Annotated in this window: 92 protein-coding genes, 1 tRNA gene and 1 pseudogene (1 of these 94 cut by a window edge); 57 read left to right on the top strand and 37 right to left on the bottom strand. The window is 67.0% G+C overall.

Annotated features, from left to right (window positions below; genetic code table 11):
* Positions 1–89: 89 nt before the first annotated feature.
* A complete protein-coding gene (locus tag MZV50_RS07185; protein ID WP_252633721.1) occupies positions 90–1,955 on the top strand; it encodes a hypothetical protein in 1,866 nt (621 codons plus the stop codon).
* Between the two features lie 7 nt (positions 1,956–1,962).
* Here the strand turns inward: MZV50_RS07185 and MZV50_RS07190 are convergent, their stop codons facing one another.
* Positions 1,963–2,343, bottom strand: a complete 381-nt coding sequence (locus tag MZV50_RS07190; protein ID WP_252633722.1) for a VOC family protein — start codon at positions 2,341–2,343, stop codon at positions 1,963–1,965.
* Positions 2,344–2,696: 353 nt separating this feature from the next.
* On the opposite strand from MZV50_RS07190, the gene MZV50_RS07195 reads away from it, so the two are divergent.
* The 5 genes from MZV50_RS07195 to MZV50_RS07215 all read left to right on the top strand — a co-directional run bounded on the left by MZV50_RS07195 (position 2,697) and on the right by MZV50_RS07215 (position 7,640).
* Complete coding sequence (locus MZV50_RS07195) at positions 2,697–2,954, top strand: hypothetical protein (protein ID WP_252633723.1); 258 nt, start codon at positions 2,697–2,699, stop codon at positions 2,952–2,954.
* Positions 2,955–2,986: 32 nt separating this feature from the next.
* On the top strand, positions 2,987–3,496 hold the full coding sequence (locus tag MZV50_RS07200) for a low affinity iron permease family protein (protein WP_252633725.1): 510 nt from the start codon (positions 2,987–2,989) through the stop codon (positions 3,494–3,496).
* Positions 3,497–3,647: 151 nt separating this feature from the next.
* Positions 3,648–4,883: an MFS transporter gene (locus MZV50_RS07205; RefSeq protein WP_252635201.1), complete on the top strand. Its 1,236-nt coding sequence runs from the start codon at positions 3,648–3,650 to the stop codon at positions 4,881–4,883.
* Positions 4,880–6,526: a glycoside hydrolase family 43 protein gene (locus MZV50_RS07210; protein WP_252633726.1), complete on the top strand. Its 1,647-nt coding sequence runs from the start codon at positions 4,880–4,882 to the stop codon at positions 6,524–6,526. Before MZV50_RS07205 ends, MZV50_RS07210 begins: the two co-directional genes overlap by 4 nt.
* Before the next feature lie 226 nt (positions 6,527–6,752).
* Positions 6,753–7,640: a TauD/TfdA dioxygenase family protein gene (locus MZV50_RS07215; protein WP_252633728.1), complete on the top strand. Its 888-nt coding sequence runs from the start codon at positions 6,753–6,755 to the stop codon at positions 7,638–7,640.
* 9 nt (positions 7,641–7,649) lie between these two features.
* On the opposite strand, the gene MZV50_RS07220 is transcribed toward MZV50_RS07215, so the two are convergent.
* From MZV50_RS07220 to MZV50_RS07230, 3 genes are all read right to left on the bottom strand, one after another.
* The gene (locus MZV50_RS07220; protein WP_252633729.1) at positions 7,650–7,817 is read right to left on the bottom strand and encodes a hypothetical protein; all 168 of its coding nucleotides are present in this window, start codon (positions 7,815–7,817) and stop codon (positions 7,650–7,652) included.
* Between the two features lie 359 nt (positions 7,818–8,176).
* Positions 8,177–10,030 (bottom strand): glycoside hydrolase family 2 protein, encoded by a 1,854-nt coding sequence (locus MZV50_RS07225; RefSeq protein WP_252633730.1) that lies wholly within the window; start codon positions 10,028–10,030, stop codon positions 8,177–8,179.
* A 153-nt stretch (positions 10,031–10,183) separates the two neighbouring features.
* Positions 10,184–12,685, bottom strand: a complete 2,502-nt coding sequence (locus tag MZV50_RS07230; RefSeq protein WP_252633731.1) for a TonB-dependent receptor — start codon at positions 12,683–12,685, stop codon at positions 10,184–10,186.
* A 370-nt stretch (positions 12,686–13,055) separates the two neighbouring features.
* Here MZV50_RS07230 and MZV50_RS07235 point away from each other — a divergent pair, with 370 nt between their 5' ends.
* Positions 13,056–13,685: a TetR/AcrR family transcriptional regulator gene (locus tag MZV50_RS07235; protein ID WP_252633732.1), complete on the top strand. Its 630-nt coding sequence runs from the start codon at positions 13,056–13,058 to the stop codon at positions 13,683–13,685.
* Positions 13,686–13,734: 49 nt separating this feature from the next.
* Here MZV50_RS07235 and MZV50_RS07240 read toward each other — a convergent pair whose 3' ends face one another.
* Positions 13,735–14,085 carry an MmcQ/YjbR family DNA-binding protein gene (locus tag MZV50_RS07240; protein WP_252633733.1) on the bottom strand — a complete coding sequence of 117 codons (351 nt, stop codon included), beginning with the start codon at positions 14,083–14,085 and terminating at the stop codon, positions 13,735–13,737.
* The gene (gene msrA, locus MZV50_RS07245; RefSeq protein WP_252633735.1) at positions 14,085–14,738 is read right to left on the bottom strand and encodes a peptide-methionine (S)-S-oxide reductase MsrA; all 654 of its coding nucleotides are present in this window, start codon (positions 14,736–14,738) and stop codon (positions 14,085–14,087) included. The genes MZV50_RS07240 and msrA overlap by 1 nt, the downstream gene beginning before the upstream one ends.
* A gap of 154 nt (positions 14,739–14,892) precedes the next feature.
* Between msrA and MZV50_RS07250 the strand changes: the two genes are divergently transcribed.
* The 5 genes from MZV50_RS07250 to MZV50_RS07275 all read left to right on the top strand — a co-directional run bounded on the left by MZV50_RS07250 (position 14,893) and on the right by MZV50_RS07275 (position 20,893).
* Positions 14,893–14,982, top strand: a tRNA-Ser gene (locus tag MZV50_RS07250).
* A gap of 393 nt (positions 14,983–15,375) precedes the next feature.
* Complete coding sequence (locus tag MZV50_RS07255; RefSeq protein WP_252633737.1) at positions 15,376–16,773, top strand: Eco57I restriction-modification methylase domain-containing protein; 1,398 nt, start codon at positions 15,376–15,378, stop codon at positions 16,771–16,773.
* A complete protein-coding gene (locus MZV50_RS26475; RefSeq protein WP_289781906.1) occupies positions 16,773–19,037 on the top strand; it encodes a sensor histidine kinase in 2,265 nt (754 codons plus the stop codon). Before MZV50_RS07255 ends, MZV50_RS26475 begins: the two co-directional genes overlap by 1 nt.
* Positions 19,034–20,149 carry a hypothetical protein gene (locus MZV50_RS07270; RefSeq protein ID WP_252633738.1) on the top strand — a complete coding sequence of 372 codons (1,116 nt, stop codon included), beginning with the start codon at positions 19,034–19,036 and terminating at the stop codon, positions 20,147–20,149. Before MZV50_RS26475 ends, MZV50_RS07270 begins: the two co-directional genes overlap by 4 nt.
* A gap of 18 nt (positions 20,150–20,167) precedes the next feature.
* Positions 20,168–20,893 carry a hypothetical protein gene (locus tag MZV50_RS07275; protein WP_252633739.1) on the top strand — a complete coding sequence of 242 codons (726 nt, stop codon included), beginning with the start codon at positions 20,168–20,170 and terminating at the stop codon, positions 20,891–20,893.
* Positions 20,894–20,911: 18 nt separating this feature from the next.
* Here MZV50_RS07275 and MZV50_RS07280 read toward each other — a convergent pair whose 3' ends face one another.
* Both MZV50_RS07280 and traA read right to left on the bottom strand, forming a co-directional pair.
* Positions 20,912–21,613 carry a DUF6118 family protein gene (locus tag MZV50_RS07280; RefSeq protein ID WP_252633740.1) on the bottom strand — a complete coding sequence of 234 codons (702 nt, stop codon included), beginning with the start codon at positions 21,611–21,613 and terminating at the stop codon, positions 20,912–20,914.
* A gap of 9 nt (positions 21,614–21,622) precedes the next feature.
* Positions 21,623–24,481 carry a Ti-type conjugative transfer relaxase TraA gene (gene traA / locus MZV50_RS07285; RefSeq protein WP_252633741.1) on the bottom strand — a complete coding sequence of 953 codons (2,859 nt, stop codon included), beginning with the start codon at positions 24,479–24,481 and terminating at the stop codon, positions 21,623–21,625.
* Between the two features lie 171 nt (positions 24,482–24,652).
* Between traA and MZV50_RS07290 the strand changes: the two genes are divergently transcribed.
* The 3 genes from MZV50_RS07290 to MZV50_RS07300 all read left to right on the top strand — a co-directional run bounded on the left by MZV50_RS07290 (position 24,653) and on the right by MZV50_RS07300 (position 26,412).
* On the top strand, positions 24,653–24,919 hold the full coding sequence (locus MZV50_RS07290) for a conjugal transfer protein TraD (protein ID WP_252633742.1): 267 nt from the start codon (positions 24,653–24,655) through the stop codon (positions 24,917–24,919).
* A 76-nt stretch (positions 24,920–24,995) separates the two neighbouring features.
* A complete protein-coding gene (locus tag MZV50_RS07295) occupies positions 24,996–25,211 on the top strand; it encodes a conjugal transfer protein TraD (protein WP_252633743.1) in 216 nt (71 codons plus the stop codon).
* 115 nt (positions 25,212–25,326) lie between these two features.
* Positions 25,327–26,412 carry a tyrosine-type recombinase/integrase gene (locus tag MZV50_RS07300; protein ID WP_252633744.1) on the top strand — a complete coding sequence of 362 codons (1,086 nt, stop codon included), beginning with the start codon at positions 25,327–25,329 and terminating at the stop codon, positions 26,410–26,412.
* A gap of 354 nt (positions 26,413–26,766) precedes the next feature.
* Here the strand turns inward: MZV50_RS07300 and MZV50_RS07305 are convergent, their stop codons facing one another.
* The 4 genes from MZV50_RS07305 to MZV50_RS07320 form a co-directional block, all read right to left on the bottom strand.
* On the bottom strand, positions 26,767–27,261 hold the full coding sequence (locus MZV50_RS07305; protein WP_252633745.1) for a hypothetical protein: 495 nt from the start codon (positions 27,259–27,261) through the stop codon (positions 26,767–26,769).
* Positions 27,254–27,484, bottom strand: a complete 231-nt coding sequence (locus MZV50_RS07310) for a sigma factor-like helix-turn-helix DNA-binding protein (RefSeq protein WP_252633746.1) — start codon at positions 27,482–27,484, stop codon at positions 27,254–27,256. The genes MZV50_RS07305 and MZV50_RS07310 overlap by 8 nt, the downstream gene beginning before the upstream one ends.
* 110 nt (positions 27,485–27,594) lie before the next feature.
* Positions 27,595–28,011, bottom strand: coding sequence for a hypothetical protein (locus tag MZV50_RS07315; RefSeq protein WP_252633747.1), 417 nt, complete (start codon positions 28,009–28,011; stop codon positions 27,595–27,597).
* Between the two features lie 38 nt (positions 28,012–28,049).
* Positions 28,050–28,547 carry a hypothetical protein gene (locus tag MZV50_RS07320; RefSeq protein WP_252633748.1) on the bottom strand — a complete coding sequence of 166 codons (498 nt, stop codon included), beginning with the start codon at positions 28,545–28,547 and terminating at the stop codon, positions 28,050–28,052.
* Positions 28,548–28,644: 97 nt separating this feature from the next.
* Here MZV50_RS07320 and MZV50_RS07325 point away from each other — a divergent pair, with 97 nt between their 5' ends.
* Together MZV50_RS07325 and MZV50_RS07330 are read left to right on the top strand one after the other, a co-directional pair.
* Positions 28,645–28,881, top strand: coding sequence for a helix-turn-helix domain-containing protein (locus MZV50_RS07325; RefSeq protein WP_056440467.1), 237 nt, complete (start codon positions 28,645–28,647; stop codon positions 28,879–28,881).
* A gap of 214 nt (positions 28,882–29,095) precedes the next feature.
* On the top strand, positions 29,096–29,302 hold the full coding sequence (locus tag MZV50_RS07330; RefSeq protein ID WP_252633749.1) for a helix-turn-helix transcriptional regulator: 207 nt from the start codon (positions 29,096–29,098) through the stop codon (positions 29,300–29,302).
* A gap of 169 nt (positions 29,303–29,471) precedes the next feature.
* Here the strand turns inward: MZV50_RS07330 and MZV50_RS07335 are convergent, their stop codons facing one another.
* The gene (locus MZV50_RS07335; RefSeq protein ID WP_252633750.1) at positions 29,472–32,549 is read right to left on the bottom strand and encodes a TrlF family AAA-like ATPase; all 3,078 of its coding nucleotides are present in this window, start codon (positions 32,547–32,549) and stop codon (positions 29,472–29,474) included.
* A 121-nt stretch (positions 32,550–32,670) separates the two neighbouring features.
* Positions 32,671–33,870, bottom strand: coding sequence for a tyrosine-type recombinase/integrase (locus tag MZV50_RS07340; RefSeq protein ID WP_252633751.1), 1,200 nt, complete (start codon positions 33,868–33,870; stop codon positions 32,671–32,673).
* Between the two features lie 463 nt (positions 33,871–34,333).
* Between MZV50_RS07340 and MZV50_RS07345 the strand changes: the two genes are divergently transcribed.
* A complete protein-coding gene (locus MZV50_RS07345; protein ID WP_252633752.1) occupies positions 34,334–35,962 on the top strand; it encodes an ABC-F family ATP-binding cassette domain-containing protein in 1,629 nt (542 codons plus the stop codon).
* Positions 35,963–35,975: 13 nt separating this feature from the next.
* Here the strand turns inward: MZV50_RS07345 and MZV50_RS07350 are convergent, their stop codons facing one another.
* Positions 35,976–36,482: a winged helix-turn-helix transcriptional regulator gene (locus MZV50_RS07350; protein ID WP_252633754.1), complete on the bottom strand. Its 507-nt coding sequence runs from the start codon at positions 36,480–36,482 to the stop codon at positions 35,976–35,978.
* 97 nt (positions 36,483–36,579) lie between these two features.
* Here MZV50_RS07350 and MZV50_RS07355 point away from each other — a divergent pair, with 97 nt between their 5' ends.
* The 5 genes from MZV50_RS07355 to MZV50_RS07375 all read left to right on the top strand — a co-directional run bounded on the left by MZV50_RS07355 (position 36,580) and on the right by MZV50_RS07375 (position 41,977).
* Complete coding sequence (locus MZV50_RS07355) at positions 36,580–37,320, top strand: SDR family NAD(P)-dependent oxidoreductase (protein WP_252633755.1); 741 nt, start codon at positions 36,580–36,582, stop codon at positions 37,318–37,320.
* A 10-nt stretch (positions 37,321–37,330) separates the two neighbouring features.
* Entirely contained in the window at positions 37,331–37,993 is a 663-nt protein-coding gene (locus tag MZV50_RS07360) for a 2-hydroxychromene-2-carboxylate isomerase (protein WP_252633756.1), read from the top strand.
* Between the two features lie 286 nt (positions 37,994–38,279).
* Entirely contained in the window at positions 38,280–39,605 is a 1,326-nt protein-coding gene (locus tag MZV50_RS07365) for an MFS transporter (RefSeq protein WP_252633757.1), read from the top strand.
* A gap of 60 nt (positions 39,606–39,665) precedes the next feature.
* Positions 39,666–40,478, top strand: a complete 813-nt coding sequence (locus MZV50_RS07370; RefSeq protein ID WP_252633758.1) for an IclR family transcriptional regulator — start codon at positions 39,666–39,668, stop codon at positions 40,476–40,478.
* 98 nt (positions 40,479–40,576) lie between these two features.
* The gene (locus MZV50_RS07375) at positions 40,577–41,977 is read left to right on the top strand and encodes a DUF1593 domain-containing protein (protein ID WP_252633759.1); all 1,401 of its coding nucleotides are present in this window, start codon (positions 40,577–40,579) and stop codon (positions 41,975–41,977) included.
* Here the strand turns inward: MZV50_RS07375 and tpiA are convergent.
* Positions 41,967–42,767, bottom strand: a complete 801-nt coding sequence (gene tpiA, locus MZV50_RS07380) for a triose-phosphate isomerase (protein WP_252633760.1) — start codon at positions 42,765–42,767, stop codon at positions 41,967–41,969. The two genes, MZV50_RS07375 and tpiA, sit on opposite strands and share 11 nt — an antisense overlap.
* A gap of 182 nt (positions 42,768–42,949) precedes the next feature.
* On the opposite strand from tpiA, the gene MZV50_RS07385 reads away from it, so the two are divergent.
* Positions 42,950–44,548 (top strand): DUF1593 domain-containing protein, encoded by a 1,599-nt coding sequence (locus MZV50_RS07385; RefSeq protein ID WP_252633761.1) that lies wholly within the window; start codon positions 42,950–42,952, stop codon positions 44,546–44,548.
* A gap of 66 nt (positions 44,549–44,614) precedes the next feature.
* Here the strand turns inward: MZV50_RS07385 and MZV50_RS07390 are convergent, their stop codons facing one another.
* A complete protein-coding gene (locus MZV50_RS07390; RefSeq protein WP_252633762.1) occupies positions 44,615–46,216 on the bottom strand; it encodes a carboxylesterase/lipase family protein in 1,602 nt (533 codons plus the stop codon).
* A gap of 181 nt (positions 46,217–46,397) precedes the next feature.
* Here MZV50_RS07390 and MZV50_RS07395 point away from each other — a divergent pair, with 181 nt between their 5' ends.
* Positions 46,398–49,055 carry a TonB-dependent receptor domain-containing protein gene (locus tag MZV50_RS07395; protein WP_252633763.1) on the top strand — a complete coding sequence of 886 codons (2,658 nt, stop codon included), beginning with the start codon at positions 46,398–46,400 and terminating at the stop codon, positions 49,053–49,055.
* 204 nt (positions 49,056–49,259) lie between these two features.
* Here MZV50_RS07395 and MZV50_RS07400 read toward each other — a convergent pair whose 3' ends face one another.
* Genes MZV50_RS07400 through MZV50_RS07410 form a run of 3 tightly spaced genes read right to left on the bottom strand, consistent with a single transcriptional unit; the run spans position 49,260 to position 52,551 of the window.
* Positions 49,260–50,729: an FGGY-family carbohydrate kinase gene (locus MZV50_RS07400; RefSeq protein ID WP_252633764.1), complete on the bottom strand. Its 1,470-nt coding sequence runs from the start codon at positions 50,727–50,729 to the stop codon at positions 49,260–49,262.
* Positions 50,729–51,688: a transketolase family protein gene (locus tag MZV50_RS07405; RefSeq protein ID WP_252633765.1), complete on the bottom strand. Its 960-nt coding sequence runs from the start codon at positions 51,686–51,688 to the stop codon at positions 50,729–50,731. The genes MZV50_RS07400 and MZV50_RS07405 overlap by 1 nt, the downstream gene beginning before the upstream one ends.
* Positions 51,685–52,551 carry a transketolase gene (locus tag MZV50_RS07410; protein ID WP_252633767.1) on the bottom strand — a complete coding sequence of 289 codons (867 nt, stop codon included), beginning with the start codon at positions 52,549–52,551 and terminating at the stop codon, positions 51,685–51,687. The genes MZV50_RS07405 and MZV50_RS07410 overlap by 4 nt, the downstream gene beginning before the upstream one ends.
* 231 nt (positions 52,552–52,782) lie before the next feature.
* Between MZV50_RS07410 and MZV50_RS07415 the strand changes: the two genes are divergently transcribed.
* From MZV50_RS07415 to MZV50_RS07440, 6 genes are read left to right on the top strand one after another with little or no spacing between them, the layout of a single operon-like run.
* Complete coding sequence (locus MZV50_RS07415) at positions 52,783–53,439, top strand: DUF2291 family protein (protein WP_252633768.1); 657 nt, start codon at positions 52,783–52,785, stop codon at positions 53,437–53,439.
* Positions 53,436–54,995, top strand: coding sequence for a sugar ABC transporter ATP-binding protein (locus MZV50_RS07420; RefSeq protein WP_252633769.1), 1,560 nt, complete (start codon positions 53,436–53,438; stop codon positions 54,993–54,995). The genes MZV50_RS07415 and MZV50_RS07420 overlap by 4 nt, the downstream gene beginning before the upstream one ends.
* A gap of 8 nt (positions 54,996–55,003) precedes the next feature.
* Positions 55,004–56,056, top strand: a complete 1,053-nt coding sequence (locus MZV50_RS07425; RefSeq protein ID WP_252633771.1) for an ABC transporter permease — start codon at positions 55,004–55,006, stop codon at positions 56,054–56,056.
* 8 nt (positions 56,057–56,064) lie between these two features.
* Positions 56,065–56,934: a DeoR/GlpR family DNA-binding transcription regulator gene (locus tag MZV50_RS07430; protein WP_252633772.1), complete on the top strand. Its 870-nt coding sequence runs from the start codon at positions 56,065–56,067 to the stop codon at positions 56,932–56,934.
* Positions 56,931–57,899: a D-ribose ABC transporter substrate-binding protein gene (locus MZV50_RS07435; protein WP_252633773.1), complete on the top strand. Its 969-nt coding sequence runs from the start codon at positions 56,931–56,933 to the stop codon at positions 57,897–57,899. The genes MZV50_RS07430 and MZV50_RS07435 overlap by 4 nt, the downstream gene beginning before the upstream one ends.
* Positions 57,900–57,925: 26 nt before the next feature.
* A complete protein-coding gene (locus MZV50_RS07440; RefSeq protein ID WP_252633774.1) occupies positions 57,926–58,903 on the top strand; it encodes a sugar phosphate isomerase/epimerase family protein in 978 nt (325 codons plus the stop codon).
* A 77-nt stretch (positions 58,904–58,980) separates the two neighbouring features.
* Here MZV50_RS07440 and MZV50_RS07445 read toward each other — a convergent pair whose 3' ends face one another.
* The 4 genes from MZV50_RS07445 to MZV50_RS07460 form a co-directional block, all read right to left on the bottom strand.
* Positions 58,981–59,700, bottom strand: a complete 720-nt coding sequence (locus MZV50_RS07445; protein ID WP_252633775.1) for a matrixin family metalloprotease — start codon at positions 59,698–59,700, stop codon at positions 58,981–58,983.
* A gap of 114 nt (positions 59,701–59,814) precedes the next feature.
* A complete protein-coding gene (locus MZV50_RS07450; protein ID WP_252633776.1) occupies positions 59,815–61,248 on the bottom strand; it encodes a hypothetical protein in 1,434 nt (477 codons plus the stop codon).
* 29 nt (positions 61,249–61,277) lie between these two features.
* The gene (locus MZV50_RS07455) at positions 61,278–63,023 is read right to left on the bottom strand and encodes a peroxidase family protein (protein ID WP_252633777.1); all 1,746 of its coding nucleotides are present in this window, start codon (positions 63,021–63,023) and stop codon (positions 61,278–61,280) included.
* A 46-nt stretch (positions 63,024–63,069) separates the two neighbouring features.
* A complete protein-coding gene (locus MZV50_RS07460) occupies positions 63,070–63,576 on the bottom strand; it encodes a hypothetical protein (protein ID WP_252633779.1) in 507 nt (168 codons plus the stop codon).
* A gap of 192 nt (positions 63,577–63,768) precedes the next feature.
* On the opposite strand from MZV50_RS07460, the gene MZV50_RS07465 reads away from it, so the two are divergent.
* The 3 genes from MZV50_RS07465 to MZV50_RS07475 all read left to right on the top strand — a co-directional run bounded on the left by MZV50_RS07465 (position 63,769) and on the right by MZV50_RS07475 (position 67,703).
* Complete coding sequence (locus tag MZV50_RS07465) at positions 63,769–65,514, top strand: TIR domain-containing protein (protein ID WP_252633781.1); 1,746 nt, start codon at positions 63,769–63,771, stop codon at positions 65,512–65,514.
* A complete protein-coding gene (locus MZV50_RS07470) occupies positions 65,511–66,161 on the top strand; it encodes a nucleotide synthetase (RefSeq protein WP_252633782.1) in 651 nt (216 codons plus the stop codon). The genes MZV50_RS07465 and MZV50_RS07470 overlap by 4 nt, the downstream gene beginning before the upstream one ends.
* A gap of 381 nt (positions 66,162–66,542) precedes the next feature.
* The gene (locus tag MZV50_RS07475) at positions 66,543–67,703 is read left to right on the top strand and encodes a hypothetical protein (protein ID WP_252633783.1); all 1,161 of its coding nucleotides are present in this window, start codon (positions 66,543–66,545) and stop codon (positions 67,701–67,703) included.
* Here the strand turns inward: MZV50_RS07475 and MZV50_RS07480 are convergent.
* Positions 67,700–68,353, bottom strand: coding sequence for a Crp/Fnr family transcriptional regulator (locus tag MZV50_RS07480; protein WP_252633784.1), 654 nt, complete (start codon positions 68,351–68,353; stop codon positions 67,700–67,702). The two genes, MZV50_RS07475 and MZV50_RS07480, sit on opposite strands and share 4 nt — an antisense overlap.
* 206 nt (positions 68,354–68,559) lie before the next feature.
* Here MZV50_RS07480 and MZV50_RS07485 point away from each other — a divergent pair, with 206 nt between their 5' ends.
* The 7 genes from MZV50_RS07485 to MZV50_RS07515 all read left to right on the top strand — a co-directional run bounded on the left by MZV50_RS07485 (position 68,560) and on the right by MZV50_RS07515 (position 77,007).
* The gene (locus MZV50_RS07485) at positions 68,560–69,210 is read left to right on the top strand and encodes a TetR family transcriptional regulator (RefSeq protein WP_252633786.1); all 651 of its coding nucleotides are present in this window, start codon (positions 68,560–68,562) and stop codon (positions 69,208–69,210) included.
* A gap of 134 nt (positions 69,211–69,344) precedes the next feature.
* Positions 69,345–69,740, top strand: coding sequence for a Zn-ribbon domain-containing OB-fold protein (locus MZV50_RS07490; RefSeq protein WP_252633787.1), 396 nt, complete (start codon positions 69,345–69,347; stop codon positions 69,738–69,740).
* Positions 69,737–70,903 carry a thiolase C-terminal domain-containing protein gene (locus tag MZV50_RS07495; protein WP_252633788.1) on the top strand — a complete coding sequence of 389 codons (1,167 nt, stop codon included), beginning with the start codon at positions 69,737–69,739 and terminating at the stop codon, positions 70,901–70,903. The genes MZV50_RS07490 and MZV50_RS07495 overlap by 4 nt, the downstream gene beginning before the upstream one ends.
* Before the next feature lie 3 nt (positions 70,904–70,906).
* Complete coding sequence (locus MZV50_RS07500; RefSeq protein WP_252633789.1) at positions 70,907–73,000, top strand: alpha/beta fold hydrolase; 2,094 nt, start codon at positions 70,907–70,909, stop codon at positions 72,998–73,000.
* 59 nt (positions 73,001–73,059) lie between these two features.
* Positions 73,060–74,241, top strand: coding sequence for an aromatic ring-hydroxylating oxygenase subunit alpha (locus MZV50_RS07505; protein WP_252633790.1), 1,182 nt, complete (start codon positions 73,060–73,062; stop codon positions 74,239–74,241).
* Positions 74,242–74,277: 36 nt separating this feature from the next.
* Positions 74,278–75,777, top strand: coding sequence for a class I adenylate-forming enzyme family protein (locus MZV50_RS07510; protein WP_252633791.1), 1,500 nt, complete (start codon positions 74,278–74,280; stop codon positions 75,775–75,777).
* 12 nt (positions 75,778–75,789) lie between these two features.
* Positions 75,790–77,007, top strand: coding sequence for a cytochrome P450 (locus tag MZV50_RS07515; protein ID WP_252633792.1), 1,218 nt, complete (start codon positions 75,790–75,792; stop codon positions 77,005–77,007).
* 4 nt (positions 77,008–77,011) lie between these two features.
* On the opposite strand, the gene MZV50_RS07520 is transcribed toward MZV50_RS07515, so the two are convergent.
* Complete coding sequence (locus tag MZV50_RS07520; RefSeq protein WP_252633793.1) at positions 77,012–77,671, bottom strand: TetR/AcrR family transcriptional regulator; 660 nt, start codon at positions 77,669–77,671, stop codon at positions 77,012–77,014.
* Positions 77,672–77,889: 218 nt separating this feature from the next.
* On the opposite strand from MZV50_RS07520, the gene MZV50_RS07525 reads away from it, so the two are divergent.
* The 4 genes from MZV50_RS07525 to MZV50_RS07540 all read left to right on the top strand — a co-directional run bounded on the left by MZV50_RS07525 (position 77,890) and on the right by MZV50_RS07540 (position 83,367).
* Positions 77,890–80,340, top strand: coding sequence for a TonB-dependent receptor (locus MZV50_RS07525; protein WP_252633794.1), 2,451 nt, complete (start codon positions 77,890–77,892; stop codon positions 80,338–80,340).
* 69 nt (positions 80,341–80,409) lie between these two features.
* The gene (locus MZV50_RS07530; RefSeq protein ID WP_252633795.1) at positions 80,410–80,727 is read left to right on the top strand and encodes a 2Fe-2S iron-sulfur cluster-binding protein; all 318 of its coding nucleotides are present in this window, start codon (positions 80,410–80,412) and stop codon (positions 80,725–80,727) included.
* A gap of 28 nt (positions 80,728–80,755) precedes the next feature.
* Complete coding sequence (locus tag MZV50_RS07535) at positions 80,756–82,366, top strand: GMC family oxidoreductase (RefSeq protein ID WP_252633796.1); 1,611 nt, start codon at positions 80,756–80,758, stop codon at positions 82,364–82,366.
* Complete coding sequence (locus tag MZV50_RS07540; protein ID WP_252633797.1) at positions 82,363–83,367, top strand: acyl-CoA dehydrogenase family protein; 1,005 nt, start codon at positions 82,363–82,365, stop codon at positions 83,365–83,367. The genes MZV50_RS07535 and MZV50_RS07540 overlap by 4 nt, the downstream gene beginning before the upstream one ends.
* Positions 83,368–83,468: 101 nt before the next feature.
* Here MZV50_RS07540 and MZV50_RS07545 read toward each other — a convergent pair whose 3' ends face one another.
* Both MZV50_RS07545 and MZV50_RS07550 read right to left on the bottom strand, forming a co-directional pair.
* The gene (locus MZV50_RS07545) at positions 83,469–84,596 is read right to left on the bottom strand and encodes an acyl-CoA dehydrogenase family protein (protein WP_252633798.1); all 1,128 of its coding nucleotides are present in this window, start codon (positions 84,594–84,596) and stop codon (positions 83,469–83,471) included.
* A complete protein-coding gene (locus MZV50_RS07550; protein WP_252633799.1) occupies positions 84,593–86,035 on the bottom strand; it encodes an aldehyde dehydrogenase family protein in 1,443 nt (480 codons plus the stop codon). The genes MZV50_RS07545 and MZV50_RS07550 overlap by 4 nt, the downstream gene beginning before the upstream one ends.
* 126 nt (positions 86,036–86,161) lie before the next feature.
* Here MZV50_RS07550 and MZV50_RS07555 point away from each other — a divergent pair, with 126 nt between their 5' ends.
* From MZV50_RS07555 to MZV50_RS07585, 7 genes are read left to right on the top strand one after another with little or no spacing between them, the layout of a single operon-like run.
* Positions 86,162–86,584 (top strand): GFA family protein, encoded by a 423-nt coding sequence (locus MZV50_RS07555; protein WP_252633800.1) that lies wholly within the window; start codon positions 86,162–86,164, stop codon positions 86,582–86,584.
* The gene (locus tag MZV50_RS07560; RefSeq protein ID WP_252633801.1) at positions 86,581–88,821 is read left to right on the top strand and encodes a CaiB/BaiF CoA-transferase family protein; all 2,241 of its coding nucleotides are present in this window, start codon (positions 86,581–86,583) and stop codon (positions 88,819–88,821) included. The genes MZV50_RS07555 and MZV50_RS07560 overlap by 4 nt, the downstream gene beginning before the upstream one ends.
* A 57-nt stretch (positions 88,822–88,878) precedes the next feature.
* Positions 88,879–90,138, top strand: coding sequence for an acetyl-CoA C-acetyltransferase (locus MZV50_RS07565; RefSeq protein WP_252633802.1), 1,260 nt, complete (start codon positions 88,879–88,881; stop codon positions 90,136–90,138).
* 11 nt (positions 90,139–90,149) lie between these two features.
* Positions 90,150–90,932, top strand: coding sequence for an SDR family NAD(P)-dependent oxidoreductase (locus MZV50_RS07570; RefSeq protein WP_252633803.1), 783 nt, complete (start codon positions 90,150–90,152; stop codon positions 90,930–90,932).
* Positions 90,933–90,956: 24 nt separating this feature from the next.
* Positions 90,957–91,721 (top strand): SDR family NAD(P)-dependent oxidoreductase, encoded by a 765-nt coding sequence (locus MZV50_RS07575; RefSeq protein WP_252633804.1) that lies wholly within the window; start codon positions 90,957–90,959, stop codon positions 91,719–91,721.
* Complete coding sequence (locus MZV50_RS07580; RefSeq protein ID WP_252633805.1) at positions 91,718–92,887, top strand: acyl-CoA dehydrogenase family protein; 1,170 nt, start codon at positions 91,718–91,720, stop codon at positions 92,885–92,887. Before MZV50_RS07575 ends, MZV50_RS07580 begins: the two co-directional genes overlap by 4 nt.
* The gene (locus MZV50_RS07585; RefSeq protein WP_252633806.1) at positions 92,884–93,942 is read left to right on the top strand and encodes a phosphotransferase; all 1,059 of its coding nucleotides are present in this window, start codon (positions 92,884–92,886) and stop codon (positions 93,940–93,942) included. Before MZV50_RS07580 ends, MZV50_RS07585 begins: the two co-directional genes overlap by 4 nt.
* Before the next feature lie 4 nt (positions 93,943–93,946).
* Here the strand turns inward: MZV50_RS07585 and MZV50_RS07595 are convergent.
* From MZV50_RS07595 to MZV50_RS07610, 4 genes and pseudogenes are all read right to left on the bottom strand, one after another.
* Positions 93,947–96,273, bottom strand: a pseudogene (locus tag MZV50_RS07595) (enoyl-CoA hydratase-related protein).
* Positions 96,274–96,386: 113 nt separating this feature from the next.
* Positions 96,387–96,797 (bottom strand): MerR family transcriptional regulator, encoded by a 411-nt coding sequence (locus MZV50_RS07600; protein ID WP_252633809.1) that lies wholly within the window; start codon positions 96,795–96,797, stop codon positions 96,387–96,389.
* Complete coding sequence (locus MZV50_RS07605; protein WP_252633810.1) at positions 96,797–98,797, bottom strand: acetyl-CoA carboxylase biotin carboxylase subunit; 2,001 nt, start codon at positions 98,795–98,797, stop codon at positions 96,797–96,799. Before MZV50_RS07605 ends, MZV50_RS07600 begins: the two co-directional genes overlap by 1 nt.
* 14 nt (positions 98,798–98,811) lie before the next feature.
* Complete coding sequence (locus MZV50_RS07610) at positions 98,812–100,344, bottom strand: acyl-CoA carboxylase subunit beta (protein WP_252633811.1); 1,533 nt, start codon at positions 100,342–100,344, stop codon at positions 98,812–98,814.
* A gap of 154 nt (positions 100,345–100,498) precedes the next feature.
* Between MZV50_RS07610 and MZV50_RS07615 the strand changes: the two genes are divergently transcribed.
* From MZV50_RS07615 to MZV50_RS07625, 3 genes are all read left to right on the top strand, one after another.
* On the top strand, positions 100,499–101,053 hold the full coding sequence (locus MZV50_RS07615; protein WP_252633812.1) for an XRE family transcriptional regulator: 555 nt from the start codon (positions 100,499–100,501) through the stop codon (positions 101,051–101,053).
* Positions 100,977–101,906 carry a helix-turn-helix domain-containing protein gene (locus MZV50_RS07620; protein WP_252633813.1) on the top strand — a complete coding sequence of 310 codons (930 nt, stop codon included), beginning with the start codon at positions 100,977–100,979 and terminating at the stop codon, positions 101,904–101,906. The genes MZV50_RS07615 and MZV50_RS07620 overlap by 77 nt, the downstream gene beginning before the upstream one ends.
* Positions 101,907–102,167: 261 nt before the next feature.
* Positions 102,168–102,791: an MSMEG_1061 family FMN-dependent PPOX-type flavoprotein gene (locus MZV50_RS07625; protein ID WP_252633814.1), complete on the top strand. Its 624-nt coding sequence runs from the start codon at positions 102,168–102,170 to the stop codon at positions 102,789–102,791.
* Between the two features lie 12 nt (positions 102,792–102,803).
* Here the strand turns inward: MZV50_RS07625 and MZV50_RS07630 are convergent, their stop codons facing one another.
* Complete coding sequence (locus MZV50_RS07630; RefSeq protein ID WP_252633815.1) at positions 102,804–104,279, bottom strand: glycoside hydrolase; 1,476 nt, start codon at positions 104,277–104,279, stop codon at positions 102,804–102,806.
* A gap of 361 nt (positions 104,280–104,640) precedes the next feature.
* Here MZV50_RS07630 and MZV50_RS07635 point away from each other — a divergent pair, with 361 nt between their 5' ends.
* Both MZV50_RS07635 and MZV50_RS07640 read left to right on the top strand, forming a co-directional pair.
* Positions 104,641–107,427 (top strand): TonB-dependent receptor, encoded by a 2,787-nt coding sequence (locus tag MZV50_RS07635; protein WP_252633817.1) that lies wholly within the window; start codon positions 104,641–104,643, stop codon positions 107,425–107,427.
* Positions 107,428–107,623: 196 nt separating this feature from the next.
* Positions 107,624–110,827: a glycoside hydrolase family 2 TIM barrel-domain containing protein gene (locus MZV50_RS07640; RefSeq protein WP_252633818.1), complete on the top strand. Its 3,204-nt coding sequence runs from the start codon at positions 107,624–107,626 to the stop codon at positions 110,825–110,827.
* Positions 110,828–110,840: 13 nt separating this feature from the next.
* Here the strand turns inward: MZV50_RS07640 and MZV50_RS07645 are convergent, their stop codons facing one another.
* The 4 genes from MZV50_RS07645 to MZV50_RS07660 all read right to left on the bottom strand — a co-directional run.
* Complete coding sequence (locus MZV50_RS07645) at positions 110,841–112,340, bottom strand: MFS transporter (RefSeq protein ID WP_252633819.1); 1,500 nt, start codon at positions 112,338–112,340, stop codon at positions 110,841–110,843.
* Between the two features lie 171 nt (positions 112,341–112,511).
* Positions 112,512–114,032 (bottom strand): PepSY-associated TM helix domain-containing protein, encoded by a 1,521-nt coding sequence (locus MZV50_RS07650; protein WP_252633820.1) that lies wholly within the window; start codon positions 114,030–114,032, stop codon positions 112,512–112,514.
* Positions 114,032–114,610 carry a hypothetical protein gene (locus MZV50_RS07655; protein WP_252633821.1) on the bottom strand — a complete coding sequence of 193 codons (579 nt, stop codon included), beginning with the start codon at positions 114,608–114,610 and terminating at the stop codon, positions 114,032–114,034. The genes MZV50_RS07650 and MZV50_RS07655 overlap by 1 nt, the downstream gene beginning before the upstream one ends.
* On the bottom strand, positions 114,607–115,343 hold the 3' portion of the coding sequence (locus tag MZV50_RS07660) for a TonB-dependent receptor (RefSeq protein WP_252633822.1). It continues 1,588 nt past the right edge of the window; only the last 737 of its 2,325 coding nucleotides appear in the window; its start codon lies beyond the right edge, outside the window; its stop codon occupies positions 114,607–114,609. Before MZV50_RS07660 ends, MZV50_RS07655 begins: the two co-directional genes overlap by 4 nt.

Here is a 115,343-nt window from a genome sequence, read left to right on the forward strand (position 1 = left end):
GGTCATGCCATCTCGCCGCCGTTCGACGTTCTGGTGTCGTCGTGGCGTTCCGAAAACAGACCCGTTCAGGCGGGCGTCACGAGCGACCGATGCGACTGCGTTCCTTCCTCCTCCCGATGGCCGCCGTCTGCCTGACCATCGCCGCGCCCGCCTTCGCTGGACCTAACCAGGGGCCCCGCGGTCCAGTCTATGCCGGCGCGGTCGCGCCGATGAACCAGACGGTCCAGACCCGCCTGCTGCCGCAGACCGCCGTGCTGCTGGAGAAGCTGCTGGCCGAGAAGCGCGACATGACCCTGGGCGGGGTCAGGGTCTTCGAGGCCGACGACAAGTTCCTGCCCGGCAAGATCGCCATCGGCCTGGCCTATCTGATCGTCGACACGCCGCGCGAAGATCCGAGGTTCGCCCGCTACGTCGCCGCCTATCGCCAGATCGCCGACCTGACGGTCGACGATACGAACGACACCTGGGGCGTCTACTACTACTGCCAGGCCCTCTTGATGCTGCGCGAGGCCGGGGTGCTGGACCAGGCGGTCTCTCCCGAAACCCTGGCCAGGCTGAAGGTCAAGCTGGACTGGCGCCGCTTCGTCCGCGAGCGCGACCTGACCCTGATCAACCTGCCCAACAACTATTACGGCGTCGCCTTCAGCGTGGCCCGGCTGCGCTATCGGCTGGGCTGGGAGGACGCCAGCGCCAGCGAGGGCCTGCTGGGCAAGACGCTGGATCACTATCGCAAGTACTCCGGCGAATACGGCTTCGCCGACGAGACCGACGGCGACGGGCGCTTCGACCGCTACAGCGTGCTGTTGATCGGCGAGATCGCCCACCGCCTGATCGAGGCCGGCATGCCCGCCACGCCGGAGGTGCGCCAATGGCTACGCCGCTCGGTCGACTTGATGCTGCCACGGCTGAACCTGCGCGGCGAGGGTTTCGAATATGGCCGCAGCATCGGGACCTATGGCGAGACGGCGTTCCTGGAGGTGCTGACCGCCGCGGCCAAGCTGGACGTGCTAACGCCGGAAGAGAAGACCATGGCCTATGCGTTCAGCGCGCGCGTGGCCGCTCGCTACATGGACTTCTGGTTCGATCCGAAGTTGGGCTCGGTGGACATGTGGGGGCGGGGGCGCCGGACAGACGCCTATCGCGGCAAGCACCGGATTCTGGGCGAGAACCTCAGCCTGGCTCGGCAGTACATCTATACCAGCGCGATCTGGAACGAACTGGGCTTCAAGGACAAGGCGCCCGATCCCGGCTACGCGGCCTGGCTGGACCGACTGCCCAAACGGACCGTGACGTGGTTCGCGCGGGGGCGGCACGACCGGCTGCTGGTGACGGTTCGCGATCGCGGCCGCGTCATCGGCCTGCCGATCATCAACGGCGGCGAGGGGCAGCACATGAACACGCCCTACTATCCGATCCCGTTCTCGCCGGGGATGCTGCAGGGCGTAGCCGACGGTGTCTTCCCGCAGCTGCTGCCGCGCATCACCCTGGCCGATGGCTCGGTGCTGGCGCCGCTGGCCTACGCCGCCCACGTGCAGGTCGCGGGGCAGGGGACGCGAACGACGGTATCCTACGACCAGGACCGGCTGGACCGCCTGGGTCAGAAGGCGCCGGTCGCCGACGACCGCTTCGGCGTCAAGACGACCTATGTTCTGGAGCCGGGCCGCATCCGCCGCACCGATGTCTTCACGCCCAGGTCCGGCGTGGCCGTAAAGGCGGTCGACCTGGCCTTCGCCAGCTTCTCGGCGAAGGCCGCGACCCGAGGCGGCGCGACGCGCTTCGGGGCGGGCGAGGTGACGAGCTTCGATGTCCAGGGCCTGACCTGCGCGACGCGGCCGCTGGACGACGACAAGGCCTATCGCAGCCCGACGGGGGCGATGACCGCCCTGACCCTCTGCACGGGCGGCGCGCCGGAGAGCGGGCCGTTCACCGTGAGCTGGACGCTGAGCTACAGATAACTCGGCGCTACTGAGCCGGGCCCATCCGGAACGCGCACAGCTTGTTGCCGTCGAGGTCGCGGAAATAGGCCGCGTAGAACGCCTGGGGCCCCTCGTCGCCACGCACGCCGGGACCACCCTCGCACTTGCCGCCCAGGGCGATGGCCTTGTCGTACAGCGCGTCGACCTTGCCGCGCTCGTCCAGCACGATGGCGATCATCGTGCCGTTGCCGAAGGTGGCGGCCTGGCCGTCATAGGGCTTGCCGACGCCGAACATCGGCTTGCTCCAGTCCGCGCCCCAGGCGCAGCCGCCGGTCGGGAATTCCATCAGGCGACCGACGCCGATGGTCCCATAGAAGGCCTTGGCCTTGCCCAGGTCGTTGCTGCCGATCAGGGTGTATCCGATCATCGCGTACTCCCCCCGTTGAAAGTCCCGGCGCGTGGGTCGAACCCGACGGCGTCGACCAGTGGAAAATGATCAGTTTTGTCGATGCTATGTCGCATAGGTAACTTACAGCTATCTCCATCACTCGTGCGTCATCAATTCTAAGTGACGGTGATATATTTCCGGAGTTTTCAGATAAATTTGTTGAGAAATGTCGAGTTTACGACACACATTTATTTCGATGTTGGGGATTTTATTCGTAATCCTCGAATTGGGGTGTTAACGTCCTGAGACCATCGGCTCCGCTTCTCGAGCGCCGGTGGCTGAGAGATGAAGCCACGGCTTCCGCTCCCGCTCGAAGAGGCAGGAGTTCGATCATGCCCACCTATCTTTTCTACCCCAGGCGTGCGGATGGCGTGTCCCTGACCTTTATCGCCGAAGCCGCGGCGGATGACCTGGACGCCCTGGAACTGGCGGCGGAGATCGCGGCGGCGCATGCGTGCAGCGGTGTCTTCGTGTGGGAGCCGGCGGCCGCGCCGGAGGGCAAGGACCGCTTTGTCGGCGAGGTCGATCGCCTGGACGGCAAGGTGGCGCCCGAGCCGGCGCCGCGGCCGGGAGCCGCCGCCACGGTCTAGGCGTTACCGGGCGATCTCAAGGGAGTCGCTCCGTGGACAAGCTGTTCGCCAAGTTCGCCAATGTCACCGCCAAGATCACCGGCAGCCCGCCGGCGTTCCTGGCCTGCGTCGCCCTGGTGGTGGTCTGGGCGGTGAGCGGGCCGATCTTCAAGTTTTCCGAGACCTGGCAGCTGGTGATCAACACCGGCACGACGATCATCACCTTTCTGATGGTGTTCCTGATCCAGAACACCCAGAATCGCGACGGCATCGCGCTGCAGACCAAGCTGGACGAACTGATCCGCGCCACCACCGACGCCGAGAACGAGTTCATCGGCATCGAGAAGCTGACCGACAAGGAGCTGGAGGCCATGCACGCCCACTGCAAGGCGCGCGCGGATCGCAGCGTGCGCGCCCTGCAGCGCGCCGCCGCTGAAAAGGACGCGCGGGTGGCCAAACAGGCCAAGACCGGAAAGCCCGTCGCCGCCGACAAGAAGCAGCCCTCGGCCCGCGCCCAGGCTTCGCGTCGCGCCAAGGCCTTGCGCGCCGGCCATCCCAATTAGCCGTGTCAATATCAGACCTTCGTAGGGTGGACGTCAGACCTCGTCGGCGATAGCGGTAACACGAGCGAGCCATGGCCAAGTCGGCTCGACAGGGAGCCGGACCGCCTTGCCGAAGTTGAAAGCGTTGCGCTGGTGGATCATCGGCCTGGTCATGCTGGGCGCGATCGTCAACTACCTGACGCGCTCGACCATGGGCGTGGCCGCGCCGACGATCCTGAAGGATCTCGGCATCTCGGTGAAGGAGTATTCCTGGATCACCAGCGCTTTCCAGCTGGGGATCATGCTGCAGCCGATCTGCGGCTACGTGCTCGACACCCTGGGCCTGCGCACCGGCTTCGCCGTCTTCGCCGCCGCCTGGTCCCTGATCGCCATGGCTCACGGCCTGGCCAGTAATTGGCAGGGCTTCGCCATGCTGCGCGGCCTGCTGGGTCTGGCCGAGGGCTCGGCCCAGCCGGCGGGCATGAAGGCGGTGGCCACCTGGTTCCCGGCCAAGGAGCGCGGCTTCGCCGGCGGGATGTTCAACATCGGCGCGTCGCTCGGCTCGGTGCTGGCGCCGCCGCTGGTGGTGTGGGCGGCCCTGACCTGGAACTGGCGGGCGGCGTTCGTCCTGACGGGCGCGATCGGCCTGGCTTGGGTGGCGTTGTGGCTGGTCTTCTACCGTTCGCCCGACCAGCATCCGTCGATGACCGAGGACGAGCGCGCGCGTGTCGCCGCCGGTCAGGAGGCCCACCTGGTCGACGCCGGAACCCGGCCATCGATCGTCTCGATCCTGAAGCAGGGCAAGTTCTGGGGCATCGCCCTGCCGCGCTTCCTGGCCGATCCGACCTGGGGCACGCTGTCGTTCTGGGTGCCGCTGTATCTGTCGCACACGCGCGGCTTCGACCTGAAGCAGATCGCCATGTTCGTCTGGCTGCCGTTCGTGGCGGCGGACCTGGGTTGCCTGTTCGGGCCGGTCATCGCCCACTTCCTGCAGAAACGCGGCGTGTCGCTGATCAATGCCCGGCGCTGGGCCTTCACGGTGGGCGCCGCGATGATGACCGGCATGATGTTCGTCGGCCGGGTCGAGAGCCCCTACGCCGCCATCGCCCTGCTGTGCCTGGGCGGCTTCGCGCACCAAACCCTGTCGGTCACCGTCATCACCATGGCCTCGGACCTCTTCCGCCGCGACGAGGTCGCCACCGTGGCCGGCCTGGCCGGGATGATGGGCAATCTGGGGGTCCTCCTGTTCTCGCTGCTGATCGGCGGGCTGGTGACCAAGATCGGCTACGACCCGTTCTTCGTGGCCCTGGGCGTGCTGGACATCCTGGGCGCCGTGGTCCTGTGGACCTTCGTCAAGGACCGCGTCGCGCCGGGCGCGCGACCGGTTAGCCAGATCCCCAATCCGTGAGCCTCCCCGTGATCCGCAATCCCATCCTGCGCGGCTTCAATCCCGACCCGTCGATCGTGCGGGTGGGCGAGGACTACTACATCGCCGTCTCGACCTTCGAGTGGTTCCCGGGCGTTCAGATCCACCACTCGCGAGACCTGGTGAACTGGCGCCTGCTGAGCCGGCCGCTGACCCGCGCCAGCCAGCTGAACATGCTGGGCGACCCCGACGGTTGCGGCCTGTGGGCCCCGTGCCTGACCCATGCCGACGGCCGGTTCTGGCTGATCTACACCGACGTGAAGCGCTATGGCCGGACCACGGTGGGCGGGGCCTCCGGGGCCAGCTTGCGCGACTTCCACAACTACCTGGTCACCTGCGACACGATCGACGGCGAGTGGTCGGATCCGATCTACCTGAACAGCTCCGGCTTCGACCCGTCGCTGTTCCACGACGACGATGGCCGCAAGTGGCTGGTCAACCAGTTGTGGGACCACCGGCCGGGCAAGAACCGCTTCGCCGGCATCGTGCTGCAGGAATATTCGTCGAACCAGCAGCGCCTGGTCGGCGAGCGCAAGGTGATCTTCGAGGGTACGGCGATCGGCCTGACCGAGGCCCCGCACCTCTACAAGCGTGACGGCTGGTACTACCTGGTCACCGCCGAGGGCGGCACGGGCTGGGGACACGCCATGACCATGGCCCGCTCGCGCGCCATCGACGGGCCTTACGAGTTGCATCCCGACACCTACGTCCTGACCTCGCGCGACCGGCCGCACGTGGCCTTGCAGCGCGCGGGTCACGGCGACCTCGTGGAGACCGCCGACTGCGACACCTACGCCGTCTATCTGTGCGGTCGGCCGCTGCCCAATCGCGGGCGCTGTGTGCTGGGGCGCGAGACGGCCATCCAGAAACTGGTCTGGGGCGAGGACGGCTGGCTGCGCACCCTGGACGGCTCGGGCGACCCGACGTTGGAGACCCCGGCGCCGAACCTGCCCGCGCGGCCCTGGCCGGTCGCGTCGGCGCGGGAGGATTTCGACGGCCCTGACCTACCGATCGACTTCCAGTGGCTACGGACGCCCTATCCGGACGAGATCTTCAGCCTGGCCGCCAAGCCGGGGTCGCTGCGCCTGTATGGTCGCGAGAGCCTGGGCAGCGTCTTCCGCCAGGCCCTGGTCGCGCGTCGGCAGCAGGATCATTGCTATTCGGCCTCCACGATCCTGGACTTCGAGCCCGAGCACTTCCAGCAGGCCGCCGGCCTGGTCTGCTACTACAACGGCGCCAAGTTCCACTATCTGCACGTCAGCCACGACGAGGCGATCGGCAGGCATCTGCGGGTCATGACCTGCACCCCCGATAGCCCGCAGGCCGACAGCTTCACCGCCCCGATCCCACTGGCCGCTGGCCCGGTCGAATTGCGCGTCGAGGTCGACTTCGAGCGCCTGCGCTTCGGCTTTCGGCAGGGTGGGCAGGGGGCGTGGGCCTGGTTGCCGGAGGTGTTCGACGCCTCGATCCTGTCGGACGAAGCCAGCGCGCCCGGCGCGCCGAACTTCACCGGCGCCTTCGTCGGCATGGCCTGCCAGGACACTTCGGGCATGGCCGCGCCGGCTGACTTCGATTGGTTCGAGTACCAGGGGCGGGAATACGTAACGGCTCCCACAAACCTATAACCCATCTCCCCGGCGAAAGCCGGGGCCCAGATTCATCTGGAGAGGTTTGGGATGATCCGAGATCCGTCCAGTCACCTCGTCGGGCGCCTTGGGCTCGATCCGGGCCCCGGCTTTCGCCGGGGAGATCGGATGTGGAGGCGGCCCCAGAATTTGTGAATTGAGTGAACGGCGTTCACCCTTAGTGTTCGTTTCCTAAGCCGCTTCAGACGGCTCCAGGGAGAACGCCATGAACGCGCCTGTCTCGATCTCGCGGGAGGACGCCGCCCTCTACGCCGGCCTGACCGTCACGCCCGCCGGGCCGGTGCTGGGGGCCGAGATTTCCGGCCTCGACCTGACGCAGGCGCTCAAGCCCGAGATCGTCGCGGCCATCCGGGCGGCCTTGCTGCGCCACAAGGTGGTGTTCTTCCGCGACCAGGACATCAGCCACGAGGACCACGTCCGGTTCGGCCGCTACTTCGGCGACCTGGAGGGGCATCCCGTGACCGCCCACGTGCCGGGCTTTCCGGAGATCCTGCACATCGAGGCGGCCGACGGCATGAAGCTGCGCGAGGAGATCCTCCCGATCGTCCGCGTCGCCAACAAGTGGCACACCGACGTCACCTTCCGCGAGGCGCCGTCGATGGGCGGGGTGCTGCGCATGCGTCACATGCCGCCGCTGGGCGGCGATACCCTGTTCGCCGACACGGCCGCCATCTATCGCGACTTGCCTCAGAAGCTGAAAGAGCAGCTGGCGACCCTGAGCGCCGAGCACGACATCATCCAGAGCTACGGCTATCGGGTCGACGAGGCCAAGCGCCAGGAACTGCGGGCGGCCTATCCGCCGATGGTCCATCCCGTGGTGCGCACGCACCCGGAGACCGGCGAGAAGCATCTGTTCGTCAACAAGGTCTTCACCACCCGGATCCTGGGCCTGCCCGAGGACGAGGCCAAGACGCTGCTGAACGAGCTGCTGGATCGGGTGAAGGCGCCGGAGTATCAGGTCCGCTTTCGCTGGACGCCGAACGCCATCGTGTTCTGGGACAATCGCGCCACGCAGCACTATGCGATCTTGGATTACTGGCCCCAGGAACGGATTGTCGAGCGGGTGACGATCAAGGGCGACAAGCCCTTTTAGCGGGAAGGCCTAGAAGAGGGCCGAGATCGCCAGGCGGCAGCCTTCGATCAGCGCGGCCCACGCGCCCAAAGCCAGGCCCAGCGGCAGCACGCGACGCATCAGCGTGGCCGGAACGTCGATGTTCAGGCCGGCGCTTTTCATCGGCAGGGGCGGCTGGACGTGGGCGATCGACTTCATCTCTATCGGTCCTAAAACGCGGTCGTGTTCAACAAGGTGCGAAGCAGGGATCCAACGGTATTTATTATGCATGCGATTTAATCGCGTGCTGGGTTTTGGGTTGGCCGCGCTTCCGTTTTGGACCGAGGTCCGAGAAAGCGAACGGATGACCGGGAAGGAAACCGGCTGGACTTGCCCGAGGGCCAGGCCAGCCGGCTAGCACAAAAAGGTGTCGACGCGGTGGGGTGCGCCGAGTGATCAACTCATCGACGAGTCTTGCGTTCAAGGCAACGCTCCAGACTGTCGCACCACTGCGACAAACGCGCGCAGAGGCTTACGGGGGAAGGGTTTGAGCTGCGCCGGTCCGGCTCGTGCGCGCGCTACTTTTCCGCTTCCTTCTCCTTGTAGAAGCCTTGCAGCACGAAGAACGCCGGCTTGCGGCGGCCGGTCGGCGACACCAGGCCCTTGCGGTTCCAGCCCTGCTGATAGACCGGATGTTGGCGGCGGGGCGCGCGGAAGTCCTTGAGGATCCACGGCGACATGCCGCGCAAGCTGGAGATCTGGCGGGCCATGGCCAGGGTCTTCTCGTAGTATTTGCGCTGATAGTCCTCGGAGAACTTGCGCATCAGCTGGGGATCGCTGAAGCCGGCCAGGGCGTCGGCGCCGAATTCCGAGAACACCATCGGCTTGTCGGTGGCCTTCCAGGCGATGCCGGACAGGGCGTCCAGGGCGTCGTCGCTGTACCAGCCGTTGTAGGTATTGGCCGACAGCACATCCAGCTTGTCGGCCAGCGGGTCGTTCAGGCCCATCAGCGCCTTGCCGTCCACGGTCTTGCGGTCGGTCAGCAGGGCGGCGGTGACCAGGCGGCTGTCGTCCAGGGCCCGGACGTCGTCGACCAGCTGGTAGAGGAAGCTGTTGCGGGCGTCGGTGATCGGCGTCTCGTTGGCGACGCTCCACATGATGATCGAGGCGCGGTTTCGGTCGCGGCGGATGTTGTCGGCCAGCATGCCGCGCGCCAGGGCCAGGGTGCGCGGGTTGCCGAAGTCGACCAGCCAGTAGACCGGGATCTCGCTCCAGACCAACAGGCCCATCTCGTCGGCCAGCCGGGTGGTGACCTCGCTGTGCGGATAGTGGGCCAGGCGCACGAAATTGCCGTGCAGGCCGTCCTTGACCTCGGCCAGCAGAGCGCGGGCCCCGGCCTCGGTGATGGTGCGGGCGGGGTTCTCGCCGAACTCCTCCTCGTGCACCGAGATGCCGCGCAGGAAGATCGGCTTGCCGTTCAGCAGGATCTCGCTGCCCTTGGTCTCGATGGTGCGGAAGCCGACGCGGTCGGTCAGGCGGTCCTCGCCGGCCTGGACCACGACGTCGTACAGCTTGGGCCTGTCGGGCGACCAGCGGGCCAACCCCTTGGGCGCGGCGGCCGAGGCGTTCAGCACGCCCTTGGCGTCCGTTCTGCCCGTGACGTCCAGGCCCAGTTCGGCGACGCGGACATGGACTTCCTGGTTGGCGGCCTGGGCGCCGTCCAGCGTCACGGTCGCGGCGATCTTGCCGTCCTTGGTGAGGCGCACCCACGCCTCGTCGATGAAGGTGCCGGGCGTAATGACCAGGCGCATCGGCCGGGTGATCCCGCCATAGTTCTCCCAGTCGGTGACCGGCGGCGGCACGCCGTCCGCCTGCGGCGTGGAGTCGACGCCGACCGTGAGCTGGTTGTTGCTGGCGCGCACGACGTCGGTGACTTCCAGCGAGAAGGGCGTGAAGCCGCCCTCGTGTTCGCCGACGCTCTTGCCGTTCAGGAACACCTTGGCGGTGTAATTGACCGCCTCGAAGCGCAGGAAGGCGCGCTGGCCAGGCTTGAGCGCCGGCGTGTCGAAGCGGCGCGTGTACCACATCAGGCCCTGGTAGTAGCGCAGGGTCGGGTCATGGCCGATCCAGCCCTGGGGCAGGGTCGCCGTCGGCGCGCGGTCCATGTCGTATTCGTAGAGCGCCGTCGGCTTGGCCCGGGTCAGGGCGTCGACGTCGACATCGTCATAGCGACGATGGCCCGCGCCGGGTGCGCCACGATGGAAGCCGGCCAAGCCGTCGCGATAGGGATCGACCGAATAATGCCAGGTCCCCGACAGGTCCTGGCCGTCGCGGTTGTCGGCCCGCGTCAGGGTGGGAGAGGAGGCTTGGGCGTCCAGCGGCGCCAGCACGGTCAAGGCGCACATCGCGCCCACGAAAGCCTTCAGTCCCATCGCGTCCTCCAGCAGCCTTTCGGCCTTGTCGCGGGAGTTGAGCACGGAGACTGGTCAGGGCGCAACCAAATTGGTCATACCACTTGGCGCAACAAAAAGGCGGCCCGATCACGAGGGACCGGGCCGCCGGGGTAGTCTCTGTCTGCTCGAGCCCTAGAAGCTCTTGCGGACCGTCACGCCATAGGTGCGCGGGGCGTTCGGATAGCCGCTGTAGCTGCCGTCCTGGGCCACGGTCGGGAAGGTCGAGATCAGGCTATCGTCGTTGGTCAGGTTACGCGCCCAGAGCATGACCTCGATCTGCTTGGCCGTGTTGGTCACGCCCAGGCTGGCGTTGATCACGTTCTGGTCCCAGCTCGACAGGTTCGGCGGGGTCGTCTCGGTCAGCTGGGTCTTACTGACATAGTCGTATTCCGCCCGGGCATAGCCCTGCCAGTCGTTGCCGAAGTCGTGGTTGATCGTCGCCGAGGTCGAGAACGACCACTTCGGGATGCCGGCCGGCGTATCGCCGGTCAGGTCGCGGAAGTTCGGACGGCGGCCGGTGGTCGGGTCGACCGGGCAGCGGGCCGTGTCATAGTTCACGCAGGCAGCGCCGGTGAAGCTGTCGTACTTAGGATCCAGGTACGTCACGGCCGCCGTCAGGTTCAGCCAGTGGACCGGACGCCAGGCGCTGTCGATCTCGAAGCCCTTCACCGACTCCTCGCCGGCGTTGACCAGGCTGTAGCCCAGGCCGGTGAAGGCGTTGGACTGGAAGCCCTTGATCGATTGCTTAAACAGCGCGGCGTTGACATAGCCGCCCGGGATGTTGGCCTTCACGCCCAGTTCGTAGACGTCGACGTTTTCCGGCTGGGCGGTGCGGCCCACGCCGTTGGCGTTCGGCGGACGGCTGTCGGACGACAGGTTGTAGGCCCCGGCCTTCCAGCCCGTGGAGTAGCTGACATAAGCGTTGATCGCGCCGAAGTCATAGGCGGCGCGAACGGCGTAGGTGACCTTGTCGCCCTTCAACTGGCCGGACTCGTTGGCGTTCGGATAGTTGACCGGACCGTGGGTCGGATCGTTGCCATAGAAGAACTGCAGGGCGCCCAGGGCGCTATACAGGTTGCCAGGCAGGCCGATGGCCGTGAACTGCGGCACCGCCGACAGGTTCAGCGACGAGAAGGGGTCCTTGAGGACAACGTTCGAGCGGGCCTTCTTGTCGTCGTTCAGATAGGCGAGGCCGCCGGTCAGGGTCAGCTTGTCGGTGACCTGGTAGTCGACCTGGCCGAACAGCGAGTACGACGTCTGCTTCATGCTGTAGTAGTCGTCGATGCCCTGGCCGGCCTGGAAGTAGGTCGAGCCGGGCTTGACGAGGGTCGGCGTGGCCAGGCTCTGCAGGAACTCCAGCGCATAGAGATTCGAGCGGCCGGTCAGGGCCGGGCGGATCGCGGCAGGCAGGGCGCCCAGCAGCGCCGCCGGCACCGGGCCCGAGAGGGCGTCGGCGAAGGCGCGGATGTCGCTGCCATAGGTGATCGTGCGGCCGGTGTTCAGCTTTTCGTTCTGGTAGAAGCCGCCGATCAGCCAGTTCAGCGGGCCGTCGCCGCTGGACGCCAAGCGCACTTCCTGGGTGAAGGTCTTGATGGTGTTGGCGGTGCGGTTGTTGGAGATATCCGCGCCGGTGAAGTCGATGTCCTGGAACGAGGCGTTCTTCTGGTTCCGGTAGGCGGTGATCGCGGTCAGCTTGGCGAAGCCCAGGTCATGGTCGATCTGGCCCGACACGCCCTTGCCCGACAGCGTGTTGTTCGGGTCGGTGTTGAAGATCACGTTGCGGTCGAAGACCTTGGTGGTGTCGCTGATCGGCTTCTTCAGGATGCTGCCGATCACCAGGGTGGCCGGGCCGTTCAGGATCGAGGAGACCGCGCAGCAGGTTTCGTTGATCTTGTTGTAGTCGGCGATGATCCGCACCGAGGTCTTGTCGGTCGGCTCCCACAGCACGTCGCCGCGCACCGACCAGCGGTCGCGGTCGTTGACGTCGCTGCCGGTGGTCAGGTTGGTGAAGAAGCCGTCGCGCTTGTTCAGGCTGCCCGACAGGCGCACCGCCAGGGTGTCGCTGAGCGGGCCGGTGAAGGTGCCCTTGATCTGGCGCGTGTTGTAGTTGCCGACCGTGGCTTCGATCTTACCGCCGGTCTCGAACTGGGGTTTCTTGGTGACGATGCTGATCGCGCCGGCCGACACGTTCTTGCCGAACAGGGTCGACTGCGGGCCGCGCAGCACCTCGATGCGCTCGATTTCCGGCAGGTCGTCCAGGGCGGCGGCGGAGCGGCTGCGATAGACGCCGTCGATGAACACCCCGACCGAGCTTTCGATGCCGTCGTTGCCGTTGCCGTTGCCGAAGCCGCGGATGACGAAGTTGGTCTGGCCGGTGGCGTTGAACTGGGTGACCTTCAGCGATGGGACCACCGATTGCAGGTCGATCAGGTCGCGGACCTGGGCGCGTTCGATCGTCTGCTGGCCGGTGACGGCGACCGAGATCGGCACGTCCTGCAGGGTTTGTTCGCGCTTGGTGGCGGTGACGACGATTTCGGCGATCGAGTTGTTATCGGCGGCGCTTTGTTGGGCATAGGCCGGCGCGGCAATGGCGAGCGCCAGGGCGGACACCCCCAGCAGATGGACGTTTCTCATGAATAACTCCCTGTTTTTCTTTATTATCGGCCGCATGACTCCTCTTCCCGCCTCGAGCAATCGCGGGTTTCTTTTGGAGGAGGGCGAACCTATTGACGTAGGGTAAGGGCGATCCTGGCCGGGCGTTCGGGCCGTGCGAGACGGTCGGAGAGGCCAGGCCGTGGATGAAGACGCTTTGCGTCATGTTTCCGCCCCAGTGCGCCCGGTCTTGCATCCCGCGCGCAACTGACTGCGATTTTAATATGCCCTCGATATTCTAGCGCAAGTTAGAATTTATCGGATTGATCCGGATCACGTTCGGAACGAGTTTCGAAAGAACGGTGTCCTCCGACGATAGAATCGGTCGCGCCGGGCTGTGGAGAGAGCGCGATTGTCGAAGGGCGGGGATCCCGGAGCCCTGGTCGAAGAGGCCAGGCCGATGGCGCAGAGCCAGAAGTCCGTGAAGAAGCGCGAGGCGATCCTGGGCGCGGCCATCGAGGTCATCAACGCCAAGGGCTTCGCCGCCGCCACCATGACCGAGATCGCCGCCGCCCTCGATCTGCGCGACGCGGCCCTCTACTACTATTTCCCGAATAAGCAGGCCCTGGCCTTCGCCGGCCACCAGCGCTCGCTGGAGCGGTTCGAAGCGATCCTGGCGGTGGTCGAGGCCGCCGGCGGCACGGGCCTGTGCAAGCTGCGGCGTTTCCTGCGAGCCCTGCTGGACGACGCGGTGACCAATGGGCCGCAGCTCTATTTCGGCGACAGCTCGTATCTGGCCGATGACCAGCGTCAGGCGATCGAGGCCTGGTCCGCGCGGCTGTCTCGGCGGCTGGAGCGGTTCCTCGAGGACGGCATGACCGACGGCTCGATCGTGACCTGCGAGCCGCCGCTGGTGGTGCAGCTTCTGGTCGGCATGCTGATCTGGCTGACCAAGTGGACGCCGGGCACGCCGGGCCTGACCAACGAGCGCTTGCTGGAGGCGATCGAGGCGACCGCGCTCCAGGGGCTGGCGAAGGCGTGACAGCCGAAAGTGTGAGCGGTTTCGGCGCTCGTCACGCCTCAATGAAGCTCTAGAGACCCAGCTCCGCCCGGACCTTCCTAGTCAGCTTGGCGGCGATCAGGCCGTGGGCGGTCTTCACCCAGTCGGTCACCTCGTCGGCGTCCAGTTCGGACAGTTCCGCGAAATGCACCCATTTAGCGCGGACCAGATAGGGCGCGGGATTGGCGCGGCCGGTCTCGGTCAGGACCTCGAACGCCACGTCGGAGGCCTTGAACGAGATCCCGCCGCCCTGGGTGACGCCCGTGCCGCGGACGGCGAACATCTTGCCGCCGACCTTGAAGACGTGGTCGTCACCCCACTGGACCGAGAGAGTCGCGCCCGGTAGGGCCAGGCACGCCGCGTCGAAGGCCTTGGGCGTCATCAGGCGTCGACGCCGAGACCGATCGGGCAGACCACGCCCGTGCCGCCGATGCCGCAATAGCCGTTCGGGTTCTTGGCCAGGTACTGCTGGTGATAGTCCTCGGCGAAGTAGAACGGGCTGGCGGCGGCGATCTCGGTGGTGATGTCGCCCAGGCCCTGGGCCGACAGCGCCTGCTGATAGGTTTCCTTCGACTCCACGGCGGCGGCGGCCTGGGCGTCGTTGGTGACATAGATGCCCGAGCGATACTGGGTGCCGATGTCATTGCCCTGGCGCATGCCCTGGGTCGGGTCGTGATTCTCCCAGAACGTCTTCAGCAGGGCCTCGTAGGTGACGACCTTGGGGTCGAACACCACCAGCACCACCTCCGTGTGCCCGGTGCGGCCGCTGCAGACCTCCTCATAGGTCGGGTTCGGCGTTACGCCGGCCGCGTAGCCGGCGGCGGTGACATAGACGCCCGGAACCTGCCAGAACACGCGCTCGACACCCCAGAAGCAGCCCATGGCGAAGATCGCCGTCTCCAGGCCGTCGGGATAGGGCCCCTTCAGCGGATGGCCGTTAATGAAGTGGGTGTCGGCCGTCGGGATCGGCTCGGGACGACCCGGCAGGGCGGTGTCGGCGGTGGGCATCTCGAGGGTCTTCTTGAACGAGAGCATGGCGGACCTTTCGCGGCGGGAATTTCTCGCGCCTGGATATAAGCGCTCGCATCGCCAGTTTCATCCGGGAACGCGCTTGCTCTGCGACCGCCCCTGAGTATATTGCGCGCCTTCCCGCGCCGGGGGTCTCAACCACCCCCGACCCGAGTGCGCTGGTGAGGTGGCCGAGTGGTTGAAGGCGCACGCCTGGAACGCGTGTATAGGGGAAACTCTATCGAGGGTTCGAATCCCTCTCTCACCGCCACCGACCCCTCCAACATATTGATTTCTATATTATTCCAGAGACCGGAATTCGTCGGCCCCACTTTGGGTCCCACTTTTTGAATTCACTGCGAGGTGCACCTCGCTTTAAAGATGCGGCTATCACACTCGCGATCACGCGCCACGGCGTCGACGCCAATGGGCGTCATGCTTCCCCCCATGCGACACACGCGCACCTCTTAGTCCGCGCTAACACGCCAACGAAGTTCGTCTCGCCGCTGAGTTCAGGGCACTTGGCGCGGTCGAGTTGCATTCTCGGCGGATGCTCGGAAATCGTGATCCTTGCTCCGCTTAGCTGCGCCCGCTACCCTTGCATGAATACCGCGCTGAACCCGTTCGGGGCGGGATGCTAGTTCGGTCGGGTGAGCATTAGTTGATGGAATTCGGAACCTCGTCCGACACGGATCGTGCGCGGCACCTGATCCCGCTGACCCGCGATTGGGGCGCGTGGAATACCGTATCGCTCTACCTGGATCGCTGCCAAGTCGACACTCCCGACGAACTCGTTGCGGCGACATGGGCGCACGTCAACGCCTTGAGAACGAGCATTGGCAAGGTGGTCGACTTTGGCGCTGGCGATGCTCGCTTTGCTCGCCACGGCAGCTTCAAAGAGTACGTCGGGTACGAAATCGACCGTGATCGTTGTCGAAACGCGGCGCTACCCACCAATGCCAGGCTTGTAAACGACTGCGCCTTCTCGGGTGACGTCGAGGGCGCCGATCTCTGCATTGGCAACCCGCCGTTCGTGCGCAACCAAGACTTGCCCGTCGGTTGGCGCCAAAAAGCATCCGTGGTCCTCAAGCGACGGACCGGAATCGCTGTTTCGGGCCTGGCGAACGCCTGGCAATACTTCTTCCTTCTCTCACTCGCTAGCCTCAGGGAGGACGGCCTCTGCGCGCTGGTCATCCCTTATGAATGGGTGTCGCGTCCCTCAGCAAAGGCGCTCAGGGACTACATTACGGCGCAGAAGTGGAACGTGAGCGTCTATCGGCTCGTCGACACTACGTTCGACAGCGTGCTTACTACTTCCTCAATCACGATCGTCGACAAGTCGGTGCGTGATGGCCAATGGCGCTATTTTGAAGAAACGGCCGAGGGAGACTATCGCTCTCTTCCGTCTCCGAGCGGATCTGAGCAAGGCGTGCTCGGCTATCTCAAGCGCTCCGACATAGTAGCGGGCGCCCCTCGCGCCATTCGTGGCTTAAGCCCCGGAACACAGAAGGTGCTCACGCTAACGGAAGGCGAACGCGTTCGCTCTGGCTTAGAGGTGGGCCGAGACGTCGTCCCCTGCGTCACCACTCTCCGGCAATTGCCGAATGAAGCAAAAATTCTTGATGAGGCAACGTTCAGAGCACTGTATCGCAATCCCGGTCAGAAATGCTGGTTGATCCGCACTGACGATGAACCAAGCCGAGCGCTCCAAGCTTATCTCGATGCAGTGCCCGAAGCTGAATATCAAACGAGCACATGCCTTGAGCGCGAAAATTGGTGGAAGTTTAAAATGCCACCGGTGCCAGCTCTTTTGATGGCAATGAGCTTTAAGGGTGAATTTCCCAAAGCCGTCGCGAATACGATAGAGGCGCGGGCCGTCGGAGGAGTTTGCGGTATCTACAATGTTGACCCTGTCCAGATGCAAGACCTTATCGGAGGTCTTAATGGCGTAAACATTCGAGATCGCATCGTTGCTCACTCGAACGGCTTGCGTAAAGTTGAAATCAATCAACTCAATGCGCTTTTCTTTGATGTATTCAATTCCTCTACGGCCTCCGCATAATGGCTCCGAAGATAGAAAGCGGCATCCTAGATCAGGGAACCCTCTCATTTACCATTGAGAGTCGAATTCTTCGTGAGCTAGGTGAACGCCTAGTAAAACAGCCAGAGGTCGCGATAGTCGAGCTTATAAAGAACTCGTACGATGCGGACGCAACCGAATGTACCATCAACTATGATGCGCCGCGATCCATCACGGTAATCGATGATGGCATAGGCATGACCCTGAGCCGATTCACCAATGGGTGGATGCGTATCGGAACAAGCTCCAAAGAAGCCGTCACGTTTAGTGAAAAGTACCTCCGACTAATCACCGGCGAAAAAGGCATTGGTCGCTTTGCTGTTCGATTTCTCGGCCGGGTTCTTCACCTTGAATCAGTAGCGTATGATGAAGAACGGAAGCGGCTGACTCGTTTAGTTGCTGACTTCGATTGGCCAACATTTGATAAACATCAGGACCTTGGGAAGGTTCAAGTTCCGTATCGGCTTGAATCTGTCAACGGCGACACGCCTACTGGCACCACCCTAAAGATAACTAGGCTGCGGTCGGAGGTAGGCCGACTCGACTTACAGAAGGTTCGCACTGGCTCTATCGGTATCCTTACGCCGCTGCGCTCGCTCTTTCGCAAGATATCTGAAGGCGAAGATATCGCCCCCTCCCTTGACGCGACATCCGACCCTGGATTTTTGCTCAATATCCAGCAAGATGACGAAGAGGAAGGCGAGGACGTTGCCGCTGCCATCCTCGACGGATTTGCATTGCGCGCGCAACTTCGTTTGAGCGGAGACCGGGTGGATCTTCGCATCTACCGGCGGGGAGCCTCGAAACCATACTTAAAGTTCATCGATAAGTTTCCAAACGAGGTTGGGCAACTCTACGCCGACGTCCGCTTCTTTCCGCGTCGGGCAGGTGCATTTACCGGCATGCCGGTCGACGGCCGGCGAGCTTATTCCTGGATCGTCGAGAATGCCGGGGTTGCGGTCTTTGATCGTAATTTCCGTGTTCAACCATATGGGACTCAGTCAGACGACTGGCTCACCCTTCAAGCGGACAACGCACGCAATAGACGCGACCCTCGATCATCGATTGCTCTGAAGCATTTCCCGATGCCTGCCAACGTTAGGTCGTCGACTTCCGAAAACTGGATGCTCCGACTCCCTCAATCAGCCCAATTGATCGGCTTGGTGCAGGTAGAGGGGCGTCGCCACGATGAGATCGACGCCGACGCGGACGAGGAAGGCTTAGTCGCATCGGCAGATAGAGAGGGCTTCGTCGACAACGAGGCCTATAAGCAACTTCAAGATCTTGTGCGCGGCGCGATCGAAGCCATCGCTTACGCTGACCGGAAGCTTCAACGCGAGGAAGAAGAGGCCCAGAGGAACGCCCTGGTCGCGACCATCCGGCGTGAGACGAGGACTGCTATTAGCGAGGTTCAATCGAACCCTCGTATCGCAGAACCAGATAAGGCGCGAATTGTCGCCGCCCTCGCGCAGACCCAGCACCTTGCCGAGCGCCAGGAGGAGACCTCCAGGGAGCGTGAGCAGCAGCTCGAAATTATGAGCCTGCTGGGCGTGGTCGCCGGCTTCATGACTCACGAGTTTGGCGTTGCGCTTCAAGAGCTAGAAGCAACTCATGCCGATCTGGTGATTTTGGCGGAGCAGCAGCCTCAATTTTCCGGAGCAGTGAAAAGTTTTGCTGCACACATCAAGAGCCTCAAAGAGTTCGTCACCTACTCCTCCGGATACATTGAAGGCGCTAAGAATAAACCTAGCAAACCTTATCCTGTCCGCCCGCGCCTGCAACAAGTGAAGAAATACTTCGGTCGATATGCGGAAGAACGCAACATTAAAGTTGAAATAAGCGCCGAGCCTGACCTTATGGCACCCCTGGTTCCACCGTCACTTTACAACGGCATTGCTCTTAACCTCTATACTAATGCCTTGAAGGCTGTCACCGCAAAGGTTGGGACTGAGCAGGGAACTATCGCGTTCCGCGCCTGGAACGACAATCGCTGGCACTATCTTGAAGTGTCGGACACCGGAGTCGGTATCCCCCATGCCCTGCATGAAAGAGTGTTCGACCCGCTGTTTACTACCACGCAGTCTAAGAACGATCCTCTTGGGTCTGGTATGGGCTTAGGACTTGCGCTCGTGAAGCGCGGGGCTGAGGCCTTTGGTGGGCGAGCAGAGTTGGTGGATCCGCCTCCAGAGTTCGCCACATGTGTAAGAATTCGCATTCCGCTGCAAACCGAGACATCTCGCGCATGACCAAAGCCGGAGATATACCGTCCATATTGCTGGTGGATGACACAAGGGATCTTCTTGAGGGCCTAGCAGAGGGGCTGTCGAAGCTCCTGCCCAAAGAGGTTGTCGAAATCCGTCAATGGATGCCAAGCTCAAACGATGATACGCCACAAGAGGTCTTTGACTCAAAAGTGGACCTCAATACCATTCTGGTCGTGACGGATTACGATCTGACGAGCCAGGGTGTGAAGGGACTTTTCGGCCTTACGATAGTCGGATGGTGCCAAAAGCGCTCAATACCTGTCGGAGATTTCTCCCGAGGCAACGCAACTGCACTGCCGAAGGAGCCCAATCTTTTCGAACTTCGTATTCCGACCGCCGAAGCAGATGCGGCGAACTTTATCGCCGCCGCCTTCTCAGGCTTCCTCGCTATTCGAGATGCGATCACTGGCGATCCCGATCTTTTGACATCGAAGCGCAGCCTAGCATCTGTATTGGCCGCTTTGCTTGAGCGGCCGCATTTAGATAATCAGTTTGCGTTATACATGACGCGAATTGGGGCGTCTAACTCCTCCCTTGTTCAAAGATTGCGGGACTTCGCCGATCCCGCCGAGTCACCTGACGATAATGATAAAGTACAGGTTCTCACCTATGTTCTTGGCCATGTCCTTCTGAACTCTATTCTAAAATTTCCCGGACCAATCCTCTCTCAACGTGCGCTTTGCGCCTACCTTGGTACTGCCGAGACCGAGGCATCTGCTTTGAAGGAAGTTTTCGCGGGTGCTTCATATAGCGGCCCATTCAGCGGTAGCGGGGACTACTACTGGCGCGAGGACGTCGACCTGATCCTCGACGAAAAGGGCGAGGCGCTTCGAGATCGAAGCTTCGAAGATTTTGGGGATATGAACCGAGCTATTGGCGAACTGGCGCTTGGCCGTGAGCTCGCTACCCATGTCTGCGAAAGGGATGGTTGCGGCGGAAAGAAGGGCGGGTTTGTGTGCCCGTTCACGCACAGACCAGTGTGCCAACGAGCTGACTGTTCAGTCGCGGCTAGCAGTTGGATTCCGCAAGGTGCGCAGCTCAGCCGTGTCGAGCGCGACTTCTACGACGAATGGGCCCCCCTCCTTGGTCTCTAATTTCGGTATGGAGGGGGCATGAACCGGAACGCCTCACTAGTTCAGCAACAGGTTCACACTGCATGGGACGCAGTTCGAACAGGGCTGCAAAAGATGTATCCGTCGAGCGACGTTCGCCCGTCTAGCGGATATGACATCTTTGAATTTGATCACACAGTGGGCGACGACGACGTGAAGTTCAACGTGCGCCCAATTGTTTTTATGCTGCCGGAGCGCGCTGCGCATTCGTCACCAAGTCTATATGTTGCCGTCAAAGGATGGCTATCATTTGAGGGGCCTGACCTTCGATCTAAGCCGTTGAGAACTAGATCTTTTGGCACGGAAGTCGGTTACTTTCGATCGAAACGCGAAGTTGTTGAGCATGTCTATGGTGCTCACTACGATTTGGACGAAGCCAAGACTGGTCACCCAGTGTTTCATGCTCAGATTTCGCCCCAGATGGATTTGCTTGCTTCGGTAAACGAACAGTTTCGGCGTGAATGGATTGCTCAAGATCGCGTTACACCAATATTGCCGAACGTGAGGACACCTTCCGCTCAAATGGATGTGTTTTCTGTAATTACGCAGCTATGCGCCGACCATCTTCTGACGGAAACCTCGTCTCCCGAGGTAAAGCAAGCCTTCGAGAAGATGCGTACCGCTACTGCATTCTTCGTAGGCGCGGCTCATCGAATGGAATACTTGAACGCGAACATCGCGCCGCATTGCTACCGGTCAACGCACTGGTACAGCGGAGCGGCCTAAGTCGAACGGGCGGCCGTATCATGACCCCGCCCTAACGCGGACGCTGATCAGGCAACGCGTATTGGCCTGATCTCTCTCGGCGGCCCGAGCACATTTTGCAAGGGCCTCGCGGTTTAGATCGACGATCCGTCTAGCGGTTTGGATATCTCGCCACTGGCCTGGATTGGCCGTGGCTAACATCCGCTCGCCCGCCGACCAAATGTCGCGGTGAAGCAGGCTCGCCGCTCGCCTCTCGGGCCAAGCCCAACGCTCTGGAGCTGCCTGCGCCACGATGGCCGGAACGCTGCTCCCCAGGACTGCTCCACCGACCACACCGGCCAACGCCGACTGCAATAGCCGCAAGTTCTGCACACTGGCCAAGCGCGCGGTATCAATCCAGCCACGAAGGTCGATAGTGGCCCGATGAAGCCCCTCAAGCGCTTGATGCAGCTCCGCGCGATCCCGACGCCGGGCCTCGTTGCCGGCCGCTGTGATCTGCCTCGACATCTCGACCGGGCTTAAGGCCAGGGCCGGACTCGTCGCCAGCTTTCCCACGCGCCCGACCGCGACCCTCACGCCTTGAGCGATCTCGCTCAGCGTCTCGCTGTAGTCGGGCGTCGACGCGCGTTCAGCGGCGAGACCAGCCAGAGCGACATTCAGCAAGGCCACCTCCCGACGCAACGCCTCGAACGCCACCGCCGCCGGATCGGCCGGCGCTTCTGATCCGATGTCCTGATCCATCCCATCCTCCTACAAGCCAAATCCCCGGCCACGGCCGATGCCGAGGTAGTCAGAAAGGCCCTGCCCCACGCTGCGGCCCATCTCGGCGGGAAGCCCAAGCTCCGGCCGGCGAGGGCGGAGCAGCGATTCCATCTGCGGGTCGCGCTCCAAGCTCTTGGCCATCGCGCCCATGCGATCTCGGACTTGGCCGGCGCCGGTCATGTCGCCCGCGCGGTGCAAGGCCGTGCGCTGGCGCTCCAAGCCCTGCCAACGTTCGACGAAGCGATCGGCGCGCAGACGCGGATCGGCGCGGACCTCCGCTTCAAGCTGAAGGACGCGGATCGCTCGCTGGGTGCGGCCCGACGCAGTCTCGCCTGCCAAGCCTGGATCGCGGACATAGGCCCGCTCCAGATCCTTGGCGGCGTGCGGGCCGATCTTCCCCATCGCCTCGCGCGCCTGCTCCAGCGCTTTCCGCTGATGGGCAAGCACCGGCAAGCCGCGGTCGTTCATCCGCATCACATCGGCCGCGGCGCGGGCGTGGCGCTCCATCGCGGCGCGTCGAGCAAGCTGATCGCCATCGCGCGCCGGCGTCGCCGGCTGATGCGCGGGACTGACTGGCCTGAACCCGGCGAACATCCCGCGCTCGCGCTGCGGCGGCTCCTTGGGGCGCAACGACGGCGGCACATGAATGTCGCGTCGCTCGGCGAAGTCACTGGCCATATCTTTGGCCCGCTCGCGCGACAGCACGCGGGTCAACTTGCCGAGATCCTCGAACTCGTCGCGACCGTAATGGACCTGGACACTGTCGCGATGCCGCGACAGGGCGACATAGGCGCCATGGCGATCCATGCCCGGCGTCGCCAGCACATGGGTCCGATCGACCGTGACGCCCTGGCTCTTATGGATGGTGGCCGCATAGCCATGATCGACCTGGGCGTAGTTCTTCAGGTCAAAGATGACCGATCGCCCGGCATCGAGCCGTACCGTCATTTGCGTGGCCGAGACCTGCTCGATCTCGCCGAGCATGCCGTTCTTCACGCCAAGCCCGCGATCGTTCTTCAGGAACATCAGCCGGTCGCCGGCCGCGAAGGCGCGCTCGCCGCGCTCGGCCCTGACCGTCACCTCCTCGCCCAACACGCCCGCCTGGCGTAGCCGCTCGCGGGCGGTCAGATTGAGATCGCGCACCTCGTCATTGGTGTGGGTGAGGATGATGCGGCTTTTTCCCGGCTCGGCGATCCGATCGCGATCCCAGCGCTCGACCAGATCCTCGCGCGCCTGATCGCGGGTCTCGGCGGCATGGACCATGCCGCGCGCGTCGTAAGCCGCCAGCGCTTCGCCGGTGCGGCCGGTGGCGAGATGGCGGGTGGCGTCGCGCTGCCAGTCCTCATGCTGCCGGCGAACTTGAGTGATCTCGACATGGGAATGTCGCTCGGCAATCGACCGGAACGCCGCGCCGGCCTCGATGGCCTGGAGCTGCTCGGGATCGCCGACCAGCACCACCTTGGCCCCGGCCTTCTCGGCCGCCGACAGCAGCCGCTCCATCTGCCGCGAGCCGATCATCCCGGCCTCGTCGATCACCAGCACGTCGCGGGCGTCCAGCAGTTCGCGGCCCTGAGCCCACTGATGTTCCAGGCTGGCGATGGTGCGAGACGCGATGCCCGATCCGCCCTCCAGGTTCTCGGCGGCGATGCCCGACAAGGCTAGGCCCTGGACGCGATAGCCGGCGTCCTCCCAGGCCTCCCGCGCCACGCCCAACAAGGCCGACTTGCCCGTGCCGGCATAGCCGACCACCACGCCCAGGTCGCGGGCCTGGGTGACGTGCTCGAACGCCGTCTTCTGCTCGCCGGACAGGACAAGCCCACGCTGCTCGGCCCGCGCCAGGGCGCGGCGCTGATCCAGTTCGCTGACCTGGTGCGCCCGGCGCTCAGCCATCACGGCGCTGGCGCGATGCAAGCGGTCCTCGACCGCGATCATCTCGCGGCTGGTGAACCGATCTTGGCCGCGCCCGTCCTGGCCCAAGGCCACCAGCTCGGGTGAGGCCTGCACCGCACCCATCGCCCGATCGAACTGTTCCTTCCCATCCGAATGGCGGTGAATGAACATCGCCAGATCGCGGCGGGTGAAGGTCGCCTGCTGCTTGGTGATGGCATCCAGAGCGATGCGCGGATCGGCGATGATCCGCTCGCCATTGGCCCGCGCGATCTCGTGGTGTTCGTCGAGCCGATCCGCCTCCAGGCCTTCGTCGGCCCTACGGCCGGCGGCCGGGCCGATCTTGTTCTGCGGCTCCAGGTCGATGCCTTGGTCTTCGAGGCTCCGGCAATCGATCCGCGCGTCGATGTCGAGCTGCGCCAGGCGCTCGTTGACATGGTCCGCCCAGGCCTCGCGCCAATGCTCGACCAGTTCGGTGCGGTTCCAGTCGCGGACCTTGGCGCCAAAACCGTCTTCGCCAACCTCCCGCATCGACAGCATGACGTGGGCGTGGGGCTTGGCCAGGCCGTCGGCTCCAATGTCCCAGTGCAGATTGAGATCAGCGACCATGCCGCGATCGACCATTTCGCGCCGGACGAAGTCGCGGGCCAGTTCGATCCCCTGGGCTTGGTCCATCTCGCGAGGGATGGCGAACTCGACCTCGCGGGAAAGCTGGGCGTCCTTGCGCTTTTCGCCGGCCTCGACCGCGTTCCACAACGTCGCGCGATCCGACAGCTGCTCGGGCGCGCCGTCCGGCAGCATCACTTCAGAATGGACGACGCCGCTCTTGCCCGTGAAGTCGTGGTCGCGATCCAGCCGCTCGTCGTGCAGCCGCGAAGCGGAGCGGTAGGCGGCCGAGGCCACGGCGCTGGCCCCGGTGGCGCGGCTGATGACTTTGACGCTGAAGTGGTAGATCGCCATGGCGACAGACCACTTACTATCCTGAGCGCACGTCGGCACGACGTATAAGCGCGCCCTCCAAGATTAAAATCTCGGAAGGGACCGGGCCGTCCCAGTGTGTTTCAGCAACCTTACTGCCTTCCGAGACCCGCTGTCTTATCCTGAGCGCATCCCGCCATCATGGAGACTACGATGCGCAAACCTCGGGACTTCGATGCTGAGCTGAAGACGCTGGAGGACAAGGCCAGAACGCTCAAGGAGCGGAAGGTCAAACAGCTCGGTGAACTGGTGATCGCCACCGGGGCCGATGCTCTGGATGTCGAGACCTTGGCGGGCGGGCTACTTGGCCTGGTCGAAAGCGGCGACGCGGCTCGCAAGGCGGAGTGGCGCAAACGGGGCGCGGGGTTCTTTCGCAGCGGGAAGGCGGAACCTCCGCGCGCTGCTGGCGGCGACCAATGATGCGATCCGGCGAACCACGGCGGCGCGACACCGGCTTGAGGCGGGGCGAGCCAGGACCGACACCCGGGCCTGGGTGATGCAGCGCCGAGAGCGGACCCACCACCTGATCGAGCTGGGTGGCCTGGTGCAAAAGGCCGGGCTGGTCGAGCTGACCGGTGACGATCGCGCCGCCCTTTACGGCGCGTTCCTGACGCTGGCGATGATGCTCCAGGGCGAGGACCGCGAACACACGCTCGCCCTCTGGCGGCGCGGCGGAAAGCGGGCGTTCGAGAACGACAACACGCCTAGCTGACGCCAAGCCTCGGCGTCGACCAGACCCGCCGAGAGCAGCAATCAGGGCTGTGCAGAGCGACGTTCGAAACCCAACTAGGCGGACCTGGGGGGCATTCACCCAACAGGAGAACACCATGAGTTCCACGCCCATGAGCCCTCTGCGTCAGCGTATGCTTGAGGACATGAAAATCCGTGGCTACACCGCCCATACCCAGCGCGACTACGTGCGAGCGGTCGCCGATTTCGCTCAGTTTATCAACTGCTCGCCAGACTGGGCCGAGCCGGAGGACTTGCGGCGCTACCAGCTGCATCTGGCCAACCAAGGGGTGTCGCCAGCCACGATGAACAGCCGCGTCTCGGGCCTGCGCTTCTTCTTTAGGGTCACCCTCGCGCGGCCAAGTTTTGGAAGTCAGTTAGCGACGGTTCGCGGGGAAAATCGCCTGCCAGAAGTGCTCAGTCCCGAGGAGGTGGCGCTCCTGCTGCACTGTGCCGGCAAGCTCAAATACAAAGCCATACTGAGCATCGCCTATGGTTGCGGCCTCCGCATTTCGGAGATCGCTAACCTGAAGGTCGCCGACATCGACGCTGCCCGGATGCTGATCCGTGTCGAGCAGGGGAAGGGGCGCACCGATCGCTACGTGATGCTGGCTCCCGACCTGCTAGAGTTGTTGCAGGCCTGGTGGCGCCAGGCGCGCCCGATGGGTTGGCTGTTTCCCGGCCGCGATCCTGGGCAGCCGATCGCAACCCGGCAACTCGATCGGATCTGCAAGCAGGCGGCGGCCATGGCCGGGCTGGAGAAGCGGGTTTCCATGCACACGCTCCGGCACTCTTTCGCCACCCATCTACTGGAGAACAAGACGGACATTCGCGTCATCCAGGCTCTGCTGGGTCACAGGAAGACGGATACGACCGCCCGCTACACCCGCGTCGCGACCAAGATCCTTCGCTCGGTCGAGAGCCCGCTTTCGCTGCTCAAGCCACCGACGGACCAGCCGCCTCGGCTTCCGGCTAAGCCTTGGATGTTCTCCTGTTCGACACCTCGAACCTTTCTGGGCCTTGACGCGGAGTCGTCCGCGCCGGTCGACGCAATGCGCCTGCTTTCATCCCTACCGGAAAATTTGGAAGGGGCGAGCGCCAAAGTCGGCGCCCGCCTGACGGCTAAGGCAACGCCTGGCGCCCTGATGGCCGATACTGAACGGAGACCGGAAAACCTGTTCTAGCGCCGCGACCAACTTGCCCGTCGCCAAACGTCTAGAAGCGCAGGGCGGCGGGCGCAATTCTTCAGGCGCACCCGCTGATGTAGCCACTGACTCGGCCTGTCCTGTCGAAGCAGCCGTCGACCTTCGCTCGGAGACAAGACGCCCTGGATCGCTTGGTGGAACAAAGGCCGGACGGGCTGGCGCGCGTCAAGGGGACGCCCTTCGGGCGTCTCGCGGAGCGACGGCGAAGCCGCCCTTGACCCGCACCATCCCGCCCGGCAGAGGCTCTCCAAGCGCTCCAGGGCGAGCACCGACCGTTCCGGTCCTGGCTCCCGCAGGTTGGGATAGGAAAGGCGGTTGCTGCGGGTGGTGCGGCTAGCGCTTGCAAACGGGCGCCCCGCAGTTCGGACAGTGCGCGGTGCGCAGCTCCTCCATCGTCGCCTTGAAGAGGTCGTACCCGTCGCCCTGCTGATGGACCATGACCTGTAGAGCCACCTCCAGCTTGGCGGCCACGCCGTGCATGTCGTGCGCGCGAACCTTGGGCAGCGCTTCGAGCCAGGCCTCGCGTTGGTCGAACAGCGGCTTCAACTGCGCGTCGATGGCGTCCATCTCTTCGGAGGGCAACAGCTCTCCCCGCTTCTCTGGCGTCATGCGCTCCCATCGCTTCTGGCGCACGAGGATGGTCTCCAGATCCGACCAGCGCAGACCCAGACGGTCGATTTCCGCGTCGAGCGCCAGCCACTCGGCGCAGCGAGCGACGGCCGCGTCCGGGACTGCGGCGCCACTCGCGCCGGCGACCACCGGCGCAGCGCTGGCCGCGCCAATGACGACGCGCCGGGAAACGGCGAAGGGCTCCTTGTCGTCAGACATCGGGATGCTCCGCATTGGAAAGGTTGACGGGCTTAGGGCGGATGCGCTCGATCAGATCGACCGTGCGGGAAATCTCGCAGAGCGCGTCGGCCAGACGCGCCTGAACGTCGCCGACGGAGAGCCCTAGGTGGCGAGCGATCAGCGCGTAGTCGAGCGCTTCAATCTGATTGAGCAGGAAGACGTCCCGCGTGTTACGCCGAAGGCGGAGCACCGCGTACGACATGACTTGCCGGGCGTCATGTGGATCGAAGACACGGCCGCGCCAGAGATCGGGATGTCGCCACCGCCACCCCTGGCTGACCACAAGTGGCCAAGGCATGCGCAAGCACACCATCACGCGACGCCTTCACGATCGGAAGCATCAAACCCGGCGGCTTCGACAACGGCGTCGATCAGATTCCGAACTGTCGCGCAGGCCCGCGACCAACAGACCGACGCGACGACCTCCGGCGGCATCTGTGAAATGGCATGGATTTGGTAGTACGGGCTGAGAAGCGCGGCCAATTCTGGAAGGGCCGCCGGGGCGCCATTGAACCCAGCGCGCCGCGCGAACCTCAACGCCTTGCTCAGGTCGTGGCGGAGATAGACACGGTTCCAGTTGTCGCTGATCCCGCGATCAAGCAGATAGGCCTTGAGCGCCAGTTCGATCGCGATTGCCAGGAAATAGCGGGTCACCTCCGGGTGACGATCCTGCGCCGTCTCGGCGGCCTCGTGAAAGCCCGCTGCGTTGCGGCGGAAGGTGTACGCCAAAATCCAATCGCCGCCGCGTCGTCTGGGCGCCCGGCGGCTCATTTTGGCGTGCTGAGTTTGGCGAGGTCGCGGACGGCTCTGACGATCAGCCCGTGCGCCTCTGGATGGTCTTCCTCGAAGATTAGGCGCCCCGCCACCGATAGGTTGGCGATGACCGCTTCGACGCTCTTGGCCGGGGCTGGGCGCATAGCCTTGAGAAGGACGTGGCTTTCGGTCTCCAACTCATCGAGCCGCGCCTCGATCTGCGAAAACCGCGCGCCCTCTCGGACTACGGCCCGCTCATCAGGCGACAGGCGGAACCACCCGCGATTTTTGATCAGCCAACCTTCGAGGGTGCCCCATTCTGCTAGAAGCTGGCGATGCTCAACGTCCATGGCGATCCATTGCTGACAGATGGCAAGGTTGGGATCGCTTGTGACGGTATATGGCACGAGGCCACTGATCAGTGGTGCCGCCGACGCGCCGGCCAGTACGGTGCGCCTCGACGGTTCAGGCAAGCGCGCAGGCGCGCTTCCCGCCTTTCGACGTGAGCTCATGACTCGTGATCCTGAGTGTGTATTACTCCTTTAGTATCATCGACCACCTCTTTCGACAAGCGAAAAGTATCGTGAACTTTACTAATAGTAAAATGCCGTGCTGACGGCGTCGCAAATCCGGGCGGCGCGGGCGCTTGTCGATTGGAGCGGACCCAAGCTCGCGGAGGCGGCGGGCCTGTCCTTGCCGACGATCCGCCGAATGGAAAGCGCCGTTGGACCAGGTCGTAGCTCGGTCGATAACGTGGAAGCCGTACAGCGTGCGCTGGAGGCGGCCGGCGTCATCTTTCAGATGGCCGACGATACGGCCGGCCCAGGCGTGCGCTTGAAGAAGTAGGGCTCAGGCAGTCCGGTCTGCTGGCCCCGGCCAGCCACCGCCCACTCGCGCACGGCCCACCGCAGGCCCTTTGAGCCTACGCTAGAGGGCGCCCAGAGCCTGTCTTTGCACGCCCAAGTACGCTTTGGCCCTGCACGGTCTTGCAGCCTCCGCTTACCGATCCAATTCTGGTCCACCGAATGCCCCGAGATCCCAGTCTGTGGAGCTTGTCGCGATGGCCGAACCCGACCGTATTCTTCGTATCCGAACCGTGCTGCAACGCACGGGCCTGAGCCGCTCAACCCTTTACCGTAAGATCCAAGACGGCTCGTTTCCCCGCCAAGTGCAGATCAGCATCCATGGCGCCGGGTGGCGGGAATCCGCGATCAACCGGTGGGTCGCTGACCCCGCCGGCTATCGAATGGAAGACAGGGCGGGGTAGGGCCTGACGGAGATCGCCCCCCAAGGGCGGCTACGCCGTCGCCTACGGCGATGCGCTTCGCTCACCCTTTACCGGCCGCTCTTCGCCAGGCTGGGGCTAGGCATGCGGCTTAAGCCGCGCTCCGCATGGTCGCCATGCCATGCGGCTGAGCAGCCGGCCCATCCCAGCATCAATGGTACTTGCCACTGCGGTTATCGAAAGCGCCTTTGGTTCCCTCCAGCACATTGACGACGTGAGAATTGATGACCCCGTCTTCGATTGAACCGGACTGATAAGTGATCGCTGACTTCCCACGTCGGTCAAAGGAAGCACGAATGATCTGCTCCGCATCACAAACTACAGCAAGATTGGGGTTGTGCGTCACCATGATGATCTGCCGATTTTTCTTCGCTTCGCAGATAACCGGTACAAGTAGATTTACGATCGTTTCGTTATCTAAATTTTCTTCAGGTTGATCAAGAATGATGGGATTACGCCCCCTGTCGACCAGCAAATAAAATATCAACAACAAAGCGCCCCTCTGGCCGGGAGAAAGTTGCTCAATAGGCGTGTCCTGAAATAATAATGTATATTTCGGCTCTATGTATTCTAAACCGTATAGATAGTCATAAATCTCTTCGGGTTGTCTATCTTTGCGCATGATTGCGAGAATGCCTTTGCCAGCCGGCTCCGATTGCCTGCTACTTTCTTCGAGAAGAGTGGCGACCGACTGGACAAACCCGACCGCTCCCTCGCGGCCGTTGAAGGAAACCTGATCCACCCGCTGCTTGATCGCAGACCGGCTCTCGTCCTCGCCTCTAAGGGCGCCGATGTTCTGCTTGACCATAGAGAAAAGAGTCTCCGACACTGCCTCATGAAAAACGTTGAGGTTGGCTTCAAACTGAAGCTTGTACTCGTCTCGGATCAATCTATTTGCCTGGATCACGTCCTGAAGTGGCTTGAATAACAATGACCGCGCCTCTCTTTGTTGGGAAAGGACGTCATAGATTTTGCGCACGATCTCAAGACGTTCGTCCGAGCGCACTTGAAAACGCTCGGGCAAGTTCATCACGAGCTCCCGCCGCTTCTCCAAACCTTTAATACTATCTGGCGTTTCGTCGCTTCCCACCAAGGCATTGCGACGGGCTTCCCATATTTTAAAGGCCTCGTTGTACGCCTGCCGCAAGCGCTGGGGCTCGTTCAGCTTCTCTCGCAAGGCAGCAGCCTCACCATCGAGCTTCTGCCGATCTGCCCCAATCAGCTCCAACTTCGTCGCCCCGGCCTTGATCTCCGCGTCGAAGGTGGCAATCGACGCCCTTAAGGGAGCACTGTCGATTTTGAGTTCGACGATGGCGGCGATCGCCATGCCGATCTTCGCCAAGTCCTCGGATACGTCGGATTCGAAAAGCGCGATCTGACCTTGAAGAATTGCGAGGCGGTCGAGAACCGTTTTTGCCGCTTGGAGCTTCGTTCGCGAACTACCTTGCCCCTCCAATAGCGCCTTCTCGGCTTCGGTGGATATTTTCAGCGTCTCGGAGATTTCACCGAGTCGTGCTGCGGCTGCCGCCTGCTCTTCATTGAGATCCCCGGTGGGCTCCGGAACCTCTTGGGGTTTTGCGGCGTCAAGTTCGGCAAGCTGAAGCTTTTTGAGCTTGATCTGCTCTTCGAGATTGTCCTTGATCGTTGGGTGCAGGTTTCGCTCTATGCTCGCGATCGTTCGATTGAGTGCACCTAAGTTCTTACGATGCTCCCCAAGTGTGGCCCTGAAACCTATTTCTTGCTGCTCGGTGAGCTGATCGAAGCTCAGCGCGCCCATCCTCGCGTCGCCAAGGTGGTCGAAGATCACGGATCTCAGCTCGATCTCGAACGCGTCTGACTTGCCGGTCACATGATCGTTGCACAGCGCCTCGAAGCGCCCCTGCGGGATATATTTGACCAACTCAACGCGCTCGGCCGACGGATTGTCAGCAAGATTTGCCTCGTTGGGGAGGCCTGCGCGCCAATGCAGCGATCCGTTGAACTGACGAGCGGGCTCTCCAGATTTTCCGCGAAACCTTTCCGGTCGAAGGAAGGAAAAATGTCGGGCGTCTTTTGAGTTTCCCAGGAGCGCGATCACGTCGGCAAGCGCGCTCTTACCGCTCCCCTTGTTTCCAATCACCGCTACTAGGTCCGGGTTCAGCGGTAGATGAACCCCGTCGAACCAATCGTCAGCCAAAGTGCTTCCAGCGACTTTCTGGAGTTCCACTCTGTCGATGTAGAAAGTGCGGTCCGAGTTGACCTTTTCGACCTTTGGGGGAACGGCTCCAATGTAGCAGCGCTTCTCCGGCTCCTTGATGGCTTGGAGAAGTCCTTCCCAGGTTGGGTCGGCCTTAATCCAGGTCTTGCGCCCTGATGGAAAGCCCCCATAGCCGCGCTGGTTGTTGTCGCCGGCGACGCCAACGAAGCAGTGAGCGTCGCTGCCCGACACCGGCAACCTGGGGACCCCGCCGAGCGCCGCTTTAAAGGCATCAAAGAACTTCTCGTTTTGGGGTGTCTTCGTTCCAACAAATGCGTGCCAGGTCGGGTCGTCCCTCACCTCGAAGATCGTCGAGGCTCGAAATAGACTCAAAGCATAGGCGTAGTGATCCATTGGGTTTATGTCGCCGAGCCCGTCGTAAGTACCAAAAGGCATGAAGCCGACCGCGAGTCCTTCAGGCAGTCGCTTCAGCGCCTCCCGATATGGCTCGACCTTTAGTTCCGCGATTTCGTATCCAGCCTTTAAAGCGATGGCGTTATCACCATCCACGTCTTCCTTTTTGTATCCGTGCTTCTTGAGCTTATCCGCGCCCGCATCCCGCGCGCATTCGATCAAAGCGGCGGTCGATAATGGCTTATCGATGAGTTCGATCCGCATCGCTGACACGAAATCGCGAAGGTCTTGATCGGAGGCTTTGTCCGAGAAGATCATATGCGCGTTTAATCGCCCTTTCGGCGATGAGATGCGCAATTCGATCCCGGGAAAAACGGTTTTGTTCAGTGTCGGCGCACCGGGTTGCCCCAGGCGATTTTTCAGCGCGAACCAACCGTCAAAATTCCAATAGTCCATAATGCCAAAGACAGCCGGCTTTGCATCGTTCAGCGCGCCAATCATCTCATCAACCAAGGGATTGTTGGCGGCGGCGGTAGAGTCGCCTAAGAACTTCTGCCCCTTCCAGAAGAAGGACGCCGGAGTATGGATGTGGAGGTCCCATTCTCTCCACACGGATCCCCGTGGATGTTTGCCGCTCATCTGCCCCCCTTGGCATTTCCCCTCAAGGTAGCGCTCCTTGCGGCGCCGCCGCAACCCAAGCGCGCTGGGCGGGGAGATGTTTAGCGTAGCGGGTGGTGCACGCTCACCACAAATCCCTAGGTCAGGGCGTCGCGCTACGTCGCAGTTGAACGATCTTGTCGCCCTTCTGCGCGCCGCAATAGCCGGTCCAGGCGTCCATCAGTTTGCGGCGCTTATCAAATAGGTCCCCACGCCGGTAAGCGGCCTCAGCCTTGTTGGCGATCGTGTGGGCCAGCGCCATCTCGCAAACCTCATGCGAAAAGCCCGTCGTCTCCGATGCCCAGTCGCGGAACGTGGAGCGGAAGCCGTGGACGGTGATGCCCGACTTCATGCGCCGAAGGAGCATCGCCATCGCCATCGATGACAGAGGCTTTCCAGGCTTTGGCCCGGCGAACACGTAGCCTTTGCCGTCGTCAAACTGCGCCTCGACAATCTCCATTGCGCGAGCCGATAGCGGCACGCGGTGTTCCCTTCCGGCCTTCATGCGCGTCGCCGGTATGATCCAAACCCTCTTGTCCAGATCGATCTCGTTCCAAGTCGCGCCCAACACCTCGCCAGAGCGGGAAGCTGTCAGGATCGCGAACTCTAGCGCGCGCGCCGCCACGGCGCTGCGCGTGCGCAGATTGGCCATGAAGTCGGGGATGAGATCGTAGGCCAACGCAGCATGATGGCCGCGCGCAAGTCTCTGGCGCTTGGGTAGGAGCTGGTTGAGGTGGCCGCGCCAGCGAGCCGGGTTCTCGCCTGTACGCAAACCTTTCGCCTTGGCGGCGTCCAACACGTTCTCGATCCGGCCACGTAGGCGTTCGGCGGTTTCCGGCGTGCGCGTCCATAGGGGTTGCAGCACGTCCAAGATATCCTGAGTGGTCAGTTCGTTGACCGGTCGCTCACGGATTGGGGCGGCGTACTTGGTCAAGGTCATCTTCCACTGCGCGGCGTGCTTATCGTTTCGCCATGATGGGCGCATCGCCTCGACGTAGGCGTCAGCAAAGGCGCCGAAGGTCTGTGCCTGGTCGTCCTTCGCGCGCTCAACCTTGGGATCGAGGCCGTCCGCAAGCATAGTCCGGAACGCCGCCGCCTCGACACGGGCGTTGGCGAGCGACAGGTCGCGCCCGCCGCCCAGGCCCAATTCCGTGCGCTTGGCGCCGCGCGTGTAGATGAACACCCAGCGCCGCCGCCCGCTGTCATCGATCGAAAGGTAGAGACCGCCGCCATCGGAATGTCGACCGGGCGCCTTCAGCTTCGCCGCTTGGATCGCGGTTAGTTTGTGGAGCGATCGTCCCATACCAAACCTCCAACTTAGGGCGGCCCCACTTTCCAACGGTCTCCCGGCCCCACTTCGGGCAATCCCGGTCTGTCGTGCTGACGAAATCGGCCGCTCACCATTTTCGGCCCCACTTCGGGCCCCACTTTCGGTCCTATTTTGTACCTGAAATTTGGTGGGACGTCGAGAGACAACGCAGGAGCGTGAGCCGAGATTATTTTATTAAATCAGCTAGATAATGGGACGTGGCGGGCGCGCATGATGCGGTATGGGACTACTGGTTTGGCGGACTCTCTCACCGCCACTACTCCCGAGCCCGGCTCCGCCTCCGAGGCGTTTTCGTAATACAGTAGCAGACCGCTCGGCGAGCCGACTCGGTTGGGCTTGTCATGAGCGCCCGGCGGAGCGCGGAGCGGGCGCGCGCCTGGAATTGATACGGTTCAAGGGGTGGCGTTCTGGCTGCGCTCGCGTTAGCAGACCGCCCATGATCCGCCTCGACAACATCTCCAAGCAGAACGGCCACCAGATCCTGTTCATCGAAGCCTCGATGGGCATTCAGAAGGGCGAGAAGGTCGGGCTTGTCGGCCCGAACGGCGCGGGCAAGACGACGCTGTTCCGCATGATCACCGGCCAGGAGCAACCCGACGACGGGTTGGTCACGATCGATCCCGGCATGCGGATCGGCTATTTCAGCCAGGATGTCGGCGAGATGGCGGGCCAGAGCGCGGTCGCCGCGGTCATGGATGGCGTCGGCCCGGTCAGCGCGCTGGCGGCCGAGATGGCCACGCTGGAAGCGGCCATGGTCGATCCGGACCAGGCCGACCAGCTGGACGCCGTCATGGAACGCTATGGCGAGGTGCTGGAGCGCTTCCAGGAACTGGACGGCTATGCGCTGGAGGCGCGGGCGCGCGAGGTGCTGGCCGGCCTGAGCTTCAGTTCGGAACGCATGGACGGCGATGTCGGCCTGCTGTCCGGCGGCTGGAAGATGCGCGTGGCTCTGGCCCGCATCCTGCTGATGCGGCCCGACGGCATGCTGCTGGACGAACCCAGCAACCACCTGGACCTGGAAAGCCTGATCTGGCTGGAGGCGTTCCTCAAGAACTACGACGGCGCGCTGCTGATGACGTCGCACGACCGCGCCTTCATGAACCGCATCATCGGCAAGGTGGTCGAGATCGACGGCGGCCAGCTGATCACCTATTCGGGCGATCTGGACTTCTACGACCAGCAACGCGCGCTCAGCGAGGCGCAGCGCCAGGCGCAGTACGAGCGCCAACAGGCCATGCTGGCCAAGGAAATCAAGTTCATCGAGAAGTTCAAGGCGCGCGCCTCGCACGCCGCCCAGGTTCAGAGCCGGGTTAAGAAGCTCGACAAGATCGAGCGCGTCGAGGCCCCGCGCCGTCGCCAGACGGTGCAGTTCGAGTTCCAGAGCCCGCCGCGGTCGGGCGAGGACGTGATCAGCCTGCGCAACGTCCACAAGGGCTATGGCGACAAGCCGATCTACGACGGTCTCGACTTCCTGGTGCGCCGCAAGGAGCGCTGGTGCGTCCTGGGCGCCAACGGGGCGGGCAAGTCGACGCTGCTGAAGCTGGTGGCGGGCGACACCAAGCCCGATCAGGGCGCGGTCAACATCGGGGCCAGCGTCAAGATGGGCTATTTCGCCCAGCACTCCATGGACCTGCTGGACGGCGAGGAGACGATCTTCGAGTCTCTGGAACGCTCGTTCCCTCAGGCCGGGCAGGGCGCGCTGCGCACCCTGGCGGGGTGCTTCGGCTTCTCCGGCGACGATGTCGAGAAGCCCTGCCGCGTGCTGTCCGGCGGCGAGAAGGCGCGTCTGGTCATGGCCAAGATGCTGTTCGATCCGCCGAACCTGCTGGTGCTGGACGAGCCGACCAACCACCTCGACATGGTGACCAAGGAGATGCTGGTCGCGGCCCTCGCGGACTTCGAGGGCACCATGCTGTTCGTCTCGCACGACCGCCACTTCCTGGCGGCCCTGTCGAACCGCGTGCTGGAACTGACGCCCGAGGGCATCCATCAGTACGGCGGCGGCTATACCGAATATGTCGCCCGCACGGGCCAGGAAGCGCCGGGGCTGCACCCGGGAGGCTAGCGGCGCTCGCCGTTCAAACCGCCCGAGCCGGGTCCTCCACGGACGACCAGGGCGAGATTTCCGAAGGCGCGGGGAGTCCGGGACCGGCCCGCGTCTCGACCTGCCGGGCCGTGACCGGCTCGCCGCATTCGGAGCACACCTGCACCGGGTGGAAATCGCACCCGCAGCCCTTGTGCCGCCGCAGCACCGGCGGTCCGGCTTCGCCCGCGTAGTGGGTGTCGCCGAAATGGGCGATGGCCATGACCACGGGATGCAGGTCCAGGCCCTTGTCGGTCAGGCGGTATTCATGGCGCGGCGGATTGTTCTGATAGGCCTGCCGGGTCAGCACGCCGGCCTGTACCAGGGTCCGCAGCCGATCGGCGACGATGGTGCGCGAGACCCCCAGGCGCCGCTGGAACAGCTCGAACCGCCGGATCCCCAGGAAGCAGTCCCGCAGGATCATCAGCGTCCAGCGGTCGCCGATCACCGCCAGGACGCGTGAGATCGAGCAGGGTTGGGCGGACAGGTCGTCCCACTTCATCGGGTCATGGCCTCTGGATCGTCCCCATTCTGCATTTGACTCCGTACAGATTCAATACGAACTTGAATCAACAACTACACGCAGGGAGGAGCCGGCGATGACGGACAGCCGCAAGGGCGCGTGCCTAGTGGTGGGTGTGGGCGACGGCGTGGGCTCGGCGATCGCCCGGGCTTTCGCGGCCGAGGGCTACGTCGTCTGCATGACCCGTCGCCCGCGCCATCTCGATCAATTGCAGGCTCTCGCCGGCGAGATCGCCGAGGCTGGCGGTGATGCTCGCGCCTACGGCGTCGACGCCCGTCAGGAGGCCGACATGGCGGCCCTGGTCGAACGCATCGAGGCCGAGGTCGGGCCGCTGGAGGTGGTCGTCTTCAACGTCGGCGCGAACGTTCGGTTTGGCCTGGTCGAGACCACGGCGCAGGTCTTTTCCAAGGTCTGGGAGATGGCCTGCTTCGCTGGCTTTCTCACGGTGCGCGAAGCGGCGCGGGTCATGGTTCCGCGCGGCCGCGGCACGATCCTGTTCACCGGCGCCAGCGCCTCTCTGCGCGGCAAGGAAGGCTTTGGAGCCTTCGCCTCGGCCAAGGCCGGCCTGCGGGCGGTGGCCCAGAGCGCGGCGCGCGAACTGGGCCCCAAGGGCATTCATGTGGCTCACGTCGTCGTGGATGGATCGATCGACGGGGTCTTCATCCGCTCGATGCGTGACGATGTCGACGATCTGCTGACCGCCGACCAGATCCTGAAGCCCAACGAGATCGCCGCGAACTACGTCTGGCTGCACAACCAGCCGCGCTCGGCCTGGACCCACGAGATCGACCTGCGGCCTTGGGCCGAAACCTGGTGAGACGCATCGCATGACCGCCAAGACCGTCGACTTCATCTTCGATTTCGGCAGCCCCAACGCTTACCTGGCCTGGAAGCTGCTGCCCGCCATCGCCGCCCGCCATGGCGCGCGGGTGAACCTGCTGCCCTGTTTGCTAGGCGGTATCTTCAAGGCCACGGGCAACCAGGCGCCGGCCATCGCCTTCGGCGGGATCAAGGGCAAGATGGACTACGAGTTGCTGGAGATGCGTCGCTTCATCGCCGCGCGTGATCTTTCGGCCTTTCGGTTCAATCCGCACTTCCCGGTCAACACCCTGCTGCTGATGCGCGGCATGATCGCGGCCCAGCGCGCGGGTGTGGGCGAGGTCTATCTCGACACGATGCTCAAGGGCATGTGGGAGGAGGGGCTGAAGCTGGATGACCGGGCGGTGTTCGTGGCCGCGGCCAACGCGGCGGGCCTTCCCGGCGAAGCGCTTCTGGCCGCGACGGGGGACGCCGAGGTCAAGGCCGAACTGGCCGCCAATACCGAGGCGGCCGTAGCGCGGGGAACGTTCGGCATCCCGACCTTCTTCGTCGGTGAGGAAATCTTCTTCGGCAAGGACCGGCTGGGCCAGGTCGAGGATGAGCTGGATGAGGACTATCAGGCCGGGCGAGCCTGGACTCACTGGCGGGCCGCCGCTGCCCACCGTCGTTAAGCCTGCCGACCGCGACGACCCCGCGGCGTCGAACCGCGCCCATGACGCGGTTTCACAATAAGCAATACATTTGACAATGATGAATGATCGGTACAGCTATTGCCTAGGTGTCGCCGATCGTTCGGTGAACGCCGAGCATTTCCCGCCAGCCCCGGCGCCGGCCGCCGCCACCTCGAGGGCCTGTCGCCGTTGACCATCGAGGTCGGGCCGTCCGCCATCTGACTGATTTGCCGCGTGAGACGAGAGCCCGCCCACGCAAGGCGCGCTCCGGAAGGAGGAAACGACCATGGCTGTTCCTGGCGGAGTGACCGGCAACGCGATCGTCGATCGCGCGCGCTTCGGACCGCTGCAGTTTGGCGTCACGGCGCTGTGCGCGGTGATCGCCATGCTGGACGGTTTCGACACCCAGGCCATCGCCTATGTGGCCCCCCGCATCGCCGAGGTCTGGGGGCTGAAGCCGGCCGCGTTCGGCCCGATCTTCGCCGTCGGCCTTCTGGGCCTGACGGTCGGAGCCTTCGTGCTCAGCCCGCTGGCGGATCGCTTCGGGCGCAAGACGATCATCCTGATCTCTACGGCGATCTTCGGCCTGTTCGGTCTGCTGACCGCGACGGCGAGCGGTATGGATGGGCTGCTGACCTATCGCTTTCTGACCGGCATCGGCCTGGGCGCGGCCATGCCCAACATCATCGCCTTGACCAGCGAGTACGCGCCGGCGCGCCTGCGGGCGACGCTGGTGACGGTGATGTTCTGCGGCTTCCCCCTGGGCTCGACCCTGGGCGGCCTGTTCTCGACCTGGCTGATCGCCCGCTTTGACTGGCCGTCGGTCTTCGTGGTGGGCGGCGTCCTGCCGCTGCTGCTGCTGCCGGTGCTGGCGTTGAAGCTGCCGGAATCGGTCCGTTTCCTGGCCGCGCGCGGAGCGTCCGAGGATCGCATCGGGGCCATCGTCTGGCGCATCGATCCGGACGCCTCCGCGGCAGAGTTCGCCCGCGCGACGCGGGACGAACAGGCCAGCGCGGCCGAGGGTTTCTCGGTCTACCAGCTGTTCACCGAGGGCCGCGCGCCCGTCACGGCCCTGCTGTGGGTGGCGTTCTTCATGAACCTGCTGGTCATGTACTTCCTGGTGAACTGGCTGCCGACCCTGCTCAAGGGCGCGGGCTTGCCGCTGAGCATGGCTATCCTGTCGACCGCGACCCTGAACCTGGGCGGCGTGGTCGGGGCCATCGTGCTGGGCCGGCTGATCGATGCGTTCAGCCCGTATCTCGTGCTGGGCGGCGCCTATGCGGCGTCGGCCGTGTTCATCGCCGTGATCGCCCTGGGCGACACCGACCTGAAGCTCTTGCTCGTCGGCGCGGCCCTGGCTGGCTTCGGGGTGGTCGGCGCCCAGATCGGCTGCAACGCCTTGGCCGCCTCGGTCTATCCGACCGCCATCCGCGCGACGGGCGTGGGCTGGTCGCTGGGCGTTGGCCGGATCGGCGCGATCGCCGGTCCCTTGGCCGGCGGAATGATGCTGGCGGCCCACTGGACCCCGACGGCGATCATCATGACCTGCGTGGGCCCGGCCATTGTCGCCGCTTTGGCGATCTTCGCCCTGGGCGCGGTGCGGCGCGCCTGATCATGTCCTGGCGTCCCGCGAGTGTTCGTGGTGGATCGACGGGAGGCGGGCGCGCGGACGATGCCGCGCGGCCCACTGGAGGACGAGATCATGGCCAGGACGGCGAAGCCCGCGTCCGAGACGGCGCGACGGCGTGGCATCCAATCGGTCGAGATCGGCCTGAACGTGCTGGAGTCGCTGGGCGCGCTGGGGCAGGCCTCGACGCTGAGCGCCGTCGCCCAGGCCAGTGGCATGGCCGCGCCGCAGGTCCACCGCTATCTGCAGAGCCTGATCAGCGCCGGCATGGCGATCCAGGATCCGGACACGGGGCGCTATGACCTGGGTCCCAAGGCCCTGAAGCTGGGCTTGGTGGCGCTGGCGCGGATCGACGCCTTCCGGCTGGTCGACACGGCCATGATCGAGTTCACCCAACGCACCGGCCAGACGGTGCAGATCGCCGCGCTGGGCCCGTTGGGGCCGACGATCGTGCGCTGGAACATGGGCCGTCCGGCGGTGATGACCTCGTTCAACGTCGGCTCGGTGCTGCCCTTGCTGTATTCGGCGACGGGCCAGACCTTCCTGGCCTTCGTTCCTCACGCCGAGACCGACCACCTGGTGGAGCGCGAGTTGAAGGCGGGGCCCTTGAAGCGAGCCGATGCCGAGCGTCTACGCCTGGAGGTCCGCGCGCGGGGCTTTGGCCATGTGGAGGGCGCGATGGTGCCCGGTCTGCGCGCCACGGCTTTCCCGATCTTCGACCTGCAGGGGCGGGCGGTGCTGACGGCGACGGCGCTAAGCCCGGACGTCCTGGCGGCCCCGGGACGCGACGTGGCGTTGGAGGAGCTGCGCGGCCTGTGCCGGGACATCAGCGCTCAACTGGGATGGTTCGGGACCTAGGCTGGCAAAGCAATTGCGTACGAAGAAGATCGAAGATAACTGAAAGGAAAGTAGTCCTCGGCGCAAAGCACGCCGACAGCGCACGGAGAGGGAATTCGATGACGTCCTGGTCAAGGTCCTGGCGAGCCGCCCTGTGTGGTCTGTCCGTCCTGTGCGCGGCGTCGGCCGCCCAGGCCCAGGCGCCGTCGAAACCCCGGGCTATCGTCCTGTCGGACATCGGCAACGAGCCGGATGATTCCGAGTCCCTGGTTCGCCTGCTGCTGTATGCCAACGAGCTGGACCTGGAAGGTCTGGTCGCCACCACGTCGACCTGGCAACGCGACCGCGTCCAGCCCCAGTTGATGCGCGAGCGTATCGCGGCCTATGGCCAGGTGCTGCCCAACCTGCGTCGGCAGGCCGACGGCTATCCGGATGCCGAGCGCCTGGCCGGCCTGGTCCGTTCCGGGCGCGCGACCTACGGCATGAGCGGCGTCGGCGAGGGCAAGGACAACGAGGCCTCGCGGCTGATCATCGAGCGGGTCGACGCACCCGATCCGCGACCCGTCTATGTTTCGGTCTGGGGCGGAGCGGCGGACCTGGCCCAGGCGCTGTGGACCGTCCGCGCCACGCGCAGCCCGCAGCAACTGGCGGCCTTCGTCGCCAAGCTGCGGGTCTATTCGATCTCCGACCAGGACGACGCCGGCGCCTGGATCCGCCAGAATTTCCCCGGCGTCTTCTGGATCGCCAGCGTCCATGCCTGGAGCCAGTACGGCCTGGCGGCCTGGACGGGCATCTCGGCCGACGTGCTGCGGCCGGCCAACTGGCCGGCCGCCGAGAAGGTGACCAACGCCTGGCTCGAGACCAACATCCGGCGCGGGCCGCTGGGCCAGCTGTATCCGCCGCACAAGTTCATCATGGAAGGCGACACGCCGGCCTTCCTGTGGCTGATCCCCAACGGCCTGAACGACCCGAGCCATCCCGAGTACGGCGGCTGGGGCGGCCGCTATGCGCCGACCTACGAGGGCGGGGTCCAGTACGGCGACACCCAGGACATGGTGGTCGGCAGCGACGGCGCGCGGATCCTCAGCAATCAGGCGACGATCTTCCGCTGGCGTGACGCCTTCCAGAACGACTTCGCCGCCCGGATCGGCTGGACCCTGACGCCCGACCGCGCCAAGGCCAACCATCCGCCAAAGCTGGTGCTGAACGGCGTGGCCGGCGGCGAGGTGGTGACCAGCGAGGCCAAGGCCGGCCAGACCGTGACCCTCGACGCCAAGGGGACGAGCGATCCGGATGGCGACGCCCTGACCTATCGCTGGTGGCAGTACGCGGAACCGACCGCCAAGCCGGGCGTGAACCCGCCGCGCCTGGAGCTGGCGGACGCCGACAAGCCCCAGGCCCGTTTCGTCGCTCCGGCCGTCACCGCGCCGACGACCTATCACGTCGTACTCGAGGTCCGCGATGCGGGCGTTCCGGCGCTGACCCGCTACCGCCGCTTGCTGGTGAACGTCACGCCCTAGGCCCGGCGACCGCCAGGCCTTGCCATGGCCGCCCGCTCCGCGCCGCCAGCGCCTGGGCGGCCTGGATGATGGGCGTGAAGGTCTCCGCCCGAAGGCTAGCGCCGCCGACCAGGACGCCGTCGACATTGTCCAGCGCCAGAATCTCGCCGGCGTTGGCGGCGGTGACCGAGCCGCCGTAGAGCAGGCGGACGGCCCCGCCCGTCGCGCCTAGGCGCGCGACGCAGGTCCGGCGCAGCGCCTCGTGCATGCTGGCGATCTGGTCGAGCGTGGGCGTGCGGCCCGTTCCGATCGCCCAGACGGGTTCATAGGCCACGACCAGGCCGTCGCCGTCTCGCGGCAGGCAAGCGCGAAGCTGCTCGCCGACCTCGTGTTCGGCCCGACCGGCGTCGCGAAGCGCCGCGTCCTCTCCCACGCACAGGATCGCCGAGAGGCGGTCGCGGCGGGCGGCTTCGACCTTGACCTTCACTTGGGCGTCGGTATCGCCGTCTCCCGCGCGCCGCTCGCTGTGTCCCGCCAGCGTGAAGCGCCCGCCCGCGTCACGGATCATCGCACCCGAGACGCCGCCGGTGAAGGCGCCGCCCGCTTGCGCATGAATGTCCTGAGCGCCGAACGAGAGGGTCGGAAACGCGGCGCTGGCCGCGAGGATCAAGGTGGCGGGCAGCGCCAGCGCCACCTCGACGCTCCCACAGGCGCCAGCTGTCTCGGCGATCGCCTCCAGCTCGGCGAGGTCGCCGCGAAGGCCGTTCATCTTCCAGTTGCCAACCACCAGGCTGGATGTGGCGAGCGTCATGGCGGCCTCCCTAGGGCGTTTTTTCTGCACGTCGGCCCGGTCGCAGCGTGCTAGCGACTTGCAAAATCGAAAGCAAACGAAAATAAACGTCAATATACGGCGGGATCGAGGTTGCTCGCCTGGCGCGGACGGAAACGCGCCGCGGCTGTGCGATCCATGAAGAACAAAGGGAAGGAAACGACATGGGAAAAGGCTTCAAGGCCGCGATCGTCCTGACGAGCGCCTGCCTGGCGCTGTCGGGCGCCGGCGCCTCCTGGGCGGCGCCCGCCAAGGCCGCGCCGCCGCGCTATCTGGAAACCCCGCCGGGCGCCAAGCCGCGCGTGGTGATCACCGCCGACCCGGAGCTGGACGACTCCAACTCCCTGGTCCGCTATCTGCTCTACGCGCCCAGCTTCCGGACCGAGGGCCTGATCTACGCCAGCAGCCAGTTCCACTGGAAGGGCGACGGCAAGGGCGGGAAGGGCTTCGTGGCGGGGCGCGAGTACACCCGCGTCGGCCGTGAGATCTGTCCCTGCACGTCATGGCGCTGGGATCCCAAGGAGCGCTTCATCGACGACGCCCTGGACGCCTACGCCAAGGCCTATCCGAACCTAAAGGTCCACGATCCGGCCTATCCGACGCCGGCCGCCCTGCGGTCGAAGGTGCGGTGGGGTAATGTCGATTTCGATGGCGAGATGTCCAAGGACACCGACGGCTCGAACCTGATCAAGGCGCTGCTGCTGGATGACGAGGAGGCGCCGATCTACCTGCACGCCTGGGGCGGCCAGAGCACGATCGCCCGGGCGCTGAAGGCGATCCAGGAACAGTACGAGGGCACGCCCCAATGGGCGGCGATCCGCGCCAAGGTGATCCGCAAGGCGGTGATCCATCCGTCGGGCGACCAGGACGACACCTACGCCAAGTACATCAAGCCCAACTGGCCGGAGATCCGCTACGTCGAGCCCAAGGGCGGGGTCATGATCAGCTACATGTCCCAGCGCACGCTGAGCGAGGATGACGCGGTCTACATGAGCGCCGACTGGACCAAGGCCAACATCTCGGACAAGGGGCCCCTGGGCGCCTTCTATCGCACCTGGGGCGATGGCCGGCAGATGGTGAAGGGGGACATCTTCGACTATTTCGGCGAGGCGGGAAAAACGGCCGAACAGTTGCGGGCCGAGGGCTATGTCGTCTGGTCGCCGGTCGAGGCCAAGGGCTCGGCGATCGGCGAGGGTGACACGGTCACCTACCTGAACCTGATCGACAATGGCCTGGAGGGTTATCGCGCCAGCTCGTTCGGTGGCTGGGGCGGCTATCACGAGGGCGGACGCTCGGCGATCTCGGGCGAGATGACGGCGAACCTGGCGGCCGTCGCTGGCGGCAAGGCGCCCGAGTTCAAGCGCGCGCCGACCCATCCGTTCCTGGCCCAGTCGCAGCGCGATTTCGCCGCGCGCTTCATCTGGGCGACCACGCCACGCTACGCCGACGCCAACCACGAGCCGAAGATCGCCATCAAGGGCGCGCGGCTGATCACCGCGCGACCCGGCCAGACGGTCTCCCTGGCGGCCGGCGTCAGTGATCCCGACCACGACAAGGTGGCGGTCCGCTGGTGGCCCTGGGCCAAGGCCGGTACCTATGCGGGGGTGGTCGACGTGCGGGGCGCGGACACGGCGTCCGCCAAGCTGCGCGTGCCGGTCGACGCCAAGCCCGGCGATACGATCCACGTGATCGCCGAAGCGACCGATGACGGCAGACCATCGCTGACGCGCTACGCCCACGTGGTGGTGACGGTCGCCAAGTAGTCTGAAAAAAGGAGGGCGGGAGACGGTGTCCGTCTCCCGCCCTTTAGGGGGAGGCTGTTGTCGACCCTAGGCGCCCATCAGGCGGCGCAGATCCCCTTGCGGATCGCTCTCCACCTTGCTCTCCAGATTGAAGATCATGGTCTGGCGACGCACCGTGTCGTAGCGCGGCCAGTTCGGCAGGTTCGCCGTCTGCGGATTGCCGGTCTTGGCGAAGGCGACCCAGGCCGGGTGCATCTGGGCGGCCATGCGATTGGGGCCGTCGCCCGGTCCGACGAAGAAGCGGATGTTATCGTGGGTGCTGAATACGAACGACAGCTCCATGGCGTGGGCCGCCTTGAGCTTGCCGCCCAGCGCCGGCGACTTGTCCCAGTCCATCCGGTACATCCAGACGGGCGCGGGCTGGGACAGCTTGCGCTCGGCCAGGGTGACGGAGTCGATCCAGAAGGTCTTGGCCGTCTGGAAGGCGATGGTCAGGTCGCCGGGCGTCGCGCCGGGATGGGCCGCGCGCAGGACGGCGATGATCTGGTCGGCCTTGGCGGGCGCCGCATCGCGAACGCCCTTCTCGAACTCGGCGTCGGTCTGGTTGATCACGGCCGGCGCGTTGGCCAGGAACAGGGTCATTTCGTCGCGATTGGTGCCGATCAGCAGCGGCACGTCGGCGATCCAGGGCTGGGGGCCGGGCGTGAACGGGCCACGCGGCAGGGCCTGGCCGTCGATGCTGGGGACGAAGCCATCGGTCAGGAAGCCCGCCTTGGCCGCGCCCTTGGCCTTTTCCACCGCCGCTTTCTGGCTGTCGAAGATCGTCTTGGCGTCGACCGCGCCCAAGGCCGCGACGTCGCCGGCCTTGACGCCCAGGACGTCGGTCAGGGCGCCGCCCAGGGTCTGGGCGTAGTCGCGCGGCGCGGCGTTCAGGCCCGCGCCGCTCTGAATGATGGCGCGGTGGAACAGGCCCTTGGCCGGCGGCATGCCCAGCAGCAGCGACACCTTCGCGCCACCGCCGCTCTCGCCGAAGATCGTGACGTTGTTCGGATCGCCGCCGAAGCGGGCGATGTTGGCCTTCACCCATTGCAGGGCCAGGACGATGTCCAGCATCCCCGCCAGGCCCGAGGACTTGTAGGCAGGCCCCCAGCTGTCGGGCAGTTGGGCGAAGCCGAAGACGTTCAGGCGGTGATTGACCGAGACCAGCACCACGCCGTCGCGGGCGAAATGGTCGCCGTAATAGGTCGGGCGGCCGGCCGCGCCCTCCCAGAAGCCGCCGCCGTGCAACCACACCATGACCGGGCGCTTCTTGGCGTCGAGGCCCGCGCTCCAGACGTTGAGGAAAAGGCAGTCCTCGCTGTGCTCCTCGGTCTTGGGGGCGTCGGCGCCGGGCGTCTGCATGGCGGCCGCGCCGAACGTGTCGGCTTCGAACACCTTGGACCATTTCGCGGGCGGCTGCGGTGGGCGGAAGCGCAGGGCGCCGATCGGCGGCGCGCCGTAGCGGATGCCGCGGAACGCGTTGACGCCGTCCTCGACGCGGCCGCGCACGGGGCCATGGCTGGTCTGGACGACCGGCGTCGCGACGCCCGCGCCAGCCGCCCGCGCGGCGGATGAAACCGCCAGGACACCGGCCGCGGCCGCCGCCGACGTCATCCACGTCCGCCTGGAAACCTGGGTCCGTTCGCTCATTCCCAACCCCTCCCTGGGTTTGTCATACGCATTTTCGCGTTCGTTTTCAGATTGATGCTGAAATACGAAAATATTCGAAAGTAGTCAATTGTCATTCGGAGATTCATGGGTTACGGATGAAAGCATCAAAGGGACCGTCGAGCCATAACGAGCCGGCGGCGCAGGGATTAGGAGAGGGGACGTGGCAGTGAGAACTCGCGACACCATGCGTGGGGCTTTTGTTTCGGCCAGCCTGGCGGTCATCGCCATGGCGACGAGTGGACCGGCGGGCGCCCAGACGGCCAAGGCCGACGATCAAGCGCCGGCCGAAGCCGTCCAGGTCGAGGAAGTCGTCGTCACGGGCACCCTGCTGCGCGGCGTGGCGCCCGTCGGCACGAATGTCATCGGCGTTGGCAAGGACGAGGTAATCGCCAGCGGTGCCGCCAGCACCAACGACCTGCTAGCCACCATTCCGCAGATCAGCAACTTCAACGGTTTCCCCGCGGTCACGGCCACCTTCGGCCAGCCGATCGCCCAGACCAACCTGCGAGGCCTGGGGGCCTCGGGCGGCACCACCACCTTGGTCCTGCTGAACGGCCACCGCGTCGTCGGGGCCGGGATCCTGCAGACCTACGTCGATCCCACCGTGATCCCGCCCGGTATCATCGAGCGTGTCGAAGTGATCCCGGACGGCGGGTCGTCGATCTACGGCTCCGACGCCATCGGCGGCGTAGTCAACTTCATCACCCGCAAGCGCATGTCGGGGGCCGAGGTCTCGGGCAAGTACGGCGTGGCCGACGGCTACCACACCCTCGACGCCAATCTGACGATGGGCAAGGACTGGGGCAGTGGCGCGTTCTCGGCGTCCTACGCCTATGCCTGGCATGACGACATCCAGGGCCGTGAGCGCGACTACGTCACCCAGGACCAGCGCGCCAGAGGCGGGACGGACCGTCGCGTCGCGACTTGCGCAGCAACCAACATCACCGCCGCTGGGGTCAACTATGCGATGCCGGGCCTGGTGGCCGGAACGCGGAACCTGTGCGACGCCACCGACTATGCCGACATCTATCCGCGCGAGCGTCGCCATACGGTCTTCGCGACCCTGGACCAGCGGATCACCGACGATCTGACGGTCAATGTCACCGGCTACTACTCCATCCGCAAGACCAACAGCAAAACCGCGCCGCTTTCGACCAACTCGACGATCACCTCCGCCAACCCGTTCTTCCGCCCGATCGGGACGGAAACGAGCCAGTCGGTGTTGTTCAACTACGCGTCGGTGTTCGGCGACAGCACGAACAACCCGGCCAAGTTCAGCTCCGAAGGCGTCACCCCGACGTTCGACCTTAACCTGGGGCGCGGTTGGAAGCTTCGGGGCATGGCCAACTTCGGTCACAGCTACAACGAGACCAACGAGGGCTCGATCAACACCACCGTCGTTGACGCCGCGCTGCGCGCGGCGACGACCGCCACCGCGCTCAACCCCTACAATCTGGGCCAGACCAACGGAGCGGTGCTGTCGGCGATCCGCGACTACACCAACATCTCGAAGGCCAAGCAGGATCTGGGCGAGGGCCGGCTGGTCGCCGATGGCGCGCTGTTCCGGATGCCGGGCGGCGACGTGCGACTGGCCGTCGGCGCCGAATACCATCACGAGAGCATCGACGCGGCCATCGCCTTCGGTCCGAAGGCCACGCCCAAGCGCAACGCGGTTTCGTCCTCGCGCAACGTCAAGTCGGTGTTCGGCGAAGTCTTCGTGCCCTTGGTCGGGGCCGACAACGCCAAGCCGTTCCTGCAGGCGCTCGATCTGACCGGTTCGGTTCGCTACGACGACTACAGCGACGTCGGCGGCACGACCAATCCGAAGATCGGCTTCAACTACACCCCGTTCGACGGCGTTCGCATCCGCGGCAACTGGGGCACCTCGTTCCACGCGCCCAGCCTGGCCGACACCACGGGCGCGGTCGACGCCCGCGTGACCTCGATTCCGATCACGTTGAACCTGCGCCCCGGCGATCCGGCCACCGATGTCTTCCGCCCGATCCTGTACATCTCCGGCGGCAGCCCGACCCTGCGTCCCGAGACGGCCGACACCTGGTCGCTGGGCGTCGACTTCAAGCCCAAGCCGTTGCCGGGCGTGACGCTGAGCCTGACGTACTACAACGTCGACTTCTCCAACGTGATCAGCGTCAATCCGGGCGGGCTCAACGGCGGCGCGGCCTTCTATGCCGACGCCTCCAACGCGCCGTTCTACATCATCAATCCGACGCTGGCGCAGGCGCAGACGTTCGCGCGGGGCGCCCGGGCCGACAACTTCGACTCCCTGGCGGCGTTCTTCGCCAACAGCAGTCCGTACGCGATCTATGACCTGCGCCGGTACAATCGCGGCCGCCTCAAGCAGGACGGCATCGACTTCAACCTGCAGGCCTACCGCTCCATGAGCTTCGGTTCGCTGTCGGCCAGCTTCGGCGGCACCTACACGCTGAACCGCAAGAGCAGCGACGCCAACAACGGCATCTATGTCGATCGTCTGAAGAACGGCGTGAACCACTTCAACTACGTGGCCACGGCCGGCGGCACGTTCGGCAAGATCACCGCCCGGGCGACGCTGACCCACAGCGGCGGCTACCCGATCCTGGGCGAGGCGACGCAGTCCCGCGTCGGCGCTTTCAACACCGTCGACCTCTATGCCGGCTTCGACCTGGGCGACCTGGGGCCGATGGCGGGCACGATGCTGACCCTCAATGTCGACAACGCGTTCGACAAGGACCCGCCGTGGCGCAACGCCAACAACGGCTATGCCAACGGCTCCACCCTGGGGCGGCTGGTCTCGGTCGGCGTACGGACCAAATTCTAACCTGCGCTAGCCCGCCGAGAGAGATCACTCCTCCTCTCTCGGCGGGCATTTTTTCGTCATGAGATCCGGGAAGGCGCGGCTCTGGTCGCGCTCGCGCGCCAAGGCGCCTCCGCGTCGTTCCCGACGATGACCGCCGCGCCGCCTCCCCGGGCGCGGCGGTCATTTTCGTACTGGGGGGCGTGGATTGGGCCGCTCGGCCCGGCCTCAGGCGGTCAGCTTGGCCCGGGCGATGGCGGCGCGCCAGTCACGCCAGATCCGCTCGCGCGTCGCCGCCGGCATGGCGGGCTCGAACCGCAGGCTGGGCGCGGTGTCCGCCACCAGGGGCGCGCCCAGGGCCAGGGCGGCCATGCGGGCGGCGCCCAGGGCGCTGGCTTCGGGACTGTCCTGACGCACGACGATACGATCCATCAGGTCGGCCAGAAGCTGCAGGAGGACGCCGTTGCGGGTCGCCCCGCCGTCGACGCGGATTTCGCTGATCGGCCGGCCCAGGTCGGCCTCCATGGCCGTGACGACGTCGGCGATCTGCAGGGCGATGGCCTCGAAGGCGGCGCGGGCGACGTGAGCCGGGCGCGTGCCCAGGCTCATGCCGCTGATCAGGCCCCGGGCGCGATCATGCCAGTGGGGCGCGCCGAGACCGGCCAGGGCCGGCACGAAGACGACGCCGTCGCTGGTCTCGACCGACAGCGCCAGGTCTGTCAGGGCCTGTTCGTCCGCCAGCCCCAGCAACTGGGTGGCGAAGGCGGCGGCCTGGCCCGACACGGTGATGTTGCCTTCCAGGGCGTAGACACAGGCTTCGCCTCGGCTCCAGCCGATCGTCGACGACAGGCCGTGATCAGAGGCCACCAGGCTGTCGGTCGTCGTCATGATCGACGAGCCGGTGCCGATCGTCGCCTTCACCGCGCCGGGCGAGGCCTGGACGTGACCGAACAGGGCCGCGTGCGAGTCGCCCAGCACCGCATGAATGGGAATGCCCGGCGCCAGCGAGGTGACGCCAGCCGCGACCGATCCAAAGGCGGAGTCCGAGGGACGAATCTCCGGCAGGACGGCCAGGGGGACGCCGAAGATCCGCGCCAGGTCTGGATCCCAGGCGCGAGCCCGTAGGTTCAGGAGCTGGGTGCGCGAGGCGTTGCTGGGATCGGTCGCATGGACCGCGCCGGCCGTCAGGTTCCAGACCAGCCAGCTATCGACCGTGCCGACCCGCAGCCGGCCCTGACGGGCCAGGTTGGCGACGGTGGGCTGCGTTTCCAACAGCCAGGCCAGCTTGGCGGCCGGGAACAATGGGTCCAGGCCCAGGCCGCTGCGCGCCGTGATGAGCGCCTCCAGGCCTTCGGCCTTCAGCCTGGCGCAGAGATCCGAGGAGCGGCGGCACTGCCAGCTGATCGCCGGCGCGACGGGGCGGCCGGTCTCCGCGTCCCAGGCCACGATCGTCTCGCGCTGGTTGCTGATCGCCACGGCGGCGACCGACGCGCCGGGAGCAGCGGCCAGCAGGTCGTCGATCACGGCGACGATGCTGGTCCAGATGTGCTCGGCGTTCTGCTCGGCCCAGCCAGGCTGGGGATGGTTCAGGCTCATTGGCCGCGTGGCGCGGGCGACGATCGCGCCGTCGGACGCGACCAGCAGGGCCTTGGTGTTGGTGGTGCCCTGGTCGATCGCCAGGATCGCGCCGTCGGCCATCAGGGGATCTTCTTGGCGACGACGTCCCGCGCGGCCGCCGCGACGCCCTTGGCGGTAAGACCGGCCCTTTCCATCAGCCACTCGGCCGAGCCGGTCGGCTGGAATCCGTCGAAGCCCAGGATGCGCATGGGCACGGGCTGGTTCAGGGCCGTGACCTCGGCGACGGCGCCGCCCAGGCCGCCGCGCACCACGTGCTCCTCGGCCGTGACGATGGCGCCGCAGTCGGCGGCTGCGGCGACGATCGCCGCCTCGTCCAGGGGCGCGATGGTGGCCATGTTGATCACCCGCGCTGAAACGCCCTCGGCGGCCAGCTGTTCGGCGGCGGCCAGGGCGCGGCACACCAGGGTGCCGACGGCGATGATCGCCACGTCACGGCCTTCGCGCATGACTTCGGCCTTGCCGATCTGGAACGGGGCGGCGTGGGTGAGCTCCGGCACCGGCATGCGGCTGATGCGGATGAAGGTCGGCTGGTCGCTAGCGGCGGCGGCCTTGACCGCCTCGGCCGTCTCCCAGGGGTCGGACGGCACGATCACCGTCAGGCCGCGCATCGGGCGCAGCCAGGCCAGGTCTTCGATCGAATGGTGGGTCGCGCCCAGCTCGCCATAGGCCACGCCGCTGGAAATGCCGCACAGTTTCACATTGGCCGACGAATAGGCGACGTCGGCCTTGATCTGTTCCAGGGCGCGCGCCGTGAGGAAGCAGGCCGCGCCGCTGACGAAGGGGATCTTGCCGCCGTTGGCCAGGCCGGCGGCGACGCCGACCATGTTCTGCTCGGCGATGCCGACATTGATCAGACGCTCGGGAAAGCGGTCGCGAAACTTGCCGAGCTTGCTGGAGCCGACACTGTCGTTGACCACGGCCACGATCCGGTCATCGGCGGCGGCCAGTGCTTCCAGGGCGCGCGAGTAGGCGTCGCGGCAGTCGAACAGGCCGGGCGAGGAGGGAGCTTGGGCGCTCATGCGTGATCCTTGGCGCTCGTCAGTTCGGCCTGGGCCTGGGCGTATTGCTCGGCGTTCGGCACGCCATGATGCCAGCCCGCCTGATCCTGCATGAAGGAGATACCATAGCCCTTGATCGTGTTGGCGATCACGCAGCGCGGACGATCGCGCGGCGTCGCCGGCGCGTCCAGGACCGACAGTAGGGCGGCGGGGTCGTGGCCGTCGATTTCGACGACCTCCCAGCCGAAGGCCCGCCACTTGTCGGCCAGGGGTTCCAGGGCGTTGGTGTCCTCGGTGCGCGCGCCTTGCTGCAGGCGGTTGCGGTCGATGATGGCCGTGAGATTGCCGAGCTTGCGATGGCCGGCCAGCATGGCCGCCTCCCACATGCTGCCTTCCTGCAGCTCGCCGTCGCCGGTCAGGACGAAGGTGCGGTAGTCGGCCTTGTCCACCTGGCCGGCGATGGCGACGCCCACCGCGACGGGCAGGCCGTGGCCCAGCGGACCGGTGTTGGTCTCGACGCCCGGCAGATAGGTGCGATTGGGGTGACCATTCAGCCGCGAATTGGGCTGCAGGTAGGTGGTCAGCTCGGCCTCGGGAAAGAAGCCCGCGCCCGCCAGGGCGGTGTACAGCGCGCCCGTGCAGTGGCCCTTGCTCATGATGAAGCGATCGCGGTCTGGCGCGGTTGGCTTGGCGGGGTCGAAGCGCATCACGCCGAAATAGAGCGCGGCCAGGACGTCGGTCGCCGACAGATCGCCGCCCGGATGGCCCTGGCCGGCCTCGTAGATCATCTGAAGGCTGCGTCGGCGCATCCAGTTGGCGCGCTGGCGCACCCGCTCGACGCGTCCGTCTCCGGCGTCCTTTCGCCGTGCGTCCAGGGCTCCCACCAAACCGGTCTCCTCCATCTTGGGAATTGGAGTATCCGCACCTTTGGCGAGAAACAAGAAAAACTTTCGAATAGCTTCGAATTGCAATGCTCAGCGAAAGGCGACGGAATGAATTTCGTAGGAAAATCACCGGAACCGGTTTGACAGCCTGGAATGCGGTATGCATCTTGGCTCCGCAAAAAGAAAATAAACGAAGATCGTTCGGCGAGTTCGTTAGGGATGGGAGGGCGCGTGGCCAGGCTGGGTCTGCAACACCGTAGGGCGATGCGCGCCGCCGTCCTGCTGGCTTGCGCCCTGGCGCTGACGGGCTGCAAGATCGTGACGATCGAGCAGGATCAGGCCATCCGCGCCAAGCGCAGCCTGAACTTCAACGCCGACACCTATGTCGCGCGCATCTGGCGGAGCCAGGCGCTGCCGGCCTTTCAAGCCCGGGCCGTGCCCGCCAAGGACCTGTTCGCCGCCATCGACGCCGATGCCGACACGGCGGGCGCCAAGCTGGGCCGTCGGTCCGGGGAAGGCGCGGCCTGGACCTTCGTCGTTTCCGGCGAGGGCGTGGTCGATGCGGTCGACGACAGCTCCCGCCGCCGCACGATCGAGGTGAAACTGGACGGCGCCCGTCCCGTGAAGCTTCAGACCGGGCCGGTGGTGGTCGGGACCTCGTTGCGCGACGCCCTGCCGTTCATCGCCTTCGACGACTTCACCGACCAGTTGGCCTTCGCCGATGTCGGCCGAGCCCTGACCAAGACCTCGCTGTCGAACCTGAAGCCCACTCTGGACGGGCTGAAGCCCGGAGACCGGGTCCGCGTCGTCGGCGCGTTCGACCTGCCGCCGAAGGGCCAGCCCGTGTTCGTCACGCCGATCTCGGTCGACAAGGTCGCCGCCTCGTGAGCGACCAGCCCGTTCTTCTCAGCGCGCGCGGCGTCGCCAAATCGTATGGCGCGACGGCGGCTCTGCGCGGCGTCGACTTCGACGTGCGGGGCGGGGCGGTCAATGTGCTGATCGGCGAGAACGGCGCGGGCAAGTCGACCCTGATGCGGATCCTGGTCGGGGTCGAACAACCCGACGGCGGCGAGATCCGTCTGGATGGCGCGCCGGTGAGGCCGCGCTCGGTCCGCGACGCGGCTCGGCACGGTATCGGCATCGTGTTCCAGGAACTGAACCTCTGTCCGAACCTGACGGTGGTTGAGAACATCTTCCTGGGCCGCAATCTGCGAACCGGCCTTTCGATCGACCACGCCGCCGAATGCCGCAAGGCCGAGGAAGCGCTGGCGCGCCTGGGCGCGACCTTCGGCTGCCGCACGCCCGTCTCGGCGCTCAGCATCGGCCAGCGGCAGATCGTCGAGATCGCCCGCGTGCTGGTCGAGGACGCCCGCGTCCTGATCATGGACGAGCCGACCTCGGCGCTCAGCGAAGAGGAGGTCGCCAACCTGTTCGCGGTGATCGACGAGCTGAAGCGCCAGGGCGTGGGCGTGGTCTACATCTCCCATCGGCTGGAAGAGCTGATGCGGATCGGCGACCACATCACCGTCATGCGCGACGGCGCGGTCGTGGCCTCGGTTCCGGTCGCCCAGGCCTCGGTGCCGTGGATCATCGAGACCATGCTGGGCGAGGCCGCCGCCGCGCCGGACCGCGCGGCGCCGCGCGCCGCGGGCGAGGTGGTTCTTTCGCTGCAAGACATCGTCGTCCAGCGTGGCGACGGCGCGCGGCTGGTGGATGAGGTCAGCGCCGACTTCCGGGCCGGCGAGATCGTGGCGATCTACGGTCTGCTAGGCGCGGGCCGTACCGAACTCTTCGAATACGCCTTCGGCCTGCGTCGCGGGACGGGGCGCGTGCGACTGGCCGGCGAGGCGATCGAGAAGCGCTCGGCCGCGGAACGGGTGGAGCGCCGCCTGCTGATGGTTCCGGAGGACCGCCAGCGCGAGGGTCTGTTCCAGAACCTGACGGTGGGCGGCAATCTCGGGATCTCGGGGATCGGGCGACTGTCGCGCCTGGGCGTCGTCTCCGCTTCGGCCGAGGCCAATGCGGTGCGGACCATGATCGCGCGATTGGGCGTGAAGGCCCCGTCTGGCGCGACCCCGATCGGAGCCCTGTCTGGCGGTAACCAGCAGAAGGTGGTCATCGGCCGCTGCCTGCTGTGCGCGCCGCTGGCCCTGCTGTTGGACGAGCCCACGCGCGGCATCGACATCGGCGCCCGCGCCGAGGTGTTCGCCGCCATGCGCGAACTGGCCGGCGACGGTCTGGCCGTGGCGTTCACGACCTCGGACATGCTGGAGGCGCTCGGCATCGCCGACCGCGTCCTCGTGCTTTCGAAGGGGCGGCTGACCGCGGACCTGCCGGCGGCCCAGGCCAACGAGGCCCTGCTGGTCCAGGCCGCCAATGGCGCGGTCGTTTCTTCTTCTTCTTCTTCCGCGCCGCGCCCCAAGCGCGCCGCGCTCGCGCAGTGAAGGTGGGTATGACCTCGACCGCTACCGCTTCGGCCATCCCGGCCGCCAGCAGCCCGCAGGCCCCGGCCTGGGTCGCTCTGCTGTTCAAGTCGCGGGCCCTGGTGGCGCTGGTGCTGGTCACCGCCTTCTTCGCCGTGCAGGCCCCGAACTTCCTGTCGGTGGCCAGCCTGCTGATCACCGCCAAGCACATCGCCACCATCGCCATCCTGGCGATCGGCATGACCTATGTGATCCTCACTGGCGGCATCGATCTCTCGGTCGGCTCGATCGCCGGCCTGTCGGGGATGATCGGCGGGGCGCTGATCCTGAACGGGATCACGGCGGGCCCGCTGGGCGTGGTCGTCTATCCTTCGACCCTGGCGGTGATCGCCATCGTCGTGGCGATCGGCGGCTTGATCGGCCTGGTGAACGGGACGTTGATCACGCGCTTCGGCGTCGCGCCGTTCATCGCCACCCTGGGTGTGCTCTATGTCGCGCGCGGCGCGGCGCTGCTCTGCTCGAACGGTTCGACCTTCCCGAACCTGACCGGCGGCGCCGACTACGGCAACGAGGGCTTTCCCCTGCTGGGCGCGGGCCGGCTTGCCGGCGTGCCGGTCCCGGTGCTGATCATGATCGTGCTGGCCGCCGCCGCCGCCTGGGTCGCGGCCAACACGCCCTTCGGTCGCCGCGTCTATGCCGTTGGCGGCAACGACCGCGCCGCCCAGCTGTCGGGGGTTCGCGTCGGCCGGGTCAAGACCATGGTCTATGTGATCTCGGGCATGTGCGCGGCCCTGGTCGGCCTGATCGTCGCCTCGGACCTCGTCGCGGCCCACCCCGCCTCGGGCGAAACCTTCGAGCTTTCCGCCATCGCCGCCGTCGTCCTGGGCGGCGCGTCGCTGGCCGGCGGGCGCGGAACCATCGGCGGGTCGATCATCGGCGCCTGCGTCATCGGCGTTCTCGGCGATGGCATGGTCATGATCGGCGTCAGCGAGTTCTGGCAAATGGTGATCAAGGGTACGGTAATCGTCACGGCCGTTGTACTCGATCAGTTGCAGGGCCGGATCATCGGCGCGCGGGATTGAGAACGGACATGGCCAAGGGAACTTCCACGAAGACTGAAAACGCCAAGGGCGCGGCCAAGACGACGGCGCGCGCCAAGCTCGCCACCAGCCCCCGTCCGCCGTCGGCCGGCGCCTCGCTGCTGGGCGAGCCCCGCCGGATGAAGATGCTGGCCTGGTTCCAGGAATCCGGCAGCGCCCGCGTACGCGACCTGGCCGAGGCCTTCGCGGTCTCGGAGGTGACGATCCGCCAGGATCTGGAGCGGCTGGAGGCCGACGGCCATATCGTCCGCGAACACGGCGGGGCCTATCTCAAGTCGGTGCCCCAGCAGGTGCGCGCCATGGCGCTGCATCACCTGGTCAACATGGACGCCAAGAAGCGGATCGGCCAGGCCGCCGCCGCCCTGGTCGAGGACCACGAGACCATCATCATGGACGCCGGCTCGACCATCACCGAGATCGCCATGAACCTGGGCGATCGTCAGGGCCTGAACGTGGTCACCAACGCCCTCAACATCGCCCTGATCCTGGGCGCGATCCCGACCTACACGGTCCACATGCCGGGCGGGCAGTTCAAGGCGCCGACTCTGTCGCTGTCGGGCGAACGGTCGGCGGACTATTTCGAGGGGCTGTTCGCCCAGAAGCTGTTCCTGGCCACCGCCGCCGTCTCGTTCGAGGCGGGCCTGACTTTCCCGGCCATCTCCGACATCGCCGTCAAGCGCGCGATGATCCGGTCGGCGTCCAAGGTCTATCTGGCGGCGGACTCCACGAAGATCGGCAAGACGTCGTTCTCGTCGCTGGGCGGGATCGAGAACATCCACGGCCTGATCACCGACAGCGGCGTCCGCGACGAAGATCGCCGCGCCTTCGAAGACGCGGGCATAGAGGTTATCGTGGCATGACGAGAAGAACCCAGCTTCTGGTCCTGGGCGCGGCGGTGATCGCCGTGCTGGCGGTCGTCCTGGTCATGGTCGCGCCGCGCGCGGGTCGCTCGAGCCTGATGGTGGTGATCACCCCGTCGCTCGACAATCCGTTCTTCGGCCAGGAAGCCTTGGCCGCCGAGCAGCGGGCCGTGGCGCTGGGGTACCGGACGCTGAAGTTCTCGCACGGCGATGACGCCTTCAAGCAAAGCCAGCTTATCGACACCGCCATCGCCCGGGGCGCATCGGCGATCATCCTCGACAACGCCGGCGCCGACGCCAGCGTCGCGGCCGTCCAGCGCGCCAAGGCCGCGGGCGTGCCAGTGTTCCTGATCGACCGGGAGATCTCCAGCCGCGGCGCGGCCGCCGTGCAGATCGTCTCCAACAACTACCAGGGCGCGGCCCTGGGCGGCCAGGCCTTCGCCGAGGCGCTGCAGGAGAAGGGCGCCTATGCCGAGCTGGTCGGCAAGGAGTCCGACACCAACGCCGCCATCCGTTCGCGCGGCTTCCACGACGTTCTCGACCAATATCCCGACCTGAAGATGGTCTCGCGCCAGAGCGCCAACTGGGACCAGGCCCAAGCCTTCGCGGTCATGCAGTCGATCCTGCAGGCCCACCCCGACCTAAAGGGCGTGATCGCCGGCAACGACACCATGGCGCTGGGCGCGGTGGCCGCCCTGGAAAGCGCCGGCCGCCGGGACGTGATCGTGGTCGGCTTCGACGGCTCAAACGACGCTCGCGACGCCATCGCGGCGGGCAAGATGCGCGCGACCGTGCTGCAGCCGGCGCACCGCCAGGCCCAGTACGCCGTCGAGCTGGCCGACCGCTACCTCAAGACCGGCAAGACCGGCGAGCGCGAGAAGCTCCTGATGGACTGCTTCCTGGTCGACCGGACCAACGCTCCACGCCTCGACAACTTCGCGCTGGCCAAGCCCGAAGGCCTCTGAAACCCCTCAAATCGAAAGCGTACCCCATGACGGCCAAGCAACGATATGGCGCCGGCATCTGGCACTTCGCGACCTATGTCGACCGTTACGCCACCGACGGCTACGGCCCGTCGCGCACCCTGCTGGAGATGATCGACCTGGCCGGTCAGGTCGAGGACCTGTCGGTGGTCGACATCAACTTCCCGTTCGTGGGGCAGGGGGTCTCGCTGTCGGCGATCGACCAGGCGCTCGACCGCAACGGCCTGAAGGTCATCGGCATCACACCAGAGATCTATACCCGCCAGTTCTCCAAGGGCGCCTTCACCAATCCCGATCCTGGCGTGCGACGCCTGGCCAACCAGATGTGCAACGAGGCGGCCAAGATGGTCCGCCATTTCGGCGCCGACTACGTCAAGCTGTGGCCCGGCCAGGACGGCTGGGACTATCCGTTCCAGGTCGATCACAAGGCGCTGTGGACCGCGTCGGTCGAGGGCGTGGCCGAGCTGGCCGCCCAGAACCCGGACCTGAAGTTCGTCATCGAATACAAGCCGCGGGAGCCGCGGGTGCACATGAGCTACGATTCCGTGGCCCGCACCCTGCTGGCCATCGAGCGCATGGGCGCGCCGAACGTCGGCATCCTGCTCGACTTCGGCCATTCGCTGTACGGCGGCGAGTCCCCCGCCGACGCGGCCCAGCTGGCCATCGATCACGGCCGCCTGTTCGGCATGGACGTCAACGACAACATGCGCGGCTGGGACGACGACCTGATCGCCGGCTCGGTTCATCCGATCGAGCTGTTCGAGTTCTTCTGGACCCTGCGCAAGAACGGCTGGGAAGGCGTCTGGCAGCTGGATCAATTCCCGTTCCGCGAGGACAGCGTCGCCGCCGCCAACAGCGCCATCCGTTTCCTCAAGCGCATCGAGACGGCGCTCGATCGCCTGGACATCGAGGGGCTGAAGGCCGCCCAGGCGCGTCAGGATGCGGTGGCCGCGCTGGATATCGCCCGCTCGGCCCTGTTCGGCTGACGGCCTAAGGCCCGCGGGGCCAGGACCGCCACCCGCCGGCGGTCCTGGATGAAGGCGCTCGCTTGGCGACGCCTCCGTTACGCCCTGACCGCGGCCACGGCCAGGGCGCCGCCCGGCGCCGCCCCTTCATGGAACGGGCGGACCAGGTGGATGGGAGTCCCGTTGATGTCGGTGATCCGGCGGCTCCAGGCGGCGTCGTACAGCTTCGCCAGGTCGGACTTGTCGTCCGCGGTGAGGAAGCTGTCCTCGCCGTAGTTCATGATCGAGAAGCGCTTGTGCACGCCGAAGATCTCGGCGGGGAAGCTCTGTTCCGAGAGCAGGGCGAAGAAGTGGCGCAGGCCGAACACGTGGCCGAGTTCATGCGCCAGGGTCTCGAGCTGCTCCTTGTCGCTCTGCTCGAACATCTTCGGATAGATGTCGAGCTGGTGGCGTCCGGCGTCCGGGAAGAACGCGCTGGCCAACACGCAGCCGTTGTTGTCGCAGTCGTCGTTCCGTCGGACGACGATTTGAAAGTCCCACGCGTCGTTGCGCTTGGCGAACTTGACCGGAACGGCGACGCCCCACGCCAGGATGGCCCGGCCGAACAGGTCCTCGATCACGCGCTCGGCGGCGGCGGGGTCCTGGAAGTGGTCCAGCGTGCCCTCCGCGAACCGCCAGCGCAGGATCACGTTCTTGTCCCAGAGCGGAATGAACCCCTCGGACGCGTCGACGACGAGTTTTTCGAGGCTCTTGCCGCCCGGCGTGGCGTGGCCTCGCCTGTCGGTATCGCAGCGAACGCCGTTTCGAAAGAGATGCACGTGGGGGGACGGCGCGTCCTCGCGTTTGGCGAGCGCGAGGGGCATAGCGTTTGTCATGGACTCCCGGGTCATGGGGTTCTCCTTTCCGATGTTGGGGGGTGCGGCGCCTGGACGTCAGGGCGCCGGGGGCAGGCAAGCCAGGCCGTCGGAGCCGGCGGCCTCGGCGTCGTTCAGGCACTTCTGAAGCTTGGACAGGGTCTTCGCGGAGGTGATCTCGGCGGCCTGCTGGTCGGCCAGGGCCTTGGCGTGGCTGCTGTAGTCGACCCGCAGCGAGAGGAGCTGGGCCGGAACCGAGATGATCGCCGTGGCGATCTTGACCGGCAGGCGCACGACCTCGAGCACCTCGCTGGGCCGGTCGGGCGACCAACTGGATATGACGCCGTCGGCGAAGACCACGTCGTCGACCGTTTTGACGAAGGCCGACGAATTGGTCGGGATGTAGCTGATCGGGCCGGCCTGGGGCAGCTGGGCCAGGATGGCGTCGATGACGTGCCAGTTCTCACCGTCCGCCTTCTGCTCGAGCGTGAGCGTCATGGGAAGTGGAGAGCGGTAGAAGATCGCCCCGCGGTCGCTCTTGCGGATCTCGTCGGCCACCGACTTGTCGCTGCTGACGGCCGCCAGCTTGGTGGGCGGTTCGTCAAGCGTGGAGAGATCCGAGGTCTTGGTGTCGAGCGTCTTCTTCTTCTGCGCGGAGATCGGACCGATGAGGAAGGGATAGTCCGCCTGCTTCAGCCTCTTGGCGACGAGCAGTCGCGCGTCCTCGTCCGACGGGTCGAAGACCTGGACGATCGTCCGAGGTTCGCCGCATGGCAGCTCTTGGGCTTTCGGAGGCTGAGGTTTGTTACTCCACAGGGCGCTTTTCCCGCCCGCCGGGCCGAGTCCCGCCAAGGCGCCGGCGACTTCGACGAGGATGTCGCCCGTCCTGTCGGCCGCCACGACGTTCGAGGACGACAGCAGGCCGGCCGGTGTCACCGCCAGCTTGACGGTATCGTCCCGAAGCCAGTTGTGGCGCAGCTGGGCCACGTAGCGGTGCGAGACATCGGCCTGCGCCGGCAGCAGTTCGAGCTTGCCGGTATAGGCGCATTTCGCGCCCTGCAGCGCCGCGCGATAGGCCTTGTCGGCGGCGTCGGCGGCGGCCTTGGCCTTGGTCACGCGGATGTCGCTCAGGTCCTGCGCGGCCTTGGTGAGCTCGGCGGCCTCGGCCTGGCTCGATCGCGCGCTGGCGTCGGCGCCCAGCTGGTCCAGCAAGGCTTGCTCGCCTTCGGCGGCGGCTTTCTTGGCCGCCTGGTCCGCCTTCGCGCTCTTCAGCGCGGCGGTGGCGTCCTTGAGCGCTTGCGCCTGCTCCTCGGGATCGACCGGTTCGCGCGTGATCGTCAGTTTCGCCAGCTTCTGGGGCAGGAAGTAGGTGAGCCCCCCGGCGTCGCGCTCCAGCCCCCGCGTGGTGTCCTTCGGCAAGGACTGCACGGTGGCGCAGCCGGCCGACAGCAGGCTCGTGGACAGCAGGGCGGCCGCGAGGCCGCGCCTGGCGATGAAATCGGTTCCCGACATGGGACTGTCTCCTGGAAGGTTGTTGAGGGTCAGAGCACGCCGGCGGCGTGCAGCAGGTCGGTCAGCCGGGTGATGTCCACGCCGGCGGGACGCAGTTCGTCGCTCGGTCGCCAGGTTCCATTCGGCTGGCGGTTCCAGTAGCTGTCGGGGTCGGCGATCACGAGGCCGGCCAGGGTCTCGGCGACGATGCGCGAGCCCAGCGGCCCCAGCCGTTCGCCGCCTTGGACGATCTCGGCTTCCTTGAGGACATAGAACCACAGGGGCGTGGCTTCATCGAAGCCGCCGTCGACCAGGGCGGCGCCGGTGGCGCCCGACAGCAACTCGTCGCGGGTCAGGACGCGGCTGACCGGCAGGCCCGCGGCGGCGAGTTCGGCGATCAGGGTCTGGGCGCTGGGAAGGTTCAGAAGCCAGCCGCGGCGCAGGTTGCGGCGAGCCAGATGCTTCATCAGATCCTCGGGCGCGCCGCCCTCGTTGGGAAGCGCCAGCAGCGTCGGCGCCAGGCGGGTGTCGATCGGGCGCGCGTCGTGGGCGGCGTCGAGGTCGGCGGTGAACCGGCTCCACTCCGCGATCCAGTTGTTCGGCAGGGTCGGCGCCCCGAGGAAGGGCGTGGGCGACTTGCCGGTGAACTGGAACAGCTGCTCGAGACTGGCGAAGGGAAGGATCTTCGCCTCGGCGCCGAAGTTGCGGTTGTAGTCATAGCCGTTGCGGATCATCGAGTGACCGAACCGGAAGCCCGCCACCGAGAACTCCAGCGGCATGGGCAGCGCGCTGGCCGGGATCTGGTCCTGGCGCGCCTCGTGGAACCGCTTGTAGAGCGGCGCCCCCGCTTCCAGGACGTCCGCGAGCGTCGCGCGATCGCAAACCGTCGGTAGGTAGTCGTTGATGACCAGCCACTGATGGACGTGGCGAACGAAGCGCTGGGCCTCGAGGAAGCATTCGCGGTCGGGCAGGTTTCTCGGCGCCAGCTCGGCCACGACCACATTGTGGAACCTCAGCATGGCGGTGTGCAGCTGCGCGACGACCAGGTTCTCGTCATTGCGGCCGTCCCCGATCAGGGCCTTGCGGCTCTGGTTCGGCGGCTGGCCTGGCGTCAGCAGCTCGGGCGGCACGGCGGTGGGATCCAGCAGGCCCGCCGCGACCAGCGGCCCGACGCGCGGGAGGTCGCAAGCCGTGTCGACGGGCAGGGGCGGACGCTCCATGCCGGGAAACTGGCCGGTGACGTTCGTTTCGGCGCCGACCCGCATGGCCGCCCCGTTGCGCATGACCGCCTCCAGCGGATGGTCCAGCGGACCGTCGCCATAGAGGCTGTCGAGATCGAGCTTGGCGTGGCGCAGGTTGGTGATCCCGGACACGACCAGATCCCGCGCCAGCGGCGTGATCGTCTCGCCGACGATGGTGAAGGTCTTGCCGTTCTCCCGGTCGGTGTTGGCGGTGATGTCGTGATCGATGAACTGTCCGTAGTAGGTCATCACGGGCGGAAGCCCGGAGCGCGCCGCCGACCCGCCGGCCGGGTCGATCATGGCGTCGGCCAGGGCGTCCAGCTTCGCCCCGGCCACCGGCGGCTGCGAGGCCGCGCCGGGAAAGAGATAGCCGAAGCGATCGCCCTCGCCGGTGGCCGTGGCCCCGCGTCGGGCGCGCGGCGCCACGGCGGCGTCGGCGCCGGTGATGGCCGTGCGATCGGGCTCGGTCCGGGCGGCCTTCGCCAGTTGGGCGTCGGCGGGCGAGGCGGCGTCGACGAGCACGATGCGGTCGCCGTGTCCGAGGGAGAGAAGCATGACGATTCTCCGAGGTCTGGGTTGAGGTTTGGGAGCGGCCAGGCGGCTAGGCGGCCGGCTTCAGGTTCAGGACGCGGTCGACCAGCGACAGCAGGCTGGAGACGACGATGGCGGCCACGGCGAGCAGGCCGCCCCATTTCGCCAGGCCACTGTCGGACATCACGCCCTTGAGCGAGAGCGCCCAGATCAGGAAGGCGATCGTGGCGGCGATCGGGGGCCAGGGGTGGGGGCGGAACGGGGCCTTGCTCGCGCCGGCCTGCCGCTCAGCCTCGCGCTGCTTGACGTAGGCCAGGCTCAGATAGAGCGTCGGCGTGAGCAGGGCGAACCCGGCGTAGAGGACCAGGGAGGTGTGCAGTTCGATCCCGTCGACGTCGATCGAAGGGGTCTGGACGCCGGCCGCGATCGCGGCGAGGAACAGGGTGATCGTCTCGGTCGGCAGGTAGCGGGTCAACGGCTCGAAGACGTCCTTCTGCACCGCGGGCGGGCTACCGACGAGGGCGGCGACGTTGGGCGTCCGGATCGCTTGCCGGGTGGCGAGGCTACTGAGGCTCATGGCTAGTCCTCCGTTCTGATCGACCAACCGGAATGGGTGGCGAATGACGCGAGACTAGGCAGGCGACGAAGCGTCACCGCGTGATGGCCGTCACGCGGTAAGCGAGAAAGTTCCCTCCGCGCACGATTGCGTTGTGAATCCCCCGTTCCTCTGCCAATCTACGGTGAAGATCACGGCTATTGGCGGGGGGCCATGGACGGGGATTGGTCAGCGCCCGCGCGCTATTGGGGATTTGTCAGCTACAGCCACAGGGACGCGGTCCAGGGCCGCAGGCTCCATGGGCAGCTGGAGCGATATGTCCTTCCCCGGCGGCTGGTCGGCCGCGAAACGGCCCGGGGCGTCACGCCGCGCCGGCTGACGCCGATCTTCCGTGATCGCGAGGAATTTCCGGCCGCCCACGACCTGAGCGTCGAGGTCCGCGCGGCCCTCAGCGCCTCCAAGGTCCTGTTGGTGATCTGCTCGCCCAACGCTGCGGCCTCGCCGTGGGTGGCGCGCGAGGTCGAGCTTTTCCGCGCCCTGCATCCCGATCGACCTGTCTTGGCCGCCTTGATCGCGGGCGAGCCGGACGCGGCCTTTCCGGCTCCGCTGTGCGTCGGCGCCGAACCCCTGGCGGCCGATTTCAGGCCCAACCGCGACGGGCATCGCCTGGCGCTCCTGAAGCTGGTGGCCGGCATGGCCGGGGTGGGCCTGGACGAGCTGGTCCAGCGTGACGCCCAAAGACATCTGAGGACCGTGACGGCCGTCACGGCGGTGTCCGTGATCGCCGCGCTAACCATGGGTCTGCTTACGGCCTTGGCCCTCAGCTCAAGTCACGAAGCCCGCCGACAGAAAGGTCTCGCCCTGGAAGCCCTGGGAGAGGCCAGGCGCCAGAAGACGCTCGCCCTGTCGGCGCGCGACGAGGCGCAACGCCAGAGGACCGAGGCCTTGCAGGCGCGGGACGAGGCGGACCGTCAGCGTGTCGCGGCCCTGGAGGCGCGCGGCGAAGCGGAGAACCAACGGCAGGAAGCCGAAGCCATGGTGGAGTTCATGTCGACCGAACTGCGCGGCAAGCTGGAGGGGAGCGAGAAGCTCGCGGTGCAGAGCGCCGTCAGCCAGCGCGCCCTCGAATACTACGCTGGTCGGTCGGACCGTCTGCCGCCGACCTCGGCCGCGCGCCGGGCCAGGGTGCTGAACGCCCTGGGTCAGGATTTCGAGCGCAGCGGCGATCTGGGCGGCGCGCTCGCGCGCTTCGATGAAGCCTATCGCGTGACGAGCCGGCTGAAGACGTCGGAACCCGGCGATCCTCAACGGATCTTCGAGCACGCTCAGAACGAGTTCGGCATCGCCCAGATCGCCTACCGGCGGCAGGATTGGGCGAAGGCCAAGGGCGGCTACGAACGCTACGCCCAGCTGGCCGACAGCCTGGTCTGGCTCAAGCCCGACAGCGTCGAGTATCGCAAGGAAGCGGCCTATGCCCAGGGCAACCTGTGCGCGGTGGCGCTGAAGATGCGCGACACCAAGGCCGCGCTGGAGCGCTGCGCCCGCTCGCTCGACGCCATGCGCGAGGTCGCCAACCGCGTGGAAGACGGCCGGCGCGCGGTGGCCTCCGACATGGTCAACCGCCACGCGTGGATGGCCGACGCCTATCAGCGCGCGGGCGATCTGGCGCGCGCCCGCGCCGAGCGCGATCAGGAAGCGATGATCCTCGCCGCGCAACTGGCCGAACGTCCGAAGGACCGGAACGTCCGTGCGGACTGGATCGTGCTGCAGCAGGCCTATGCCAGCCTGGCCCATGCCGCGGGCGACCGCGCGGGCGCCTTGGCGCGGCTGAACGAGGGGCGTCCCGAAGCGGTCCGCCTCCTCGCGGAAGATCCAGATGAAGCACGCGCCAAGCGCCTGCTCGATCAGATCGACAGGAGTATCGCCTACTTAAATCAACTCAAAGGAACGCAGAAATGATCAGCTCTCAATTCCGCCTCGCCGTGGAAAACAACGCGCTCGGGAAAATTCCCAACAGCCCGGACAGTCCCAAGAAGAAGTTCGATCCAAAGGAAATCATTCACGTCATCGTCGAGGCCGAGACGCAAAATGGAGAGATCGGCTTCATGCTTAGATTCCCATCTCCTCCCCCTCCGCCGATTACCGATAGCCGGACGATCAAGAACTACGTGAAGCATCTGGCGACCAGTCCGACGCCGGCTACCATCCCTCCTCTGGTTTCTCCTCTGGACATACCGATCACGCAGCAATGCTGGGTCGTTGTTCAACTCGGAGACTCGGTCAGCAACTGGCGTTTCTCTCCGGAGGAGTACGGCTGTACGACGAAGGCCCCATCCAACGATCGAAATATATGCCTCATCCACGCGTACAACGACCCGGATGACGAACTGGGAGACCCCGGCGCCGTGGTGCGGGATAGTGGCTGCAAATTACTGTACTTCGGCGTGCGCAAGAGAGGGCCGAAGAATTCGGGTATGCCGAACCCTGATCGGGACGGCTTCAATTTTCATATCGAATTCATCAAGCCGGCCGGGCCCGTCAAAGTCATCTTCGACCCTGACGTGAAGAACGAGAGCGAGAACTCGATCCCGCCGTCGGGCGATTGATGGCTGTGTCCGCATCCGCCCCCTTCGTCGACATCGGGGTCCTCATCCGCGCCGGCGCCATCGATCAGGCCTGGGAACTGTTCGCCCAGGCCGGATTGATCGCGTCACGGGATTCCGCGGCGCTGATCTTGAAGGGGCGTCTGCTCAAGGAACGCGCGCGCGCCGCCGACGGCGACGCGCGTCGCGACTTCTTCGCGCGCGCCGCCGACGCCTATCGGGAAGCCGCCTCGCGGGGAGGGCGCCTACGCCCTGATCAACGCCGCCAGCCTGTCCCTGCTGGCCGGGGACGAGGAAGGCGGCAGGGTCTTCGCCCTGGCCGCCCTGGCGGCGCCCGGCGACGACACGCCCTTCTACGAAGCCGCGACGCGCGCCGAGGCGCTGATGCTGTTGCGGCGGATGGACGAGGCCAAGGCGGCGCTGCAACAGGCCGTCGCGCGCGGGCCCAGGGCCTGGGAGGACCATGCCGTCACCCTGCGCCAGTTCCGGCTGATCCTCTCGAGCCTTGGCCAGCCCGATGATTGGCTGTCGATCCTCGATCCGCCCCGCGCCCTTCACTTCACGGGCCAGATGACCCTGTCCGGCGACAAGGACGCCCTGCGGGACGTCGTCGCCGGCGTCCTCGCGGAGGAGAGGGTCGCGTTCGGTTACGGCGCCTTGGCGGCGGGGGCCGACATTCTCGTCGCCGAGGCGCTGGTCGCCGCCGGCGCCGATTTGCACGTCGTCCTGCCCCTGGATCAGAAGGCGTTCCGTCAAAGCTCCGTCGAGCCCTGGGGGCAGGTCTGGGCATCGCGCTATGATCGCTTGCTCGCGGCGGCCCAAAGCGTCGGCGTCACCGGCCCAGGGCTGGACCAGGTCAGTCCCGGCGCCATCGCCCTGGGCGACGAGACCGCCATGGGCATGGCGGTGCTCAAGGCGACTGCCCTGGCGGGCGAGGCGCTTCAATTGGCCATCTCGACGCGCGACGAAGCCGACGCCTTCGCGACCGCGCGTTGGCGCGCGGCGGGACATCGCCAACGCATGATCCGCCCCGCTTCCGAGGCCTCGGCGGCGGCGGCGACCAGCCCGGCGTCCTCGACGCGCTCGACATCGGCCGTGGCCCTGGGCTGCGTGCTGGATCTGCCACCCGACAGTGATCGCCAAGTCTTGCTGACGAAGCTCGCGCGCGTGATCGACGAAGGGCCAAGGCCGCTGACCGCGCCCAGTTGGTCCGGGCACACCCTTTTGCTCACCTATGCGACGCCAGGGGAGGCGGAGGCGGTGGCCCACGGCCTGCGCGGCGCGCTCGGCGCCCAGATGCGCATGGCGGCTGGCTATGGTCTCACCGACCTGGTCGCCAATCCGTTCGGCGCTGGCATGCTGGCCATGGGATCGACGCCCGAAACGGTCGCCGATCTGCTGAGAGTCACGCCGCCGGGCGGGTTCTATTTCGAACTGTGCTTCGCGGCGACCCTTGCGCTGGATGCGCCGTCGGATACGGCCAGGCGGCTCACGAACCTGACCGGCGACACCGCTGGTCCGTACGCCCTCGCGCCGGGAGCCTAGTCGACAAGGCTTTCAAGGCGTCGGGGCGCGACGATGATCAGCGCCTCGGCCGTCCTGCGCACCAGCCCGCGTCGCTCCAGCGCGCTGACCGTGCGCGACACCGTCTCCCGCGTGGTCTGCAGCTCCAGCGCCAGCGCGGCCAGGACCGGCGGCGGGCTGATGCTCCACCCGTTGGGCTCGGCCCGTCGCAGGAGCTCGGCGTGGATCCGGCCGACGGCGCTCAGGGTGTTGCGGTCGACGAGCCGCTTGTTGGCGGTCTTCAGGCGCGCCAGCAGCAGGCGCGAAAGAACCATGCCGATGCAGTTGTGACGCTCCATCAGGCGCAGGAAGTCGAGCGCGATGAACACCGCGACGCGCGCCACGCCAAGCGCGGTCACGTCGACGTCGCTCGGCGCCGTGGGCCGGACGGTGGCCCCGAACAGATCGCCGGGCGCGAAGTCATGCAAAAGGACCGAGGCCCCATCGCGGCCGACGGCCGAGGCCCTGGCTCGCCCCACGGTCAACAGGAAGGTCTCATCGCACTGATCGCCCTGGCGAACGATCGCCGCGCCGGGCCGATAGCCACGCTCGGTCGCGGCCTTGGCGATGCAATGTGCGACGTCTTCCTGGCACTGGAAGATCTCGCGCACGAAGGCGGTCAATCCCGACATGTTCCGAACGCCCCCACGCTCGTGCGACGCTTTGAAGGTGACACAACGATCGCGCGGAACACAACCTTCGCGATGAGGACGCGCCGAATTCCACACTTGGTGTTGTTCGGCCTTTTTCCCGTCTCGGCCAAACGCGCGTGAACAATTTCGTTGACCATCATAGTCAATCGATTAGCTAGGCGGCATGGTCCTGGTGGGGTGACGACATGGCGCGGGCGAAATCGAGCGGAAACGGCGGCGAGCGTCGCGACTCGCGGGGGATCCTCTTCGACGCCACCGCCGCGCTGCTCTCGGAGCGCTCCACCATCGAGGTCTCGCTCAGCGAAATCGCCCAGCGCTCGGGGCTGAACTCGGCGCTGATCAAGTACTACTTCGGTAGCAAGGAGGGGCTGCTGCTGGCCTTGCTGGAACGGGTGGCCGAGCGGTCGATGGCCGATCTGGCGGCGCTGGTGGGCATGGACATCTCGGCCGAGCAGAAGCTGCGCATCCACATCGGCGGCATCATCAACACTTATTATCGCTCGCCGTACGTCAACCGCCTGATCAACTACATGATCGTACAGGGCGACAAGGCGTCCAGCGAAAAGGTCGCCAAGATCTTCGTCGAGCCGATGATCGCCGCCTATCGCGCCATCGTCGCCCAGGGCGTGGGCGACGGCGCGTTCCGGCCGCTGGATCCGGGCATGCTGTATTACAGCGTCGTCGGAGCCTGCGAACACATCTTCTACGCCGGCTATTCGCTGCCGACGACGCTGGGCATGACCGAGCTGACCGAGCAGGTCCGGCAGCAGTACGTCCAGCACGTGCTGGATCTCGTCTTCCATGGCGTCCTGGCGCGTCCGACCGCGACGGCCTGACGGGGCGCGGCGGGGTGGCCCGCCCTCTGATATTCAAAAATCTAACGATATTAGGAAAACATTTGATCCCGAAACCCAACGGCTTTAAGTGATCGACTAAGAACGCCGCGAACGGCGTCGCCAGGGAGGTCGCCGTGAAGGGGCTAGGTCAGGACGCCCGCTATTGGGAAGCCTTGTCGCGAGGCCAGCTGGAGCTGCCGCGCTGCGCGGAATGTGGACGCTGGCGCTGGCCCGCGCCCTTTCGTTGCGGCGACTGCGGAAGCTGGAGCTTTGACTGGCAAGCGGTCGAGATGCGCGGCGTGATCTATTCCTGGACCCGCACCTGGCATCCGTTCGAAGGAACGGAAGGCTTCGGCTCGCCGTTCGTCACCCTGTCGGTCGCCCTGCCCGGGGCGGGCGACATCCGCCTGATGGGCGTGCTGGAAGGCAAAGGCGAGCCGGCCATCGGTGCACCGGTGACGGGCCACGTCGCCACAGCCGAGGTCTATGGCCGCGCCATTCCTGGCCTACGCTGGGCGGTGTCGGCATGAGCGCGCCGATGTTTCCCGTCAGCACCGCCGTCGCCGGGATCGGCGTGCGCCAGTACAAGCGCGGCGGCGCGCCGCTGCCCGAACAGGGCGTGCTGGTCGGCGCCATCGTCGACGCCTGCGAGGACGCCGGGCTGGACCCGTCCGAGATCGACGGCTTCGTCTCGTATGGCGACGACAAGAACGAGCCGGTTCGCCTGGCGCCCGACCTGGGCACGCGCGACCTGTGCTGGTCGGCCCAGGTGTTCGGCGGCGGGGGCGGGGGCATAGCAGCGGCCTTCGGCCTGGCGGCGTCAGCGATCATCAGCGGCCAGGCTCGGACGGTCGTAGTGTTCCGCGCCCTGGTGCAGGGCGATAGCGGCCGGCTGTCCGGCGCGGTCATGGCCCACCACCTGAACGACCACATCATGGCCGCCGGCAACGTAGCCCCGGCCATCGAGTGCGCCATGCGCGCCCAGCGCCTGCTGGAGCATCACAAGGTTCCGCGCCGATGCCTCGAGGACTTGGTTCGGGCCTCGTACCACCACGGGGCGCGCAATCCGAAGGCGGTCAGCTACGGCAAGGACCTGGACCTGGAGGTCTATCGCGCGTCGCGGATGATCTGCGAGCCGTTCCACCTGTTCGACTGCTCGCGCGAGAACGACGGGGCCGGGGCGCTGATCCTGACCTCGGCCGCGCGGGCGAGGGACCTGAAGCAGCAGCCGATCTATCTGAAGGGCGTCGCCCAGGGCGCGGGACGCGGCTGGGGCGACCTGCTGCAGAACGACGATCACTACGCCTCGGCCGGCTTCGGGTCGGTGGCCCGACGGCTGTGGGTCCAGACGGGGCTGACGCCGGCCGACATCGACGTGGTGCAGCTGTACGAGAACTTCAGCGCCCAGGGCGTGGCCTCGCTGATCGACCACGGCTTCTGCACCTATGAGACCGTGGGCGAGGTGGTGCGCTACGAGAATCTGATCGCGCCGACGGGCCAGCTGCCGGTCAACACGGCGGGCGGCAACCTGGCCCAGGGGTTCATCCACGGGATCGGCATGGCGATCGAGGCGGTGGAGCAACTGCGCGGGACCTCGGCCAATCCGGTTCCGGATGCGCGTCATTGCCTGCTGGCCGGCGGGCCGGGGGCGCCGACGGTTAGCTCGGCGATCTTCTCGACCGAGGCGCGCTGAGCCGTGGGCGGGACGCGCTTCCGGACCGACGACGGTCGGTGGCTGGCGGCCGATGTCGACGGATCGCCGGACGCGCCGGTGGTCGTGCTGCTGCACGGCGGCGGCCAGACGCGCCACAGCTGGGCCGGGGCGATGGCGGCGCTGGTCGCGCGCGGCTATCGGGTCATCAATTACGATGGGCGCGGGCATGGCGACAGCGACTGGTCGCCCGTCGGCGCCTATCACCTGGATGACCGGGCGCGGGACCTGGAGGCGGTGACGCGGGGCCTGTCCACGCCCTTCGCCCTGGTCGGCGCCTCGCTGGGCGGAGCGACCGCGATCCAGGCCGTGGCGCGAGGCCTTGAGCCCTCGGTGCTGGTGCTGGTCGACATCGTGCCCGATCCGGAACCGGAGGGCGTCGGCCGCATCGTCGGCTTCATGCGGGGCCATCCCGACGGCTTCGCCACCTTGGACGAGGCGGCCGACGCCGTGGCCGCCTACAATCCCGAGCGGCCCCGTCCCAACGATCCGGGTGGCCTGATGCGCAACCTGCGCCAGCGGCCGGACGGGCGACTGGGCTGGCACTGGGATCCCCGGATCGTCGAGGCCGACCCCCAGATCCACCACGACGAGGTCCGGCGATCGGCCGAGGCGTTGGCGCGGACGGACGTGCCGGTCATGCTGGTGCGCGGCTTGCGAGCGACGTGGTCAGTCCGGCGGGCGTGGCGGCGTTCAAGGCCCGGATGCCGCGCCTGGAAGTCTTCGATGTCGCCGGGGCGGGCCACATGGTCGCCAGCGACCGCAACGACGCCTTCAACGCCGGCGTCCTGGACTTCCTCGACCGGCGCATGCCGGCCTTCCAGCGAGGTTGAGACCATGCAGCGCTACGACGTCGTGATCGTGGGCGGCGGCCATGCCGGCGGGCAGGCGGCCATCGCGCTGCGCCAGGGTGGCTACACGGGGTCGATCGCCCTGGTCTCGGCCGAGCCCGAGGCGCCTTACGAGCGACCGCCGCTGTCCAAGGACTATCTGGCCGGCGAGAAGACCTTCGACCGCCTGCTGCTACGGGCCGAGACCTTCTGGAGCGAGCGCGAGATCGCGCTGCTGCTGGCGCGGGAGGTCGTGGCGATCGATCCGGCGGCGCACACAGTCGCGCTCGCAGACGGGGAAACACTGGGCTACGGCAAGCTGGTCTGGGCGGCCGGCGGCGCGCCGCGGCGGCTGAGTTGTGCGGGTCACGACCTGCGGGGCGTTCACGCGGTGCGCACGCGCGCCGATGTCGACCGGATGATCGCCGAGCTGCCGGAGGTCGAGCAGGTCGTGGTGATCGGCGGCGGCTATATCGGCCTGGAGGCGGCGGCCGTGCTGATCAAGCTGGGCAAGCGGGTCGTGCTAATGGAGGCGCTGGACCGGGTGCTGGCGCGGGTGGCGGGCGAGGCGTTGTCGCGCTTCTACGAGGCCGAACACCGCGCCCACGGCGTCGACCTGCGGCTGGGCGCGCGCGTCGAATGCCTGAAGGAAGGCGAGGGCGGCCATGTCGCCGGCGTGCGCCTGGCGGACGGCGAGACCGTCCCGGCCCAGATGGTCATCGTCGGCATCGGCATCGCGCCGTCGGTCGGCCCGCTGCTGGCGGCCGGGGCGGAGGGCGACAACGGCGTCGCGATCGACGGCCTGTGCCGGACCAGCCTGGCGGACGTCTTCGCCATCGGCGACTGCGCCCTTCACGCCAACCGCTACGCTGGCGGTGCGGCGATCCGGCTGGAGTCGGTGCAGAACGCCAATGACCAGGCGACTATCGCGGCGAGCATGATCCGGACGGGTGAGAGCGCGCCCTACGACGCCGTCCCCTGGTTCTGGTCCAACCAGTACGACATCAAGCTCCAGACCGTGGGCCTGTCGACCGGCCACGACGCAACGGTGGTGCGGGGCGACCCGGTCGCGCGGTCGTTCTCGGTGATCTATCTGCGCGAGGGGCGGGTGATCGCGCTGGACTGCGTCAACGCCGTCAAGGACTACGTCCAAGGCCGCAAGCTTGTGATCGACGGCGCCCGCGTCGCGCCTGCCGACTTGGCCGACACCACCGTTCCGCTCAAGGAAATGGGGGCTTTGGCGCTTTAAAACTATTTTCATTAGGTTTTTGCGTGCTAGGGTCCTGGCAACGATAAACGGAGGCGATCATGGACATCGTCGCGGAACGAAAGCCGGCCGAGCGCAAGGTCACGACCCTGGCCGCGCTGACCGAAAACCAGCAGGCGGCGATCCGCCTGATCCCGGCCGAGGCTGACGCGGTCGTCGAGCCGCTGGAGGCCACCCGGCCCAACGCCATCTTCACCGGCCGCGAGCGCTTCGACGCCGAGCAGGCCCGGATCTTCCGCCGCTATCCCGTGCCGGTCACGGTGTCGGCCCTGCTGCCCGAGCCGAGCATGGTGATGGCCCACGACGGTTACGGCGTGCCACTGCTGATCGCCCGCACCAAGTCGGGTGAGATCAAGGCGTTCCTCAACGCCTGCCAGCACAAGGGCTCCAAGCTTCTGGAGGACTGCGAGGTCCACAAGCGCGGCCGCGTCACCTGTCCGTATCACGCTTGGACCTACGGCATCGACGGCAAGCTGATCGGCGTGGCGCGAAACGAGGCCTTCCTCAATCTCGACAAGAGCGAGCGGAGCCTGGTTGAGCTGCCGGCCCGCGAATGGGGCGGCATCGTCTACGTCCAGCTGGATCGCGGCCACGCGGCCGACTGGTCGCAGTTGCACGACCAGATCGCCGCCGACTTCACCGCCTTGGGCATTCCGGACGCCTTCGTCTACGGCCGCAAGACCTTCGAGCTGAAGGCCAACTGGAAGGTCATCCTGGAGCCGTTCCTGGAGGGCTATCACGTCCAGCGCCTGCACGCGGCGTCGATCGGCGACCTGTTCCAGGATGCGCCCAACATCGTCGACCTGTTCGGCCCCAACATCCGCCAGGTCTCGGGCCGCATGGGCTACGTCCCGGCGATGCTGGACGAGGATCCGGCCCAGAACATCCACAAGCTGGTGACCCACGCCTACACCGCGTTCCCCAACTGCGTGGTGGTGACCAGCCAGTACTACACCAGCGTGATGATCCTGATGCCGCGCGACGTGGGCCACACGACGGTCGAGTACTTCATGCTGACCCCCGGCGCGCCGACCACGGACAAGGCCCGCGAGGTGTTCGAGCGCTCGTACGAACTGATCCTGGGCGTGTTCGGCGGCGAGGACTTCCGCGCGGCCGAGATCAGCCAGGTCGGGCTGCAGGCCGGTGTGCCCGAAACCACCGTCTACTGCGGGCTCGAGAGCAACATCGTCCGCTACTACGAGGCGCTCGAGGCGCTGCTTTAGCGACGAGCCGGCGAAGACCGGCGAGGGAGGAATTTCATGGCGCAGACCTTGTCCGGAGCGCTCGCCTGGTGGGCGCGGATGCGGCCCGACCAGCCGGCCGTCGTGCTGGGCGGCGAGACCCTGACCTACGCCGCCTACAAGGCCTGGTCCGACCGGGTGGCGGCCCTGCTGATCGCCGACGGCCTGGAGCCTGGCGACCGGGTGGCGATCTGCTCGCTGAACAGCCTGGCCTATTGCGCGCTGATCATGGGGATCATCCGGGCGGGCGGGATCGTGAGCCCGGTCAACTTCCGCTACACCGTGCGCGAGATCGGCGAGCTGTGCGAGGACACCGAGCCGCGCTTCGCCTTCGCCGCCCCCGAATTCGCCGACAGGATGCAAGTGGCGGGTCCGCCGGTGCGGGCTATGGCCGAAATCGAGGCCCTGCGCGAAGGCGAGCTTGCGCGGATCGATCGCGACGTCGATCCCGACGCCCGGGTGGTGATCATCGCCACCTCGGGCTCGACGGCCAAGCCCAAGGGCGTGGTCTTCACCAACCGCTCGATGACCGCCTACGCCGCCAATTGGGCGACCGAGGAGACCTCGACCGCGCCGGGTTCGCGGATCATCAGCCTGGCGCCGCTGAACACCTCGGCCGGCTTCGTGCAGCTGATGCACTACATCACCCAGGGCTGCTCGATCTTCATGGTCCCGCAGTTCGTGGCGGCCGACACGCTGAAGCTGATCGAGGAGCAGAAGATCACCTGCTTCGCGGCCGTGCCGGTATTCTTCGAGGCGATCGCGGCCCTGCCGGAGTTCGACGCGGCCGACCTGTCGTCGATCCGCCTGGCCACGGTCGGCGGGGCGCGGGTCAGCCGGGCGCTGCTGGAGCGTTACAAGGCCAAGGGCGTCATCCTGCGGCAGATCTACGGTCAGACCGAGGTGGGCGGCAACGCCACCATCATGCCCGCGCAGCTGGCCCTGGAAGAGCCAGACAAGTGCGGCTGGGGCGGCCTGTTCATCGACCTGCGGGTCGTGAGGTCCGACGGCTCGGACTGCGCGCCCGGCGAGACGGGCGAGATCCTGATGCGCTCGCCCGGGATGATGAAGGAATACTGGCGCAATCCCGAGGCCACGGCCCAGGCGATCCGCGACGGCTGGCTGCATTCGGGCGACATCGGCATGCTGGACGAGCGGGGCCTTCTGACCTTCGTCGACCGGTTGAAGGACCTGATCATCTCGGGCGGCCTCAACATCTCGGCCGCCGAGGTCGAGCGGGTGGTTTGCGAGTTCCACGGCGTCGTCGAGGCCCTGGTCATCGCCGCCCCGGACGCCAAGTTCGGCGAGACCCCGATGGTCGTTTATCACGGCCCGGTCGAGATCGATGTCGAGGCGCTGATCGCCCACTGCAACGAGAACCTCTCGAACTACAAGGTGCCGCGCTACGTGGCCTATTCGGCCGAGCCGCTGCCGCGCCTGGCCACCGGAAAACTGTCCAAGCCCGCCGTGCGTGAAGCCTATGCCGGCGCGCACCAGACCCTCGCTCGCGTCCGCTAAGGGAAGCCGCCGATGAACGCGCCCGCCAACATCACCGCCAACCAGCCGGCCCATGTTCCCGATCACCTGGTGTTCGACTTCGACATCTATGGCGATCCCCGGATCGGCCAGGACGTGCAGGGCGACTACGCCGCCGTCCTGGCCGACGCGCCCGATCTGTTCTGGACCAATCGCAACGGCGGCCACTGGATCGCCAAGGGCTTCGACGCCATCACCGCGGTGGTCACCGATCCCGAGCACTTCTCGGTGCGTGAGATGCAGATCCCGCGCGTGGAGAACCCGCCGTTCTTCATTCCGCTGAGCCTGGATCCACCCGAGAACCTGCCCTACCGCCGGGCGATGATGCCGATGTTCGGCCCCGTCGCGATCAAGGCCCTGGAGCCGCGCATCCGCGAGTGGGCAGCGGAGATCGTGGGCCGTGTCGCGGCCAAGGGCGCCTGCGACTTCCAGGTCGAGGTCTCGAAGATCTTCCCGGTGACGGTGTTCATGGAGCTGATGGGCATGGACCTGTCGCGGCTCCAGGAGTTCCGACACCTGGCCGAAGGTTTCTTCCAGGTCCAGAACGACGCCGCCGAACTGGGCCGGCTGTCGGGCCTGATCCTGGGCACGCTTAAGGCCCTGGTCGACGAGAAGCGCGCCAAACCCGACGACAAGCTGATGAGCCATTTCATCACGGTCGACATCGACGGACGCACCATGAGCGAGGATGAGATCCTGGCCATGAGCTTCGTGCTGTTCCTGGGCGGGATGGACACGGTGACCAACGTCACCGGCTTCGCCTTCCAGCAACTGGCCCAGATGCCCGACGTCCAGGCCCGCCTGGTCGCCGATCCCTCGTTGGCCCAGGCCTTCGCCGACGAGGCCGTGCGCCTGTACGGCGTGGTCAACACCCCGCGCCTGGTGGTCAAGGATCGCGACATCGGCGAGGCCCGCCTGCGCGAGGGTGAGATGGTGCTGAACATCCTGTGCGTCGGCAGCCGTGACCCGCGCAAGTTCGACGCGCCCAACGCCTTCGACCTGGACCGCAAGCGCGTTGCGCACCTGACCTTCTCGTCGGGGCCGCACCTGTGCGTCGGCCATGTGCTGGGCCGCGCCGAGATCAAGATCCTGGCCGAGGAGTGGACCCGGCGCATCCCGGTGTTCGAGCCCCAGCCCGGCGAGCGTCACGCCTTCCGCATGGGCACGGTGATGGCTCTGGAATCCCTGCCGCTGCGGTGGCCCGCGGCCTAGGGCCTCACGCGCCTTCGAACTGGACGCTGTCGCCGACCGGCTGGCCCAGCGAGCCTCGGCGATAGCGTTCGGCGACGCCGGTGAAGAAGATCCGCACCGTCTCCACGAACAGCGCTTCCTCGTCATCGAACGGGTTGGCGTCCAGGGCGCGCGCCAGGCGTGGCAGCTTCTCGCGATCGGCCTCGGGCATCGGCGGGATGCCGCGCGCCTGGGCGGCGGCGGCGAACAGGGCCGAGCCGAAGGTCAGCTTCTCGGTGCCCTCGATGACCGCCATGTGGAACTCGGGCGGGTAGGGGTCGCTGGCGGCGGCCTCGTTGTAGGCGCTCAAGAGCAGGTGGCGCGGGAAGAACTGCAGCATCAGCAGCGCCGCGTTCGGGTGGCGTAGCAGCGACCGCCGGGCCGAAACGCACAGCGTGACGATCCGCTCCTCATAGGGCAGCTCGGTCTTTTCCATGCCTGGCAGGTTCAGCAGCAGTAGGCGCGCCACTTCTTCCAGCAGCGCGGCCTTGTCGGCGAAGTGGTGGTACAGCGACGGCGCCTGCACGCCCATCTTGGTCGCCACCCGCGCCAGGCTGAACCCGGACAGTCCCACCTCGTCGATCACGGCCAGGGCCGCCACTGCGGCGCTGCTGCGGGAGATCAGGGGAGAGGAGGGGCGCGCCAAAAAACCGTTCCGAGCTACGACAGATTCTCATTTTCGCATCGCCGGTCCGCCGGCTCAAGCGGGCCGTGATCAAGTTCGCGCTTGCTGAATCTCAAGCGCCATAACGAATTTAATCAATCGATGAAGTAAAAATCATCAATTCCAGTTGACCCTGAATCTACGGCTATTAGGATTAGGTTTAGGTCCCGACAGTGGACCATGGGAGAGGGAGCTCCGGTATGACGGGGAAGGGTTTTCGCGTGGGCCTCATGGCGGCCTGCGCCACGTTCGCCCTGGGCGCAGAATGGGCGTTCGTCACGGGGGCGCGGGCAGACGAGACCACGGCGCAGGGCGCGGCGGTCGAGAAGCCGCCGGCCCAGTCGGTGACCTCGGTCGACGAGATCATCGTCACCGCGCGGCGTCGCGACGAGCGCCTGATCGACGCGCCCGTCGCCATCTCGGCGATCGGCGGCAAGGCCCTGGCCAACTATTCGGTCACGCGGGTGTCGGACCTGGCGACGATGGTGCCCAGCCTGATCGCCGGCAAGGCGGCCTCGGGTTCGTCGGCCAGCATCTTCCTGCGCGGGGTCGGCTCGACGGCGCTCAGCGCCGGCTTCGACCAGTCGGTGTCGTTCGTGATGGACGGCCTGCCGATGAGCCGGGGCCGCGAACTCAGCCTGCCGCAGTACGACGTCCAGCGCGTCGAGGTCCTGAAGGGCCCGCAGGCCCTGTTCTACGGCAAGAACACCACGGGCGGCCTGATCAGCATCGTCACCAACGGTCCGACGGCCACGCCCGAAGCCGGGGTCAAGGCCGGCTACGGCTTCAAGGCCAGGGACCGCTATGTCGAGGGCTACGTCTCGGGCCCGCTCAGCGACACGCTGCGCGCCCGCCTCGCCGGCCGCTACTCGAAGTCGGACGGCGCCTTCACCAACAGCGCCGCCGAGACCTATACCGATCCGCTGGGCATGCAGCGCCACCGCAACGCCGACCGGCGCGGCGGCCAGGAGGTGTTCAGCGTCCGGGGCTCGGTCGACTGGGACGCCTCCGAGAACCTGACCTTCCAGCTCAAGGCTGGCCTGACCGACCTGAAGGACGGCGGCCCGACCGACGTGCTGGAGCGCATCTGCGGCGGCGGCCGCACCACGCCGTTCGCGGCCAACGGCATCCCGCCCAGCCCCAATGCCGACTGCAAGATCAACGGGGTGAGCGACAGCTCGAGCATCCCGACTCAGGTGGCCCAGGCCAACTACCGCTACGCCCGCGACGGCAGGATGTACGCCGACTTCGCCTCGCAGTTCGCGGCCCTGACCAGCAACCTGACCGTGGGCAAGTTCGGGATCACCTCGATCACGTCGTACTACCACTTCAAGCAGACCGACCTGAACAACGTCTCGGGCGAGGCCTATCCCGCCACCTTCTCGCAACTGGCCGACTTCGAGCAGTTCGCCGAGGAGGTGCGCTTCCAGTCGAAGTTCGAAGGGCCGTTCAACGTGCTGTTCGGCGCCTTCTATTCGAAGGGCGATTTCGACTTCAACACCGACGCCTACATCTTCCCGGTGCCGCTGGATCCCAGCACCGGCACCTACACAACCTTCAAGCGCGACAACGGCTTCAAGAGCGAGTCCTTCTCGGTCTTCGGCGAAGGCACGCTCAACGTGTCGGACAAGATCGAACTGGCCGGCGGCGCGCGCTGGTCGCACGAGGCGCGAGATTCCTACCAGTTCTCGCTGCCAGCCCATATCGCCTTCGCGGCGGCTTTCCCGGGCAACATCCGCTTCAAGGACAAGTTCAAGGACGACAACCTCTCGCCGCAGATCAGCGTCCGCTACAAGCCCGAGGCCGACACCACGCTCTACGCGGCCTACAAGCAGGGCTTCAAGTCAGGCGGCTTCAACATCTCGCAGGCGCTGAGCCCGACCGCGAGCGTCGACGCCGGCCGCTTCGGCAGCGAGACGGCCGAGGGCGGCGAGGTCGGTCTGCGCACCATCCAATTCGGTCACGACCTGTCGCTGAACGTCACCGCGTTCCAGTACACCTACAAAGACCTGCAGGTTCAGACCTTCGATCCACAGTCGGTGTCGCTGATCGCCGACAACGCCGGAAAGCTGCGCACCCGCGGTGTCGAGGGCGACTTCAACTATCGCGTCTCGGCGGCGCCGGGTCTGAGCGTGCGTGGGGCGGTGGCCTATAACGACGTGCAGTACATGGACTATGTCGGCCAGTGCTACAGCGGCCAGACGATCGCCCAGGGCTGTAACCAGCAACTGGTCGCCGGCGCCTTCACGGCCCAGAACTATGACGGCCGCACGCCGCCCAAGGCGCCCAAGTTCGCCGGGCGGCTCGGGGCCAGCTACGAGCGCGAGCTGTCGTCCAGCGCCACCCTTCGCCTGTCCGGCGATGTCAGCCGCACGGCCAAGTATAATTTCACCGACACCCTGCGTCCCGATGGCGTGCAGCCGGCCTTCACCAAGGTCGACGCCTCGATCAGCGTCAGCGGACCCGAGGACCGGTGGACCCTGGCCCTGATCGGCAAGAACCTGACCAACGAACTGGTGGTCACCTCGGCCAACGACATCCCGTTCGCGGGCGGCACGGGCACGGGGACCAACACCGGCGTCCTGGCCGACATGTCGGCCTTCGTCGAGAACCCGCGCGAGATCCTGCTGGAGCTGTCGCTGAAGTTCTGACGACCGCCAGCTGCGAGCGGACGCTCCCTCGTCCGCTCGCCCCACCTTCCGACACACCGAAAGACCCCAGTGCCCAGCCTGACCGTAATCACCCGTGACGATACCCGGCGCGAGATCCAGGCCGAGGTCGGCCTCAGCGTCATGGAGAACATCCGCCGCGCCGGGTTCGACGAACTGGTGGCCCTGTGCGGCGGCTGCTGCTCGTGCGCGACCTGCCACGTCTATGTTCGGCCCGAGGACCTGGCCCGGCTGCCGCCCATGGCCGGCGACGAGAACGACCTGCTGGACAGCTCCGAGCATCGCACCGACCGCTCGCGCCTGTCCTGCCAGCTGAAGTTCGAGGCGGGCCTGGATGGCCTGGAAGTGGCGATCGCGCCCGAAGACTGATCCGCCTTTGACATCGGGAGACCAGGCCATGGCCGAGTACGACTACGTGATCGCCGGCGCCGGGGCGGCCGGCTGCGTGCTGGCCTATCGGCTGAGCCAGGACCCGTCGGTGCGGGTGGCGCTGATCGAGGCCGGGCCGCGCGACAATCACCCTTTCATCTCCATGCCCAAGGGCCTGGCCAAGGTGATGCAGGATCCCAAGCACCTGTGGGCCTACGCCAGCCGTCCTGAGGCCTCGACCGCCGGCCAGTCCGAGGTTTGGGTGCGCGGCCGCGTGCTGGGCGGCTCCACCTCGGTCAACGGCATGATGTACGTGCGCGGTCAGCCGGCGGACTTCGAGGCCATCGCCGAGCTCTCCAGCGACGACTGGCGCTGGGAGCATATCCAGGCGGCCTATCGCGCCCTGGAGGACCACGAGCTGGGTGCCGACGCCTCGCGGGGCGCGGGCGGACCGCTGAAGGTCTCGATGCCGACCTTGAAGGACCGGCTGTCGGCCGCCCAGGTGGCGGCGGGCCAGGCGCTGGGCTGGAAGGTGAAGACCGACGTCAACGCCCCCGACGACGCGGTCTCGATCGGCTACGCGCCGCGCACCATCCACAAGGGCAAGCGCCAGAGCGCGGCCACGGCCTTCCTCCGCCCGATCGAGAGGCGGGCGAACCTCTCGATCTTCACCGAATGCACGGTCGCCCGCGTGCTGTTCGAGGACAAGCGCGCGGTCGGCGTCGAGGCGCTGCACAACGGCGTGACCGAGACGATCAGGACCCGCCGCGAGGTGATCGTCTGTGGCGGGGCCATGGCCAGCCCGGCCATCCTGGAGCGCTCTGGCGTCGGCGACGCGGCGCGGTTGACCAAGCTGGGAATCCCGATGGTCCACGACAATCCGGAGGTCGGCGAGGGCCTGATCGAGCACCGCGGCGTCATTATGCAGTGGCGGCTGAAGCAGCAGGTCTCGCAGAACCGCGAGTTCTCCGGCTGGCGTCTACTGCGAGCCACGGCGCGCTACTACCTGACCGGCGACGGACCGATGTCGTCGGCGGCCTACGAACTGGGCGGCTGGTTCAAGACGCGACCGGGCCTTAGCCGCCCCGACGCCCAGATGCTGATCGCGCCCTACAGCTTCGACATGGCCAAGCAGCGCACGGCGCTGGAACCGTTCCCGGGCATGAACGCGGTCGTCTATCCGCTGCGTCCGACCTCGCGCGGCAGCATCCATATCGAGACCACGGACCCGGACGCGGCGGCCACCTTCGCCCCCAACTACCGGGCCACCGAGCAGGACCGCCAGGCGATGGTCGGGGCGATCCGGGTGATGCGCGACTACGCCGCCCAGGCCCCCCTGGCCGAGCTGATCGCCGAGGAGACCATGCCGGGTCCGGCCGTCCGGACCGACGCCGAGATCCTCGACGCCTACGACCGCTACGGCACCTGCGGCTATCACGCCGTGGGCAGTTGCCGGATGGGCTCGGACCCGCGCGCGGTGGTCGATCCCAGGCTGCGGGTGCGGGGTGTCACGGGCCTGCGGGTCATGGACACCTCGATCATGCCGGCCATTCCCGCCGGCAACACCAACGGCCCGACCATGGCCATGGCCTGGCGCGCCGCCGACCTGATCCTGGCGGATGCGAAGGCGGCGGCATGAGCTTCGACCACGTCCAGCTTAAGGACGCCCTGCTGGGGCGGCTGTCGAGCGTCGGCCAGAGCGAGGCCTGGCGCGAGTTGCACGCGGCCGGGGTCACCGGCCTGCGGATCCCCGAGACGCAGGGCGGGCTTGGCCTGGCCTTCGCCGACGCCGAGCCGGCGCTGGAGGCGCTGGGCGAGCTGTGCCTGCCTACGCCCTTCCTCGAGACGGGGATCATCGCCGCCGGCCTGATGGCGCGAACGCCGACGGCGCAAGGCGACGCCCTGCTCGGGAATATGGTTCGCGACGGCGTGGTCGTGGCGATCGCCGGGCTGGAGACAAGCGACCGGATTACGGCCACACCAGACGGCGATGTCTGGCGCCTGCGCGGCGAGGCCAAGGTGGTGGTCGACGCCCTGTCGGCGCGAACGCTGCTTGTAGTCGCGGACGCGGGCGTCTTCCTGGTCGATCCACGCGCGGCGGGTCTTTCGATACGTCCGGTGGCGACGATCGACGGGCGGATGGCAGCGGACGTGACCTTCGCCGGCGCCGAGGCGGCGTCGCCGATCACGGCCGATCTGGATCTCGTCCGCGACGAGGCCGTCGCGGCGATCTGCGTCGAGGCGGCCGGCCTGATGCGGCGTCTGGTGCGCGACACCGTCGACTACGCCAGGCAGCGCCGGCAGTTCGACCAGCCGTTGGGCGGGTTCCAGGTGGTGCGGCATCGCCTGGTCGACATGAACATTCAGGCGCGTCGCGCCAAGGCCATCGCCCGTCGCGCCGTGTTGGTGATCGAGGGCGATCCGATCGTCCGGTCTCGCCTGGTCAGCGCCGCCAAGGTCACCATCTGCCGCGCCGGCCGCTTCGTCGGCCAGAACGCGGTGCAGCTGCACGGCGGCATGGGCATGACGGAGGAACTGCCGGTCGGGCGCTGCTTCAAGCGGCTGACCGTGATCGAGGGGCAGCTGGGCGGGGCGGATCACCATCTGACGAGGTTCTCGGTGACTGGCGCGGCGGCCTGACCGCCGCGCCGTTTTTCACCGCTAAAGGGCCAGCTCCGCCTTCGCGAGGATGTCGCGCTGGATCTCGTTGGCGCCGGCATAGATCGTTCCGGCCCGTTCGTTCAGATAGCGCAGCGGCGCGATCGCCTGCCAGGTCTCGCCGCTGGCGTAGTCGTCAAGCGGCAGGGGATGGCCGATGACCGGGCCACCGGGGACGGCGACGCCCGGCTGCCAGGCGCGAGCCAGGGGCCGGCCGCCTCGAGGACCAGTTCGGTCACGCGCTGCTGCAGCTCGGTGCCCAGGATTTTCATCATCGAGGCGTCGGTCCCGATCGCCTTGTCGGCCGAGAGGGCCGAGAGGATTTCGGCCTCCAGGGCGTCCAGCACCTCGACCTCGATCTCGGTCTCGGCGACGCGAGCGGCCAGCAGGGGATTGGCCGCCAGCGCCTCGGCGGCGTGACGGCGAAGGGCGTCCAGCTTGATCCGCAGCTCGGGCGCGTAGGCGCTGCCGCCGCGCTCGTATTCCAGGAGATATTTGGCAACCGTCCAACCCTGGTCGATCCCGCCGACGACATTGGTCGCCGGCACGCGGACCGCGTCGAAGAACACCTGGTTCTGCACCGCCTCTCCAGACGACATGACGATCGGGCGCACGGTGACGCCGGGGCTCTCCATGTCGATCAGCAGAAAGGTGATGCCCTGCTGCTTGCGGCCGCTGGCGTCGGTGCGGACCAGGCAGAACATCCAGTTGGCGACATTGGCGTGGGTGGTCCAGATCTTGGTCCCGGTGCAGACCAGATCGTCACCGTCGCGCTCGGCCTTCATGGCCAGCGCGGCCAGGTCCGAACCGGCCTGCGGCTCTGAATAGCCCTGGCACCACAGGTGCTCGCCGCTCAGCATCCGGGGCAGCAAGAACGCCTTCTGGGCCGGATCGCCGAACGCCATGATCGCCGGGCCCACCATGTTGATGCCCAACGGCGAGGTCGGCGCCCCGGCCAGCAGCCGTTCGCGCGTGAAGATGTAGCGCTGCACCGCCGACCAGCCACAGCCGCCGTACTCGACGGGCCACGACGGCGCGGCCCAGCCCTGCGCGTGCAGCAGGGCCTGCCATTCCAGCTGGGCCTCGTGGTCGCAATAGACGCTGGTCATCAGCGTCCCCGCGCGCCGCAGCTTCGGCGTCAGGGCGCGATCCAGGAAGGCGCGGACCTCGTCCCGAAAGGCCGCGTCCTGGGGCGACAGCGCCGCGGTCATTCGGCCGCCGCCTTGGCCGGCGTCTTGGGGATGTAGATCGCCTTGGGGCGGGTGAATTCCAGGAGGCCTGGGAGGCCGTTCTCCTGGCCGAAGCCCGACTGCTTGGCCCCAGCCAGCGGGGTGAACGGCGTCGACTGGAGGTTCTGGTTGATCCACACCGTGCCGGTGTCCAGGCGGTGGGCGATGGCCGTGGCCTGCGCGACATCGGCCGACCACACGGCCCCGGCCAGGCCGTACTCGGTGTCGTTGGCGCGGCGGACCACGTCGTCGATGTCGCTGAACTTCAGCAGCGGCAGCACCGGGCCGAACGCTTCCTCGGTGACCACGCGGGCGTCGTCGGGCGGATTGTCGACCAGAGTCAGGGGCACGAAGTAGCCGCGTTCGGGCACCGCGCCGCCCTCTAGCAGGGTCAGGCCCTCGCGGCGGGCCTCGTCGATCAGGCCCAGGACCCGGCGGTACTGCGGCTCGTTCTGCACGGGGCCATAGCGCACGCCCTGCTGGGTCCCGTCGCCGACCGGCAGATCCTTGGCCAGCTGGTGCAGGCGATCGCGCAGGCGGTCGTAGATGTCCTCGTGGATGAACAGGCGCTTGGTCGCCACGCAGACCTGGGCGGTGTTGTGGAAGGCGCCTTCGAACAGCTGGGCCGCCACCGCGTCGACATCGACGTCGGGCAGCACGATGGCCGCGTCGTTGCCGCCCAGCTCCAGGGTGATGCGCTTGAGGTCGCGGGCGGCGCTCTCCATCACCCGGCGGCCGGTGGCGGTGGAACCAGTGAACGAGATCTTGGCGAAGCTCTTGTGGGTGGTCATCAGCGGACCCAGCTCGTCGCCGCCGCAGAGGACGTTCAGCACGCCCGGCGGGAAGACGTCGGCCAGCAGCTCGCCGATCCGCAAGGTGGTCAGGGGCGTGAACGGCGACGGCTTCACGACGATGGTGTTGCCGGCCATCAGGGCCGGGCCGATCTTCCAGATCGCCAACAGCACCGGGAAGTTCCACGGCACGATGGCGCAGACCACGCCTAGCGGCACGTGGTGCACCTCGATCCGGCGGGTGGCGCTGTCCTCGGTGACGTCGACCGGGATGTCCAGCATGGTCCCGGCCTTCAGCCACATGGCCGCGCCCTTGATCTCGGCTGTCGCGCCGGGCAGGGGGCGGCCTTGCTCGCGGGTGAACAGCGCGGCCAGCTCGGCGGCGTGGTCGTCGATGATCTGGGCGGCCTTCAGCAATAGGGCCTTGCGTTCCGCAACGGGAGCGCGGCTCCACTCCTTGAACGCCCGTTCGCCGGCGGCCACGGCGCGATCCAGATCGCCGGCGTCGGCGGCCGGCGCCTGGGCGAACACCTCGCCCGTGGCGGGGTTTCGGACGTCGATCGTGGCGGCGGTTCGCACCGCCTCGCCGTCGATGGTCAGGGCGTAGGTCTGGTCGGATGGGGTCGACATGAACGTGATCTCCTCGCCGTTGTCGCCTTTGGGATGCATCGCCCCGCGGCTGCTTGTCGGTTCAATCTAATGACGTTAGATAAAATCGAAATCAAGATGGCCTGAAGGCCTCGGGAGGAGAGAATGATGACCGACCAGGGAGCCCTTCGCGGCGGCTGCAACTGTGGCGCCGTGCGTTACGAGGTCACTTCGCCGCCGCTGGCGGTGATCGCCTGCCACTGCACCAGCTGCCGCCGGCAGTCGGGCGCGGCCTTCTCTGTCAATCTCGTCGTGCGGGCCGACACGATGAGCGTCGAGGGCGAACTGGCCAGCTGGCTGGACCCCGACACCGAGAGTGGCGCGCCGATCGAGCGACAGTTTTGCGGCCAGTGCGGCTCGCCGATCCGCTCGGTCCCGACGGCGGCCCCGAAGATGATCGCGCTGAAGGCCGGGACGTTGGACGCGCCGGAACCCTTCGCCCCGCAGATGCACATCTGGACCCGCTCGGCCCTGCCGTGGGCGACCATTCCCGAAGGCTTGCCGCGCCTCGAGAAGGGACCGGCGGCGTGAGCGGCGAGGTCGACCGTCCGTTGGCCGGGATCCGGGTCGTCGACCTGGTGAACGGCCCGCTGGCCGCGATCACCCGTTATCTGGCGGAGCTGGGCGCGAGCGTCACGCGGGTGGACGACAGCCGGGCCGAGGATGTCGTGGACGACCTCGTCGCCAATGTCGGCAAGCGGCGCGCGGGCGCTCTGTCCGACGATCTGCTGGAAGGCGCCAACGTCATCGTGTTCGACGCGGGCCGTGCGCTGGACCTCGCCAGCCTGCGCGCCCGTCGCCCGGCGCTGGTGAGCATGGCGGTCAGCGACTTCGGGACCGACACCAGCTTGTCGGGCTGGAAGGCCAGCGACCTCGTGCTGCACGCCCTCAGCGCCGAGCTGTCGCGCTCGGGGATCAAGGGCCGCGCCCCGCTGCCGCCGCCCGGCCAGCTGGCCTATCAGTGCGCCGCATCACAGGCCGCCTACGCCCTGACGGTGTCGCTCTATCACGCCCTGCGCACGGGGACGGGCGACCATCTGGACTTCTCGGCCCTGGACGGCGCGGTGCAGGCGCTGGACCCCGGCTACGGCATCAACGGCAGCGCCACTCTGGGCAAGCCGGCCCACCTGCTGCCCCGCGACCGACCGCTCAAGGGTTTCCAGTATCCGATCCTGCCGTGCGCCGACGGCCATGTGCGCATCTGCCTGCTGGCCAAGCGCCAGTGGCAGGGCATGTTCCGCTGGATGGGCTCGCCCGAGGCCTTCGCCTCGCCGGAGTTCGAGAAGACCGGTGTGCGCTACAAGTCGCCCGACCTGATCCCGGCCATCGCCGCCTTCTTCGCCGGCCAAACCCGCGCGAACCTGGAACGGGACGGCCAAGCGCACGGCGTGCCGATCTCGGCGGTCCTGGATCTCGACGAGTTCATGGCCTGCGACCATGTCGTGGCGCGGCAGGCCGTGATCGAGGTCGATGGGGTCAAGCTGCCCAATGGCGTCGTGACCATCGACGGCGCGCGGATGGCGCCTGCCGTCGCCTCGTCGAAGGCGCAAGCCTGGCCCGAGCCTGTCGCGCCGTCCGCGCGCGCCTTCGAGGGGCTGAAGGTGCTGGACCTGGGCGTCATCGTCGTCGGGGCCGAACAGGGCCGCCTGCTGGCCGACCAGGGCGCGGAGGTAATCAAGGTCGAGAGCCGCGCCTTTCCGGACGGCAGCCGCCAGTCCTATCTATCCTACGGCCTGTCGGGCAGCTTCGCGGCCGGTCACCGCAACAAGCGCAGCCTGGGTCTGAACATTCGCGATCCAGAGGGGCGGGCGCTGTTCCTGGAGATGGCGGCGCAGGCCGACGTCATCCTGTCCAACTTCAAGCCGGGGGTGATGGAGAGCCTGGGGATCGACCACGCGACGCTCTCGGCGATCAACCCACGCATCGTCATGTCCGACAGCTCGGCTTTCGGCGCGACCGGGCCGTGGGCCGAGCGGATGGGCTACGGCCCTCTGGTCCGCGCGGCCACCGGCCTGACCCGCGCCTGGCGTTACGATGACGATCCGGAAAGCTTCAGCGACTCGATCACCATCTATCCCGACCACGTGGCGGGCCGGATCGGCGCCATGGCGGTGACGGCCTTGCTGATCCGCCGCCTGCGCACCGGCCGCGGTGGCCGCGCCAGCGTCGCCCAGTCAGAGGTCATGCTGAGTCACTTCGCGGCCGAGGTCGCCCGGGCCTCGCATGGGCGCGCGCCGCCGCCGGAGGCTTGGCGCGACGGTGTCTTCCCCGCCGCCGGCGACGACGAATGGTGCGTGGTCAGTTTACGGAGCGAGGCCGATCGACACGCCCTGCGCCGCGTCGTCGGCGCCCAGGACGAGGCGTCCGTCGGCGCGTGGATCGCGGAGCGATCGGCTGACGCGGCCATGGAGACGCTGCAGGCCGCCGGCGTCGCGGCGGCGCGGATGCTGCGCGTCTCGGACCTGACCGATTTCGCCTACTACCGCGAGCGCGGCTTCTATCGGGTCGAGCGCCATCCCTACCTGGCCGAGCCGGTAGTGGCCGAGCGCGCGCATGTCGCCAGCAAGGCGCTGGATGACGCCTGCGTCGCGCCGGCGCCGCTGGCCGGAGAGCATACCGCCGAGGTCGCCGCCGACTGGCTGGGTCTGGATGACCCTCGCATCGCGGCCCTGGTCGCGGCCGGGGTCCTGGAGCCCGTGGATGACGAAACTCTGGCCGCCGCCCGGGTTGGGGGCGGAGACGCAGCGGAAAAGCGGCAAACGGCTTGACGATATTTAATCGAACAATTAATCGCTGACTTAACAAGGTTCAGGGAGGAGCCGAAAATGGCCGAGGCACTGATCATCGACGCCGTCCGCACGCCCCGCGGCGTGGGCAAGGTGGGGAAGGGCGCTTTGGCCCACCTGCATCCCCAGCACCTGGCCGCCACAGTCCTGAAGGCGATCGCCGAGCGCAACGCGCTGAACACGGCCGAGGTCGACGACGTGATCTGGTCGACCTCGACCCAGAAGGGCAAGCAGGGCGGCGACCTGGGCCGCATGGCGGCGCTGGACGCCGGCTACGACATCAAGGCCTCGGGCATGACGCTTGACCGCTTCTGCGGCGGCGGCATCACCACGGTGAACCTGGCGGCCGCCCAGATCATGAGCGGCATGGAGGACCTGATCGTCGCCGGCGGCGTCGAGATGATGAGCCTGACCGCGGCCATGGCCGCCCAAGAGCAGGCGGCCGGCTTCCCGCCCGGCCTGATGGGCTCGGGAAACGCCCACCTCGACGAACTGCATCCTCAGTCGCACCAGGGCGTCTGCGGCGATGCCATCGCCAGCCTGGAAGGCATCAGCCGCGAGGACCTCGACGCCCTGGGTCTGGAGAGCCAGAAGCGCGCCGCCCGCGCCATCGCCGAGAACCGCTTCGCCAAGTCGATCGTGCCGGTGCTGGGCGAGGACGGCCAGGTGGCGCTGGATCGCGACGAATATCCGCGTCCCGAGACGACCGCCGAAGGCTTGGCCGCGCTGAAGCCGGCCTTCACGGCCCTGGCGGACTTTCCGTACGACGAGAAGGGCGCGACCTTCCGCAAGCAGATCAATCGCCGCTATCCGGACCTGAAGATCGAGCACGTGCATCACGCCGGCAATTCGTCGGGCGTGGTGGACGGCGCGGCGGCGGTGCTGCTGGCCTCGCGCGACTATGCGGAAAAGCGCGGCCTGAAGGCCCGCGCCCGCGTCGTGGCCATGGCCAATATGGGCGACGATCCGACCCTGATGCTGAACGCCCCCGTGCCCGCCGCCCGCAAGGTGCTGGCCAAGGCCGGCCTCAAGGTCGAGGACATCGACCTCTGGGAGATCAACGAGGCCTTCGCCGTCGTCGCCGAGAAGTTCATCCGCGATCTGAAGCTCGATCGCGCCAAGGTCAACGTCAATGGCGGCGCCATCGCCCTGGGCCACCCGATCGGGGCCACCGGCGCGATCCTGATCGGCACGGTGCTGGACGAGCTGGAACGCACCGGCGGCCGCTACGGCCTGGTCACCATGTGCGCCGCCGGCGGCATGGCCCCGGCCATCATCATCGAACGCCTCGAAGCCTGAACGGAAGCACCATGAAACTCGACAACACCGTCGCCGCCGTCGTCACTGGTGGCGCTTCGGGCCTGGGCGAGGCCACGGCCCGGGCCCTGGCCGCCCAGGGTGTCAAGGTCGCCATCTTCGACATGAACGAGGGGCGGGGCGAAGAGGTCGCGCGGGAGATCGGCGGCGTGTTCTGCAAGGTCAACGTGACCAGCGACGCCGATGTCGACGCCGGTTTCGAGAAGGCCCGCGCGGCTCACGGCCAGGAGCGGATCCTGGTCAACTGCGCCGGCACCGGCAACGCCGCCAAGACCGCCAGCCGCGACAAGGCCACCGGCGAGACCAAGCACTTCCCGCTCGACGCCTTCGACCGCATCATTCAGATCAACCTGGTCGGTACGTTCCGCTGCATCGCCAAGTCGGCCAAGGGCATGCTGGACCTGGAACCGCTGGAGGACGGCGAGCGCGGCGCGATCGTCAACACCGCCAGCGTCGCGGCCGAGGACGGCCAGATGGGGCAGGCGGCCTATTCCGCCTCGAAGGGCGGCGTGGTGGGCATGACCCTGCCGATCGCCCGCGACCTGATGGGCGAGGGCATCCGGGTCAACACCATCCTGCCGGGGATCTTCAACACCCCGCTGATGAACGGCGCGCCCGAAGCGGTGAAGGCCGGTCTGGCCGCGAGCGTGCCGTTCCCCAAGCGCCTGGGCAATCCCGAGGAATACGCCCAACTGGCGGTGACCATGATCACCTGCGGCTACTTCAACGGCGAGGACGTGCGCCTGGACGGCGGCATCCGCATGGCCCCACGGTAGAGAGAGAATCCGAGGGGAAGAGACATGAGCAAGACCCAGCGACTGGCCGGCCGTACGGTGCTGGTCACCGGCGCCTCCTCGGGGATCGGGGCGCGGTTCGCCCGCATCGTAGCCGCCGAGGGCGCGGCGGTGGTGATCGGCGCGCGCCGCGTCGATCGGCTGCGCGCTCTGAGCGAGGAGATCGTGGCGGCGGGCGGCAAGGCCCTGGCCGTGGCGCTGGACGTCGCCGACGAGGCCTCGACGATCGCCGCCTACGACGCCGCCGAAGCCGCCTTCGGCCCGGTCGACGGGGTGGTGGCCAATGCCGGCATCCAGGCCGAGGGCCTGGCCGCCGACATCGCCGTCGAGGACTTCGATCAGGTATTCGCGGTCAATGTTCGCGGTGTGTTCCTGACCGCTCGCGAGGGCGCCAGACGCATGCGGTCGGCGGGCGTGGCCGAGCGGGGCCGCATCGTGCTGGTGTCGTCGATCACCGCGAAGATGATCACCCCGGGCGTCACCGCCTACAGCGCCTCCAAGGCCGCCGTCAGCCATATGGGCCGTCATCTCGCGCGCGAGTGGGCGCGGACGGGTCCCAACGTCAACAACCTGTGTCCCGGCTACATCAAGTCGGAACTGGCCGGCGACTGGTTCGACACCGAGGGCGGTCACAAGCAAATGAGCAAGTGGCCGCGTCGGCGGATCCTGGACGAAGACGCCCTGGATCCCATGCTGGTCTATCTGCTGTCGGACGAGAGCAAGGGCGTCACCGGCGCGGACTTCACCATCGACGACGGTCAGTCGCTATGAGCGTCCACGACGCCGCCCGGGGCGCCGCGATCGCCGCCAAGGTCGAGGCCTTCGTGCGCGAGGTCGTAGTCCCCTACGAGCAGGACCCCAGGCGCGGCGCCCACGGTCCCTCGGACGCGCTGATCGCCGAGCTGCGCGGCAAGGCCAAGGCGGCCGGGGTGCTGACCCCGCACATCCTGGCCGATGGCGCGCACCTCTCGCACCGTGAGACGGCCCAGGTTCTGCGCGCCGCCGGCCTGTCGACCCTTGGCCCGCAGGCGGTCAATGTCGCCGCGCCGGACGAGGGCAACATGTACCTGCTGGGCAAGGTCGCCTCGACCGAGCAGCGGGCGCGGTTCCTGGAGCCACTGGTGACGGGGACGGCGCGTTCGGCCTTCTTCATGACCGAGCCGGCGGCCGAGGGCGGCGCGGGTTCGGACCCGTCGATGCTGATGACCACGGCGCGCCAGGATGGCAATCACTGGATCATCGATGGCCGCAAGGCCTTCATCACCGGCGCCGAAGGGGCCAGGGTCGGCATCGTCATGGCCAAGGCCGAGGCCGGCGCCACGCTGTTCCTGGTCGACCTGCCCGATCCCGCCGTCCGCATCGAGCGGGTGTTGGACACCATCGACAGTTCCATGCCCGGCGGCCACGCGGTGGTGGCGATCGAGGACCTGCGTGTCTCGGCCGACCAGGTGCTGGGCCAGCCGGGCGAGGGCTTCAAGCTGGCCCAGATGCGCCTGGCCCCGGCCCGCCTGACCCACTGCATGCGCTGGCTTGGCGCCTGTGTTCGCGCCAATGAGATCGCCACGGCCTACGCCGTCAAACGCCACGCCTTCGGCAAGCCGTTGATCGACCACGAGGGCGTCGGCTTCATGCTGGCCGAAAACCTGATCGCGCTGAAACAGGCCGAGTTGATGATCGACTGGTGCGCCGACGTGCTGGATGGCGGATCGCTCGGCACCGCCGAAAGCTCGATGACCAAGGTCGCCGTCAGCGAGGCGCTGATGGGCATAGCCGACCGCTGCGTCCAGGTGATGGGCGGCACGGGCGTCACCGGCGACACCATCGTCGAGCAGGTGTTCCGCGAGGTCCGCGCCTTTCGCATCTACGATGGCCCGACCGAGGTCCACAAATGGAGCCTGGCCAAGAAGATCAAGCGCGACGCGGCCAGCCAGCTATGAGCGGCGCCACCGTCGCCGTCCGCGACAACGCCCGCTTCGACACGGCCGCCCTGGAACGCTGGTTGGCCGCGAACGTGCCGGGCTTCTCGGGCCCGATGAGTGTCGAGCAGTTCGCCGGCGGCCAGTCCAACCCGACCTTCCGCCTGACGACGCCGAAGCGCGCCTACGTCATGCGCCGCAAACCGCCGGGGCAGCTGCTGAAGGGCGCTCACGCCGTCGATCGCGAGGCGCGGGTCATGCGAGCGCTCGAGGGGGCGGGCTTTCCGGTCCCCCACGTCCACGCCCTGTGTCAGGACGACAGCATCATCGGCTCGTGGTTCTACGTCATGGATCTGGTCGAGGGGCGGATCTTCTGGGACGGCGACTTCCCCGGTGTGGCGCGCGAAGGCAAGGCCGCGCACCTGGACGCCATGAACGCGACCCTGGCCCAGCTGCACGGCCTGGACCCCGTCGCGATCGGGCTCTCCGACTACGGACGACCCGACGGCTACCTGCGCCGCCAGATCGAGCGGTGGTCGCGCCAGTACCGCGAGGACGACCTGGCCGGACGCACCGCCGACCTGGACTTCCTGGTCGAGTGGCTGCCGACCCGTGCGCCGACCGACGAGGCGGTGAGCGTCGTCCATGGCGACTTCCGCATCGACAACATGGTCTTCCATCCCGAGCGGCCCGAGGTCATCGCGGTGCTGGACTGGGAGCTGTCGACCCTTGGCCATCCGGTCGTCGACTTCGCCTATAACCTGATGATGTACCGCGCCCCGGCCGCCATGCGCTGGAGCCTGGTGGGGCGGGACCTGGACGCGCTGGGCTATCCGGACGAGGCCGCCTATGTCGCCGCCTATCTGCGCCGTACCGGCCGGACACAGATCGCCGACCTCGAGGTCCATGTCGCCTTCAACCTCTTCCGGCTGGCGGCGATTATCCACGGCATCAAGGGGCGGATGCTGCGCGGCAACGCCGCCTCGGCCGACGCCGCCGGCATGGTCGCCCACATGGACACCTTGGCGGCTACGGCGCGCCAGGTGGCCGAGGATTGGGAGAGGGGAAGGCGCTAGACGTCTAGCGCCCCGTCCACTTCGGCGGTCGCTTCTGGGCGAAGGCCAGCGGCCCTTCTCGGACATCGGCCGACCGGAACAGCGCCTTGACCGCCGGATAGCCCGACTGGTTGCGATAGGCGTCGGCCAGGGTCGGCTCGTCCAGGCCCTTGTTGACCGTCTGCTTGGAGGCGCGGATCGACATCGGGCTGTTGGCCAGGATGTCCTGGGCCCAGCGGCGGGCGAGCGCCATGACCTCTCCGGCCGGGGCGACCTCGTTGACGAAGCCCAGCTCCAGGCCCTCGCGGGCGGCCACCCGGCGACCGGTCAGGATCATGCCCATGGCCCGCTTCAGGCCGATCAGCCGCGGCAGGCGGTGCAGCCCCCGGCTAGGGCGGCCAGGCCGACCTTCGGCTCGGGCAGCGCGAAGACAGCCTCTTCCGAGGCCACGATCAGGTCGCAGGCCAGGGCGATCTCGAACCCGCCGCCCATGGCCAGGCCGTTGACCGCGGCGATCACCGGCTTGTCCAGGTCGAAGCGCGCCGTCAGGCCCGCGAAGCCCGTGACCGGTGGATCGATCGGCTGGCCCTTGGCCATGGCCTCCGCGGTGAACTTCAGATCGTTGCCGGCCGAGAAGGCCTTGTCGCCGGCCCCGGTGATGATCGCCACCCACTGGTCCGGATCGGCGGCGAAGTCGTCGAAGATCTCGGCCAGCTCGGCGTTGGCGGCCGGGTGCAGGGAATTCATCACGTCGGGCCGGTCGATGGTGACGATGGTCAGAGGACCCTCGCGCTCGACCTTGCTGAACCGGCGGGGACGGTCGGCGAGCGTGCGTCTGGCGCCGGCCTCCCAGGTCAATTTGCCGAACGGATCGAGGCGGGTGTGGCCCTCGGCCCCGATCGCCGAGCGCTCGGTCGAGAGCAGCAGGTCCATGGACGCGGCGTCGTCCGGCGCGACGCGGGCCATAAGGCGCTCGCCGGCGGGCGTGCGGCCGATGACGATCCCGTCCAGCGGCGCGCCGTCGCGGCCGAAGCGGACGGTGTAGGTCTCAATGGTCGCCGGACCGTCGTGGCGCGCGACCAGCGGCGGGACCGGGCCGCGCAGGGCGTCGGCCTTGTCCTGCACGGAATAGTCCTGGGCCAGGTCGTGGGCCGGCGCCTGGGTTCCGACGATCAGGGCGTGGTGCTTGTTGACGTAGCCGCCCTGGCCGTAGAGCAGGCCCAGGTCCCCCGGATGCTCGCGCAGCCGCCGCACCATCGCCGCCGCCGCGTGGCCCATGTAGTTGTTCAGCGGCGCCCCGAAGAACGTCAGGCCGCCCGTCACCGTCGGGGCGGCGTCGCCGTCCTGCAGGCCCAGCGTCCGCAGCGCCAACTTCGGCACCACGGGGAAGCAGCTATAGAGCTCCATGTGCTTGAAGTGATCGGCCCCGCCGGCCTGGGCCGCGGCGTCCTCCAGCACCACCTGTTGGGCGGTCGAGTGGGTGTAGGCGTCTCGCAGCAGATAGTCCTCGGGCTCGCGCGCGGCGGCGCCGCCCCAGATGTGGACGATCTTGTCCTCCGGCACGCCCAGCTCGCGGGCCAGGGCCAGGCTGGTGACCAGGATGGCGGCGGTCTGGTTCACCTGCGGATTGGCGACCATCAGCTTGGGATAGGGCCAGCTTATCATTCGATTTTCGGCGGTCACGGTCCCGATCGTCGCCGCGTCCGGCGCCGTCTTGATCCAGGCGTTGGGATTGCTTGCCGCGACCTGGGCGTAGCGGGCCCAAAGAGCGGCGGACTCGGCCTGGGCCTGCGCCGGCGTCTGGCCCCAGGCATGCTGGGCGGCCATCTCGTAGAACGGATAGACCTGGGCTGGGTCGTGCATGCCGAGGTCGGTCGCCGGTGGGCTCATGGCGAAGCGGCTGGACGGGAAGCGCACGGCCTCCTCGCGCGAGGCTATCGGCGTCCAGGGCGGCATGATCTTGTCGCGCTGGGCGCGGGTGGCGCTGTGGGTGGCCTCGCCCCCGACGATGGCGGCCGCCTGCTGTTCGCCCCGGGCGATGGCCACGGCGGCGTCGTGGATCAGCCGGATCGGCGTCTCGCCGCCCATGCTGGCGTTGGTCTTGCGGGCCGGATCGACGCCCAACTGCTTGGCCAGCAGCCCGACCGGGTCGGCGTAACGCCACGAGACCAGGCCCACCAGGTCCAGCGAGTCCAGGCGCGAGAGCACTGCGCCGCTGCCCGCGTCCGCCTCGGCCGCCTTCAGGGCCTGGGCCATCAGGGCGACCGGCTCCAGGGCCTGGGCGGGGCTTTCGGGACGGTCGACGGCCTCGCCGACGCCGATGATCACCGGAACCAGATGAGGGTCTCGCATGGGGCCTCCCTTGAGGTCGCCGTCCTGCCGGGCGGTCGCTCTTACGGCTGTTTGAATACTCGTTTAATCGATCGACTAAACCCAGGCGAGGCTTTTCTGTGGGTGACGTGGCGTCAGGCGAAGCTCTTGCCGGCCGCGACGACGGAGGCCAGCGCGCCGGGCGAGGCGGACGCCTCCTCCAGCATCTCCTCCAGCCGGGTGACCTGGTCGCGCCGGGCCTGGAGGACGCCGGACAGCGCCTCGCGCAGGGCGTCGGCCTGGGCCTCGGGACGGTCGCGCAGCTCCAGCACCTGGCGGATGGCCGCGATCGGCAGGCCGACGGCCCGCAGGGCGGTGATCGTCTCCAGCTGTTCGACGGCCTCGGCGTCATAGCCTCGGACATTGCCGCTCAGCCGGTGCGAGCGGACCAGGCCCCGGTCCTGATAGTGGCGCAGGGCGCGCGGGGTGACGCCCAGCTGGCGGGCCAGGTCGCCAATCGAGACCAGGCGAACAGGGGCGCGAAGGGGGAAGACGGCGTGATTCATCAATTGAACTCCACGAGGACTTCGTCGGCGGCGACGGGGTCACCGGCCTTGGCGTTGACGGCCTTGACGGTGCCGTCGCGCTCGGCGCGGATGATGTTCTGCATCTTCATGGCCTCGAGGACGCAGACGACCTCGCCCTCGCGGACGGCCTGGCCCTGGGACACGTCCATCGAGACGACGAGGCCCGGCATGGGCGAGAGGATGAGCTTGGAGGTGTCGGCGGCCTGCTTGGCGGGCAGCTTGCCGTGCAGCTCGGCGCTGCGCGGGGTCAGCACCAGCACCCGGGCCTTGGCGGCGCGGTGGCGGATGTCGAAACCCTCGGCGGCCGGGGCGACCTGGACCGTGAAGGCCTGGCCGCCGAGCCGGGCCCGGAACACCGGCTGGCCAGGCCGCCAGGCGATGTCGGTCAGGCTCAGGGAGCGACCCTCATCGAGCAGCGCGACGGTGACCTCGCCGTCCTGGCCCGAGACCTTCACCCGCCGCTTGGCGGAACCGACCGCCACCACCCACTCGTCACGCGCCGGCCCCATCAGGCCCGAGGCCTGGCTACGAGCCCGGGCGGCCTGGACGCGCTGCATGGCCGCGCCGACGGCGGTCAGGATGTCCAACTGCGCTTGGGTGGCTTGCGCGCCCTGGAAGCCGTCGGGGAACTGGTCCTTGATGTAGCTGGTGGCCAACTGACCGGAGCGGAAGCGCTCTTCGTCCATCACCGCGGCCAGGAACGGGATGTTCTGGCCCAGGCCCTCGATGTGGAAGTCCTCCAGCGCCCGGCCCATGCCGTCGATCGCCGCGATGCGGGTCGGGGCCCAGGAACACAGCTTGGAGATCATCGGGTCGTAGTACATCGAGATCTCGTCGCCCTCGCGGACCCCCGCGTCGTTGCGGATGGTGTAGCCGCCGTCCTGCTGGCCCTCCGCCGGCGGGGCGTAGCGCACGAGGCGGCCGATGCTGGGCAGGAACTTGCGGTAGGGATCCTCGGCGTAGATCCGGCTCTCGATGGCCCAGCCGTTGATCTTCAGATCCGATTGCTGGAAGGCCAGCGTCTCGCCCCAGGCCGAGCGGATCATCTGCTCGACCAGATCAAGGCCGGTGATCAGCTCGGTGACCGGGTGTTCCACCTGCAGGCGGGTGTTCATCTCCAGGAAGAAGAAGCTCTTGTCCTGCCCCGCCACGAACTCAACCGTGCCGGCGCTGTCGTAGTTGACCGCCTTGGCCAAAGCGACGGCCTGGGCCCCCATGGCTTCACGCGTGGCCGGATCGAGCAGCGGCGACGGGGCCTCCTCGATGACCTTCTGATTGCGGCGCTGGATCGAGCATTCGCGCTCGAACAGGTGGACGACGTTGCCGTGCTTGTCGCCCAGCACCTGGATCTCGATGTGGCGCGGGCTTTCGATGAACTTCTCGATGAAGATCCGGTCGTCGCCGAAGCTGGCCTTGGCCTCGGCGCGCACGGCCGGGAAGCCTTCCTCGACGTCCTGGCGGCTCCAGGCCACGCGGATGCCCTTGCCGCCGCCGCCGGCCGAGGCCTTGATCATCACCGGATAGCCGATCTGCTCGGCGATCGTCACCGCCTCGGCGGTGTCGGCGATCTCGCCGATGTGGCCGGGCACGCACGACACCCCGGCGGCCTGGGCGAACTTCTTGCTCTCGATCTTGTCGCCCATGGCCGAGATGGCCCCGGGGTTGGGACCGATGAACACGATCCCCTCGTCGGCGCAGCGCTGGGCGAAGGCGGCGTTCTCCGACAGGAAGCCGAAACCCGGATGGATCGCCTGGGCCCCGGTCTCTTTGCAGGCGGCGATGATCTTGTCGGCCACCAGATAGCTCTGGGCGGCCGGCGACGCGCCGATGTGCACGCTCTCGTCGGCCATCTCCACGGCCAGCGACCCCGCGTCGGCGTCCGAATAGACCACCACCGTGGCGATCCCCAGCCGCCGGCACGTCTTGATCACCCGCACCGCGATCTCGCCCCGGTTGGCGATCAGGATCTTCGTGAACATCGGTCGGTCCTGACTCACAGCGGGATGTTGTCGTGTTTGCGCCAAGGGTTCGTCAGTTCCTTGCCCTTGAGGCTCTTGAGGCCCCGCACGATCCGGCGTCGGGTGCCGTGGGGCATGATGACGTCGTCGATGTAGCCGCGCTGGGCGGCGACGAAGGGGTTGGCGAAGCGGTCCTTGTACTCGGCCTCGCGGGCGGCGAGCGCTTCTGGGTCCTTGGCTTCCTGGCGGAAGATGATCTCCACCGCCCCCTTGGCCCCCATCACCGCGATCTCGGCCGTGGGCCAGGCATAGTTGAGGTCGCCGCGCAGGTGCTTGGAACTCATCACGTCATAGGCCCCGCCATAGGCCTTGCGGGTGATGACGGTGATCTTCGGGACCGTGGCCTCAGCATAGGCGAACAAGAGCTTGGCGCCGTGCTTGATCAGCCCGCCGTACTCCTGCTTGGTCCCCGGCATGAAGCCCGGCACGTCGACGAAGGTCAGGATCGGGATGTTGAAGGCGTCGCAGAACCGCACGAAGCGCGCGGCCTTGCGCGAGCTGTCGATGTCGAGCACGCCGGCCAGCACCTGGGGCTGGTTGGCCACCACCCCGACGGTCTCGCCGTCCATGCGGGCGAAGCCCACGACGATATTCTTGGCCCACTCGCTGGAGATCTCGAAGAAGTCGGCTTCGTCGACCACCTTCAGGATCAGCTCCTTCATGTCGTAGGGCTTGGTCGGGTCGGCCGGGATCAGGGTGTCGAGGCTGGCTTCCTCGCGATAGGCCTCGTCGAAGGTCTCGCGCTCGGGCGCGGCATCGCGGTTGGACGACGGCAGGAAGTCGACCAGGCGGCGCACCTGGGTCAGGGCTTCCAGGTCGTTCTCGAACGCGCCCTCGGCCACGCCCGACTTGGCCGCGTGGACCCGGGCCCCGCCCAGCTCCTCGGCGGTGACCACCTCGTTGGTCACCGTCCGGACCACGTCAGGCCCGGTGACGAACATGTAGCTGGTGTCCTTCACCATGAAGATGAAGTCGGTCATGGCGGGGCTGTAGACATCGCCGCCGGCGCAGGGGCCCATGATCACGCTGATCTGCGGGATCACCCCCGAGGCCATGACGTTCTCCAGGAAGATGTCGGCATAGCCGGCGAGCGAATCCACGCCCTCCTGGATGCGGGCCCCGCCGGCGTCGAACAGGCCGATGACCGGGGCCCCGACCTTCATGGCCTGGCGCTGGACCTTGATGATCTTCTGGGCGTGAGCGTTCGACAGGCTGCCGCCGAACACCGTGAAGTCCTTGGAGAAGACGTAGACCACCTTGCCGTTGATCGTGCCCCAGCCGGTGACCACCCCGTCGCCGGGGACCTTCTGAGCCTCCATGCCGAAGTCGGCGCAGCGGTGCTCGACGAACATGTCGAACTCCTCGAAGCTGCCTTCGTCCAGCAACAGATCGATCCGCTCGCGCGCCGTCAGCTTGCCCTTGGCGTGCTGAGCCTCGACCCGCTTGGCCCCGCCCCCCGCCTTGGCCTGCTCGCGGCGGCGATCCAGTTCCTCCAGAATGTGCTGCACCGGTCGCGCCTTGCAAAAAAAGGTGGACTGCAACGCCATCCACGCATTGCAATTTGGCGAAGTTGGAAAAGTCGTCCAGACTAAACCTCATAGATTTCAGGCGTTGGCGGGGAGTCTGTGATGTCGATTTCTGCGAATTTGCAAAGTTGCGAAGATGCGTGAGAAGCTTTTCATCGGCCCCCGGCTGCGCGTCCTGCGCCAGGGGCGGGGCTGGACGTTGGAGGCCTGCGCCACGCGCCTGGGCCTGTCGCCGAGCTATCTGTCGCAGATCGAGGCCAACCAGCGGCCGGTGACCGCCCGGGTGCTGATCGACGCCATGCGGGTGTTCGAGGTCGATGCCGCGGCCCTGGACGCGGCTGACGACCAGCGGCTGATCGCCGACCTGCGCGAGGCCGTCGCCGACCCGGTCAGCGGCGGCGAGACGCCGGGCCTTTCGGAGATCAAGCAGGTGGTCAGCAACGCGCCGCACTTCGCCCGCGCCTATCTGGCGCTGCACCGCGCGCACCGGCGGCTGGATGAACGCCTGAAGCAGACCGAGGAGGCGGTGTCGCTGGACGAGCGCGGCGCCGCCAGCGCCCTGCTGCCGTATGAGGAGGTTCGCGACTTCTTCCACTACAAGGACAACTACATCCATGCGCTGGACGTCGCGGCCGAGGCCCTGGCCGAGGATCTGGGGCTGGCCGAGGGCGGCGGGGGAGGCGGCCCTTGAGCGGCAGCTGGCCGAGCGGCTGGGCGTGCGGGTCGAGCGCTCGCGTGAGCTGGACCTGTTGCGCCGCTTCGATCCCGAGACCCGGACCCTGGTGCTGGGGGCGGTGCAGCCGGCCGCGACCCGCGGCTTCCAGATGGCCTATCAGATCGTCGCCATGACCCTGGCGCAGGTGGTCGAGGCCGAGCTGGAGGCTGCTTCGTTCCGCAGCGAGAGCGCCGCCCAGGTCTGCCGCACGGGCTTGCTCAACTACGCCGCCGGGGCGCTGCTCTTGCCCTATGGCCGCTTTCGCGAGACCGCGCGCCAGGTGCGCCACGACATCGAACAGCTGAGCCTGATCTTCCAGACCAGCCTGGAGCAGGTCTTCCATCGCCTGAGCACCCTGCAGCGGCCGGGCGCGCGGGGCGTGCCGTTCTATTTCGTGCGGCTGGACCGGGCCGGCAACATCACCAAGCGCCACAGCGCCACGCGCTTCCACTTCGCGCGGTTCGGCGGAACCTGTCCGATGTGGAACGTCCACGACGCCTTCAGCCGCCCCGACGCCTGGATGGTGCAGCTGGCCGAAATGCCGGACGGGGTGCGCTATGTCTGCGTCGCCAAGGGGGTGGTGAAGTCTTCCGGAGCCTATCTGGAGGCCGATCGCCGCTATGCCCTGGGGCTGGGCTGCGAGGCGCAGTATGCCGACCAACTGGTCTATGCCGACGGGCTGGACCTGGCGGGACCGTCGGCGCCGATCGGCGTCAGCTGCCGGATCTGCGAGCGCGTGGACTGTTCCCAGCGCGCGTTCCCGCCGGTCGATCGCCGCTTCGAGGTGTTGGAGAACGACCGACGCTGGGTGCCGTTCGCGCTCAAATAGGCGGGTGGAAGAACCGGTGCGTCTCCGGCGCGAACGGGCAGGTCGCGCCGGAGACGCCGCGCAGGCCCGGCGGGGGCGCGCGAAGGTTGGCGACGTCAAAAGGGGAGGAAGACGTCACATGAAAATCCTATCCATTTGGTAGGATTTGGTCGAGGCAGATTTTCTGAGGGCGCGTGCAGGCGAGCGGGCCGATCGTCCCATCGTCATGTTGTAAATGATAATTAGTCGCATTAACTTGGGCTTCGCCAAGGAGCCCCGGCCATGACCGCACCCAACTTCATCGACGACGCAACCGGATTGAGGACGATCTACGCCCAGCCGGCCAAGCAGGTGCTGGAAAAAGCGTTCCCCAGGCTGGACCGACATGGTCGGCGGTTCCTGGAGCTGTCGCCGTTCTTCTGCATCGGCTCGACCCGCCCCGACGGCATGGGCGACGTCAGCCCGCGGGGCGGGGAGGCCGGCTTTGTCCATGCCTTGAGCGACACCGAACTGGCGTTCCCCGACCGGCCCGGCAACAACCGCCTCGACACATTGAGCAACATCGTGCGCGAGCCGGGCGTGGGCATGGTGTTCCTCATCCCCGGCGTCGAGGAGGTGCTACGGCTGAACGGCCTGGCGCGGATCACGACACGCGAGGACCTGATGGAGCGCTTCACGCACGCGAAGAAGCGGCCGCGCTCGGTGGTGTTGGTCGAGATCCGCGAGGTCTATTTCCACTGTTCGAAGGCGCTGCGTCGGTCTGACCTGTGGAACCCCGAAAAGCGGCTGCCCAAGGGCGCGTTCCCGACCCTGGGCCAGATCGCCAAGGACCAGTTCGCGCTGCCGATCCCGGCCAAGATGATCGACTTCGCGCTGGAGCAGGACGCCAGGACGAACCTGTACTGACCGCGTCGCCGGTCAGCGTCTCAGCACCAGGGTCGCCACCGCGCGCGGCGGCACGACCAGGCCGTCGAGCGGCTCGGCGCGATGGCGGATGTCGGTGACGGTCATCCGTCCCGACCATCCGCGCGGTGGCGTCAGGCGGCGGGGCGAGAGCCCACCGTTGACGTGGACCAACACCAGCTCCCGGCCCTCGGGCGACAGGGCCCCGGCCGTGTCGAGGTCGTCGACCGGGACCAGCCGATAGCCCGGGCGGATGAAGCGGCTGAACTGGGCTATCGCCCAGTACTTGCGGGTCACGTGGATCGCGTGGGGTCCCTGTGGCGGGGCGCGGAAGTCGACCTTGATCAGCCCCCAGTTCGAACCTGGCTTTCCATCGCGAGCGCTCAGCGTCTCCAGCGCCTGCCAGAACACCCAGGCCGACGGCTCCAGCCGCTTGAGGTCCAGCACCATGTGCTCGGCCAGGGCCAGGGCCGAGTTCATGCCCTCGAAGTCCTCCGGATCCTTGTCCAGCGGGGTGTCGTTCTCGGACATCCACAGGCGGATCCCCGCCGCGCGGGCGGCGTCGCGCACGCCGGTCTGGTTGACCACCCCATAGCTGTGGACGTTCAGCTGGCCGATCGCGGCGCGAACCTCGGCGGGGTAGGCGGCCCAGTCGGCCAGGAAGAGGTGCGAGTTGGTCTCGTCGGGCGCGCTGACCACCGTCGCCAGGCCTCGCGCCTTCAGCGCGGCGTGGGTAGCCAGGATCATCGCGCCCTGGCGCGCCGGGCTCCAGTGTGCGCCCTCCTGGGTATTGGCCGCGCGCCAGTAGTCGGTATTGGGTTCGTTGACCGGCGACAGGGTGCGGAAGACGACGCCGTGCCTGTGCTGGAGCTCGTCGACGACCCGCGCCAGATAGGCGGCGAACGGACCCTCCTGCCCGGGGCGCAGATTGTCGTCCGCGCCGTTCTCGGCCCCGGACACCTTGCCGCTGACCGTCATGAACCAGGGTGGAGAGTTAGAGAACGCCTCGAGGATCGGGGCGCGCACGCGGGCCTTGATGGCGTCCAGCCACCAGCGTTGATTGGCGTCGGCCGACCAGTCCCACATCGCCTCTTGGTCCGGCGTCCACCAGTCGGTCCCGGTCGTTCCTCGCGGCTGGCGCCAGAAGCCGGGGATCGCCGCGCCAGGGCGCAGATAGGGCTCCACATCCGGACGGTCGCCGCCGCCGATGTTGTAGCGGGCGATGGTCCAGCCCAGGCCCCGCGGACCATAGAGCAGGTCGGCCAGGCGCTCGCGCTCGGCGTCGGGCCAGCCGCCGGTGACATGAGCGAACCAGGCCAGGGCCGTGCCCCAGCCCTCGAACACCGTCGAGGCGCGCGAGAGGTCCGGACGCGGGGCGATCGACACGGCCGGTTCCTCGGCATGGACGAGGGCGGGAGCGGCCGCCCAGCCCGCGATGGCGGCCAGCAGGGCGCGTCGGGACGGCGCGATAGCGAGGGCGGGTTTGGTCACGCGGTCATGCTGCATCTCTTATCGCCCATAATTGTCTGACAACGTGTCTCAGCGCCGAAGTAAATTTGGCTTGATTTACGGCCTCTGTCGTCGGTTCGCCGCCCTCCGGATCGCGTTGGGCTATTCGCCTAAAGCGGGAATTTCACCGTTGGAAACGGCGATTTAGCCGATTTTCTCCACACCCTGGACTCACCTTTCTCCGGTCCTGAACCTGTGGTCGAGCTTGGCTCGCCCGCGACCAATCTCGTAGCGTCTCGAGAAATCATACTTGTACGATAAATGGTAGCGTAATATGTCAGACATGAAATCGCGTTCCAAAGCAAAGCGTGTCCGAAAAAAGCATAACGCTAGGAGGAAGCTCATGAGAGCCGTGCAGGTGGGATTGATGGTGGGCGCGTCGGTCTTGGCGCTGGGCTTGGCCGCGCCGGCCGGAGCCCAGACGGCGGGGGGCGCCCAGAACGACACGGCGGTTTCGGAAGTGGTGGTCACGGGCGTGCGCGAGAGCCTGCGCTCGGCCCAGGCGATCAAGCGCAGCGCCGACCAGATCGTCGACTCGGTCCAGGCCCAGGACATCGGCAAGCTGCCGGACGCCAACACCACCGAGGCTCTACAGCGCATCACCGGCGTGCAGATCCAGCGCCGCTACGGCGAAGGCGCCACCGATTTCGATCACCGCACCCAGCCGGCCGTCACCGTGCGCGGCCTGACCCAGGTGCAGAACTTCCTCGACGGCCGCGCCGTCTATTCGGCCTCGGGCGGCCGGGCGTTCGACCTCGAGGGCGTGCCGCCGGAGCTGCTGTCGGGCATCGACGTCTACAAGAATGCGCCGGCCAACATCATCGAGGGCGGGGTCGGCGGCGCGGTGAACCTGCGGACGCGCAAGCCCTTCGACTCGGCCGGCCGCGTGCTCAGCGCCACCGTGCGCGGCAACTACTACGATCGCGTCGGCAAGGACGGCGGCTCGATCTCGGGCCTCTACAGCAATCGCTGGGACACCTCGGCCGGCGAGATGGGCTTCCTGATCAACGCGGTGCTCAGCAAGAGCCACTATCGGCAGGACGGCCTGCTGGCGGGACCATTCGACACCGTGCCGGCCGGTTCGATCGCCAACGCGCCGGCGAACGCCCAGGTCCCCTACGGCTTCGAGATCTACGACGACACCGGCGATCGCAAGCGCCTGGGCATCGCCACGGCGTTCCAGTGGAAGCCCAGTGACGACCTGCTGCTGACAGCCCAGTACCAGCGCACCAAGTACTGGTTCAATCGCACCGGGGCCTACTACTACGACTACAACAACCGCTCGAACGTCCGGAACGCCGCCGGCGCGGTGACCAGCTACGGCACCGATCCGCTACCGGGCGCGGCCTTCACCTTCAACGACGAGGGCTACGCCACCAAGGGCGCGCTGCGGAACCAGACCTTCGAGACCGGCCGCTATGATCAGCAGCTGTGGAGCCAGAGCCAGAACTTCACCCTGAACGCTGCCTGGCGGGTCAGCGACAGGCTGAAGGCCAATTTCGACGCCCAGTACCTGAAGTCGTACTACAACGCCGATCGCAACGGTCACGTTCTGTCGCTGTACACCCAGTCGGGCCAGACGGGCCTGACCACGCCGCACAAGACGATCGTCGACTTCGACCTGACCGGCAAATATCCCAGGTTCGAGGTGCGGGACCCGACCCTGCTGAGCGATCCGGCCAACTACACGACGCCCTATGTCGCCGACTCCTTGCAGCGGAACGACGCCGAGACCTACGCCCTGACCGGCGACTTCGAGTACGACTTCGAGGGCGGCTTCTTCGACAAGCTGCGCGGCGGGGCGCGCTATTCCGACAACAACATCGACCTGCGCGGCACCTGGCACGGCGTCTGCATCACGTCGCTGGGCGCGGATCCCAACTGCTCGGCCCCGGCCGGTACGCCGCTGGTGCCGCTGTCGGCCCACCCGCAGCTGGCCATGAAGGGCCCGTCCAAGGACTGGTTCGACGGCAACACCGTCAAGGGCGGCCTGCTGTATCCGGCCTTCCCGGCGGGCGACGGGGTCTGGGCCCAGACCAAGGCGCTCTACGCCCTGCTGGGCGCGACGACCAAGGACAGCTTCGCGCCAGGCGATCTGAACAGCCAGACCGAGAAGACCTATACCGGCTGGGCCGTCGCCGACTACGACACCGAGATCGGCGGCGTGGCCGTCGACGGCGGCATTGGCGTTCGGGTGATCAAGACCCAAGCCACGTCGAAGGGCACCCAGTTCAACGCGGATGGCACCTCGAAGGCGATCGACGTCGACAACAGCTACACGCGGGTGCTGCCCAGCTTCAACCTGCGCGCCAAGCTGACCGACTCCCTGCAGGCGCGCCTGGCCTATTCGAAGGGCCTGGCCCGGCCGAATTTTGACCAGCTGTCGACCAACCTGACCCTGAACAACCCCAACCAGGTGAACCCGGTCACCGGTCACCCCAGCGCCAGCTCGGGCAATCCGACCCTGCATCCCATCGAGTCGGACAACTACGACCTGACGGCCGAGTGGTACTTCTCCAGCACCGGCTCGCTGACGGCCGGCGCGTTCTACAAGAAGGTCGACGGCTTCCTGGCCGGCGGCACGGTGACGGGGTCCTACAACGGCGTCGTCTACGATGTCGGCACGGTGGTCAATTCGGGCAAGGGCACGGTCAAGGGGATCGAGCTGGGCTACCAGCAGTTCTTTGACTTCCTGCCGGGCCTGCTCAGCGGCTTGGGCCTGCAGGCCAACTACACCTATGTCGACAGCAGCGTGAGCAACCCGTTCGCCACGGCGGGCTCGAGCATCCCCACCCAGGTGCCGCTCGAGAAGCTGTCCAAGAACAGCTACAATCTGGTGGGCCTCTACGAGAAGGGGCCGGTCAGCGCCCGCGTCGCCTACAACTGGCGCTCGGCCTATCTGGACCAGACGACGGGCAGCGGCGCCAACGGCATCCCGCAATACGCCAAGCCCTACGCCTCGCTGGACGCCTCGATCAGCTACGACGTCAACGACCACGTCGCGGTGTCATTCGACGCGGTGAACATCAACAACCGCATGAACGTCCTCTACATCGGCACGCCCGCCGCGCCGCTGCAGTACCAGCTGAACGACCGCCGCTACGGCTTCGCCGTGCGCGTGACCTACTAGCCTCCCCTGCTAGCCGGCGTGGCGCCTCCCGCCACGCCGGCGTCTTTTTGTCGGGTTCCGCATGATGCAGGCTTTCGAGATATCGGTCACATCGCCCGCCTGGCCCGGTGCGCCGCCCGTCAACGAAGACGTTGACGCTGGCCTCGTTCCAATTGTCTGATAAATCAGCCGGCCTCGATCCGGCGGGAGGGTGCGTATGAAGACGGTTCTGTTGGCCAGCGTGGCTTGGCTGGGTCTGGCGGGCGCGGCGATCGCCGAGGGGCCCAAGGTCCAGCCGGTGCAGGTGGACGCCTCGCGGCCGGACTGGGAGAACCCCGCGGTCTATGCGCGGGGCAAGCTGGCCGCCTCGGCGACCCACTTTCCCTTCGAGAGCCGCGCGGCGGCCCTGGCCGGCGACCAGACGAAGTCGGCGCGCTACCAGACCCTGGATGGCCAATGGAGCTTCAGCTTCTCGCCCTCGTCGGACGCGGTCCCCGAGGGCTTCGAGAAGCCGGAGTACGATGTGTCGGGCTGGAAGACCATCAAGGTCCCGGCCATGTGGCAGACCGAAGGCTATGACCAGCCGCGCTACAACAACATCACCTATCCGTTTCCGGCCAACCGGCCGCTGATCCCGCACGCCACCAACCCGGTCGGCAGCTATCGCCGGAGCTTCGAGATCCCGGCGACCTGGTCGGGCCAGGACGTCATCCTGCGCATCGGTGCGGCCGGCTCGGCCTATCGCGTGTGGGTCAATGGCCAGGAGGCGGGGTATTCCGAAGACTCCAAGCTGCCCAGCGAGTTCGACGTCACCAAGCTGCTGACACCGGGCAAGCCCAATACGGTGGCCATCCAGATCCACCGCTGGTCGGATGGCTCCTACCTGGAAGATCAGGACTTCTGGCGGGTCTCGGGCATCGAGCGCTCGGTCTATCTGAAGGCGGTCCCGAAGACCCACCTGACCGACCTCTTCGTCCATGCCGGCCTCGACAAGGCGTATCGGGACGGGGTGCTGTCGACCGATGTCCAGCTGACCCAGCGCAGCGCGCCGGTCACGGTCCGCATGACCCTGCTGGATGGCGACAAGGCCGTCCTCACCCAGGAGTCCAAGGTTGCCGCCGGCGCGGCTCGGACCGAAACCCTAAAGGCCAATGTCCCCGGCGTGCGTCAGTGGACGGCCGAGACCCCCAATCTCTACACCCTGCTGGTGGAAGTCCTCGACGCCAAGGGCGGCGTGATCCAGGCCACGCCGCAGCGCATCGGCTTCCGCACGGTCGAGATCAAGAACGGCCGGGTCGCCGTCAACGGCAAGCCGATCGTCATCCGTGGCGTCAATCGCCACGAGCACGATCCGGAGACCTTCCACGTCATCTCCGAAGCCTCGATGCGCCGCGACATCGAGCTGATGAAGCGCAACAACATCAACGCCGTGCGTACCTCGCACTATCCCAACGCCGAGCTCTGGTACGCCCTGGCCGACGAATACGGCCTCTATGTCATGGACGAGGCCGATATCGAGAGCCACGCCTACATGGACTACGCCAACAAGCACCCGGAACTGCGGCCCAAGCTGCAACTGGGCTTCGACCCGGCGTGGGAGGGCGCGCACGTTAGCCGCGTCATGAACATGGTCGAGCGCGACAAGAACCACCCCTCGGTGATCTTCTGGTCGCTCGGCAACGAGGCCGGTATCGGACCCAATTTCGAGAAGGCGGCGGCCCAGGCCCGCAAGCGCGATCCGTCGCGTCTGATCTCTTACCTGGGCTGGGGCACTCTGGACTGGGAGCACGAACCCAACGCTTACGTCGACATCTACGCGCCCATGTACGACGACATCGAGAAGATGGTCGACTGGGCCCAGGACCCGACCCGCACCCAGCCGATGATCCAGTGCGAGTATTCCCACATGCAGGGCAACTCGGGCGGCAACTTCAAGGACTACTGGGACACCATCTACAAGTACGACAAGCTGCAGGGCGGCTTCATCTGGGACTGGGTCGACCAGTCGATGTATCGCTACACCAAGGACGGTCGCCGCTATTGGGGCGACGGCGGTGAATATGGGCCCAATCCCGGTGGCGACGTCGAGTTCGGCGACGGCCTGACCCAGCCCGACCGCACGCCCAACCCGCACCTCTACGAGGTGCAGAAGGTGCTCTCGCCGATCCGGTTCGAGGGCTTTGATCCGGCGACGGGAACGATGACCGTGCGCAACCGCCATGACTTCCGCGACCTGTCGGGCTTTTCCTTCGAGTGGGCGCTGCTGGAAGACGGCGTCAGCGTCGCGTCCGGCGCGCTGCCGGACTTGGCGACCCAGGCCCGGGCGACGCAGCAGATCACCCTGCCGCTGCCCACGGCCCGCAAGCCGGGCGCCGAGTACTTCGTGACCGTCCGCGCCAAGGCCAAGGCGAACGCCGTGCCGTTGACGCCCGAGGGCTATGTCGTCGGCTGGGAGCAGTTCGCCCTGACCCAGCCGGTGGCCGCGCCCGCCCAGACCACTCAAGGGGCGGTCGCGCTGAAGGAGGCCGGCGACGCGGTCACCCTGTCGGCCGGTGGGACGATCCTGACGGTGGACCGCAAGACCGGCCTCGTTACCGCCTACGGCAAGGCCGGCGGCGCGACGCTGAGCGGCGGCCAGCCGAACTTCTTCCGGGCCGAGACCGACAACGACACCCTGACCGGCACGGTCTCGCAGCAGGCGGCTTGGAAGGCGATGACCAAGGATCGCCAGACGCGCGCCGTCACCGTCGACGCCAAGGCCGGCCGGGTCAGCATCGATCACGAACTGGGGGCCGGCGCGGCGCGCTTCGTCACGACCTACACCATGAACGGCGACGGCACGGTGGACGTGGCTGGCCAGCTGACGCCGCTGAAGGACGACCTGCCGCCGCCGGTTCGCGTGGGCCTGTGGTTCACCCTGCCGACCAGCGTCAAGACGGTGGAATGGTACGGTCGTGGTCCGCACGAAAGCTATGTCGACCGCAAGACCAGCGCGCCGATCGGCCTGTGGCGTGGAGCGATCGCCGCGCAGAACCATGACTACATGCGGCCCCAGGACACCGGCAACAAGGTCGATGTCCGCTGGATGGAAGTCTCGGGCGAGGGTAAGGGCCTGCGGGTGCGGGGCGAGACGCCGTTGATGATGAACGTCCTGGCGTTCCCCTATACCGACCTCTACCGCCGACCCGAGGGGACTTGGAAGTCGACTGACATCGTCCCGCGCGAGGCGGTCACCCTGCTGGTCGACGGCGCCCAGTGGGGCGTCGGCGGCGACACGGCCTGGAACCATGTCGGCCAGCCGCACATGACGTACCGCACCAAGCTGGAGCCGATCCGCGTCGCCTTCCGCCTGGAGCCGTTCGACGGCGAAGGCACGACGCCGGACAAGGCCGCCCACGCCGAGGCGACTCCGCCGCAGTGACCAGGAGGCGGCTCTAGCGGCGACCGCTGAGCTCGGCGCCGGCGTCCTTGTCGAAGCGGCGGTTCCAGATCGTCGCCGAGGCCGAGATCGCCGTGACGATCAGGAAGGCGACCGTGAAGTCCCCCAGCCGGGGCGCGGCGCGGTCGCCGGCTAGCATGCCGACGTGCAGCGCCAGCGCGCCGGTGCAGACGCCCAAGGACAGCATCAGCTGCTGGAAGGTGGCGTAGAAGCTGGTCGCCGCGCTCATCCGCTCGGGCGGGATCTCGTCATAGGCGATGGTGTTGTAGGCGGTGAACTGGAACGACATGCAGAAGCCGCTGGCCATCAGGGTCAGGAAGATCAGCGGCGTCGGCCAGCTGGGCCTGAAGAAGCCGCAGATGGCGTAGCCCGCCGTCGCCGCCAGGCCGCCGACGATCAGGCTGTCGCGGAAACCGAAGCGCCGCAGCAGGCGCGGGGCCAGGCTCTTCATCGCCAGGGAGCCGATGGCCCCGGCGATGGTGATCGTGCCGCTGACCGCCGCGCTCATGCCAAAACCCAGCTGCAGCATCAGCGGCAGCAGGAACGGCTGGGCGCCCTGGGTGATGCGGGTCAGCGAACCGCCGATCACCGACAGCCGGAACGATGGAACCTTCATCAGGCTCAGGTCCAGGATCGGCGCTTCACGCCGCCGAGCGTGGCGGATGTAGAGGGCGCCCGAGGCCAGGCCGATGGCGATCAGCATCAGGGCGTTGACTAGTTCGCCGCTACGGCTGGTCATCTCGAAGCCGAACAGCAGACAGCCCAGCGACACGCCCGACAGCAGGAAGCCGGTGATGTCGGTCCGCGCCGGCTTCTCGCCGCGTACCTCGTCGATGAACAGGGTGACCAGGACCAGGCCCAACACGCCGATCGGGATGTTCAGATAAAAGATCCACCGCCAGTCCAGATAGGTGACGATGAAGCCGCCGATCGGCGGACCGATGATCGGGCCGATCAGGGCCGGCATGATCAGCCACGACGTGGCCGAGACCATGTCCTGCTTGGCCACCGAGCGCAGCAGGACGAGGCGTCCGATCGGGATCATCATCGCGCCGCCCATGCCCTGCAGGAAGCGGGCGAGGATCAGGAACGGCAGGTTGGTCGCTTGGCCGCACAGCGCCGAGCCGGCGACGAAGATGACGATGGCTAGACGGAATACGGACTTGGCCCCGAAGCGGTCGGCGATGCGTCCGCTGGCCGGGATGAAGATCGCTAGCGCCAGCAGATAGGCGGTCAGGGCCGAGCTGAGGCTGGGGGCGGGGACGCCGAAGTCGCGGGCCATGGTCGGCAGGGCCGTCGCCAGCACCGTGGCGTCCATCTGCTCCATGAAGAGCGCACAGGCGATGATCATCGCCACGATGCGGTAGTCGCGGGCCTTGGGCGCTGCGCTGACCGGGGCTTCGGGGGTGACGGTCACGCCGCTGGCGGCGGGGACGATGCCGTCGCGGATCTCGGAATTGATCGACGCCAGGCCGCGCCGGCGCAACCTCACCATCTCCGCGCGGCCTCCTTGCGGATCACGATCGGCGGGGCGGCGGAAGGCGGGCGATCAGGCACGGACTTTGACTCGACGAGCGACGGCGTTCCTTCCCAGGCCCCCACATAGGCCCTTGCCGGCCGCGGGGGTAGGGGAGGAACGCGCTTTCGATTGCTCCGTCGTCGGATCTCAGGCTTCGGCGCGACGGAAGGTCTTCAGCGTCGAGGCGGCCAGGATCATGGCCGTCGCCAGCAGGGCGGCGTCGACGATCCAGCCGATCGGGTCGGCCATCTGGCCGGCGTGGAAGCCTGCGTGGGTCACGGCGACGAGGGCGATCAAGCCGGCGCTGATCCGACGCAGGGCCAGGGAGATTCCGGCCGGCGTTCCCACGACGGCCGAGGCGCAGGCCGCCAGGGTGGCCAGGCCCCAGACCGCGACGACGGGCGGGGTGGGCGAGAGCAGGGACACCAGGGCCGAGAAGGCGTAGGCCACGGGCTGGCTCCAGACGAAGGCGATCCACACCCGCTCCCAGCGCGGGGCCGGCCGGCCCTTGTCGCGGCGACGGGCCAGCCAGATGGCGACGCCGCTGGACGTCACCGCCGTCAGCCCCAAGCCCAGCAGCAGATAGGCGACCTTGACGGGCCAGCCGCCGAACCAGCCGAAGTGCAAGGGGGTCATGGTCGACAGGACGCGCATGCCGACCGAACCGCTTTCATAGCCGACCTCGCCCAGGATCTTGCCGGCGCCGTCGACCACCACTGTCTCGCCGCGCGACAGGCGGCCCTGGGTGACCAGATTGACGCTGGCGTGCTGGCCGGTTTCACCGGGGTGCTCGATGAAGAGATAGTTCGGGCGCGCGTTCGGATAGCGGGCTTGTAGCGTGGTTAGGATCGCGGCAACGTCGACGACCTTGGCGGCCGGGCGCGGGTCGTCCTTGACGGTCGGGCCTCGGAACAGGGCGTAGGCCTTGCTGGTGTCGCCTTTGAAGGTGGCGACGGCCAGAACGCCGACGATGATCACCGTCAGGCCCAGGAAGGCGCCCGTCAGCGAGACCACCAGGTGAAAGGGCAGCCCCCAGACCGAGATGCGGTTGTGCAGGTCGGCCTCCTGCAGGCGCTTGGAGCCACCCCAGCGGAACGCGAAGGCGTCCTTGAAGACGCGCGGGTGTGACAGCACGCCGGAGACCAGCGAGGACAGCAGGGCCACGCCCGTCAGGCCGACGATGAAGCCGCCCCAGGCGCGGGGCAGGTGCAGGACGGTGTGCAGCTCGGCCTGGAACTCGGTCCAGGGCTGTTTCTCGTCGGCCACGAGCTTGCCGGAGGCGTCGGCGATCCAGGTGTGCTCGCCGCCCTTGGCGTCGTCGCCGTGCACGGTCAGGCGGGGATGGGACGGCTCGGGCAGGCGGACGAAGAGGTCGTGGGCCTTGGGATTCTTGGCCAGCACCGCGCGGAAGGCGGTGTCGGCGGCTTGGGGCGTGACCTCGTGCAGCACTGGGCCGGACGGCTGCTCCCAGCGGCCGTACTCGTAGGTGAAGACGGCGATCGAACCCGAGAAGCAGACCAGGTAGATCAGCGCCGCGAAGGCCAGGCCCAGGGCCGAGTGGCCGGCCAGCATGGCGCGGACGAATTCGGCGGGAACCTTGGGCCAGATCGGCTTGCCGGCGGTCCCGGGCCTGGTCGGTTTCGCGGGCGCGGTGGTCGAGCCGTCCATCACAGGGCTCCCTTCAGGAAGGCCGCGCCCAGGGTGACGACCGACACGCCGGCCAGCACGGCGAAGGCGCGCAGGATCTTGTCGTCCGACAGCGTCCAGGCCATGCCGCCCGCCCACAGGAACGGCACCATCAGTCCGCCGATGACCATCCGGCTCTGGATCTGGCCGGGGGCGCAGATGGCCACGGCCAGGCCGCAGCCCAGGGCGGCGATGCCGGCCAGCGGTCCGGCCAGGAAGCCGCGCAGCCAGCCGCGCCAGACCACGCGGCGGCGGTCGGACGGCTCCGGCGCCAGTTCGCGCTGGGCCTTCTTCCTGGCGTTGCGGCGCTCGACGCCGGCGGCCACCAGGGCCAGGGCGACGGCCGAGCCGAGGGCCAGCATGGCGAAGGGACCGCGCCCTGGGCCCATCAGCGGGACCGACGCGGCGATGGCCAGGACCAGCAGACTCCAGCCGGCCAGGATGAACTTGGGCCGCTCAGGGCCCGCAGTGTCCCAGGCGCGCTTCAGCAGGTATGTCCCCGCCAGTGGCAAGGGCGCCAGGGCCAGACCCCAGAGCGCGCTGTCGAGAGAGGCGCTCACCAGCGGGTCTCCAGCGTCAGACCAACGATGCGCGGCTCGCTCAGCAGGGCCACGCCGGCGTCGGCGCGGTCGTACTGGCTGTACGTCGCGTTCAGCAGGTTCTTGCCATAGACGTACGCGCCCCAGTGCTCGCGCTCATAGCCGAAGCGTCCGTTGAACAGCAGGCGCGACTTGACCACGCCGTCCTGGCTCTGGACCATCCCGGCCTCCGAATAGGCCTTGGCGCGGTAGTTGCCGTCCAGGTGGGCGATGAAGCCGTTGTCCCAGCGATAGTCGGCGCCCGCCGCCAGGGTCCAATGCGGCGCGTAGGGGAATTCCGAGCCCGACAGGTCGCGGGTGTCCGAGCCGCTGCTGACGGTGAATGCGTCGAACTTGGTCCGGGTGTAGCCCAGCGAGGCGTACCAGGAGAGTTGCGGCGTCACCCGCTGGGCGATCTCGGCCTCGAAGCCGTAGAGGTGCGACTTGCCGGCGTTCTCGACCTGGAAGTCGTAGCTGTTCAAGCCCAGGTTCACCGTCACCTGCTGGTCGGTCCAGTCGACATAGAAGGCGTTGGCGTTGACCGTCAGGCTGCCGTCCAGCCAGGCGGTGCGCAGCGAGGCCTCGTAGTTCCAGGTGTATTCCGGATCGTAGGCGACGACGGTCGAGCGCGCCTGGTTCACCGTCGAGCCGCCCGAGCGATAGCCCCGCTGTGCCGTCAGGCTCGTGCTGATGTCCTGCGTCCAGGCGTACTTCA

Origin of the sequence: Caulobacter segnis, assembly GCF_023935105.1 — a bacterium.
In the GTDB taxonomy this organism is placed as follows: domain Bacteria; phylum Pseudomonadota; class Alphaproteobacteria; order Caulobacterales; family Caulobacteraceae; genus Caulobacter; species Caulobacter segnis_B.

Excerpts from the sequence above, each read along its gene's own strand:
- MZV50_RS07570 (WP_252633803.1), top strand. The coding sequence starts at position 90,150 with ATGAAACTCGACAACACCGTCGCCGCCGTCGTCACTGGTGGCGCTTCG.
- MZV50_RS07580 (WP_252633805.1), top strand. The coding sequence starts at position 91,718 with ATGAGCGTCCACGACGCCGCCCGGGGCGCCGCGATCGCCGCCAAGGTC.
- MZV50_RS07550 (WP_252633799.1), bottom strand. The coding sequence starts at position 86,035 with ATGTCGACCCCATCCGACCAGACCTACGCCCTGACCATCGACGGCGAG.
- MZV50_RS07225 (WP_252633730.1), bottom strand. The coding sequence starts at position 10,030 with ATGGGACTGAAGGCTTTCGTGGGCGCGATGTGCGCCTTGACCGTGCTG.
- MZV50_RS07230 (WP_252633731.1), bottom strand. The coding sequence starts at position 12,685 with ATGAGAAACGTCCATCTGCTGGGGGTGTCCGCCCTGGCGCTCGCCATT.
- MZV50_RS07640 (WP_252633818.1), top strand. The coding sequence starts at position 107,624 with ATGAAGACGGTTCTGTTGGCCAGCGTGGCTTGGCTGGGTCTGGCGGGC.
- MZV50_RS07305 (WP_252633745.1), bottom strand. The coding sequence starts at position 27,261 with ATGTCTGACGACAAGGAGCCCTTCGCCGTTTCCCGGCGCGTCGTCATT.
- tpiA (WP_252633760.1), bottom strand. The coding sequence starts at position 42,767 with ATGACGCTCGCCACATCCAGCCTGGTGGTTGGCAACTGGAAGATGAAC.
- MZV50_RS07300 (WP_252633744.1), top strand. The coding sequence starts at position 25,327 with ATGAGTTCCACGCCCATGAGCCCTCTGCGTCAGCGTATGCTTGAGGAC.
- MZV50_RS07330 (WP_252633749.1), top strand. The coding sequence starts at position 29,096 with ATGGCCGAACCCGACCGTATTCTTCGTATCCGAACCGTGCTGCAACGC.
- MZV50_RS07510 (WP_252633791.1), top strand. The coding sequence starts at position 74,278 with ATGGCGCAGACCTTGTCCGGAGCGCTCGCCTGGTGGGCGCGGATGCGG.
- MZV50_RS07360 (WP_252633756.1), top strand. The coding sequence starts at position 37,331 with ATGACCGCCAAGACCGTCGACTTCATCTTCGATTTCGGCAGCCCCAAC.
- MZV50_RS07525 (WP_252633794.1), top strand. The coding sequence starts at position 77,890 with ATGACGGGGAAGGGTTTTCGCGTGGGCCTCATGGCGGCCTGCGCCACG.
- MZV50_RS07310 (WP_252633746.1), bottom strand. The coding sequence starts at position 27,484 with ATGTCGTACGCGGTGCTCCGCCTTCGGCGTAACACGCGGGACGTCTTC.
- MZV50_RS07470 (WP_252633782.1), top strand. The coding sequence starts at position 65,511 with ATGATCAGCTCTCAATTCCGCCTCGCCGTGGAAAACAACGCGCTCGGG.
- MZV50_RS07295 (WP_252633743.1), top strand. The coding sequence starts at position 24,996 with ATGCAGCGCCGAGAGCGGACCCACCACCTGATCGAGCTGGGTGGCCTG.
- msrA (WP_252633735.1), bottom strand. The coding sequence starts at position 14,738 with ATGCTCTCGTTCAAGAAGACCCTCGAGATGCCCACCGCCGACACCGCC.
- MZV50_RS07190 (WP_252633722.1), bottom strand. The coding sequence starts at position 2,343 with ATGATCGGATACACCCTGATCGGCAGCAACGACCTGGGCAAGGCCAAG.
- MZV50_RS07400 (WP_252633764.1), bottom strand. The coding sequence starts at position 50,729 with ATGGCCGACGGCGCGATCCTGGCGATCGACCAGGGCACCACCAACACC.
- traA (WP_252633741.1), bottom strand. The coding sequence starts at position 24,481 with ATGGCGATCTACCACTTCAGCGTCAAAGTCATCAGCCGCGCCACCGGG.
- MZV50_RS07495 (WP_252633788.1), top strand. The coding sequence starts at position 69,737 with ATGAGCGCGCCGATGTTTCCCGTCAGCACCGCCGTCGCCGGGATCGGC.
- MZV50_RS07370 (WP_252633758.1), top strand. The coding sequence starts at position 39,666 with ATGCCGCGCGGCCCACTGGAGGACGAGATCATGGCCAGGACGGCGAAG.
- MZV50_RS07515 (WP_252633792.1), top strand. The coding sequence starts at position 75,790 with ATGAACGCGCCCGCCAACATCACCGCCAACCAGCCGGCCCATGTTCCC.
- MZV50_RS07440 (WP_252633774.1), top strand. The coding sequence starts at position 57,926 with ATGACGGCCAAGCAACGATATGGCGCCGGCATCTGGCACTTCGCGACC.
- MZV50_RS07270 (WP_252633738.1), top strand. The coding sequence starts at position 19,034 with ATGACCAAAGCCGGAGATATACCGTCCATATTGCTGGTGGATGACACA.
- MZV50_RS07645 (WP_252633819.1), bottom strand. The coding sequence starts at position 112,340 with ATGGTGAGGTTGCGCCGGCGCGGCCTGGCGTCGATCAATTCCGAGATC.
- MZV50_RS07565 (WP_252633802.1), top strand. The coding sequence starts at position 88,879 with ATGGCCGAGGCACTGATCATCGACGCCGTCCGCACGCCCCGCGGCGTG.
- MZV50_RS07455 (WP_252633777.1), bottom strand. The coding sequence starts at position 63,023 with ATGCTTCTCTCCCTCGGACACGGCGACCGCATCGTGCTCGTCGACGCC.
- MZV50_RS07545 (WP_252633798.1), bottom strand. The coding sequence starts at position 84,596 with ATGACCGCGGCGCTGTCGCCCCAGGACGCGGCCTTTCGGGACGAGGTC.
- MZV50_RS07450 (WP_252633776.1), bottom strand. The coding sequence starts at position 61,248 with ATGTCGGGAACCGATTTCATCGCCAGGCGCGGCCTCGCGGCCGCCCTG.
- MZV50_RS07240 (WP_252633733.1), bottom strand. The coding sequence starts at position 14,085 with ATGACGCCCAAGGCCTTCGACGCGGCGTGCCTGGCCCTACCGGGCGCG.
- MZV50_RS07340 (WP_252633751.1), bottom strand. The coding sequence starts at position 33,870 with ATGGGACGATCGCTCCACAAACTAACCGCGATCCAAGCGGCGAAGCTG.
- MZV50_RS07600 (WP_252633809.1), bottom strand. The coding sequence starts at position 96,797 with ATGAATCACGCCGTCTTCCCCCTTCGCGCCCCTGTTCGCCTGGTCTCG.
- MZV50_RS07540 (WP_252633797.1), top strand. The coding sequence starts at position 82,363 with ATGAGCTTCGACCACGTCCAGCTTAAGGACGCCCTGCTGGGGCGGCTG.
- MZV50_RS07485 (WP_252633786.1), top strand. The coding sequence starts at position 68,560 with ATGGCGCGGGCGAAATCGAGCGGAAACGGCGGCGAGCGTCGCGACTCG.
- MZV50_RS07460 (WP_252633779.1), bottom strand. The coding sequence starts at position 63,576 with ATGAGCCTCAGTAGCCTCGCCACCCGGCAAGCGATCCGGACGCCCAAC.
- MZV50_RS07480 (WP_252633784.1), bottom strand. The coding sequence starts at position 68,353 with ATGTCGGGATTGACCGCCTTCGTGCGCGAGATCTTCCAGTGCCAGGAA.
- MZV50_RS07535 (WP_252633796.1), top strand. The coding sequence starts at position 80,756 with ATGGCCGAGTACGACTACGTGATCGCCGGCGCCGGGGCGGCCGGCTGC.
- MZV50_RS07405 (WP_252633765.1), bottom strand. The coding sequence starts at position 51,688 with ATGAGCGCCCAAGCTCCCTCCTCGCCCGGCCTGTTCGACTGCCGCGAC.
- MZV50_RS07195 (WP_252633723.1), top strand. The coding sequence starts at position 2,697 with ATGCCCACCTATCTTTTCTACCCCAGGCGTGCGGATGGCGTGTCCCTG.
- MZV50_RS07375 (WP_252633759.1), top strand. The coding sequence starts at position 40,577 with ATGACGTCCTGGTCAAGGTCCTGGCGAGCCGCCCTGTGTGGTCTGTCC.
- MZV50_RS07620 (WP_252633813.1), top strand. The coding sequence starts at position 100,977 with ATGCGCTGGACGTCGCGGCCGAGGCCCTGGCCGAGGATCTGGGGCTGG.
- MZV50_RS07650 (WP_252633820.1), bottom strand. The coding sequence starts at position 114,032 with ATGGACGGCTCGACCACCGCGCCCGCGAAACCGACCAGGCCCGGGACC.
- MZV50_RS07320 (WP_252633748.1), bottom strand. The coding sequence starts at position 28,547 with ATGAGCTCACGTCGAAAGGCGGGAAGCGCGCCTGCGCGCTTGCCTGAA.
- MZV50_RS07585 (WP_252633806.1), top strand. The coding sequence starts at position 92,884 with ATGAGCGGCGCCACCGTCGCCGTCCGCGACAACGCCCGCTTCGACACG.
- MZV50_RS07615 (WP_252633812.1), top strand. The coding sequence starts at position 100,499 with ATGCGTGAGAAGCTTTTCATCGGCCCCCGGCTGCGCGTCCTGCGCCAG.
- MZV50_RS07435 (WP_252633773.1), top strand. The coding sequence starts at position 56,931 with ATGACGAGAAGAACCCAGCTTCTGGTCCTGGGCGCGGCGGTGATCGCC.
- MZV50_RS07625 (WP_252633814.1), top strand. The coding sequence starts at position 102,168 with ATGACCGCACCCAACTTCATCGACGACGCAACCGGATTGAGGACGATC.
- MZV50_RS07280 (WP_252633740.1), bottom strand. The coding sequence starts at position 21,613 with ATGGATCAGGACATCGGATCAGAAGCGCCGGCCGATCCGGCGGCGGTG.
- MZV50_RS07465 (WP_252633781.1), top strand. The coding sequence starts at position 63,769 with ATGGACGGGGATTGGTCAGCGCCCGCGCGCTATTGGGGATTTGTCAGC.
- MZV50_RS07365 (WP_252633757.1), top strand. The coding sequence starts at position 38,280 with ATGGCTGTTCCTGGCGGAGTGACCGGCAACGCGATCGTCGATCGCGCG.
- MZV50_RS07290 (WP_252633742.1), top strand. The coding sequence starts at position 24,653 with ATGCGCAAACCTCGGGACTTCGATGCTGAGCTGAAGACGCTGGAGGAC.
- MZV50_RS07215 (WP_252633728.1), top strand. The coding sequence starts at position 6,753 with ATGAACGCGCCTGTCTCGATCTCGCGGGAGGACGCCGCCCTCTACGCC.
- MZV50_RS07205 (WP_252635201.1), top strand. The coding sequence starts at position 3,648 with ATGCTGGGCGCGATCGTCAACTACCTGACGCGCTCGACCATGGGCGTG.
- MZV50_RS07385 (WP_252633761.1), top strand. The coding sequence starts at position 42,950 with ATGGGAAAAGGCTTCAAGGCCGCGATCGTCCTGACGAGCGCCTGCCTG.
- MZV50_RS07355 (WP_252633755.1), top strand. The coding sequence starts at position 36,580 with ATGACGGACAGCCGCAAGGGCGCGTGCCTAGTGGTGGGTGTGGGCGAC.
- MZV50_RS07425 (WP_252633771.1), top strand. The coding sequence starts at position 55,004 with ATGACCTCGACCGCTACCGCTTCGGCCATCCCGGCCGCCAGCAGCCCG.
- MZV50_RS07220 (WP_252633729.1), bottom strand. The coding sequence starts at position 7,817 with ATGAAGTCGATCGCCCACGTCCAGCCGCCCCTGCCGATGAAAAGCGCC.
- MZV50_RS07635 (WP_252633817.1), top strand. The coding sequence starts at position 104,641 with ATGAGAGCCGTGCAGGTGGGATTGATGGTGGGCGCGTCGGTCTTGGCG.
- MZV50_RS07275 (WP_252633739.1), top strand. The coding sequence starts at position 20,168 with ATGAACCGGAACGCCTCACTAGTTCAGCAACAGGTTCACACTGCATGG.
- MZV50_RS07505 (WP_252633790.1), top strand. The coding sequence starts at position 73,060 with ATGGACATCGTCGCGGAACGAAAGCCGGCCGAGCGCAAGGTCACGACC.
- MZV50_RS07605 (WP_252633810.1), bottom strand. The coding sequence starts at position 98,797 with ATGTTCACGAAGATCCTGATCGCCAACCGGGGCGAGATCGCGGTGCGG.
- MZV50_RS26475 (WP_289781906.1), top strand. The coding sequence starts at position 16,773 with ATGGCTCCGAAGATAGAAAGCGGCATCCTAGATCAGGGAACCCTCTCA.
- MZV50_RS07430 (WP_252633772.1), top strand. The coding sequence starts at position 56,065 with ATGGCCAAGGGAACTTCCACGAAGACTGAAAACGCCAAGGGCGCGGCC.
- MZV50_RS07185 (WP_252633721.1), top strand. The coding sequence starts at position 90 with ATGCGACTGCGTTCCTTCCTCCTCCCGATGGCCGCCGTCTGCCTGACC.
- MZV50_RS07255 (WP_252633737.1), top strand. The coding sequence starts at position 15,376 with ATGGAATTCGGAACCTCGTCCGACACGGATCGTGCGCGGCACCTGATC.
- MZV50_RS07555 (WP_252633800.1), top strand. The coding sequence starts at position 86,162 with ATGACCGACCAGGGAGCCCTTCGCGGCGGCTGCAACTGTGGCGCCGTG.
- MZV50_RS07345 (WP_252633752.1), top strand. The coding sequence starts at position 34,334 with ATGATCCGCCTCGACAACATCTCCAAGCAGAACGGCCACCAGATCCTG.
- MZV50_RS07475 (WP_252633783.1), top strand. The coding sequence starts at position 66,543 with ATGCTGTTGCGGCGGATGGACGAGGCCAAGGCGGCGCTGCAACAGGCC.
- MZV50_RS07335 (WP_252633750.1), bottom strand. The coding sequence starts at position 32,549 with ATGAGCGGCAAACATCCACGGGGATCCGTGTGGAGAGAATGGGACCTC.
- MZV50_RS07575 (WP_252633804.1), top strand. The coding sequence starts at position 90,957 with ATGAGCAAGACCCAGCGACTGGCCGGCCGTACGGTGCTGGTCACCGGC.
- MZV50_RS07350 (WP_252633754.1), bottom strand. The coding sequence starts at position 36,482 with ATGAAGTGGGACGACCTGTCCGCCCAACCCTGCTCGATCTCACGCGTC.
- MZV50_RS07390 (WP_252633762.1), bottom strand. The coding sequence starts at position 46,216 with ATGAGCGAACGGACCCAGGTTTCCAGGCGGACGTGGATGACGTCGGCG.